General features: G+C 71.0%; 93 protein-coding genes, 2 tRNA genes and 3 rRNA genes (2 of these 98 running past the window's edge). 35 read left to right on the top strand and 63 right to left on the bottom strand.

The genetic code is table 11. The features are described from left to right. The 6 genes from steA to V1634_RS06090 form a co-directional block, all read right to left on the bottom strand. Positions 1 to 671, bottom strand: the 5' portion of a protein-coding gene (gene steA / locus V1634_RS06115) for a putative cytokinetic ring protein SteA (RefSeq protein ID WP_107260110.1). Its footprint begins 508 nt before the window's first position; only the first 671 of its 1179 coding nucleotides appear in the window; it begins with the start codon at positions 669 to 671; its stop codon lies beyond the left edge, outside the window. A 178-nt stretch (positions 672 to 849) separates the two neighbouring features. Then, positions 850 to 2607, bottom strand: coding sequence for a DNA repair protein RecN (recN, locus tag V1634_RS06110; protein WP_331206745.1), 1758 nt, complete (start codon positions 2605 to 2607; stop codon positions 850 to 852). A 112-nt stretch (positions 2608 to 2719) separates the two neighbouring features. Then, positions 2720 to 3604: an NAD kinase gene (locus V1634_RS06105; protein ID WP_331206744.1), complete on the bottom strand. Its 885-nt coding sequence runs from the start codon at positions 3602 to 3604 to the stop codon at positions 2720 to 2722. Continuing rightward, entirely contained in the window at positions 3601 to 4437 is an 837-nt protein-coding gene (locus V1634_RS06100; RefSeq protein ID WP_331206743.1) for a TlyA family RNA methyltransferase, read from the bottom strand. Before V1634_RS06100 ends, V1634_RS06105 begins: the two co-directional genes overlap by 4 nt. Before the next feature lie 25 nt (positions 4438 to 4462). Beyond that, the gene (locus V1634_RS06095; protein ID WP_331206742.1) at positions 4463 to 4723 is read right to left on the bottom strand and encodes a hypothetical protein; all 261 of its coding nucleotides are present in this window, start codon (positions 4721 to 4723) and stop codon (positions 4463 to 4465) included. 52 nt (positions 4724 to 4775) lie between these two features. After that, positions 4776 to 5501 carry a histone H1-like repetitive region-containing protein gene (locus V1634_RS06090; RefSeq protein WP_331206741.1) on the bottom strand — a complete coding sequence of 242 codons (726 nt, stop codon included), beginning with the start codon at positions 5499 to 5501 and terminating at the stop codon, positions 4776 to 4778. Positions 5502 to 5620: 119 nt separating this feature from the next. On the opposite strand from V1634_RS06090, the gene V1634_RS06085 reads away from it, so the two are divergent. Further along, positions 5621 to 5959, top strand: a complete 339-nt coding sequence (locus tag V1634_RS06085; RefSeq protein WP_331206740.1) for an SCP2 sterol-binding domain-containing protein — start codon at positions 5621 to 5623, stop codon at positions 5957 to 5959. Between the two features lie 173 nt (positions 5960 to 6132). Here the strand turns inward: V1634_RS06085 and V1634_RS06080 are convergent, their stop codons facing one another. The 5 genes from V1634_RS06080 to V1634_RS06060 form a co-directional block, all read right to left on the bottom strand. Further along, the gene (locus V1634_RS06080; RefSeq protein ID WP_331206739.1) at positions 6133 to 7164 is read right to left on the bottom strand and encodes an HAD-IIA family hydrolase; all 1032 of its coding nucleotides are present in this window, start codon (positions 7162 to 7164) and stop codon (positions 6133 to 6135) included. Further along, entirely contained in the window at positions 7161 to 8207 is a 1047-nt protein-coding gene (locus V1634_RS06075) for a tetratricopeptide repeat protein (RefSeq protein ID WP_331206771.1), read from the bottom strand. The genes V1634_RS06080 and V1634_RS06075 overlap by 4 nt, the downstream gene beginning before the upstream one ends. Before the next feature lie 1825 nt (positions 8208 to 10032). Continuing rightward, positions 10033 to 10149 (bottom strand): 5S ribosomal RNA (rrf, locus tag V1634_RS06070). Between the two features lie 101 nt (positions 10150 to 10250). After that, positions 10251 to 13358: ribosomal RNA gene (locus V1634_RS06065) — 23S ribosomal RNA — on the bottom strand. 362 nt (positions 13359 to 13720) lie between these two features. Continuing rightward, positions 13721 to 15236 (bottom strand): 16S ribosomal RNA (locus V1634_RS06060). The 16S, 23S and 5S rRNA genes sit together here, the layout of an rRNA operon. A 605-nt stretch (positions 15237 to 15841) precedes the next feature. On the opposite strand from V1634_RS06060, the gene V1634_RS06055 reads away from it, so the two are divergent. Continuing rightward, complete coding sequence (locus V1634_RS06055) at positions 15842 to 16066, top strand: hypothetical protein (protein ID WP_331206738.1); 225 nt, start codon at positions 15842 to 15844, stop codon at positions 16064 to 16066. A 53-nt stretch (positions 16067 to 16119) separates the two neighbouring features. Here the strand turns inward: V1634_RS06055 and V1634_RS06050 are convergent, their stop codons facing one another. The 6 genes from V1634_RS06050 to V1634_RS06025 all read right to left on the bottom strand — a co-directional run bounded on the left by V1634_RS06050 (position 16120) and on the right by V1634_RS06025 (position 21646). After that, positions 16120 to 16917: a carbon-nitrogen hydrolase family protein gene (locus V1634_RS06050; RefSeq protein ID WP_331206737.1), complete on the bottom strand. Its 798-nt coding sequence runs from the start codon at positions 16915 to 16917 to the stop codon at positions 16120 to 16122. Positions 16918 to 16981: 64 nt separating this feature from the next. Continuing rightward, positions 16982 to 18274 carry an ATP-dependent Clp protease ATP-binding subunit ClpX gene (gene clpX, locus V1634_RS06045; protein ID WP_101367583.1) on the bottom strand — a complete coding sequence of 431 codons (1293 nt, stop codon included), beginning with the start codon at positions 18272 to 18274 and terminating at the stop codon, positions 16982 to 16984. Positions 18275 to 18492: 218 nt separating this feature from the next. After that, positions 18493 to 19161: an ATP-dependent Clp protease proteolytic subunit gene (locus tag V1634_RS06040; protein ID WP_101367584.1), complete on the bottom strand. Its 669-nt coding sequence runs from the start codon at positions 19159 to 19161 to the stop codon at positions 18493 to 18495. A gap of 12 nt (positions 19162 to 19173) precedes the next feature. After that, on the bottom strand, positions 19174 to 19818 hold the full coding sequence (locus tag V1634_RS06035) for a ClpP family protease (protein WP_107263487.1): 645 nt from the start codon (positions 19816 to 19818) through the stop codon (positions 19174 to 19176). Between the two features lie 196 nt (positions 19819 to 20014). Continuing rightward, entirely contained in the window at positions 20015 to 21379 is a 1365-nt protein-coding gene (tig, locus tag V1634_RS06030; protein ID WP_331206736.1) for a trigger factor, read from the bottom strand. A 193-nt stretch (positions 21380 to 21572) separates the two neighbouring features. Then, a tRNA-Pro gene (locus V1634_RS06025) sits at positions 21573 to 21646 on the bottom strand. A 225-nt stretch (positions 21647 to 21871) separates the two neighbouring features. On the opposite strand from V1634_RS06025, the gene V1634_RS06020 reads away from it, so the two are divergent. Continuing rightward, positions 21872 to 21945, top strand: a tRNA-Gly gene (locus V1634_RS06020). A gap of 1005 nt (positions 21946 to 22950) precedes the next feature. Here V1634_RS06020 and V1634_RS06015 read toward each other — a convergent pair. The 8 genes from V1634_RS06015 to V1634_RS05980 form a co-directional block, all read right to left on the bottom strand. After that, complete coding sequence (locus V1634_RS06015; RefSeq protein ID WP_331206735.1) at positions 22951 to 23466, bottom strand: hypothetical protein; 516 nt, start codon at positions 23464 to 23466, stop codon at positions 22951 to 22953. A gap of 573 nt (positions 23467 to 24039) precedes the next feature. Next, entirely contained in the window at positions 24040 to 24579 is a 540-nt protein-coding gene (locus V1634_RS06010; protein ID WP_331206734.1) for a hypothetical protein, read from the bottom strand. Positions 24580 to 24944: 365 nt separating this feature from the next. After that, positions 24945 to 26753, bottom strand: coding sequence for an ABC transporter ATP-binding protein (locus V1634_RS06005; RefSeq protein ID WP_331206733.1), 1809 nt, complete (start codon positions 26751 to 26753; stop codon positions 24945 to 24947). Next, positions 26737 to 28596 carry an ABC transporter ATP-binding protein gene (locus V1634_RS06000; RefSeq protein ID WP_331206732.1) on the bottom strand — a complete coding sequence of 620 codons (1860 nt, stop codon included), beginning with the start codon at positions 28594 to 28596 and terminating at the stop codon, positions 26737 to 26739. The genes V1634_RS06005 and V1634_RS06000 overlap by 17 nt, the downstream gene beginning before the upstream one ends. Positions 28597 to 28815: 219 nt before the next feature. After that, positions 28816 to 30345, bottom strand: a complete 1530-nt coding sequence (locus V1634_RS05995; RefSeq protein ID WP_331206731.1) for a class I adenylate-forming enzyme family protein — start codon at positions 30343 to 30345, stop codon at positions 28816 to 28818. Then, positions 30342 to 30620 carry a phosphopantetheine-binding protein gene (locus V1634_RS05990; RefSeq protein ID WP_331206730.1) on the bottom strand — a complete coding sequence of 93 codons (279 nt, stop codon included), beginning with the start codon at positions 30618 to 30620 and terminating at the stop codon, positions 30342 to 30344. The genes V1634_RS05995 and V1634_RS05990 overlap by 4 nt, the downstream gene beginning before the upstream one ends. A gap of 22 nt (positions 30621 to 30642) precedes the next feature. After that, positions 30643 to 33012: an acyl-CoA dehydrogenase family protein gene (locus V1634_RS05985; RefSeq protein WP_331206770.1), complete on the bottom strand. Its 2370-nt coding sequence runs from the start codon at positions 33010 to 33012 to the stop codon at positions 30643 to 30645. Between the two features lie 424 nt (positions 33013 to 33436). After that, positions 33437 to 34732, bottom strand: a complete 1296-nt coding sequence (locus V1634_RS05980; RefSeq protein WP_331206729.1) for a condensation domain-containing protein — start codon at positions 34730 to 34732, stop codon at positions 33437 to 33439. 325 nt (positions 34733 to 35057) lie between these two features. Between V1634_RS05980 and V1634_RS05975 the strand changes: the two genes are divergently transcribed. The 4 genes from V1634_RS05975 (at position 35058) to leuS (ending at position 40099) form a co-directional block, all read left to right on the top strand. After that, complete coding sequence (locus tag V1634_RS05975) at positions 35058 to 35945, top strand: beta-ketoacyl-[acyl-carrier-protein] synthase family protein (protein WP_331206728.1); 888 nt, start codon at positions 35058 to 35060, stop codon at positions 35943 to 35945. A 40-nt stretch (positions 35946 to 35985) separates the two neighbouring features. Next, positions 35986 to 36117 (top strand): hypothetical protein, encoded by a 132-nt coding sequence (locus V1634_RS05970; RefSeq protein WP_331206727.1) that lies wholly within the window; start codon positions 35986 to 35988, stop codon positions 36115 to 36117. Continuing rightward, positions 36114 to 37301 (top strand): acyl-CoA dehydrogenase family protein, encoded by a 1188-nt coding sequence (locus tag V1634_RS05965; protein ID WP_331206726.1) that lies wholly within the window; start codon positions 36114 to 36116, stop codon positions 37299 to 37301. Before V1634_RS05970 ends, V1634_RS05965 begins: the two co-directional genes overlap by 4 nt. 329 nt (positions 37302 to 37630) lie before the next feature. Continuing rightward, entirely contained in the window at positions 37631 to 40099 is a 2469-nt protein-coding gene (gene leuS, locus V1634_RS05960; RefSeq protein ID WP_331206725.1) for a leucine--tRNA ligase, read from the top strand. Between the two features lie 57 nt (positions 40100 to 40156). Here leuS and V1634_RS05955 read toward each other — a convergent pair whose 3' ends face one another. From V1634_RS05955 to V1634_RS05905, 11 genes are all read right to left on the bottom strand, one after another. After that, positions 40157 to 41077 carry a 3-oxoacyl-[acyl-carrier-protein] synthase III C-terminal domain-containing protein gene (locus tag V1634_RS05955; RefSeq protein ID WP_331206724.1) on the bottom strand — a complete coding sequence of 307 codons (921 nt, stop codon included), beginning with the start codon at positions 41075 to 41077 and terminating at the stop codon, positions 40157 to 40159. Continuing rightward, positions 41070 to 42920, bottom strand: a complete 1851-nt coding sequence (locus tag V1634_RS05950; RefSeq protein ID WP_331206723.1) for an AMP-binding protein — start codon at positions 42918 to 42920, stop codon at positions 41070 to 41072. Before V1634_RS05950 ends, V1634_RS05955 begins: the two co-directional genes overlap by 8 nt. Positions 42921 to 42966: 46 nt before the next feature. Then, positions 42967 to 44469 (bottom strand): aldehyde dehydrogenase family protein, encoded by a 1503-nt coding sequence (locus V1634_RS05945; protein WP_331206722.1) that lies wholly within the window; start codon positions 44467 to 44469, stop codon positions 42967 to 42969. Then, positions 44466 to 45707 (bottom strand): amidohydrolase family protein, encoded by a 1242-nt coding sequence (locus tag V1634_RS05940; protein ID WP_331206721.1) that lies wholly within the window; start codon positions 45705 to 45707, stop codon positions 44466 to 44468. Before V1634_RS05940 ends, V1634_RS05945 begins: the two co-directional genes overlap by 4 nt. Beyond that, a complete protein-coding gene (locus V1634_RS05935) occupies positions 45704 to 46729 on the bottom strand; it encodes a radical SAM/SPASM domain-containing protein (protein WP_331206720.1) in 1026 nt (341 codons plus the stop codon). The genes V1634_RS05940 and V1634_RS05935 overlap by 4 nt, the downstream gene beginning before the upstream one ends. Positions 46730 to 46760: 31 nt before the next feature. Further along, the gene (locus V1634_RS05930) at positions 46761 to 48056 is read right to left on the bottom strand and encodes a radical SAM protein (protein ID WP_331206719.1); all 1296 of its coding nucleotides are present in this window, start codon (positions 48054 to 48056) and stop codon (positions 46761 to 46763) included. 3 nt (positions 48057 to 48059) lie between these two features. Then, positions 48060 to 48779 carry a hypothetical protein gene (locus V1634_RS05925; RefSeq protein WP_331206718.1) on the bottom strand — a complete coding sequence of 240 codons (720 nt, stop codon included), beginning with the start codon at positions 48777 to 48779 and terminating at the stop codon, positions 48060 to 48062. Further along, complete coding sequence (locus tag V1634_RS05920) at positions 48776 to 50752, bottom strand: B12-binding domain-containing radical SAM protein (RefSeq protein WP_331206717.1); 1977 nt, start codon at positions 50750 to 50752, stop codon at positions 48776 to 48778. The genes V1634_RS05925 and V1634_RS05920 overlap by 4 nt, the downstream gene beginning before the upstream one ends. Further along, on the bottom strand, positions 50727 to 52796 hold the full coding sequence (locus tag V1634_RS05915; protein ID WP_331206716.1) for a RiPP maturation radical SAM C-methyltransferase: 2070 nt from the start codon (positions 52794 to 52796) through the stop codon (positions 50727 to 50729). Before V1634_RS05915 ends, V1634_RS05920 begins: the two co-directional genes overlap by 26 nt. Beyond that, a complete protein-coding gene (locus tag V1634_RS05910) occupies positions 52796 to 53815 on the bottom strand; it encodes a radical SAM protein (protein ID WP_331206715.1) in 1020 nt (339 codons plus the stop codon). Before V1634_RS05910 ends, V1634_RS05915 begins: the two co-directional genes overlap by 1 nt. Before the next feature lie 157 nt (positions 53816 to 53972). Further along, the gene (locus tag V1634_RS05905; protein WP_331206714.1) at positions 53973 to 54263 is read right to left on the bottom strand and encodes a hypothetical protein; all 291 of its coding nucleotides are present in this window, start codon (positions 54261 to 54263) and stop codon (positions 53973 to 53975) included. Positions 54264 to 54738: 475 nt separating this feature from the next. Here V1634_RS05905 and V1634_RS05900 point away from each other — a divergent pair, with 475 nt between their 5' ends. Beyond that, the gene (locus V1634_RS05900; RefSeq protein WP_331206713.1) at positions 54739 to 55803 is read left to right on the top strand and encodes a ParB/RepB/Spo0J family partition protein; all 1065 of its coding nucleotides are present in this window, start codon (positions 54739 to 54741) and stop codon (positions 55801 to 55803) included. A 181-nt stretch (positions 55804 to 55984) separates the two neighbouring features. Here V1634_RS05900 and V1634_RS05895 read toward each other — a convergent pair whose 3' ends face one another. Together V1634_RS05895 and V1634_RS05890 are read right to left on the bottom strand one after the other, a co-directional pair. Beyond that, positions 55985 to 56539, bottom strand: coding sequence for a GNAT family N-acetyltransferase (locus tag V1634_RS05895; protein WP_331206712.1), 555 nt, complete (start codon positions 56537 to 56539; stop codon positions 55985 to 55987). A 75-nt stretch (positions 56540 to 56614) separates the two neighbouring features. After that, positions 56615 to 57931 (bottom strand): APC family permease, encoded by a 1317-nt coding sequence (locus tag V1634_RS05890; protein ID WP_331206711.1) that lies wholly within the window; start codon positions 57929 to 57931, stop codon positions 56615 to 56617. Positions 57932 to 58043: 112 nt separating this feature from the next. Between V1634_RS05890 and V1634_RS05885 the strand changes: the two genes are divergently transcribed. Further along, entirely contained in the window at positions 58044 to 58517 is a 474-nt protein-coding gene (locus tag V1634_RS05885) for an Lrp/AsnC family transcriptional regulator (protein ID WP_331206710.1), read from the top strand. 122 nt (positions 58518 to 58639) lie between these two features. Then, complete coding sequence (locus V1634_RS05880; protein WP_331206709.1) at positions 58640 to 61558, top strand: AfsR/SARP family transcriptional regulator; 2919 nt, start codon at positions 58640 to 58642, stop codon at positions 61556 to 61558. 177 nt (positions 61559 to 61735) lie between these two features. Here the strand turns inward: V1634_RS05880 and V1634_RS05875 are convergent, their stop codons facing one another. Next, a complete protein-coding gene (locus V1634_RS05875; RefSeq protein ID WP_331206708.1) occupies positions 61736 to 62641 on the bottom strand; it encodes a hypothetical protein in 906 nt (301 codons plus the stop codon). Positions 62642 to 62831: 190 nt separating this feature from the next. Here V1634_RS05875 and V1634_RS05870 point away from each other — a divergent pair, with 190 nt between their 5' ends. After that, positions 62832 to 63404 carry a hypothetical protein gene (locus V1634_RS05870; protein WP_331206707.1) on the top strand — a complete coding sequence of 191 codons (573 nt, stop codon included), beginning with the start codon at positions 62832 to 62834 and terminating at the stop codon, positions 63402 to 63404. Between the two features lie 75 nt (positions 63405 to 63479). Further along, positions 63480 to 64151, top strand: coding sequence for an endo-1,4-beta-xylanase (locus tag V1634_RS05865; protein WP_331206706.1), 672 nt, complete (start codon positions 63480 to 63482; stop codon positions 64149 to 64151). 10 nt (positions 64152 to 64161) lie between these two features. On the opposite strand, the gene V1634_RS05860 is transcribed toward V1634_RS05865, so the two are convergent. Together V1634_RS05860 and V1634_RS05855 are read right to left on the bottom strand one after the other, a co-directional pair. Further along, positions 64162 to 65343, bottom strand: a complete 1182-nt coding sequence (locus V1634_RS05860; RefSeq protein WP_331206705.1) for an alanine racemase — start codon at positions 65341 to 65343, stop codon at positions 64162 to 64164. Positions 65344 to 65418: 75 nt separating this feature from the next. After that, a complete protein-coding gene (locus V1634_RS05855; RefSeq protein WP_331206704.1) occupies positions 65419 to 65805 on the bottom strand; it encodes a VOC family protein in 387 nt (128 codons plus the stop codon). A gap of 311 nt (positions 65806 to 66116) precedes the next feature. Here V1634_RS05855 and V1634_RS05850 point away from each other — a divergent pair, with 311 nt between their 5' ends. From V1634_RS05850 to V1634_RS05815, 8 genes are all read left to right on the top strand, one after another. Then, positions 66117 to 66992, top strand: coding sequence for an STAS domain-containing protein (locus tag V1634_RS05850; protein ID WP_331206703.1), 876 nt, complete (start codon positions 66117 to 66119; stop codon positions 66990 to 66992). Further along, positions 66992 to 67441, top strand: coding sequence for an STAS domain-containing protein (locus V1634_RS05845; RefSeq protein ID WP_331206702.1), 450 nt, complete (start codon positions 66992 to 66994; stop codon positions 67439 to 67441). Before V1634_RS05850 ends, V1634_RS05845 begins: the two co-directional genes overlap by 1 nt. Next, positions 67438 to 67863, top strand: coding sequence for an anti-sigma regulatory factor (locus V1634_RS05840; protein WP_331206701.1), 426 nt, complete (start codon positions 67438 to 67440; stop codon positions 67861 to 67863). The genes V1634_RS05845 and V1634_RS05840 overlap by 4 nt, the downstream gene beginning before the upstream one ends. Then, positions 67845 to 68873 carry a SpoIIE family protein phosphatase gene (locus V1634_RS05835; RefSeq protein WP_331206700.1) on the top strand — a complete coding sequence of 343 codons (1029 nt, stop codon included), beginning with the start codon at positions 67845 to 67847 and terminating at the stop codon, positions 68871 to 68873. Before V1634_RS05840 ends, V1634_RS05835 begins: the two co-directional genes overlap by 19 nt. Before the next feature lie 13 nt (positions 68874 to 68886). Then, the gene (locus V1634_RS05830; RefSeq protein ID WP_331206699.1) at positions 68887 to 70269 is read left to right on the top strand and encodes an ATP-binding protein; all 1383 of its coding nucleotides are present in this window, start codon (positions 68887 to 68889) and stop codon (positions 70267 to 70269) included. Then, positions 70266 to 71822 carry a fused response regulator/phosphatase gene (locus V1634_RS05825; protein WP_331206698.1) on the top strand — a complete coding sequence of 519 codons (1557 nt, stop codon included), beginning with the start codon at positions 70266 to 70268 and terminating at the stop codon, positions 71820 to 71822. Before V1634_RS05830 ends, V1634_RS05825 begins: the two co-directional genes overlap by 4 nt. Positions 71823 to 71891: 69 nt before the next feature. Then, positions 71892 to 74069 carry an Hsp70 family protein gene (locus tag V1634_RS05820; RefSeq protein WP_331206697.1) on the top strand — a complete coding sequence of 726 codons (2178 nt, stop codon included), beginning with the start codon at positions 71892 to 71894 and terminating at the stop codon, positions 74067 to 74069. A gap of 169 nt (positions 74070 to 74238) precedes the next feature. Beyond that, positions 74239 to 75027 carry a hypothetical protein gene (locus V1634_RS05815; RefSeq protein WP_331206696.1) on the top strand — a complete coding sequence of 263 codons (789 nt, stop codon included), beginning with the start codon at positions 74239 to 74241 and terminating at the stop codon, positions 75025 to 75027. A gap of 33 nt (positions 75028 to 75060) precedes the next feature. Here V1634_RS05815 and V1634_RS05810 read toward each other — a convergent pair whose 3' ends face one another. Continuing rightward, a complete protein-coding gene (locus V1634_RS05810) occupies positions 75061 to 75783 on the bottom strand; it encodes a CDP-alcohol phosphatidyltransferase family protein (protein WP_331206695.1) in 723 nt (240 codons plus the stop codon). A gap of 215 nt (positions 75784 to 75998) precedes the next feature. Here V1634_RS05810 and V1634_RS05805 point away from each other — a divergent pair, with 215 nt between their 5' ends. From V1634_RS05805 to V1634_RS05785, 5 genes are all read left to right on the top strand, one after another. Continuing rightward, positions 75999 to 76991 (top strand): zinc-dependent alcohol dehydrogenase, encoded by a 993-nt coding sequence (locus V1634_RS05805; protein ID WP_331206694.1) that lies wholly within the window; start codon positions 75999 to 76001, stop codon positions 76989 to 76991. A gap of 78 nt (positions 76992 to 77069) precedes the next feature. Continuing rightward, positions 77070 to 77468 carry a 6-pyruvoyl trahydropterin synthase family protein gene (locus V1634_RS05800; RefSeq protein WP_331206693.1) on the top strand — a complete coding sequence of 133 codons (399 nt, stop codon included), beginning with the start codon at positions 77070 to 77072 and terminating at the stop codon, positions 77466 to 77468. A 52-nt stretch (positions 77469 to 77520) separates the two neighbouring features. Beyond that, positions 77521 to 78708, top strand: coding sequence for a glycosyltransferase family 4 protein (locus tag V1634_RS05795; protein ID WP_331206692.1), 1188 nt, complete (start codon positions 77521 to 77523; stop codon positions 78706 to 78708). Continuing rightward, positions 78705 to 79568 carry a class I SAM-dependent methyltransferase gene (locus V1634_RS05790; RefSeq protein ID WP_331206691.1) on the top strand — a complete coding sequence of 288 codons (864 nt, stop codon included), beginning with the start codon at positions 78705 to 78707 and terminating at the stop codon, positions 79566 to 79568. The genes V1634_RS05795 and V1634_RS05790 overlap by 4 nt, the downstream gene beginning before the upstream one ends. A gap of 177 nt (positions 79569 to 79745) precedes the next feature. Further along, entirely contained in the window at positions 79746 to 80930 is a 1185-nt protein-coding gene (locus V1634_RS05785; protein WP_331206690.1) for a lysylphosphatidylglycerol synthase transmembrane domain-containing protein, read from the top strand. A gap of 62 nt (positions 80931 to 80992) precedes the next feature. Here V1634_RS05785 and V1634_RS05780 read toward each other — a convergent pair whose 3' ends face one another. After that, entirely contained in the window at positions 80993 to 81685 is a 693-nt protein-coding gene (locus V1634_RS05780) for a RibD family protein (RefSeq protein ID WP_331206689.1), read from the bottom strand. Between the two features lie 228 nt (positions 81686 to 81913). On the opposite strand from V1634_RS05780, the gene V1634_RS05775 reads away from it, so the two are divergent. From V1634_RS05775 to V1634_RS05745, 7 genes are all read left to right on the top strand, one after another. Continuing rightward, the gene (locus tag V1634_RS05775) at positions 81914 to 82621 is read left to right on the top strand and encodes a GTP cyclohydrolase II (protein WP_407951724.1); all 708 of its coding nucleotides are present in this window, start codon (positions 81914 to 81916) and stop codon (positions 82619 to 82621) included. 66 nt (positions 82622 to 82687) lie between these two features. Then, positions 82688 to 83176 (top strand): GNAT family N-acetyltransferase, encoded by a 489-nt coding sequence (locus tag V1634_RS05770; protein WP_331206687.1) that lies wholly within the window; start codon positions 82688 to 82690, stop codon positions 83174 to 83176. A gap of 204 nt (positions 83177 to 83380) precedes the next feature. Next, complete coding sequence (locus V1634_RS05765) at positions 83381 to 84361, top strand: acetylxylan esterase (protein WP_331206686.1); 981 nt, start codon at positions 83381 to 83383, stop codon at positions 84359 to 84361. Continuing rightward, complete coding sequence (locus V1634_RS05760; protein ID WP_331206684.1) at positions 84348 to 85088, top strand: hypothetical protein; 741 nt, start codon at positions 84348 to 84350, stop codon at positions 85086 to 85088. The genes V1634_RS05765 and V1634_RS05760 overlap by 14 nt, the downstream gene beginning before the upstream one ends. Positions 85089 to 85338: 250 nt before the next feature. After that, positions 85339 to 86976: a S8 family peptidase gene (locus V1634_RS05755; RefSeq protein ID WP_331206683.1), complete on the top strand. Its 1638-nt coding sequence runs from the start codon at positions 85339 to 85341 to the stop codon at positions 86974 to 86976. 27 nt (positions 86977 to 87003) lie between these two features. Next, positions 87004 to 88329 carry a hypothetical protein gene (locus V1634_RS05750; protein ID WP_331206682.1) on the top strand — a complete coding sequence of 442 codons (1326 nt, stop codon included), beginning with the start codon at positions 87004 to 87006 and terminating at the stop codon, positions 88327 to 88329. Positions 88330 to 88526: 197 nt separating this feature from the next. Beyond that, positions 88527 to 88988 (top strand): ATP-binding protein, encoded by a 462-nt coding sequence (locus V1634_RS05745; RefSeq protein WP_407951723.1) that lies wholly within the window; start codon positions 88527 to 88529, stop codon positions 88986 to 88988. Between the two features lie 198 nt (positions 88989 to 89186). Here the strand turns inward: V1634_RS05745 and fusA are convergent, their stop codons facing one another. The 8 genes from fusA to V1634_RS05705 form a co-directional block, all read right to left on the bottom strand. Further along, entirely contained in the window at positions 89187 to 91289 is a 2103-nt protein-coding gene (gene fusA, locus V1634_RS05740; RefSeq protein WP_331206680.1) for an elongation factor G, read from the bottom strand. Between the two features lie 446 nt (positions 91290 to 91735). Then, a complete protein-coding gene (locus tag V1634_RS05735; protein ID WP_331206679.1) occupies positions 91736 to 92578 on the bottom strand; it encodes a carbohydrate ABC transporter permease in 843 nt (280 codons plus the stop codon). Beyond that, positions 92568 to 93521 carry a carbohydrate ABC transporter permease gene (locus V1634_RS05730; protein ID WP_331206678.1) on the bottom strand — a complete coding sequence of 318 codons (954 nt, stop codon included), beginning with the start codon at positions 93519 to 93521 and terminating at the stop codon, positions 92568 to 92570. The genes V1634_RS05735 and V1634_RS05730 overlap by 11 nt, the downstream gene beginning before the upstream one ends. After that, entirely contained in the window at positions 93514 to 94824 is a 1311-nt protein-coding gene (locus V1634_RS05725; RefSeq protein ID WP_331206677.1) for an extracellular solute-binding protein, read from the bottom strand. The genes V1634_RS05730 and V1634_RS05725 overlap by 8 nt, the downstream gene beginning before the upstream one ends. 237 nt (positions 94825 to 95061) lie before the next feature. After that, positions 95062 to 95982: a TIR domain-containing protein gene (locus V1634_RS05720; protein WP_331206676.1), complete on the bottom strand. Its 921-nt coding sequence runs from the start codon at positions 95980 to 95982 to the stop codon at positions 95062 to 95064. A gap of 76 nt (positions 95983 to 96058) precedes the next feature. After that, positions 96059 to 96997, bottom strand: a complete 939-nt coding sequence (locus tag V1634_RS05715; protein WP_331206675.1) for an SMP-30/gluconolactonase/LRE family protein — start codon at positions 96995 to 96997, stop codon at positions 96059 to 96061. Between the two features lie 204 nt (positions 96998 to 97201). After that, on the bottom strand, positions 97202 to 97978 hold the full coding sequence (locus V1634_RS05710) for a response regulator transcription factor (RefSeq protein ID WP_331206674.1): 777 nt from the start codon (positions 97976 to 97978) through the stop codon (positions 97202 to 97204). Beyond that, positions 97975 to 99297 carry a sensor histidine kinase gene (locus tag V1634_RS05705; RefSeq protein WP_331206673.1) on the bottom strand — a complete coding sequence of 441 codons (1323 nt, stop codon included), beginning with the start codon at positions 99295 to 99297 and terminating at the stop codon, positions 97975 to 97977. Before V1634_RS05705 ends, V1634_RS05710 begins: the two co-directional genes overlap by 4 nt. Positions 99298 to 99425: 128 nt before the next feature. Here V1634_RS05705 and V1634_RS05700 point away from each other — a divergent pair, with 128 nt between their 5' ends. Genes V1634_RS05700 through V1634_RS05690 form a run of 3 tightly spaced genes read left to right on the top strand, consistent with a single transcriptional unit; the run spans position 99426 to position 102279 of the window. Then, complete coding sequence (locus tag V1634_RS05700) at positions 99426 to 100046, top strand: PH domain-containing protein (protein ID WP_331206672.1); 621 nt, start codon at positions 99426 to 99428, stop codon at positions 100044 to 100046. Beyond that, entirely contained in the window at positions 100043 to 101635 is a 1593-nt protein-coding gene (locus V1634_RS05695; RefSeq protein ID WP_331206671.1) for a PH domain-containing protein, read from the top strand. Before V1634_RS05700 ends, V1634_RS05695 begins: the two co-directional genes overlap by 4 nt. Further along, a complete protein-coding gene (locus V1634_RS05690) occupies positions 101617 to 102279 on the top strand; it encodes a DUF998 domain-containing protein (RefSeq protein ID WP_331206670.1) in 663 nt (220 codons plus the stop codon). The genes V1634_RS05695 and V1634_RS05690 overlap by 19 nt, the downstream gene beginning before the upstream one ends. Positions 102280 to 102354: 75 nt before the next feature. On the opposite strand, the gene V1634_RS05685 is transcribed toward V1634_RS05690, so the two are convergent. The 12 genes from V1634_RS05685 to V1634_RS05630 form a co-directional block, all read right to left on the bottom strand. Then, positions 102355 to 103563, bottom strand: a complete 1209-nt coding sequence (locus V1634_RS05685; RefSeq protein WP_331206669.1) for a low temperature requirement protein A — start codon at positions 103561 to 103563, stop codon at positions 102355 to 102357. A gap of 337 nt (positions 103564 to 103900) precedes the next feature. Then, positions 103901 to 104872 (bottom strand): phosphotriesterase family protein, encoded by a 972-nt coding sequence (locus tag V1634_RS05680; protein WP_331206668.1) that lies wholly within the window; start codon positions 104870 to 104872, stop codon positions 103901 to 103903. Between the two features lie 13 nt (positions 104873 to 104885). Next, complete coding sequence (locus tag V1634_RS05675; protein WP_331206667.1) at positions 104886 to 105857, bottom strand: shikimate dehydrogenase family protein; 972 nt, start codon at positions 105855 to 105857, stop codon at positions 104886 to 104888. Positions 105858 to 105905: 48 nt separating this feature from the next. Beyond that, entirely contained in the window at positions 105906 to 106886 is a 981-nt protein-coding gene (locus V1634_RS05670) for a phosphoglycerate dehydrogenase (protein ID WP_331206666.1), read from the bottom strand. Then, positions 106883 to 108448, bottom strand: coding sequence for a xylulokinase (gene xylB, locus V1634_RS05665; protein WP_331206665.1), 1566 nt, complete (start codon positions 108446 to 108448; stop codon positions 106883 to 106885). Before xylB ends, V1634_RS05670 begins: the two co-directional genes overlap by 4 nt. 7 nt (positions 108449 to 108455) lie before the next feature. Next, positions 108456 to 109514, bottom strand: coding sequence for an ABC transporter permease (locus tag V1634_RS05660; protein WP_331206664.1), 1059 nt, complete (start codon positions 109512 to 109514; stop codon positions 108456 to 108458). Further along, positions 109514 to 111082 (bottom strand): sugar ABC transporter ATP-binding protein, encoded by a 1569-nt coding sequence (locus V1634_RS05655; protein WP_331206663.1) that lies wholly within the window; start codon positions 111080 to 111082, stop codon positions 109514 to 109516. Before V1634_RS05655 ends, V1634_RS05660 begins: the two co-directional genes overlap by 1 nt. A 19-nt stretch (positions 111083 to 111101) precedes the next feature. After that, positions 111102 to 112139 carry an ABC transporter substrate-binding protein gene (locus V1634_RS05650; protein WP_331206662.1) on the bottom strand — a complete coding sequence of 346 codons (1038 nt, stop codon included), beginning with the start codon at positions 112137 to 112139 and terminating at the stop codon, positions 111102 to 111104. Positions 112140 to 112171: 32 nt separating this feature from the next. Then, positions 112172 to 112768 (bottom strand): glucose-6-phosphate isomerase family protein, encoded by a 597-nt coding sequence (locus V1634_RS05645; RefSeq protein WP_331206661.1) that lies wholly within the window; start codon positions 112766 to 112768, stop codon positions 112172 to 112174. 208 nt (positions 112769 to 112976) lie between these two features. Further along, the gene (locus tag V1634_RS05640; protein WP_331206660.1) at positions 112977 to 113768 is read right to left on the bottom strand and encodes a GntR family transcriptional regulator; all 792 of its coding nucleotides are present in this window, start codon (positions 113766 to 113768) and stop codon (positions 112977 to 112979) included. A gap of 84 nt (positions 113769 to 113852) precedes the next feature. Beyond that, the gene (locus V1634_RS05635) at positions 113853 to 114410 is read right to left on the bottom strand and encodes a hypothetical protein (RefSeq protein ID WP_331206659.1); all 558 of its coding nucleotides are present in this window, start codon (positions 114408 to 114410) and stop codon (positions 113853 to 113855) included. A gap of 71 nt (positions 114411 to 114481) precedes the next feature. Next, a protein-coding gene (locus V1634_RS05630) for a hypothetical protein (protein WP_331206658.1) crosses the window boundary here: on the bottom strand, positions 114482 to 115343 show its 3' portion. Its footprint extends 377 nt past the window's final position; only the last 862 of its 1239 coding nucleotides appear in the window; its start codon lies beyond the right edge, outside the window — the gene reads right to left on this strand; it ends in the stop codon at positions 114482 to 114484.

Genomic DNA, 115343 nt, shown 5'->3' with positions numbered 1-115343 from the left:
CCCGCCTCCACCAGCGCGTCCGCGCCGCCGTCCACGCCGATCAGCACCGGCTTGAACTCCCGGATGTACGGGCGCAGCACGTCCAGGTCGGCCTTGTAGTCGTAGCCCCGGACCACGATCAGGCAGTGCCGGCCCCGGATCGGGGTCTCGACGTCCGGCACGCCGACCCCGTCGAGCAGCAGCTCCCGCTCCTGCTTGAGATATTCCATGGTGTTGGCGGCGAACGCCTCCAGCTGCACGGACAGCCCTTCCCGGGCGTCCGACATCGCCTTCGCCACCGACTCGGCGTCCTGACGGCTGCCGTGCCCGACCGGTTCGTCGTCGAGCAGCACGGTGTTGCCGTCGATCCGGACGGTGTCGCCCTCCCGGATCTGCTGGAAGATGCCCTCGCCGAGGTCGTCGAGGAGGGGGATGCCCGCCTTGATCAACACCTCGGGGCCGAGGTTCGGATAGCGGCCGGAGACCGACGGCTTGGCGTTGAGCACCGCGGCGACGCCGACGGCGACCAGCGAGTCGGCCGCGACCCGGTCCAGGTCGACATGGTCGATCACCGCGATGTCACCCGGACGCAGCCGGCTGACCAGGCGCTTCGTCCTGCGGTCGAGGCGCGCGGTGCCGACGACTTTGCCCGGTTCCGCGCTCCGGGCCCGGCGCAACGTGGGTAAACGCATCCCAACCATCCTGGCATGTGAGGCAGAGCTTTCTGTCGCGACATGCCTGAGCAGGGCCGCCACCCCAAGGGAACCACATTGATGCCCGGCCGGGTGTGGTCGGCGTCACACCGTTCGATTCGGTACCACGGAACGTGGCCGTCGGGGTCACGCTCCGCCGCGCACGCGGCGCCGCAGCTCAGGAGTGTCTTTCCCGGGCAGCCACCGCCAGAAGTTCCTCCGCATGGGCGATACCCAGATCGGAATCCGGCAAACCGGCGAGCATCCGGGCCAGTTCCCGGGCCCGGTCGGTGTCCTCCACCACCCGTACCCCGCTGGTCGTCACCGCACCGCCGGTGTCCTTGGCCACCACCAGGTGCCGGTCGGCGAAGGCCGCCACCTGCGGCAGGTGGGTCACCACCAGCACCTGGTGACTGCGGGCCAGCCGGGCCAGCCGGCGGCCGATCTCCACCGCCGCCTGCCCGCCGACCCCGGCGTCGACCTCGTCGAAGACCAGCGTGGGCGGACCGCCGGATCCGGCGAAGACCACCTCGATGGCGAGCATCACCCGGGACAGCTCACCACCCGAGGCACCGCGCTGCAGCGGCAGCGACGGTGCCCCCGGATGGGCCAGCAGCCGCAGCTCGACCTCGTCCGCCCCGTCCGGACCGACCCCGACCTCGACCCCGTCGACGGTGAGCGCCGGCTCGGCCTTGCCGACCGGCCGGGGCAGCACCGCCACCTCGATCCGGGCGTGCGGCATCGCCAGCCCGGCCAGCTCGACGGTGACCTGCTCGGCGAAGCGGGTGGCCGCCTCGCGGCGGGCCGCCGAGAGCCGGCCCGCCAGCTCGGCCACCTCGCCGGCCAGCCGCTGCCGCTCCCGGTCCAGTTCGTCGAGAAGCTCGTCGGAGGTGTCCAGCTCGGCCAGCCGGGTCCGGGCCCGGTCCGCCCAGGCGATCACCCCGTCGACGTCGTCGGCGTACTTGCGGGTCAGGCCGCGCAGCGCCGCCCGACGCTCGTAGATCACCTGCAACCGGGCCGGATCGGCGTCCAGCGCCGCGAGATAGCCGGACAGCTCGGCCGCGACGTCACCGACCAGCGTGGCGACCTCCTCCAGCCGCGCCGAGAGGTCGCCGAGGGTCCGGTCGACCCCGGCCTGCGCCTCCAGCGTCCGGCGGGCGTGCCCGAGCAGGGTGGTCACGTCGGCCATCTCGTCGGTCGGCTCGGCCGCGCCCGCCACGCAGAGCTGGGCCGTCTGTGCGGCCGTACGCAGCCCCTCGGCGTGCTCCAGCCGCTGCGCCTCGGCCTTGAGTTCCTCGTCCTCGCCCGGCTGCGGATCGACCCGGGTGATCTCGTCGAGGCCCAGCCGCAGCAGGTCGGCCTCCTGGTTGCGCTCCCGCGCGTTGCGCCGCCGGTCGGCGAGGTCGTCGGAGACCCGGCGCCAGCGGGAGTACGACTCGCGCAGGCTCTCCAGCAGCTTCTCGTGCTCCGGCCCGCCGAACCGGTCCAGCGCGGCCCGCTGCTCGGCCGGCCGGAGCAGCCGGAGCTGGTCGGACTGGCCGTGCACGGCCAACACCTGCTCGCCCACCTCGGCCAGCATCGACACCGGCATGCTGCGGCCGGCCACGTGCGCCCGCGACCGTCCCTCCACGGTGACCGTACGGCTGAGCAGCACCGACCCGTCGTCGTCCGGCTCACCGCCCGCGTCGACCACCCGGGCGTGCACCGCCGTCGCGGCGGCGCCGGTCAACCGCAGCCGCCCCTCCACCATGGCCCGGCCGGGATCGGCGCGCACCCGGCCGGCGTCGGCCCGCCCGCCGAAGAGCAGGCCGAGACCGGTCACCACCATCGTCTTGCCGGCGCCAGTCTCGCCCGTGATGACGTTCATGCCGCCGGTCAGCGGCAGCGTCGTGTCCTCGATGACGCCCAGCCCGGTGATACGCAGCTCTTCCAGCACAGCAACCGACAGTAGTAGCGGGCCCCGACACTTGACCACCCGGGCGCGCGTCCCGATCGGTATCCGGCACATGCTCCCGGACAGCCCGCGACACCGTCGGCACCCGCCGTGGTCAGCGGCGGTTGCCCCGCCAGCCGTGCACCGGCAGGCCGAACTTGGCCACCAGCCGGTCGGTGAAGTGCCGGGCGCGCAGCCGTACCACCCGCACCGGCGGCGCACCCCGCTGCACGGTCACCCTGGCACCGGGCGGCAGGTCGTAGACCCGACGGCCGTCGCAGCAGAGCACCGCCAGGGTGGTGAACGGGTCCACCGTGATGGTGAAGGTCGACGTCGGCGCGGTGACGATCGGCCGGCTGAACAGCGCGTGCGCGCTGATCGGCACCAGCAGCAGCGCCTCCACCTCCGGCCAGACCACCGGCCCACCCGCCGAGAAGGCGTACGCGGTGGAGCCGGTCGGGGTCGCGCAGACCACACCGTCGCAGCCGTACCGGGACAGCGGGCGGCCGTCCACGTCGACGAGCAGCTCCAGCATCTGGGCCCGCTCGCCCTTCTCCACGCTCACCTCGTTGAGCGCCCACGACTCGATCACCGGGCCGCCCTCGAACTCGGCGCGCACGTCGAGGGTGAGCCGCTCGTCCACTGTGTAGTTCCGGTCCACCACGTCCCGGACCGCCCGGTCCAGGTCGTCGATCTCGGCCTCGGCCAGGAAGCCGACCTTGCCGAGGTTGATGCCGAGCAGTGGCGCCTTCGCCGGCCGGGCCAGGTCGGCGGCGCGCAGGAAGGTGCCGTCGCCGCCGAGCGCGAAGACGATCTCCGCGCCCTCGGCGGCACCGAGCAGGCTCACCGGGGTCACCCCGGGCAGTTCCAGGTCGTCGGCCTCCTCGGCCACCACCCGTACCTCGAAGCCGGCCTGGATCAGGTCCGCCGCGACCGTACGGGCGTGCTCGGTGCTGCGCCGCCGTCCGGTGTGCGTGACCAGCAGTGCCGTCCGGGTCATCGGGCTCCCTCCCGCGCCACGGCCGGACCGGTCGGCCCGGCCGTCACCACCGCAGCCACCGCCGCCTCGTCCGGCGGCGGCGCGTCGGCGCGCAGCCAGACGAAGAACTCCACGTTGCCGCTCGGCCCCGGCAGCGGGCTCGCCACCACGCCGGCCAGGCCGAGGCCGAGCCCGGCGGCCGCCTCGGTCACCGCGAGCACCGCCTCGACCCGCAACCGCGGATCGCGTACCACCCCACCGCTGCCCACCCGTTCCTTTCCGACCTCGAACTGCGGCTTCACCATCAACACCAGGTCGCCGTCCGTGGCGGTGCAGCCGGACAGCGCCGGCAGCACCAGGCGGAGCGAGATGAACGACAGGTCCGCGACGGTGAGGGTCACGGTGCCGCCGATGGTGTCGGGCGTCAGGGTACGCACATTCGTGCGCTCGAATACCCGGACCCGCTCGTCGGTCCGGATCGCCCAGGCCAGCTGGCCGTAGCCGACGTCCACCGCCACCACCTCGGCGGCACCGGCCCGGAGCAGCACGTCGGTGAAACCGCCGGTGGACGCCCCGGCGTCCAGGCAGCGCCGGCCGGCGACGTCCAGCCCCTCGGGGGCGAACGCCGCCAGCGCGCCGGCCAGCTTGTGACCGCCCCGGGAGACGTACTCGGTGCTCGGGTCGTCGCCGAGGACCCGGACCGGGTCCGCCGGGTCGACCATCGCGGCCACCTTCTGGGCCCGTATCCCGCGAACCTGCACCCGTCCGGCCTCGACCAGCGCCGCGGCCTGTTCCCGGGACCTGGCCAGACCGCGGCGGACGAGTTCGGCGTCGAGCCGGGTACGACGTGCCATCGAAAGTTCTCCGAGGGGACTGGGCTCACGCCTGGTCGATGGTGGCGAGGGTTTCCCGCAGGGTCTGGTGCGCCGCCTCGTACTGGGCGATCTGGTCGGCCGGCGGCAGGTTCACGGCGTTCGCCATCGCCTGGAGTACCGCGTCCACGGCGGGGTGGCCGGAGCCGCTGTCCGGACCGGCCGGATCGCTCGATCCACCGGTCGGCGCCGGGCCGGGAACGGGCCGGACCGCCGCCGAGGGGGGCGGAGCCGGCCGGAACGGCCCCGGTACGGGTACCTGGCTCATGCCGCCCCTCCGCTCCGTCGGGTCGCCCGGCAGGCCCGGGCCACGACGGGGATCATGCCGCATCGCCGCCCGGCGCCGCCGACCGCTTGGCCACGGCCTTGCCCGGAGTCGACTCCTTGGTGGCCACCGCCTTGCTGGCGGCGGTCTTCTTCACCACCGTCTTCTTCGCGACCGGCTGCTTGGCGACGGTCTTCTTGGCGACCGGTTGGCTGGTGACCGCCTCGCGCTCGGCGGCCTTCGTCGCGACCGCCTTCTTCGCCACGGCCTTCTTCGCGACCGCCTTCTTCGCCACGGCCTTCTTCGCGACAGCCTTCTTCGCCACGGCCTTCTTCGCGACCGTCGACTTGGCGACCGTCGACTTGGCGACCGCCTTTTTCACGATCGCCTTCTTGACCGGCGCGGTGGTTCCGGTCGGCGCGTCCGCGGCCGGAGGTCGCACGGCGGTCGCCGCACCCGCGGCGCCGCCGGACGTCCCTGCCCGAGCGGCGGAGAGTTCCCGCTCCAGCCGGGCGATCCGGTCGGTCAGCGACGTGACCTCGTCCGCCGTGGCCAGGCCGAGGGCGGCGAGAGTGCGGTCGATCTCGACCCGGATGATCCGGATCAGCGCCTCCCGGTTGGCCATCCCGGTGGAAACCAGTTCCTCGGCCATGGTCTGCAGTTGGGCAGCGGTGGCGCCGCTGGAGCCGACCAGCTTCCTGGCGGCGGCCTGGGCGCGCTTCTTCGACGCCTCCGTCAGCCCAAGGGCCAGCTCAAGGTAGGCCCGCCACGCATCCTGCATACCTCGGTCCTCTCGCGGGTGCCGACTGTTCAGGTTGTCACGCTACCGGGCGCCCCGACCCGCCCGGTGCGGTACGGTGCCCGGGGGACGGGCGTGGCGTGATGCGAGGGGGCACGACGATGGCGACCGTGGACGAGTGCCGGCAGGCGTTGCACGATTTGGCGGCCCGGATGGACGCCAACGCCGACAAGGTTCGTAAGCAGGTCGATCTCGACCGCACGCTGGCGTGCCGGATCACCGATCTGGACACCGCCTTCCACGGCCGGCTGACCGGTGGGCGCCTGGTCGACCTGGCCGACGGGGACGACCCCAAGGCGAAGATCGCGCTCAGCATCGCCAGCGACGACCTGATCCGTCTTGTCCGGGGCGAGCTGGACGTGCCGAAGGCGCTCGCCTCTCGACAGATGTCGATCAATGCCAACCCGTTCGACCTGCTCAAGCTCCGCAAGATGCTCTGACCACGCCGTCGGGCCGAGCCGAACGGTGGGTCGGTGACGGGTCGATCCAGGCCAGTGCGTGCCCCGGACGCCAGCGCGGGCTCTCGCCCGCCGGGCCTGGGCCTGCCCGAAGGCTCTGGAACACCACCCGCGCCTGGCACGGCCGGCTCGCGGTGGCGCACCGGCCGTCGGGGTCAGCGCGACAGACCGAGTTCCCCGAGAGCCTTCCGGGCCGCCTCGGATCCCGGCTCGATGTCCTCGACCGGCGCTCCCGACCAACTCGCCGCACAGAGTGCGGCCAGCGCAGCCAGGCTCGACCCCTCCCCGGTGAGCACCGTCGGGCCGCCGTCGGCCACCACCTGCCAGCCGGCACCGGCGGCGTCGGCGGGTTCGGCGGTCAACCGGGCGACCCGGGTCGGGTCGAAGAGCCCGCCCAGATCGCTCGCCACGAAGTCCGGGCGGGCCGACGGTGCCGCGTGCAGCAGATCGACCGGCGCCGACACCCCGGTGAGTACCAGCAGACTTTCCATTCCGGCCCGAACCGCACCCTCGATGTCGGTGTCCAGCCGGTCGCCTACCGCGAGCGGGCGGGCCGCGCCGAACCGCCGGGCGGCGGCGGTGAACAGGGCCGGCTCCGGCTTGCCGACCACCACGTCGGGGTCCCGCGCCAGCGCGGTACGCACCGCCGCGACAAGTGAACCGTTCCCGGGTACCGGACCACGGGCGGTCGGCAACGTCCGGTCGGTGTTGGTGACGAACCAGTCGGCACCGGCGCGTACCGCCAGAGCCGCCTCGGCGAGATCAGCCCAGCCGACCTCGGGCCCGTAGCCCTGCACCACCGCGACCGGCGCGTCCTCGAGCCGGGAGACCGGACAGAGTCCGACGTCACGTACCTCGTCGCGGAGCGCCTCCGCACCCACCACCAGTACCGGGGAGTCCGGCGGGAAGCGCTGCGCCAGCAGTTCCGCCGCGGCGGCCGCGGAGGTGAGTACCTCCTGCGGCCGCACGTCGAGCCCCATCCCGGTGAGTAGTGCGGCGACCTCGTCGGCGCGCCGGGAGGCGTTGTTCGTCGCGTACGCCAGCGGCTTGCCCTCGGCGTGCAGCCGGCCGACCGCCGCGACCGCCGTCTCGATCGGCCGGTCGACGAGATAGACCACGCCGTCCAGATCGAAGATCACCAGGTCGTACGCGTCGACCAGCCGGCCACCCGGCGAGGACTCGGTCACGAGTCGGCGCCGCGCCCCGGACGGGCGCCCGGATCCGCCTCGGCCTCCGGAGCATCGACCGCAGCACTCTCGACCGCCGCGGTCTCGGCCCCGGGAGCCCCGGTCTCGGAAGCCTCCGCCTCAGCGGCCCCGGTCTCGGAAGCCTCCGCCTCGGCGACCCCGGTCTCGGAAGGCTCCGCCTCGGCGTCCGCTGCGGTCACCTCGACGGCCGCCAGCGGCTCGTCCTCGTCTTCGTCGTCGTCCAGCTCGTCCTCGTCGTCGTCGAACTCGTCGTCGTCCCGATCCGTGCGGGCGACCTCGTCGTCGTACCCGTCCTCGTCGTCCTCTGGGGCAGGCCCGTCCTGCGAGGCGTCGGCATCGACGTCCGCCATCGGCTCGGATCCGTCGGATCCCCCGTCGGCGGTGTCGTCGTACCCGTCCTCGTCCTCGTCGCCCTCCAGGACGACACCGTCGAGTTCCAACAACCGCTCGGCGGCATCGGTCTCACCGAACTCGTCCACCTCTGCGGCCCGGGCGAACCACTCCCGTGCCTCTTCCCGCCGGTCGACCGCGAGCAGCGCGTCGGCGTACGCGTAACGCAGCCGGGCGGTCCACGGTTCGGCCGGCGTGGCGGTCAGTTCGCGCACCTGAAGCATCGCCACCGCAGCGTCACCCTGGCCCATGTCGCCCCGGGCTCCGGCCGCCACGATCAGCAGCTCCACCGCCCCGGCCGGGTCCAGCGACTCACGATCGGCGCCCCGGTAGAGGTCGATCGCCCGCTCCGGCCGGCCGAGCGCCCGCTCACAGTCGGCGAGCACCGCCAGGTGGGTCTGCCGCCCGCTCATCCGGTGGTACGTCCGCAGCTCGGCGAGTGCGGTCTGCCACTCACCCGCCCGGTACGCCGCCAGCCCGACCGCCTCCCGTACCGGCGCGATCCGGGCCGCCAGGCTCCGGGCGGCAAGTGCGTGCTCCAGCGCAAGGCCCGGATCGTCGTCGATCAGCGCTCCGGTCGCGACGAGGTGCCGCGCGACCGTCTCCGCGACGGGCTTGGCCAGGGAGAGCAGTTCGGCCCGGACCGCGCTGTCGAGATCCGTGGCGACGATCTCCTCCGGCAGAGCCGGACCGGAGGCCTCCCGAGCGGTGTCGCCTGACCGGCCGGACCGGTCGCGTCGATCCGTACCCTCGGCACGGGTGTAGCCGCCTCCGCCCGCGCCGGCACCGTCCCGACCGGCCTGGCCGGTCCCCTGCCGGGGCTTCCAGTCCCGCCGGCCCTCCTCGGGACGGCCACGGTCGGCGCGGTCGCCGCCCGACCGGAAGCCCTCCCGCGCGCCGCCGCTGCGGGCGTCCCGGTCCGACCGGCGGAAACCGCCACGGTCGCCGTCACGCGTACCCTCGCGGTCCGCGCCCCGGTGGCCCTCCCGGTCCGAACCGCGGAAGCCTTCCCGGCTGCGGCCGTCGAAGCCGCGACGACCCGCGTCGTCGCCAGAACGTCGTCCGCTGTCTCGTCCTGCGCCGCGCTGGTCACCGCCGCCCGACGGTCCGCCGCGGTAACCACCGCCGCGCCCGGCGTCGCCGCCGGAACCCGCACCCGGACGACCTCGGTAACCACCGCTGTCGCCCCGGTACCCGCCGTCTCGCCGGTCATCATCGCGCCGCGCGTCGTCCCGGTAGCCACCCGGACGCGAGGCGTCGTCACGGTAGCCGCCGGCACGCGAGTCCCGACCAGAACGTCGGTCGTCGCCGAAGCCGGGCCGGGAACCGCCCCGGAACCCACCGCTCTCGCCCCGGAAACCGCCGCGCCGGTCGTCGCCACCGGAGCCTCCGCCCCGGCCCTGGTAGCCACCGCCGGAGCCTCCGCCCCGGCCCTGGTAGCCGCCGCGCCGGTCGTCACCGCCGGAGCCTGCGCCCCGGTAGCCGCCGGTACGGCGGTCGTCGCCGCGCCGGGTGTCGTCACGGTAGCCGCCAGCACCGGAGTCACGGTCGCCCTGCCGGTCGCCCCGGAAGTCACCGCCCCGGCCGTAGTCGGTACGGGCTCCACGGTCGCGGTCACCACGGCCGAAGCCGTCCCGTCCGCCGGACTGGTAGCCGCCCTGGCGGTAGCCGCTGTCCCGGTCACCGCCACGCTGGCCGGGTCCGGACTGACGGTAGCCCTGGCGGCCCTCTCCACGATCCGGACCGAAGTCGTCTCGGCGCCCGCCGCCGCGGTAGCCGCCCTGACGCTCGTCACCGCCGCGCTGGTAACCGCCCTGCCGGGCATCGCCGCCGCGCTGGTAACCACCCTGCCGGGCGTCACCGCCGCGCTGGTAACCACCCTGCCGGGCGTCACCGCCGCGCTGGTAACCACCCTGCCGGGCGTCACCGCCGCGCTGGTAACCACCCTGCCGGGCGTCACCGCCGCGCTGGTAACCGCCACCGGAGCGGAAGCCCGCATCGCCGTCGCGGCGCCCGGAGTCGCGGTATCCGCCGCTCGCGCGGTCACCACCGAAGTCGCGATTCCCCCGGGAATCCCGGTCACCACGGCCGTCCCGGTCACCACGGAAGCCGCCGCGCTGGCCGTCCCGGAAGCCGCCGCCGCGCCGGTCGTCGGCGCCGGAGCGGTAGCCCCCACCAGGGCGACCGTCGCGCCGGCCGGCGCCGTCACGCGGAGCTGGGCGGTCACGCCGGTCACCAGATGTGCCGGACGAATCGCGGTCCCCGCGATAGGGCTGACGGCCGTCCCGGCGCGTAGAGGCGTCACGGCCGCCTTGGCGGTCCGGACGGTCGTCTCGACGGCGCGGACGGTCTCCGCCGTGCGCTCCTGAACTCACGGGTACATCCTTCCTCATGGCGAGATCGCCGCAACACGCAGTGCAGGGCCACCCCGACCGGGGTGGCCCTGCAAACTAAGATGTCCGGCGGCGTCTTACTCTCCCACACCCTCCCGAGTGCAGTACCATCAGCGCTGGAAGGCTTAGCTTCCGGGTTCGGAATGTAACCGGGCGTTTCCCCTCCGCCATAACCGCCGTAACCCTATCAACAACACAAACAACAACCCCCCACCCACACGCAGGGGAAAAAAACCTGTTGTTCGTTTGCTGTGAATCACACAGTGGACGCGTAGCAACTTTGTAGTCAAGTCCTCGGCCTATTAGTACCGGTCAACTGAACCAGTTACCTGGCTTACATCTCCGGCCTATCAACCCAGTCGTCTCACTGGGAGCCTTACCCCCTCACGGGGTGGGATACCTCATCTTGAAGCAGGCTTCCCGCTTAGATGCTTTCAGCGGTTATCCCTCCCGAACGTAGCCAACCAGCCGTGCCCCTGGCGGGACAACTGGCACACCAGAGGTTCGTCCGTCCCGGTCCTCTCGTACTAGGGACAGCCCTTCTCAAGTATCCTACGCGCACGGCGGATAGGGACCGAACTGTCTCACGACGTTCTAAACCCAGCTCGCGTACCGCTTTAATGGGCGAACAGCCCAACCCTTGGGACCTGCTACAGCCCCAGGATGCGACGAGCCGACATCGAGGTGCCAAACCATCCCGTCGATATGGACTCTTGGGGAAGATCAGCCTGTTATCCCCGGGGTACCTTTTATCCGTTGAGCGACACCGCTTCCACACGCAAGTGCCGGATCACTAGTCCCGACTTTCGTCCCTGCTCGACCCGTCAGTCTCACAGTCAAGCTCCCTTATACACTTACACTCAACACCTGATTGCCAACCAGGCTGAGGGAACCTTTGGGCGCCTCCGTTACATTTTAGGAGGCAACCGCCCCAGTTAAACTACCCACCAGACACTGTCCCTGAACCCGATAAGGGCCCGAAGTTAGATACCCAAACCAACCAGAGTGGTATTTCAAGATTGCCTCCACCCATACTGGCGTATGGACTTCACCGGCTCCCACCTATCCTACACAAGCTAATTCAGATACCAATGTCAAGCTATAGTAAAGGTCCCGGGGTCTTTCCGTCCTGCCGCGCGTAACGAGCATCTTTACTCGTACTGCAATTTCGCCGGGCCTGTGGTTGAGACAGTGGGGAAGTCGTTACGCCATTCGTGCAGGTCGGAACTTACCCGACAAGGAATTTCGCTACCTTAGGATGGTTATAGTTACCACCGCCGTTTACTGGCGCTTAAGTTCTCAGCTTCGCCCCGAAAGACTAACCGGTCCCCTTAACGTTCCAGCACCGGGCAGGCGTCAGTCCATATACATCGAATTACTTCTTCGCATGGACCTGTGTTTTTAGTAAACAGTCGCTTCCCCCTGCTCTCTGCGGCCATACAACGCTCCACCAGCAAGTGGCTTCACGTCTCCGGCCCCCCTTCTCCCTAAGTTACGGGGGCAATTTGCCGAGTTCCTTAACCACAGTTCACCCGATCGCCTCGGTATTCTCTACCTGACCACCTGTGTCGGTTTAGGGTACGGGCCGCTCGGAACTCGCTAGAGGCTTTTCTCGGCAGCATAGGATCACTGACTTCACCTGAATCGGCTCGGCATCACGTCTCAGCCACAAGGTGTGCGGATTTGCCTACACACCGGCCTACACGCTTACCCCGGCACAACCACCGGCCGGGCTCAGCTACCTTCCTGCGTCACCCCATCGCTTGACTACTACCCGCCAGGTTCCCACGCTCCCCCACATCAGTCCGAAGACATCAGCAGGTTCGGGTGGTTAGCACAACGAGGTTCATCACGGGCGCTCCTACACGGGTACGGGAATATCAACCCGTTATCCATCGACTACGCCTCTCGGCCTCGCCTTAGGCCCCGACTCACCCAGGGCGGATTAACCTGGCCCTGGAACCCTTGGTCATCCGGCGGAAGGGTTTCTCACCCTTCTTTCGCTACTCATGCCTGCATTCTCACTCGTGCCGCGTCCACAACTGGGTCACCCCGCTGCTTCACCCCCGGCACGACGCTCCCCTACCCACCCACACACCTGCACACCACCCCGAAGAGCAGTGCGAAGTCATTGTGTGAATGCCACAGCTTCGGCGGTGTACTTGAGCCCCGCTACATTGTCGGCGCGGAACCACTTGACCAGTGAGCTATTACGCACTCTTTAAAGGATGGCTGCTTCTAAGCCAACCTCCTGGTTGTCTATGCGACCCCACATCCTTTTCCACTTAGCACACGCTTAGGGGCCTTAGCTGGCGATCTGGGCTGTTTCCCTCTCGACTACGAAGCTTATCCCCCGCAGTCTCACTGCCGCGCTCTCACTTACCGGCATTCGGAGTTTGGCTGATTTCAGTAACCTTGTAGGGCCCCTAGACCATCCAGTGCTCTACCTCCGGCAAGAAACACGCGACGCTGCACCTAAATGCATTTCGGGGAGAACCAGCTATCACGGAGTTTGATTGGCCTTTCACCCCTAACCACAGGTCATCCCCCAACTTTTCAACGTTGGTGGGTTCGGCCCTCCACGCGGTCTTACCCACGCTTCAGCCTGCCCATGGCTAGATCACTCCGCTTCGGGTCTAGAACACGCGACTACACGCCCTATTAAGACTCGCTTTCGCTACGGCTACCCCACACGGGTTAACCTCGCCACATGCCACTAACTCGCAGGCTCATTCTTCAAAAGGCACGCCGTCACCCCTAAAGGCTCCGACGGATTGTAGGCGAACGGTTTCAGGTACTATTTCACTCCCCTCCCGGGGTACTTTTCACCATTCCCTCACGGTACTCGTCCGCTATCGGTCACCAGGAAGTATTTAGGCTTACCAGGTGGTCCTGGCAGATTCACGGCAGATTACAGGAGTCCGCCGCTACTCGGGAACACCCACAAGGAAGACCAGCTGCTTTCACCTACCGGACTATCACCGCCTACGGTTGGCTTTTCCACACCATTCAGCTAACAACTGGCTTTATAACTCCCCACACGAGTGTCAGCTCGTGTCATGAGGTCCCACAACCCCGACCACGCAACCCCTGACAGGTATCACACGCAACCGGTTTAGCCTCAATCCGCTTTCGCTCGCCACTACTCACGGAATCACTATTGTTTTCTCTTCCTACGGGTACTGAGATGTTTCACTTCCCCGCGTTCCCTCCACACACCCTATGAATTCAGGTGCGGGTGACACCACATGACTGGTGCCAGGTTACCCCATTCGGACACCCTGGGATCACAGCTCGGTTGACAGCTCCCCCAGGCCTATCGCGGCCTCCCACGTCCTTCATCGGCTCCTGGTGCCAAGGCATCCACCGTTCGCCCTTGACAACTTGACCACAAAGATGCTCGCGTCCACTGTGCAATTCTCAACAAACGACCAACCCACAACCCACCACCCCACACCAGCCCAACAACCACCAGCACAAAACCGATGACCATCGACGGTATATGGAGCCAGGTCATGCCTGGACCGAAGAACCAACCCACAGGTTGTTCCTTCAGGACCCAACAGGGTGCCCTACATCCACCACCAGCCGCACCAACCCGACCTTCCACACCCCCACCAGGGAGGCCGTACTCGCCGGACCAGCCGTTGCCAGCCGTGAACTCGCCAGTGTCTCCGCCATCGAGCACCCCTGACCCGACATCCGCGGGCCACGAGGCTCCTACCCGACCTTCGCCGGGAGGTGCTCCTTAGAAAGGAGGTGATCCAGCCGCACCTTCCGGTACGGCTACCTTGTTACGACTTCGTCCCAATCGCCAGCCCCACCTTCGACGGCTCCCCCCCAAAAGGGTTAGGCCACCGGCTTCGGGTGTTGCCGACTTTCGTGACGTGACGGGCGGTGTGTACAAGGCCCGGGAACGTATTCACCGCAGCGTTGCTGATCTGCGATTACTAGCGACTCCGACTTCACGGGGTCGAGTTGCAGACCCCGATCCGAACTGAGACCGGCTTTTTGGGATTCGCTCCACCTCACGGTATCGCAGCCCATTGTACCGGCCATTGTAGCATGCGTGAAGCCCTGGACATAAGGGGCATGATGACTTGACGTCATCCCCACCTTCCTCCGAGTTGACCCCGGCAGTCTTCGATGAGTCCCCGCCATAACGCGCTGGCAACATCGAACAAGGGTTGCGCTCGTTGCGGGACTTAACCCAACATCTCACGACACGAGCTGACGACAGCCATGCACCACCTGTGACCGCCCCCGAAGGACCCCACATCTCTGCAGGTTTTGCGGCCATGTCAAACCCAGGTAAGGTTCTTCGCGTTGCATCGAATTAATCCGCATGCTCCGCCGCTTGTGCGGGCCCCCGTCAATTCCTTTGAGTTTTAGCCTTGCGGCCGTACTCCCCAGGCGGGGCGCTTAATGCGTTAGCTGCGGCACAGAGAACCGGAGAGGCCCCCCACACCTAGCGCCCAACGTTTACAGCGTGGACTACCAGGGTATCTAATCCTGTTCGCTCCCCACGCTTTCGCTCCTCAGCGTCAGTATCGGCCCAGAGACCCGCCTTCGCCACCGGTGTTCCTCCTGATATCTGCGCATTTCACCGCTACACCAGGAATTCCAGTCTCCCCTACCGAACTCTAGCCTGCCCGTATCGGCTGCAAGCCCACAGTTGAGCTGTGGGTTTTCACAGTCGACGCGACAAGCCGCCTACGAGCTCTTTACGCCCAATAAATCCGGACAACGCTCGCGCCCTACGTCTTACCGCGGCTGCTGGCACGTAGTTGGCCGGCGCTTCTTCTGCAGGTACCGTCACTCACGCTTCGTCCCTGCTGAAAGAGGTTTACAACCCGAAGGCCGTCATCCCTCACGCGGCGTCGCTGCATCAGGCTTCCGCCCATTGTGCAATATTCCCCACTGCTGCCTCCCGTAGGAGTCTGGGCCGTGTCTCAGTCCCAGTGTGGCCGGTCGCCCTCTCAGGCCGGCTACCCGTCGTCGCCTTGGTAGGCCATCACCCCACCAACAAGCTGATAGGCCGCGAGCCCATCCCAGGCCGAAAAACTTTCCACCCACCCCCATGCGGAAGCAGGTCATATCCGGTATTAGCCCCCGTTTCCGAGGGTTATCCCAAAGCCTGAGGCAGGTTACTCACGTGTTACTCACCCGTTCGCCGCTCGAGTACCCCGAAGGGCCTTTCCGCTCGACTTGCATGTGTTAAGCACGCCGCCAGCGTTCGTCCTGAGCCAGGATCAAACTCTCCAACAAAAACCATGGAAAATCAAAACCCAGCAACAATAAAAACACTTGCTGCCAAACAATAAAACCAATTTGGCACTGGCTTATCAAGCACCCTGTTGAGTTCTCAAAGAACAACCACACACCGAACACGAACCTCGCTGGGAGGGCCGCCCTCGGGGCAACTTGCCTAACCTACCCGCTCGGCCTCACAGTGTCAAGCCCCAACTTTGGGCTCGTCTGCTTCACCCGAGAGGTTCCCCGTACACACGCACACCTGACGGTGGTCGCTTCTGTCGGGGGGAAGCCCGCAGACCGGCCGATGGCCGCTCGCGGCGCATCTGCCCGGCTCCTGCCGGCCTGGAACACTCTACCCGGTTGGTCCCGCAATCTCAACCTGAAGTTCATCCGGTCGAGCGCACCACCCGGCCTCCGTCCCCGTCGGGCGGATGCCCTCCGAGAGACCGAGGTGCTCGCGGCCCGGCCTTTTCGTCCGGGGCGCCGCGCGCAGAGAGAAAGTTACGCCGCCGAGCCGCTGGGCGCAAATCGACGTACTCCTCCTTCTGTACCGCTGTGACCTGACCGTGCCACGGTTGTCCGTGTCGGAGCGGGTCCGCCGTGTCAGAGTGGCAACCATGGCCGCGTTTGCGAGCTCCACGGAGATCACCGTCGCGCAGGACAGCATCACCGCGCTCCTGTTGCCGTTCTGGCAGCTCGTCATCGGTGGGCTCGTGCTGGTGGCCGTGGTCGCGTCGGTACACCGGCTGGCCCGCCGTGGCCGATCCCGGATGACCACCGGGCTGCTGGTGACAGCCTCCGCGATCATCGGCCTGGCCGTCGTCGGCATGCTGCTGCAATGACCGTAGGACGGTCGCGATGATCGTGCGGCGGTCGGCCCGGTGGTGCCGCGCCGTCAGAGTCGTCGGTTCGCCAGGCTGGGCAGCTCGGTGCGGATCTCGCGCAGCCGGTCGAGGTCGAGGTCGCTGACCACGATCCCGACCGTGTCGGGGGCCTGGCCGACCACCGTCCCCCAGGGGTCGACCACCATGCTGCGGCCGAAGCAGGTACGCCCCGGATCGTGGTCGCCGATCTGCCCCGCCGCCGCCACGTAACACTGGTTCTCGATCGCCCGGGCCCGCAACAGCACCTCCCAGTGGTCCCGGCCGGTGTGCAGCATGAAGGCTGCGGGCACCACCAGCAGCTGGGCCTGCCCGGTGACGGCCAACTGCCGATACAGCTCGGGGAAGCGCAGGTCGTAACAGATCGAGAGGCCGACGCGTACCCCTTCGATGTCGACCGTGACCGGCTCGGAGCCGGCGGCGACGGTCTTGGATTCGAGATAGGAGACCCGGCCGGGGATCTCCACGTCGTAGAGGTGGATCTTCCGGTACGTGGCGGCGAGCGCACCGGTCCGGTCGAAGACCAGCGAGGTGTTGTAGGTGTGCTCCGGATCCGGTCCCGTCTCGTGGAACGAGCCGGCGTGCACCCACATCCCGTGCTGTCGGGCCGCCTCGGCGAAGAACTCGGCGAACTCGCCGTCGACCGGCTCCGGGGTGGGCAGCCCGCGCGACGGGCCGAGATAGTCGACGTACTCCGGCAGGATCGCCAGGTCCGCCCCGGCGGCTGCGGCCCGGCCGAGCAGCTCGCCGGCGACGGTCAGGTTGGCCTTCCGGTCGTCGCGGGCATTGAGCTGGCAGACGGCGACGCGCATGCGGAGAGCCTACGGGGACGGTCCCCGGGTGGCCAGGCTTACCGGAACGGTCGGCGGAGCGGCGTCAGGCCGAGCGCTCCTCACGCTCCCGGCGGGCGCGCCGGCCGGTGAACTCGCGCGGCACGATCGTCGGGTTGACGTTCTCCAGCACGACACCCCGGGTGATCAGGACGCGGGCCGCGTTCGGGTTGCTGGGCACCTCGTACATCACGGAGAGCAGGACCTCTTCGAGGATGGCGCGCAGCCCCCGGGCACCGGTGCCGCGGAGCATCGCCTGGTCGGCGATCGCCTCCAGCGCCGCCGGCTCGAACTCCAGCTCCACGCCGTCGAGTTCGAAGAGGCGCTGGTATTGCCGGACGAGCGCGTTGCGGGGCTCGGTGAGGATCCGGACCAGAGCCTCGCGGTTGAGGCTCCGGACGTTGGTGATCACCGGAAGCCGGCCGATGAACTCGGGGATCAGACCGAACTTGAGCATGTCCTCCGGCATGACCCGGCCGAAGATATCGTCGGTCGAGCGCTCGGAGACCGAGCGGAGGTGGGCACCGAAGCCGAGCCCGCCCTGGCCGGTGCGGGCCTCGATGATCTGGTCGAGGCCGGCAAAGGCACCGCCGCAGATGAAGAGCACGTTGGTGGTGTCGATCTGGATGAACTCCTGGTGCGGGTGTTTCCGGCCACCCTGCGGCGGCACGTTCGCCACGGTGCCTTCGAGGATCTTGAGCAGCGCCTGCTGCACGCCCTCGCCGGAGACGTCCCGGGTGATCGACGGGTTCTCCGACTTACGGGCGATCTTGTCGACCTCGTCGATGTAGATGATCCCGGTCTCGGCCCGCTTGATGTCGTAGTCGGCGGCCTGGATCAGCTTGAGCAGGATGTTCTCGACGTCCTCGCCGACGTAGCCGGCCTCGGTCAGCGCGGTGGCGTCGGCGATCGCGAACGGCACGTTCAGCATCCGGGCGAGGGTCTGGGCCAGGTGTGTCTTGCCGCACCCCGTCGGGCCGATCAGCAGGATGTTGGACTTCGACAGCTCCACGCCGTCGCTCGCGCCGGGACCGCCGGCAGACTCGGCCTGGATCCGCTTGTAGTGGTTGTAGACCGCGACCGCGAGGGCCTTCTTCGCCTGGTCCTGACCCACGACGTACTGGTCGAGGAACTGGCAGATCTCCATCGGCTTGGGAAGCTCTTCCCACTTCACCTCGCCGGACTCGGCCAGCTCTTCTTCGATGATCTCGTTGCAGAGGTCTATGCACTCGTCACAGATGTAGACCCCGGGGCCCGCGATGAGTTTCTTGACCTGCTTCTGCGACTTGCCACAGAAGGAGCACTTTAGTAGGTCGCCACCGTCGCCGATCCGTGCCACCTACGTTCTCCCTGCGCTCATCGGCCAGCCTCGCTGAGCAGAGGCACTGGCCTGCGGACGGTATGCCCCGTCGGTTCTCTTCACCGGCCGGTTCCGACCGGCCGTGGGCGGTGCAGAACCGACGTTACCCGCTGCGCGAGGTTTCTCCGACCCCCAAAACGGGTGTGTCAGAGGCCGGCCGCCGGACAGCCGGCCGGCCGGCCTCTGACCCAAGATGATCAGCTCGAGGCGTTCGCCGCGAGCAGGCCCTTCTTTCGGCTGGTCAGGATGGTGTCGACCAGGCCGTACTCCCGAGACTCCTCGGCAGTCATGAACTTGTCACGGTCGATATCACGACGGACTCGTTCAATCGGCTGGTTGGAGTGTCGGGAGAGCATCTCCTCGAGCTGGGTGCGCATCCGGAGGATCTCCCGAGCCTGGATCTCGATGTCCGAGCCCTGCCCGTAGCCGCCCTCGGTGGCCGGCTGGTGGATGATGATCCGGGAGTTCGGCAGCGCCATGCGCTTGCCGGGCGTACCGGCGGCGAGGAGTACGGCCGCGGCGCTGGCCGCCTGCCCGAGGCAGACGGTCTGGATGTCCGGCCGGACGTACTGCATCGTGTCGTAGATCGCCGTCATGGCGGTGAACGAACCACCGGGCGAGTTGATGTACATGATGATGTCGCGGTCCGGGTCGGTGCCCTCCAGCGTCAGCAGCTGGGCCATCACGTCGTTGGCCGACGCGTCGTCCACCTGCACGCCGAGGAAGATGATCCGGTCCTCGAAGAGCTTGTTGTAGGGGTTCGACTCCTTGACGCCGTACGAGGTGCGCTCGACGAAGGAGGGCAGGACGTACCGGTTGTGCACGGGCTGGAAGCCACCACCGGCAAGCAGGGTCGGGTCAGTCATCGTTTCCGCTCCTCAGCTCAGGGTCCCGGCGCCTTCCGGAACCTGCGCGGCTCCGGTGATCACCTTGTCGATGAAGCCGTAGTCCTTGGCCTCGGTGGCGGTGAACCAGCGGTCCCGGTCCGAGTCGGCCTCGATCTGGGCCTGGTCCTGGCCGGTGTGGTGAGCCACCCGCTCCTGGAACATCCGCTTGGTGTAGAGCATCTGCTCCGCCTGGATGGCGATGTCGGATGCCGTACCGCCCATGCCGCCGGAGGGCTGGTGCATCATGATCCGCGCGTGCGGCAGGGCGTAGCGCTTGCCCTTGGTGCCGGCGCAGAGCAGAAGCTGGCCCATCGAGGCGGCCATGCCCATGGCGACCGTGGAGACGTCGTTGTCGATGAATTGCATGGTGTCGTAGATCGCCATGCCGGAGTAGACCGAGCCACCCGGCGAGTTGATCCACAGGTTGATGTCGCGGCCGGGGTCCTCCGCGGCGAGTAGCAGCAGCTGTGCGCAGATGCGGTTGGCGACCTGGTCGGTCACCTCGCTGCCAAGGAAGATGATCCGCTCCTTGAGCAGCCGGTTGTAGACCGAGTCGTCGAGGTTGCCACCAAGTGCGTCCGCACCGCGGGCTTCGGTCACCCGCAGGGGCATAGCTGAGAAGTCTGAACCAGTCATGGCAGCCCTTCGCTCTCCGTGCGTCTTACGCCCGACATTAACCGCTGACCGGGGTCGTAACGTCCCGGTCCGGGCACTGTTCGCTAACAGCGCAGTTGGCGACGGCGCGCTGACCGCCCGGGGCGTACCCGATGGGTTCTGGCCGTGCGGGCCCGGAGCGTGGCGTCCGGGCCCGGCGGTCACGACCCCGCGCGGCTCAGTGCTCGTGGTCGTGGTCGTGCTGGTGGTCGTGCTCCTCGCCACTCGCGGCGCGGAGCTCGTCCATGTTGATCGGGTTACCGGCCGAGTCGGTGATCTTGATCCGCTCCATCACCATGGCCAGCGCCTTGCCGCGCCGGACGTCGCCGAAGACCGCGCCGGCCGCGCCGGAGCGGACGAGCTGGTCGTAGTACTGCTGAGGGGCCATCCCGGCGCGCTGCGCCCGGTGCACGATCTCGTGCCCGAACTCGTCGTCGGAGACCTGGACCTGCTCGGCATCGGCCAGGGTGTCCAGCAGCAGCTGGATCTTGACCCCTTCGGTGGCCGCGTCCTTCAGCTCGGCGTCGATCTGCTCCTCGGTCTTCTCCTCGGAGGTCAGGTATTCCTCCAGGGAGGCGCCGATCCGCTCAAGCTGGTCGACCATGGCCTGCTTGCGGTGCTCGACCTCCTCGCGCACGACCCCCTCCGGAGCCGGCACGTCGGCGGCCGCCACCATCTGCTCCAGGGCACGATCCCGGGCGGCGTAGATCTGCTCGATCTTCTTCGACCGGCTCACCCGCTCGCGGATGTCGCCACGCAGCTCGTCGAGGGTGTCAAACTCGCTGGCGAGCTGGGCAAAATCGTCGTCGAGCGGAGGAAGTTCCTTTTCCTTGACGGTGCGGACCGTCACCGCGACGTCGGCATCCCGACCGGCGAAATCACCGCCGACGAGCTGGGTCTGGAAGGTGGTCGAGTCACCGGCCGAGAGGCCGACCAGCACCTCGTCCAGCCCCGGCAGGAGCTGCTTGCTGCCGACCTCGTGCGAGATGTTGGTGGCCGAGCCGCCCGGCACCTCCTCGCCATCGACGGTCGCCGCCAGGTCGATCTGCACGTAGTCGCCCTCCTGGGCGGCCCGCTCGACCGTCTTGAGCGTGGCGAACCGCTCCCGCAGGCTGGCAACCTGGGCGTCGATCTCGCTCTCGTCGATCTGGAGCTCGTCGACGGTCACCTCGACCGTGGAGAGGTCCGGCAGCGTGATCTCGGGCCGGACGTCGACCTCGGCGGTGAACTTCAGCGAGTCACCGTCGTTGAACTCGGTAATCTCGACCTCGGGTCGGCCCAGCGTCTTCACGTCGTGCTCGCGGACCGCGGCGAGAATGTTCTCCGGGATGGCGTCCTGCACGGCCTCGTTCAGCACCGTGCCCCGGCCGACCCGCTGGTCGATCACGGCGGCCGGCACCTTGCCGCGCCGGAAGCCCGGGACGTTGACCTGCGAGGCGATCTCCCGGTACGCCTTCTTGAGGCTCGGCTCGAGCTCGACGAACGGCACCTCGATGGCGAGCCGCACGCGCGTCGGGCTCAGAGTCTCGACGGTGCTCTTCACAGGCGTACTCCTTGACGGATCTCGATCTTAATTCTGGGCCGGCCTTCAGCCCATCGCCGGTCTTCAGCCCATCGAGTGTAGGCGAGCCGGCAGAGGCGTCTGACGGCGCGGGGTGGCAAGACTCACCCCGCAGCCGAGGCTCGCCCGCCCCGCGGTCGAGGCTCTCCCCCGCAGCGACAGCTGCGGGGGACAGTCGGGGTGGCGGGATTTGAACCCACGGCCCCTCGCTCCCAAAGCGAGTGCGCTACCAAGCTGCGCCACACCCCGTGGCGGTGAAGAGTGTATGCCGTCCGGTCAGGGTCGCGCCCGCCCGGTCTCGTGCTGGGCCGCCGTGTCGTCCCGATCAAGCTTGATCCTGGCGTACGTGGGGTGCGGGCGCTTCGGGTTCCGGGTGTTGGGCGAGGGGTGGACGCCGCTCGGCGGGATACCGGTATCCAGGGAGCGGGACGACCCGTTAGGCTATCCGTCGCGTCCCGAGATGATCGGGCGAGCGCGGGCGTAGCTCAATGGCAGAGCTTCAGTCTTCCAAACTGACGGTGCGGGTTCGATTCCCGTCGCCCGCTCCAGACCTTCCGGCCCAGGTCAGCGGCATGATCGCCTCGCCCGGGCCGAGTTGTTTCTAGCCCTTTTTGATCTTGCGTTCCCGTAGCCCGGGGACGTGCCGTCCGGGGTGACCCTTTCGGGTCGTCTTCATCGCCGAAGCTTCCGGTGGGCTTGGCGCCATCGGTCGTCTCCGCCGACGGCGTGGGTTCGTCCGCCTCGCCAGCTTCTTCGACCTGAGTTGCGCCATGGCGGCCGGGGTTAAGCCGGCTCTACCCACCGGGTTGAACGCCGTAGAGCAACCTGCGGCGCTACGCCAAGATGGAGCGCCTCGGACGGAAGACCCATGCGAACGGCACCGGCACCTTCAACGGAAGCCGAACCATGACGACGCACCACGGATCAGCTCTAGGCGGGACGCACCAGGCCACCGCCGAGGCAGACAGCCGTACCGGCCAAGGACGCGCAGCGCGGCCCGGCGCAGCGCGCACGGCCCTGGTTGGCCGCAGGCCGGACAGAGGCCGTCGGCGCTCGACGGGGTGTGCCGGTCAAACCGCACCTGCGCGGCAAGCAGCTCCTTTCGGCCGCCGGCCGACAGGTAGAGGCTCACTGCGCGGACTGGTCGGTGGCCAGCCGGGAGGACGTCCGTGGATGCTGGTGGACTGTTTTGACAGCTCAGGGGCCGTGGGTGGGCAGCTCAGTTGCTCCGATCGTTCCTTCACACCGAACGGTCATGAGATGCCGTCGGGGGCAGCAGGACTGACGGCCAGATCGCGCCCGAGGTCCCGCCCATTTCGTGCGGACGACCCTGCTTCCTGCCAGCCAAGGGGTCTCGCAGTCGTGCCCGTCGTGTGCCCCATGCTCAAGGTCATGACGCCTTCCAAGCATCTTGTCCACCGGATCAGCCGGGAGAACGGTACGGCCTGCACTGCCGAAACGCTCTCTTCAGGATCAAGGCGCCGCGCAAGCGCGGCGCCGGCCCGCTGCGCTCGGCGTACGAAGCACAGTAGTTTCCTGTTCCCGCTGGTTCGCTAGCCCCAGAGCCGTTGAGCCCAGTAAAGCTGGCCGTCAGGCCCCATGTTGACGAGGGCGACCAGCAGGTCCGATACCGCCACCGGAGCCGTAGCAATCAGGGGCTCGGACTGCTTCAGCCGCTTCGCGTCGGGGAAGATGCCGACGAACGTCACCGGCGACGCATCGGGTGCCGCTACGGAAATGGAACTGCCGGCGTCCCTCCACCCGCCGTCAACCTCTCGACCCACGATGCCCTGCAACCAGGGATAACGGTCGGCGGCCTTCCGGAGGTACCCGTGCGATCCGACACCCACGTCGGCTTGACGGGGTGACGCGACTCCGAAGACCGTGGGCTTGAGATGAGTGCGCTTGTCCAGGACGACGATCCAGAACACGGCGCCGTCCTGCGGCTCGACAGGCGGTCGCCATGTGACCCGCCCCAACACCAGTTGATCGCCCTCGTCCGCATGTGGCGCAGTCACCTGACCCAGCGCAGCCGAGGCGGTCTCGTTGCCGACCAACTCCAGCGCCACGGTAGCGGCCAGGACCTCCGGGCCATAGGGCGCCCGATTGTGCCACCAGCGCCACCCCCCGAACGCTGAGAGGCTGAGCACCAACGCCAGCACACCAAGGCCCGCCTGTACCCGCCGCCGCCCCATAGACAGGAGTACAGCACGCTTCGATGGCTAGAGCCATGAGCGGAGCCACCGAGACAACGGCAGCCCGGATCCGCCCCATGGGCTGATGCCCTCATAGCCCTCGGCCTTGAGCCACGATGAGCGCAACGCTGCGACGGTCGTGGGGGCGGTCAATCCCGGCCGAGGACGGGACGATCGGCTGCCGCGCCGCTACGCGGCTTGCCACCGGAGTACGTGGTCAAGGGGCGCGGTTAGCCGGCACCACGGCAAGCCGCCCCGATCCGAAGGCCGGGGGCGGGTTGCCGTACGACGCCGGACGCCGCACCCTCCGAGCCGGGCCATTCACGGGCCATAAGCCGGCGCCGTAGACGGTCACCGGCGGGCAGGACCCACACCCCCACCCCGCCGCCGACCAGGCACTCCGGACAGGCCGGGGCACCGGCAACGATTTCCATGCTGACGGTCCGGCTAATCGTCGTGCCACGGTGGCGTACGCCACGGCTCGGCCTGCCGACCAGCTGTCAGCGTGAGGAGGAAGTGCGGCCGGGAACGGTCCGGGTCGTCCTCAAGGTCGACATCCGGGTCGTCGAGTTGGTTGACCTCACATCTGTAGATGCCGGTCGGCACTTCGAAGACCAGGTCTTGACGATGTGGCTCGGGCAGGCGAACGTCGTCGAACTGCGCGGCCATCGTCAACGACTCGTAGTTGACCAGGTGGAGTTGCCCGGCCGTTACTCGGATCGGTCCGGCTGCTCGACGAAACCCCGGCTGCTCGACGAGGTCACCGACAATAACCTCGACAGTCCAGTCGTTTTCCCGACCCGTCCCCCACAGCAGCAACGACCGCTGTTCCATGGCTGCACAGAAGTGTCCGAAGAGAGATTCATATGTCCAGTCTTTATTGACAAAGCCTTGGTATACATGATGGTCCACTAAGCCGAGAAAGCCCGAGTCGTCGGTCACCTCGAACTTGCGACGCCGCTGCACTGTGCCCCACTTCTCACCCATGCCTTGTCCCATGGCCGCACGGCCACCCGTACACCCAACCCGGCCCACATAGTACGGCGGTGACCGACACCGCCAGATGCTCCGCACAGGGCGCCGACAGTCACCGGCCGACAACAGTCTTGATCCTTTGCGGGGCAGGGCTGCCCTGCGGTCGTGACGAGCGGTGGACCGCGACCGAGCCGCCTTCGGGAGTCAGCGGAAGTCAGCGAACGCGGTACCGCGTGGCCCGGCGTCGATCATGCTCGGCAGCACGACCACCCCGCCTAGCCCCACGGTGCGCCGCTCGCCGGGCGCCAGCAGATGCCGGAGCGCCTCGGCTGGCTCCGGACGGACGGCGACCACACGTCGCCGTGATCTGCCTGACGCTAGTTGAGCTTGACACCGATGCCGGCGGCGCTCGCCTCCTGCTGGAGCCGATAGGTGGCCGCGTACCGGCCGTTCAGCTGCATCAGCGTCGTGTGATCACCCTGCTCGACCACCCTGCCCTCGTGCAGGACGACGATGAGATCGGCCATCGCGATGGTGGAGAACCGGTGCGTGACGATGAGCGTGATGGTGCCACGGGCGGTGGCGTGGGTACGGGAAATCGCATCCTGCGCCTGGAAGATCTCGTACTCGCTGGTGGCGTCGAGCGCTGCGGTCGGCTCGTCCAGCACCATGAGGAGCGGGTCGTCCCGCATCGCTCCACGGGCGAGCCCGACCCGTTGCCACTGCCCCTCCGACAGTTCCACCCCGCCGAACTCCCTGCCCAAGCGGGTTTCCAGCCCGTCCGGGAGCGCCTCGACGATCGACGAGGCGTCGGCTGCGGCCAGGGCACGCTCGATCCTGGCGCTGTCGTCGATCCGGTCGACATCACCCACTCCGACCGCGGCTCGCACGGACGTCCGGTAGCGCCCGAAGTCCTGGAAGACGGCGCCGCACGAGGCCCGCCACGATCTCAGGTCCAGGTCCTTCAGCGGAACGCCGTCGATGTCGATGACGCCGCTGGAGGGCTGGTAGAGGCCGGTCAGGAGCTTGATCAGAGTGGTCTTGCCCGAGCCGTGCTCGCCGACGACCGCGATGATGCGTCCGGCCGGCAGGTCCAGGGTCACGCCGGAGAGCGCATCACGATCCTGCCCGGGATAGCGGAAGCTGACGTCCCGCAGCATCACACCGTGGCTCAGCCGACTCGGGACCTGACCTCCGGTCTGGGCACTCGTTTGCTGCGCGGCGTAACGGCGCAGCCAGAGGAACGGTTCGAGGGCGGCGATCCCGGCGAACACCGGAGCCGTCTGAGAGATGGCCTGCTCGATCTGTGCCCGGAGTTGACCGGCCAGCGCCACCGCGAGCACCAGGTCTCCGATGCTTCGCTCGCCCTGCGCCACCAGGTAGACGACGTAGAACAGACCGGCGACGTAGCCCACCATGAACAGGGTCCAGCCCAGGGCGGAGGCCGCCGCACCGAGGTACCGGGCCCGGGCCTCGATCACGCCTTCCGCCCGCCACGCCTCCTCGACCTGCCGCGCCAGTTCGGTTCCGGCCCCGGTGATGCGGAGTTCCGGTGCGGCTCGTGAATCGGTGAGCAGACCGAAGAGGTGGCGTTCCAGCCGTGCCGTCTCGGCGACCGCCAGCTGTGCCTTACGAGCCTTGGCCGGTCCCACGCGTTTGAGGAGCAGCGGCGGCAGAGCGAAGATCGCCAGGCCGAGGAGGGCCGGGTGGATCGAACCCAGCAGGACGAGGGTGATCAGAACCCGTACGAAATTGGATGCGGAGTACAGGAGCGCCCAGCACGCCTGCACAAGGACGGTGCCTTGGCCCCGCACCAGTTCCAGGCGGTCCAGATACTCGGGATTTTCGAGGTGGTCCAGTGTGGGGATACCGGCGACGTTGCGCTGGATCTCCTCGTCCACGTCCAGCATTCCGAGCCGGTCGGACAGGTCCATCCGCAGTTCCTGCTCCATCAGGAAGCCGATGTCCACGACCGCCCAGGCCACCGCTCCCAGCGCGGCGGCGACCAGCACACTCTGCCACTCGCGGTGGATGGCGGCGTCCACGAGCGCCCGCAGCGCCAGTCCGCCGATCAGGAAGGCGGCGTTCGACACCACGAGCAGGGCGAGCACCGACGCGGCTATCCGGCGATCCAGACGCCAGGAGCGCCGGAAGATTTCGAGCCAGGCCTCAGAACGATGACGCATGGGCTCCCCCTTTGACGGACACCTGGTCATCCGCTCCCAGGAAGCGATGGGCTTGAAGCCGGAACATCCGGGCGTACTCGCCGTCGTGCGCCATCAGCTCTGCGTGTGTGCCGGACTCGGATACCGCTCCGTCGCCGAGCATGACGATCCGGTCTGCCTCCTTGACGGTGAACAACCGGTGCGACACGAGGAGCACCGTGCTGTCCCGAGCAGCCTCCATCAGCAGGCTGAACACCTCGAACTCCGTGCGTACGTCGAGGTTGGCGGTGGGTTCGTCGAGCACGAGAACGTCGGCGCCGGTACGCAGTGCGAACAACGCCCGTGCGATCGCGACGCGCTGCCACTGCCCGCCGGAGAGGTCCACGCCATTGCTCCGGGACCGTGACAACGGGGTGTCCCAGCCGTGGGGCAGGCTACGGACGAGCTTCTCGATGCCGGCTTCGGCAGCGACGCTGTGCAACACGTCCGGGTCGGCCACCGCCCCGGGTCGGCCCATCCGGACGTTGTCCCGCAGCGACAACTCGTAGCGGACGAAGCCCTGGAAGACCACGGCCAACCTCGACTGCCACGCGTCCCGGTCGATCTTCGCCAGGTCGACCCCGTCGGCGGTGATCCGACCCTGGCCGGGATCGTAGAGCCGGGACAGCAACTTGATGAGGGTGGTCTTGCCGGCGCCGTTGGCACCGACGATGCCGAGGACCTCGCCGGGCTTGACGGTCAGGTCCAGATTCTCCAGGACGCGGCGGCTCCCGCCCGGGTACGTGAATGACACCGACTCGAAGGCGAGCAGCGGCGGCCCCTGCCCGGCCGGCGCGGTACGGACCGCGCGCGCGGTCGCGGGTCGTTTTCCGGGGAGCGCCTCCAGCTTCTGTAGCGCTCGGACGGAAGGGAGTCCACCTTCGATATGCATGGCCTCGTATCCCATCCATCCCAGCGAGAGCATGCCGAGCCCCGCGGTGAGCGCCGTGGCCAGCTCGACGCTGTTGAGCCGGCCGGAGGCCGCCATGGTGGAGGGAACGAGCAGAGCCGTACCGATCGACAGGGCGCTGACGGTGAGCAACTGCCACTGGGCCCGCAGGATGACGAACTTGCGCTCGCGGTAGGGCTCCAGGTGGTCCAGGGTCGCCCGGCGGTACTGCCGCACCGACCACGGAAAGAAGCCGAAGATGCGCAGCTCCTTCGCGGTCTCCGGTCCGGAGGAGACGTCCCGCCAGTAGCCGGCCCGCCGGATGTGCTTGGTGTTGCCGGCCCAGACCGCGATCAGGCTCATCCACTTGCGCCGCATCATGCCCCGCAACAGGAGCAGCAGCCCCAGCAGTACGACCACCAGCAGCGGCGATACGACGACCCAGAGCACCGCCGCGGACAGGGCTGCTTTCAGCAGCCGGCTCAGCAGGACGCACTGGCCGACCACTGCCATTCCGGGCGAGTACTCGGTCCAGTTGGCCGGCTCCGCCGAGGCAAGCTCGATGGCGTCCTGCAACGCGGGATCCTCGAGGTGGGCGATCGTCTCCGGCTGGCGCAGCGCCCGGATGACCTGCTGCCGGTGGACTCCGTCGATGCGATGTGCGACGTGGAACTGTAGGGGATCGCTGATCCCGTCCAGAGCCTGGTCCAGCAGGAGAACCGCGCCGAGGGCCACGAGCGGCAGGTAGATGCCGTCGACCGCGGCCAGGCCGTCGGTCAGGTTTCGGACGACGGCGGCGGTGGCGAGCGCGGTGGCGGCGGGCAGCGCGGCCCGGACGACCAGGATGAGCGTCATGCCGACCCAGGCGAAGGTTCGGTCCTTCGGCAGCAGACGCAGGAGCACCCACCGGTCGCTGAGGAGTTGACGCAGCCTCATCCCCCGGCCCCCCGGTCGGGCGCGGCTATTCTTCGGTCACCTGGCAGGGCAGAGGTGAAGGCCCTGTACAAGTGCTGCGGATCGAGCACGGTTCCCCCATTTACGCGGGCGAGTGATCGGTGCGGCTGCCCCTGCGGTACGGGTGCGGTGATCGCCGCCGTCGCCCGGACGGGCGGTCGGCCAGCCCGGCGGACCGGATAGATACGCTGCCCGGAGTCATCATCGGACTCCCCCGCCCAGGGGATGGTGGGTGGCGCGGCTCTCGCGGAGCTTCGTCTTGTCGACCTTGCCGTTCGGCGTCATCGGCATCTCCGGGACCACCACGCATATCTCAGGCGTCTTGACCTGTTCGAGATGCCGGCTCATCGCCGACAGAACCGACGGTGGATCGATGGAGTCGCCGCTGACCACCAGGACCATCGGCTCGTCGTCGCGGGACGGGATGAGCAGAGCGGCCAGCTCGACACCGGGGACCTGCTGGGCCGCCGCTTCGATCTCCTGGCTGTTCATCCGAGCCCCGTTGTGCTTGAAAATGTCGTCCCGGCGCCCCTCGAAATAGAGGTACCCGTCCGGGTCGAGGTACCCGAAGTCGCCGGTGCGCAGCATCCGCTCCGATGTCCCGGCACACGGGACGAATCGCGACTCGGTCTGCTCCTCGTCTCGCCAGTAGCCGGCCATCACGGAGGGGCCACGGACGTAGAGTTCCCCCACCGCCATGGGCGGCAGGGAGTTGCCGTCCGCGTCCTTCACCTGGACCTCGAGACCGTCGAGCGGCCGGCCGGCGGAGCGTGGCCGGACCAGGTCACCGTCCGGCTCCATGATGGTGACCCGTTTGCATTCGGTGATCCCGTACATCAGGGAGAGGCGGGCCGCCGGGAAGATCTCGCGCAGGCTCTGCCGGAGACGTTCCGGCATCGCCGCTCCGGTGTTGGTGATCAGTCGCACGCTGGTTATCGGCCCGGAGCGTCGGCGTAGCCGTTCGATCATGCTGCCGAGCGTGGGCAGCAGGGGCAGGACGGTGGCCCCGGAGTCACCGATCCGTCGAAGCAGTGTCGTGTCGGTCCCCGGGCCGGCCAGCACCAGGCACGCTCCCGCACGGGCCGCCAACAGAACCTGGTACAGGCCGTAGTCGAACGACAGTGGAAGTCGGTTGAAGACGATGTCCTCGGCGGTGTAGCGAAGTCGCTGCTGGATGGCCTCGACCGCGAAGCGCACGCTCCGGTGCGGGCACATGACGCCCTTGGGGACCGCCGTCGTGCCCGAGGTGTAGAGCAGCATGCACAGGTCGTCGGAGCGCGGAGCCGGGACTCCCGGCAGCCACGGAGAGCTTGCCGTCCCGGCCGCGGCACCTTCGATCTCCGGCCAGTCCACCCACCGTCCGGCCGTCGATCCGGAAATCGTCTCGGGCGCGCCGACGATCATGGACGGCTCGGCGTCCGTGATCATTGCCTTCAGCGCGGCGGGTGGTGCGGCCGGATTCAGCGGTACGAAGACGGCACCGATCCGGATCGTGGCCCACAGCAGCAGGACGGTGGCGGGCCGGCTCTGCGCGACCACCGCCAGACGTGCTCCCGGCCCCACCTCCTGGTCTCGGAGCCAGTGCGCGGTCGCGGTCACCCGGTGCAGCAGTTGGCGGTAGGTGACCGTGCCGGAGTCGGGGTCCCGCAGGGCGGGGGCGTCGGGCCATCGATCCACGGCGAGGGCGAGCAACTCGCCTGCATCGCCGGAGACCCGGGCTGTCGGAGTCACGACGAGTCGCGGCTTCCCGGATCCTGCTCCGCGTGGACCGCCTGGACGAGCGCCCAGATATCACCCGGCGTGCGGAACGCCTCGGCCGTCAGCATCTCGTCGGGGATGCTGATGTCGAGCGTCTCCTCCAGCGCGATGAGCAACTGGACGCTGCGCATCGAGTCCAGCCCGAGGTCGTACAGGTTGGTGGCGGGGGTGAGCTCCTCCCCTGCCGGCAGGAGCGGAACTTGTCGCCGCAGCGTTTCCAGGAAGGAGTCGGTCCACAGGTCCGTCATTGATCCTCCAGCACCGTTTGCGTCACCATTCGAATCCGGATCGCGCGACGAGCTGCACGTTCGTGTCCACGAGTCCGAGCATGCCGGAGGCGACCAGGATGCGATCGTTCGAGAAGTTCAGGCTCGCCGACCGAAGGTCACGCAGAAGTGCTTCCAGCCGTAGGTCGCTGTCGCGCCGGTAGCCATGGTTGAGGCCGACGAGCTGCACGCACTCGTCGATGGCCTGGTAGGTGAGCGTCGAGGCGAGCACCTTCAGCGTGTTCAGGTGGATCTGCGTCGCCGGTGCGTCCGGCCGCCGCCCGAGCGACCGCAGCTCTTCGACCTCGGCCACCACCTGCCAGAGGTACGCGCTGACCGCCTCGAGTTTGCCGCGCGCCTCGGCCAGCCTGGCCTGCGCCAGATCCGACTGGGCGGCGGGCACGCTCGACCTCTCCCGGCTGCGCATACTGGACGCCACCCGGACCATTCCGCCGCGGGCGGCGCCGAGCCAGGCAGCAGCCCAGCCGATGTGCCCGACCGGTACGAAGCTCTCCAACGCGATGGCCCGGAAGTTCCCCTCGTCGCCGATCACCGCGGATCTGGGAACGAAACCGCGCAGCTTGAGGCCGACGCTCTCGGTGCCCCGCATGCCCAGGGTGTCCCAGTCGCGCAGCTGTTCGAGAGTCATTGCCGCACGGTCGGCCCAGACCAGGGTGACCCGGTTCGGCGGTGCCTCCGGTGCGGACCGCATGGTCACCAGGTAGGCGTCGGCATGCAGGCCACCGGTCACGATCGGCGCGTCACGGTCCAGCCAGAGGCGGTCGCCGTGGTCGACCAGGCCCTCGGCATTGGTGAGGAGGTCTCCGCCCTTCGCGCGCTCCGAGGTCACCGAGGCGATGTAGCAGCCACCCCTGGCGATTTCCGGCAACACCCGCTGCCGCAGCTCGGCAGAACCGAACCGGACCACGGCATCGACCTGCTGGCAGTGCATCGCCCAGATCATCGCGGTGGAGACGCAGCCGGCGCCGAGGATCGTCGCGACCTCTGCCATGTCGCGGAGGCTTCCACCGAGCCCACCGTGGGACTTCGGCACGAGCAGCCCGAACAGCCCGCTCGCCCGCAACGCCTTCAGCGACGCCTCGGGAACCTCGGCGGACGCGTCGGCGGCCGGGGCGTGCTGCGCGAGGAGCGGCTGAAGGCGACGCGCGACGTCCTGCGCGGAGACGTTCTGCCCGGCCGCCTGCTCATCCTCCCGGGTGAGCCGCAGCCGGCCCACCGTCACGACCTCGCCGGCCCGCATCGCCACCTCTGTCGGCGCGTCGTGACCGAGGAATCCGACCAGGCTCGCGGTCAAGCCGTAGGCGCCCACGTTCGGGACTCGCAGGACGTCACCGATCCGGGGTCTGGGCATCGAGCTCTGCGCGGACAGGATGTCGACCGGCGTGCACAGCGGACCGACCAGGGTCACCGTCTCCGGTTCTCCCTGTGGCGGCGTCAGATTCTCGAAGACGGCGGATGCCGGTGGGAGCCGTCGCAGCCCGGACATCCCACCCAGGTGGTTGATGCCGCTCGCCAGCACGACGTAGGTCTTCGACCGGCTCTGCTTGACGTCGACGACCTCGGTGAGCAGTGAGCCACTTCCCCCCACCAGGAAGCGGCCGGACTCGAAGGCCAGGGTGGTGCCGGTCAGACCCAGCCGGGCCACCTCCGCCTCCACCGCCGGGCGCAGGGCCCGGTAGTCCGGGCGCGAGCCGGGACGCGCGTAGGGTGAGGCGAACCCGCCGCCGAGGTCCAGCAGGTCGAGTGGAATTCCGAACTCGCCGGCCAACCGGTGTGCGGCGCCGAGGTTGAAGAGGTGCTCGTTCACCAACGCCTGCGCGTCCTGGGCATTGGAGATCGTGTAGAAGTGCATCCCGATCACGCGCACCGTCCTGGCCTGGGCGAGTGCACGTCCGACGTCGCTCGGTGTCAGGCCGAACTGGGACGAGGTGTTGGCCATGCGGAGCCCGCTCGCATTGCCCGCGTCCAACCCGTTGATCCGGAGGAGAGCCCGGGGCGGTTCACCATCCTGGAATGTCTGGCCCTCAAGTCTGCGCAGGTCGTGCACGGACTCGCAGGAAAAGGTCCGTACGCCGCGGGCAAGCGCACTGCGCAGGTCTTGTTTCGTCTTTCCGGGGCCGGTGAAAATGGCCTCGGCGGCCGAGAATCCCGCCCGGCATGCCTGGTCCAACTCGCCGACCGAGCTTACCTCGGCCCGGAAGCCGAGTTCGGCGAGCACACCGGCTACGGCCGGATGAGGGTTCGCTTTCAGTGAATAGTAGAGCTGCGATCCCGAAGGCACCGCAGAACGAAGCTCTCCCGCGGCGGCCTGCACATCGTCAAGGTCGTAGACATAGCAGGAAGCGCCATCCATGATCTTGACAAGCGCCGACGCCTGAGGTGTCAGGTCCAACAGGTACTCCCCCGTGATGGGGCGGGCGACCCCGGCGAGCTGTGCTGCTGGATGGCGTCACCGTGCCGTTAGGACGGTATGCCGCTCGGCTGGCGGTCGCTGCCCTTTGCGCCACCGTACCCCATCGCCCTGTTCCCTGCTGGCACCCATTGGCGACGGTCTTATGGTGCCTCACCCCTCTGCCATCATGGCTTTGCGCGACAACGGAGTTCCGTCGACAGCCACCGTAGGCAGGAGATCCGTGCCCGTGGCCCGTCGGGATAGGACTCGGCGGACCCGGCCGGCGACGCGGCCGGTTCGCCGCATGGTCGAGCGAATGACCCTATTCGGCTGGCTCGCGGTACTGCCGGGCCGACTCCGCCGGCCGACCGCAGCCGGCCGCTGATCAGTCGTCGGACCGCGCCGCTGTCACCACCCACGCCTCGAGCGCCCGGGCGGACGCCTCAAGGTCGGCCAGGGACAGCAACCGCGTATCGATCATGTAATGCAGGGTGATCGCCTCATGGGACGGCGACACGAAGAGGAAATACAGGCCGTCGCTGTCGTGCTCGTGGCTGGGCACGGTGCGGAACGTGCTCTCCGGTACCGGGCCGTCGTCGTCCTCCGGCGGCATCGTCGCGGAGTTCGCGCCGTCGAAGTAGTTGAGGAACGTCTGCGGCATGGAGCGATGGTCCGGCGGGTGGCGCTCGCCGGACAGCGTCTCGAACAGCTCGTAGATGTCGTACCGGGCGGCCGCCGACGCGCGCAGCGTCTCCCGGAACGCCGAGCGCGCCACGTCCTGCGCCGTGCCCCGTACGTCGACGACCGCCAGGCCCCACTGCATCAGCGTCTCGATCCCCAGGTCGAGGGGGTCGGTGCGGTTGCTGTAGGCGATCCGGGTGGCCACCCTCGGTATGCCGAAGAGGTCACCCAGCACACTGCTCATCGCCGCCAGCAGAATCACCGCCGGCGAGGCCCCCAACCGGGACGACGCGGTGGGCATCGCCCGGCGCAGGGTCGGCGAGACCAGCGTGCCGGTGTGGAACCGGGGAGTGAGGCCGGGCAGGGTGGGCGCGGGTGTGCTGGCCACACCGTCCTCGTGGAGCCGTTGCCAACGACCGATGTTCCGGCGCGACATCGCCCGGCCGGCCGGCGACCCTTCGAACCGGGTCCGGTCCACGGGATGGCCCACCGGGGCCGGCAGCACGCCGAGGTCGCCCGGCCCGCAGAGCCGGCGCAGCTCGTCGGCGAGGCTGTCCGCGGCGAACGCGTCGATCGCCAGGTGGGACGCCGCGATCAGCAGGGTGGCCGAACCATCGGCTCTGGTGCACACACCGAACCGCACCGGCAGGGCGTCGGGGCCGAAGGGACGCTGGTACAGCGCGGTGTAGATCTCCTGTGCCTCGTCGTCCGCCCCCGGCGCAGCCATCGGTACCGACAGCTCGACGGACGGCTGCACCCGCTGACGGTGGTCCGCCGAGAAGAGGGTACGCAGGCTCTCGTGGCGCTCGAGCACGCTCCGCACCGCCGTGGCGATCCGCTGTGGCGGCACTCCCGGCGGCAGTTCGATCGTTCGCTTCTGGGTCTGCCGGTGCGACTCGTCCGCCGTGAAGTCGTAGATGGCCTGCTGGGTGAGCTGACCCCAGGTCATCGGAGCCTCGCGGTCCACCCCGTGCCGGACCTGGACGTACAGTGATTCCACGGCAGGTCTCCGTTCCGCTCCTCGCCCTGCGACCCACATAGGGTCTGGGCCCTCGTCGGGAACGTCAAGGTTTTGGTACTACCTTGTTGGGGTTGGACCGACCGATACTGGTTAGTACCAGTTCGTGGCTGAGAGGGCAGATCTCGGGCCTTGCCCAGATCGATGTCGTCAACTATTTTGCCCTCACGATGCCCCACTTCGACGTCATGCCGGGCCGGACCCGCATCGGGGGTGTCACACGGCGGACGTCTGGTCGTCGAACCACGGGGGAGATTTGCCGAACGGTGCCAACGGCGCGCGACGCCCGATCCTCTACGCGTCCCGGTTGTCCTACGTCCTGGGCGAGCCGGTACCGATCGGCGACACCACGGACCCGGAGGTCCGCGACGAGTTGGACAACCTGTACGAGCAGGGAATCCGGCACTACCGGGTCGACCAGCGGCCGGTGGCGGAACTCGCGGTCGCGGCCGCCCGGCCGGTGGTCGAGGGCCTCTCCGGCTCGTCCGTCGACATGCTGGTCTACTGCACCGACACACCGACCAGTGACCCGGTGGCGCGGCAGATGTGGCAGGTGCAGAGCGAACTCGGGCTCGTCGACACCCCCGCCGTGCTGATCAGCAGCGGCGGATGTGGCAACCTGGGCGCGGGGCTGAAAGTGGCCCGGGCGGTGATGGCGACCGAGGGTCTCGGCACCGTCCTGTTCGTCACCGCCGACCGCGTCGCCGGTACCACCGGCCGGTTCCTGACCCACGGCACGACCGTCCTGAGCGACTCGGCGGCGGCCTGCGTCCTCAGCACCGAGCCGGTCGCCGAGGGATTCCGCATACTCGGGATGTCCACCGAGGTGAAGGCGGACCTCGGTGTCACGTCGAGCCAGCTGGTGCTGGGTCGGGCCATCATGCAGAAGATCGGGCGGGCGCTGAGCCGGGTGGCCGCGGAATCCGGCGTACCGCCGGCCGAGTGCCGATACTTCGTCACCGGCAACTTCGGGCGTACGTCGAGAGCCTTTCTCACCACGGCAGCGCGCTGCACGGCGGAGCAGGCGTATTCACCCTGGGTCGCCGAGATGGGGCACTGCTTCTCGGCCGACCTCCTGATCAGTCTGTCCACGCTGACGGAGCGCGGCGACCTCGACCCGGCGGACCGTCTGCTGCTGCTCAGCTCCACCCCGCAGTCGTGGTCGCTGATCGTCGCGGAATACGTCGCCGCCTGATCGTGGTGTGGTCGTCCGGACGGAACCGACGAGGAGGATCATGGTCGCCGTCGAGCACCAGTACGACATCCAGGTCACCGACGAAGTACTGACCGCGGAGACGTCCGGCAACGCGGGCCGACAGTGGTCGGCGGTCACCGGCCGGAGCGCCGGGTCGGAGTTGGCCGGATGACCCGCCCCGCACTCCCGCCGGCAAAGCGCGCCGAACTGCTGGACGCGGTGCTGCCGGTGCTGCGCCAGCACGCCCGCGAGATCGACCTGACGGCAGCCTTCCCCACCGACAACCTGACCGCGCTGCGCAGGAGCGGACTGCTGGGCCTGCTGGTCCCGCAGCGGTACGGCGGTCTCGGCGGCGACCTGGCCGACCTGGTGGAGATCGCCGGCGACCTCGCCGCCGAGTGCCTCTCCACCGCCATGATCTGGGCGATGCACTGCCAGCAGGTCGACGTGCTGTTGCACTACGCGTCCGCGCCGCTGCGGGACCGGCTGCTTCCCCGGGTCGCCGCCGGCGACGTGTACCTGGCCTCGGTGACCACCGAGGCCGGCAAGGGCGGACATCTGCTCAGTGCGGAGGCCGCGATCACCCGTCAGGACGACGACCTGCACATCGACCGGATGGCGCCGGTCGTCACCGGCGGTGAACACGCGGACGGCTTCCTGATCACCATGCGGACGTCACCGGACGCGACGGCGCACGAGGTCAGCCTGGTCTACGCCGACCGGGATCAGCTCACCCTGGCGGGCCGGGGGAACTGGGATCCGCTGGGCATGCGCGGGACGCAGAGCCTGGGGTTCTCCATCACCGGCCGGGTCGGCGCCGACCAGTTGCTCGGCGAGCCCGGCGGCTTCCGGGCGATCACCATCGAGTCCATGGTGCCGGCCGGTCACCTCGGCTGGGCGGCCTGCTGGCTGGGTGGGGCGCGGGCAGCGTACGCGGGACTGCTCCGGATGCTGCGGTCGTCGGACCGGCCCTCCTCGATCGACCTGGGGTCACCGCTGGTCGCCGAGCGGCTGGCACGGATCCGGATCGACCTGGAGGCGGTCAGCGCCTACCTGCACGCCGCTCTCGGCGAGGTCGCGACGGCCCGCCGGGCGGGCGAGTCGCTGAGCGGCACCGCCACCCAGCTGCACCTGAACTCGCTGAAGGTGCTGGCCGCGGAACTGACCTTCCAGGCCGCCGACCGGATGGTGCAGGTCGGCGGCCTCGGGCTGGCCTACCGGCGGGACTCGCCGCTGCCGCTGGAACGGATATTCCGGGACCTCCGATCGGCGAGCCTGAACTACGCCAACGATCGCCTGCTGGTGACCAATGGCGCCCTGTGCATGATGGACACCGGGGTCACCCTGCTGCGCTGAACCGGCCCGGTCCCGGCCAGCCGAGCAGGCCCGCCCGGCCACGGCGCCGAAGCGGCGGAACGATCGACGAGTACCACCGGGCAACCTGACACGATCTTCGAATCGGCAGGTCGTGGCTTCCGAACGAGTTCGCGCGGTACGTCGCTGCCGCATCCGCCGCAGGGTCGCCGTGGGTCGGAGAACACCGCCGGGGGCAGCCGATATGATTGGCCGTCGGCGCGGGCGCCGCAGCTTTACAGAACTCTGAATGGTAGGCGTGACACGACAGCAGGAACTCCTCGTGCTTTCCTAAGCACATGTAGTCCGCGTGACGTAAGGGGTCGGGAACGGTGGAGGACAGTTACAACCCTCAGGCCATCATCGAGAAATGGCTGGAGGTCTGGGAGGACCGAGGCACCTTCGAGGCCGAGGGACCGACCGAGGACGGGTCACCCGGGCGACCCCGTTCCTACGTTGTCAGCATGTTCCCGTACCCCTCCGGTGATCTTCACATGGGGCACGCAGAGGTCTATTCGATCGGCGACAGCATCGCTCGGTTCACCCGCATGCGCGGGGCGAACGTGCTGAATCCGATCGGCTGGGATTCGTTCGGGCTGCCGGCCGAGAATGCCGCATTGAAGCGGGATATGGATCCGAGGGAGTGGACGTACCGCAATATCGACGTCCAGGCCGAATCATTCCGCCGGCTCGGGATCTCGTTCGACTGGCGTAGTCGTTTCCACACGTCGGACCCGGAATACTACCGCTGGAACCAGTGGCTTTTCCTGCGTATGTTCGAACGCGGCCTGGCATTCCGGCGCTCCGCCCCGGTGAACTGGTGCCCGGCGGACAGCACCGTGCTGGCGAACGAGCAGGTGATCGGGGGCCGGTGCGAGCGGTGCGGCGCGGTGGTCCAGCAGCGCGACCTGACGCAGTGGTTCTTCCGCACCACGGCGTACGCCCAGCGCCTGCTGGACGACATGGCCCAGCTGGAAGGCAGGTGGCCGGACGACGTACTGGCGATGCAGCGCAACTGGATCGGCCGGTCCGAGGGCGCACACATCGACTTCTCGATCGAGGGCCGCCAGGAGCCGATCCGGGTCTTCACCACCCGCCCGGACACCCTGTTCGGGGCGACCTTCTTCGTCGTGGCGGCGGACTCCCCGCTCGCCGACGAGTTGTGCGCCGCCGAGCGGCGGGCCGAGTTCGAGGCGTACCGGGCCGAGGTACGCACGGCCAGCGAGATCGACCGGCTGGCCAAGGATCGACCGAAGACGGGAGTCTTCCTCGGCCGGCATGCCGTCAACCCGGTCAACGGCGAGCGGATCCCGGTCTACGCCTCCGACTACGTCCTCTCCGGGTACGGCACCAGCGCGGTGATGGCGGTGCCCGCGCACGACCAGCGGGACCTGGATTTCGCGAAGGCGTTCGGCCTGCCGGTGCGCACGGTCGTGGACACCGGTGAACCGGACCCGGAGAAGACCGGGGTGGCGACCGCCGGGCCGGGGACCCTGGTGCAGTCCGGCCCCTACGACAACCTGCCGCACACCGAGGGCGGCGAGAAGATCGTCGCCGCGCTGGCCGAGCGGGGTGTCGCCGAGAAGGCGGTGACCTACCGGCTGCGGGACTGGCTGCTGTCGCGGCAGCGCTACTGGGGTACCCCGATCCCGATCGTGCACTGCCCGGACTGCGGCGAGGTCCCGGTGCCGGACGACGAGCTGCCGGTCGTGCTGCCCGACTCCGGATACCAGCTGCGGCCGGAAGACGGCAGGTCGCCGCTGGCGAGTGCCGAGGCGTGGGTGGCGGTTCCGTGCCCCCGCTGCGGGAACCAGGCCCGCCGGGACACCGACACCATGGACACCTTCGTCGATTCGTCGTGGTACTTCCTGCGTTACCCCAACGCCGGGTACGACGAGGGGCCGTTCGACCCGGCCGGCATCGAGCGGTGGCTGCCGGTGGACGAGTACGTCGGCGGGCGTGAACACTCGACCGGCCACCTGATCTACGCACGGTTCATGACCAAGGTCCTGCACGACATGGGCTACCTGCCCTTCGTCGAGCCGTTCCGGCGCCTGATCAACCAGGGTCAGGTCGTGATGAACGGCAAGGCGATGAGCAAGACCCTGGGCAACCTGGTGAATCTCCAGGAACAGATCGCCGCGCACGGCCCCGACGCGGTGCGGGTCACGATGCTGTTCGCCGGTCCCCCGGAGGACGACATCGACTGGGCCGACGTGTCGCCGACCGGTGCGGTCAAGTGGCTGGCCCGGGTGTGGCGGCTGGCCGGCGACGTGGGCGCGGTACCGGTCGACGCCGCGCCGGCCGACGGCGACTCGGCCCTGCGCAAGGAGGTGCACCACCTGGTCGCCGAGACCACCAGCCTGATGGAGGGCCGACGGCTCAACGTCGCCATCGCCCGCCTGATGCAGCTGACCTCGTCGCTGCGTCGCGCGGTGGACGGCAAGCCCGGGCCGAAGGATCCGACGGTGCGGGAAGGCACCGAGGCACTGGTGCGGATGCTGTCGTGCTTCGCCCCCTTCACCGCCGAGGAGTGCTGGGAGCGGCTGGGCCGCCCCGCGTCGGTCTGCGACGCCGGATGGCCGGAGGCGGACCCGGCGCTGCTGGTCACCGAGACCGTCACCTGCGTGGTCCAGGTCAACGGCAAGGTGCGGGCGCGTCTGGAGGTGCCGGCGGCGGTGGAGGACGCGGCTCTGGAGGAGCTGGCCCTCGCCGCCGACCCCGTGCGGCAGGCGCTGCGCGGGGCCGTCGTCAAGAAGGTGATCGTCCGTGCTCCCCGGCTGGTGAACCTGGTCGTCTGAGGCCGCCGGTCCGGGCGGAGGTCCACCGTCGTGGTCCCCCGCCCGGCCGGCGCCGCCTCAACCGAGATACTCGGCCAGCATCACGGTCCAGCCCCGGGAGCCGGTGGTCAGCAGCAGCAGCCGGTCACCGGGGTCCAGTTCCCCGCCGGCCCGGAGCGTTTCGAGGTTCATCAGGACGTCGGCCGAGAAGCAGTGACCCATCGCCTCGCGCAGCGGGGCACGCACGACGGTCTGCGGAAGTCCCACGGCGGCCGCGAAGAGCGACTGTATGGCCGTGCCGTAGTTGCCCGTGACGAGATAGCGGCAATCCGCCGGCCTGGTTGACGCATCGGTGAAGAGCCGGCGCACGGCTCTGCTGATCCCGCTGAGCGTGGTCCGGGCCGTCCGCATCCCGAGGCCCGCCGCAACGGCATCGGCCTGCACGCTGACGGCGATCCGGTGTACCGCGAAACCGCCGGCCGGCGGCTCCGCGCTGACCAGACAGGCGGCGGCTCCGTCGCTGAGCACCGTCAGACCGTCCGGCAGATAGCGGGTGTCCCCGACGGAACGGTCGGCGGTGACCAGGAGCACGCTGCCCAACTCCTCGGCCATCACCATGGTGCGGGCCACCCGCAGGCCCAGGCCGAGGTTGCCGCACTCGCCCCCCGCGACGCGCAGCACCGGCACCCGGGGCAGACCCAGCGCGTTGGCGAGCTGCCACAGCTCGGGCCCCGGCGGCACCGGGGTCGGTGTGTCGGAGCAGTAGATCACGGTGTCCGGTTCGGTCCGGCGGTCCGGCGAACGCAGCGCTGCCGAGGCCGCGGCACCGGCCAGGTCGGGGACGGACTCGTCCGTCACCACCCGGCACTGCACCAGACCCTCGTCGGCGAGCGTCGCCAGGGCCTTCCGCACCTGGGTGTCCGCCAGGGCGTCGAGCGCGACCGGATCTCCCACCACGTGCGAGATGTTGGAGAGGTAGACGGCCGGCGCGTCAGGCATCGACGCTCCCCGGCGGGACCGCCGTGCCGCTGGTGCCCTGCTCCGCGACGCCCTGCTCGGCGATCAGTTCGGCGAGCCGGGCGAGGGGTACCGGTTCGAACAGCAGGGCGATGTCCAGGTCCCCGCCGAGCGACTCACCGAGCTTGTGGTACACCCGGATCACCTCCACCGAGCTGAGGCCCAGCTCGGCGAAGGAGTCCCCGAGCGCGACCTCCGCGCTGCCGGTGACCCGCGCGACGGCGTCGTGCAGCGCCCGGGCCACCTCCACCCCGGGCGTGGGCCGGGCGGAGTCCACATCGTCGGCCGGTGCCGGCCCGGCGGCGCCGATGTCGTGCGTGGGTGCGAGCCGGGCGGCCATCATCTCGGCGAGGGCCTCCTTGTCCGCCTTGCCGCTGGGCGTACGCGGCAGGTCGGCCAGCACCATCACGTGGCTCGGCACCTGGTACGGGGCCAGGCGGTCGGCGGCGTGCCGACGCAGGTCCGCCGGATCGAGGGCCTGGACCGCCTGTACCGCGGCACCCAGGTCCTCGCCGAGGATGGGATCGCTGACCGGGAACACCGCCGCCTCCCGGACGCCGGGGAAGGATTCGAGGACCCGCTCCACCTCCGGACAGGAGACCTTCTGCCCGCTGATGTTGACGAACTCCCGGGTCCGCGCCACCAGGTGCAGACAGCCTCGCTCGTCGAGATAGCCCAGGTCGGCCATGCGCACCCAGTCGCCCCGGAAGGTGGCCGCCGTGGCCTGCGGATCGTCGAGATAGGACCGGGCCGGCAGACCGGGCGGTACGCGCAACTCGACCACGCCGACCTCGCCCGGCGCGAGGACCTGCTCGTGCTCGCCGACGACCCGGACCGCCGACCCCGGGTTGGCGAAGCCGACGGCGCCGGGCTCGTAGCCGGGGCCGTATTCGAGCGTGGTGCCGGCCCAGCCGGATTCGGTGCTCGAATAGTCGATCACCACGGTGGCGGCGGGGAACAGGGCACGCAGCGCCTCCAGCGCCGGAACGGGACAGCGCGCCGATCCGATCGTCAGGCGGCGCAGGGACGACGTGTCCGGAAGGTCCCCGTCGAGAAGTCCGGCCATCGCCGTCGCCGTGGCCGGCACCATCGCGGTCTCGGTCACCCGGTATTTCTCCACCAGACGCAGGAAGGTGGCCGGGTCGAACTCGGGGGCGCGGATTCCGGTGACGCCACGCAGCAGCGGTACCTGGGTCGCCCACTGACCGACCGGCACGGACAGCGGGAAGGCGTGCAGCAGTACCTCGTCCGCCGGGCCGGCGGTGGTCGCCGACGGGCGGGCGCCGTACATGATGTCGCGATGCGTCATGGTGACCGCCTTCGGCGTACCCGTGGTCCCGGAGGTGAAGACCACCGTGGCGACGGCGTCCGGCTCGGCGGCCGGGCGGGGAGCGTCGCCGGCCCGGGCCTTTTCGTCGACGCCGTCCAGCAGCTCCTTGACGACGAGCGTCCGCACCCCGGGGTAGCCCTCGGCGACATCGTCCGGGCCGATCAGGAACTCGCAGTTCACGGCCGTTGTCAGGGCGCACCGTCGGGAGGCGTGGTCATCGGGCGACACGAGGACCGCCACGGCGCCCAGCCGGTGGACCGCGGCCAGGCAGACGGCGAAGTCCAGCGCGGCGTCGCGTGGAAAGGCCAGCGCGACCCGGGTACGAGCCCGCACGCCGTGGTCCGACAGCCGGGCCGCGACGGCCCGGGCCCGGGCGGACCACTGCCCGTAGGTCAGCCGGGCCGCGTCGTGCACCAGGTGTGCGACCCGGTCCGGGTGAAGCTCACCCCACCGGTCCAGCAGCCGGTCGATGGTTGATGGGTACGTCGCCCTCACAGCCCTTCCTCACTGGATCCCGTTCACCGTTCGCCGACAGTCGTCCTCAGCCGGCTGGGCGACCCGCCGGAGGATCGGCCGGACCATCGGTCGGCAGGGTGTCCAGCGGGAGGCCCGTCACCTGGCGGACGAGGTAGTCGTCGAACGCGGGACCGCCCCCGTTGTGACCGTTTCCGCTCGCCCCGAACGCGGCGTACGGCGCGTCGGGTCCGTACGGCAGGCCGTCGTTGATCGTCACGGCGGCGGCCCGCAGCCGGTTGGCGAACCGCCGGCCGCGCTCGAGCGAGCCGGAGGTCACCGCTGCCGCCAGACCGTACTCGGTGCCGTTGGCGAGCGCCAGTGCCTCAGTTTCCGTGTCGTACGGGAAGACCGTCAGCAGCGGGCCGGGGATGTCCTGGCAGGCGATTGGCGAGTCTGGCCGGGCCCCGGTGACGAGTGTCGGCTCGGCGAAGTAGCCGCCGTCCAGCCCTTCCGGGATGCCACCGCCGCAGACGATCTCGGCGCCGGACCGGCCGGCGGCCGCGACGGCCGTCAGGAACCGCTGCCGGGCCGCCTCGCTCACCAACGGTCCCACGACCACCTCGGGGTCGTCCGGGCGCCCGAACGGCACGGCGGCCATCGCCTCGCGGAGCGCCTCGACGCCCTCGGCGAAGAGTCGGCGCGGGATCACCAGTCGGGAGAAGAGGGTGCAGGCCTGGCCCGCGTGGAAGCAGGCCCGGACCGCCGCGTACGGCAGCACGTCCGGGTCGGCGTCGGGCAGTACGACGTGTGCGGACTTGCCGCTCAGGTAGAGCACCACCCGCTTGAGTGCGGCGCCCGCGATCGCGGCGACCCGACGGCCGACCGCCGACGATCCGGTCAGGCTGACGAGGTCGACGCCGTCGCTGCCGCAGAGTGTCTCGCCGAGGGCATGCTCGGCCGCCGTGACGACGTTGAGCACCCCCGGCGGCAGCCCCGCCTCGTTGGCGAGCCGGGCGATCCGCAGGGCGGTCAGGGAGGTGTACGGCGATGGCTTCACCACCACCGTGTTGCCGGCGGCCAGCGCGGTGAAGACCCGCCGCAGCAGCAGGGCGGCGGGAAAGTTGGCCGGCGTCAGCACCGCGGCCACTCCGACCGGAAGCCTGCGGACGATCCGCGCGCTGCCGAACCCGTGGAAGTCGCGGGCACCCAGTTCCTCGTCCGCCATGTGGTCCACAAGGTGGTCGCAGACCCAGTCGAGGTCGCCGAGGACCGCGTCGAGCTGGATGGACCGGGTCAGCCGGACCGGCACGCCGCCCTCGGCCACGACGTCGTCGCGGAGGGTCTCGCGCTCCCGGTCGAGCAGGTCGACGACGCTGCGCAGGCGGTCGACGCGGAGCTTGGGGTCGTGGGCCCAGTCGCCGGTGTCGGCGGCCCGACGGGCCGCGTCGACGGCGGCCCGCACGTCCGGGGCCGACGCGTCCGGCACGGTGCCGACCGGCTCGCCCGTGCACGGGTTCAGGCTGGTGAAGCGCCGGCCGTCGGCGGCCTCGGTAAACGTGCCGCCGACCAGCATGCGCTCGTGCCTCATCCGCCCGCCCGGTCTCCGGACGGCGGCGCGTGCCGATTCTGGACGGCGGCACCCGGCCGGCCGTCGTCACGGACGACCTTTCCCTGGCGTACGACCAGGCAGACGTCGGGCAGGGCGTCGATGTCGGCGACCGGATCGCCGCGTACCGCGATCAGGTCGGCGTCCATCCCGGCCCGCAGGGCGCCCTTGCGGTCCTCGAGGCCGCAGGCCCGAGCCGCGAGCGAGGTGGCCGAGCGGAGCGCCTCGACGTTCGTCAACCCGAGCCCGGCAAGGGTGCGGACCGCGTGCGGGAGTACGTCGTGCGGCTTGCCCGGCAGCGACCCGGCGTCCGGGCCGGCGACCAGGAGCACGCCGCTCTTGTGCATCGACTCCACCACGGGCTCGAAGACGTCGAGGAAGGTCCGGAACCCGGGCGGGACGGTCCAGCCGGGGCTCAGCCCGAGAGTCGGACCGACGATGATCCCACGTTCCGCGATGGCGTCGATGACCGCCGGATCCGGGGCCAGCCCACCCGGCACGCTGAAGAAGCAGTGCTCGATGCCGTCGACTCCGGCCGCCACCGCCTGGGCGATCGCCTCGGGTGGATAGGCGTGCACGGTCAGCGGCAGCCCGTGGCGGTGCGCCTCCTCCACCGCGGCCCGCAGCTCCGCCGTGGTGTACTGCGGAAGCGAGGTGTTCGACCTGGGTGTCAGCCGGCCGCCGGAGGCCATCACCTTGATGACGTCCACCCCGCGCTTGGTGAGCGTGCGGACGGCCTTGCGCACCTCGAGTTCGCCGTCGGCCTCCAGCCCCAGGAAGTGTCCGTGTCCGCCGGTGATCGTCACCGGGGTACCGGCGCAGACCAGCTCCGGCCCGGTCTCCGGCCCGGTGGCGAACCAGTCCCGCAGCCGCAGGCTCAGCAGTTGGTGGTCGCCCAGGTCGCGGATCGTCGTGATGCCGGCGTGCAGGGCCCGCAGGGCGGCGTGCCGCATCGACAGTACGAGCCGCTCCGCCGAGGTCGTCGCGATCACGTCTGCGGCGTCCGGCCTGCCGTCCAGGCAGAGGTGTGCGTGGGTGTCGATGAGCCCGGGCAGCACCGTGGCATCGCCCACGTCCACCACGTCGTACCCCTCCGGCACGGGATTGCCGTCGGTGTCGACGGCCGTGATCCGGCCGTCCTCGACCAGGACCATCGCGCGTTCGACGCCGTGGTCGGCGAGACCGTCGTAGAGGCGGGTGGAGAGTACGGCGAGACTCACACCCGCATCCTCCCTTCCGGCGACCGCTCCGCCAACGACCCGACGGTCCCGCGTACGTCGAAGAGCAGGTGCCGGGGAACGGTGTCGAGCAGTTCGGCGAGTTCGGCCACATCGGCCGGTACCCCGATGCACCGGCTGACCGACTCGTTGTCCTGCGGTGTGCGTACGTCCGAGCAGAGCCGGCACGCCTCGGGCAGCAGCGACCCGCCCGCGACATGTGCGGCGCGGAGCGCGCGGGCCTTCTCGCCGTTCCAGATCTGGGCCAGTGTCTGCTCGTGCAGCGAACCGAGGACCAGGCGGCCGGCGAAGTCGGCGCAGCACGGCACCACCGAACCGTCGGCCCGGACCACGACGTTCAGCCACGGGTCGAGGCAGCGGCTGCCGGGCGGCGCCGAGTCCCGTCGGCCGGCGGGCCGGCTGAGCTGTCCGGCCCGGGTGGAGTATCGCTTCAGGTGCACGGTGTCGACGCCCTCGGCCGCCCAGATCCGGATGAACTCGCAGATCTCCTCCAGGGGCTGGTCCGAGATGACGAGTTGTGCCTGGGTGACCGGCTGGGTGCGGTCGCCGCGCAGCGCGATGAACCGCCGTACGTTGCGCTGGACCTCGTCGAAGTCGCCGCCGATGCGGATCCGCTCGTACGTCTCGCGCCGCGCGGCGTCCAGCGAGAAGACCAGGAGGCCGAGCCCCGCCTCGAGCAGCATGGCGCAGCGCCGGTCGTCCAGCCGGGAGGCGTTCGTCGAGAGCATCATGCGTACGCCGCGCTCGCGCAGCGTACGCATGATCTCGTCGAGCCGGGGATGCAACAGCGACTCCCCGGAGAAGTGCACCCACACCGGCGCGGCCTGGAAGGCGTCGCGCTCCCGCTCGACCCAGGCGGTCAGCTCCGCCGCGTCGAGCAGGTGCGGCTTGCCCTCCGGCCGGGGGCAGGACGTGCAGGCGAAGTTGCACCCGTTCGTCGGCTCGACGCAGAGCACCCGGGGCAGGTAGTCGAGCTGCTCCTGCCCCTGGTCGTACGCTGCCACGACCTGTTCCCAGGTCCCGGCGAGGTGGATGTCAGACGGCATTTCGCTGCCCGAACATGGTGGTGCCGAAGACGTCGTTCAACATGACCGGGAAATCGTCGCCGGAGCGCGTCCAATCCACGACATCCCAGAGCATGCGCTCGAGCAGCTGCCGCTGGAAGTCGCACTCGCGCAGGTCCTGGAAGCGGTCGAAGCGCATCTGGGCGTCCCAGTAGCAGCCGCCGCCGCAGATCCCGATCGCCGAGCACGACCGGCAGTCCTGCTGGAAGAACGGGAGCGAGTCGTAGATGTCCTGCGGCGTGACCACCCGGGTCTTCGGGTGGCTGTCCAGTTTGGTGCAGAGCGTGCGCTGGCCGTTGGGGTAGAAGGTCACCTCGGGACCGATCACGGTGCAGCCGATGGCCTTGAACCGCTTCCGGGCGATGTACGCGACCCGCTTCATGATCTGCGCGACGTAGACGTGGTTGCGCTTGGCGTCCTCGTAGATCTCCATCATCGCCGCGGTGTACGCGTCCATGTCGAGCCCGTCCGCGACTGTGCTGTTCACGGTGGTGTGCGGGATGGAGTAGTTGACGTGCCGGATGCCCAGTTCCTGCACGAAGTAGTGGTGGATGTCGACCAGGTCCGGGAGGTTGTTCGGGGTCACCGTGCAGTTGACGCCCACGTTCGCGCCGAGCCGTTGCATCGCGGCGAGCCGGTCGAGCACCTGGGCGTACAGGGTCTCCCCGGCGAAGTTCACCCGCTGCCGGTGGTGCCGCTCGAAGCCGTCGATGGAGAGCCGGATCTCCACGTTCAGGTCGCGCAGCCAGGCGATGTCGTCGTCGCTGAGCAGGATGCCGTTGGTGTAGAGCTCCTTGCCGGCGTCCAGCGGCACGCCCTCCAGGAAGATCTTGCAGACGTCCCAGTTCAGCGTGGGCTCGCCGCCGATCAGCATCACCGTGCCGCCCATCATGTTCTCGCGGTACCACTGCAGCAGGTTGCGCGCCGTGTCCGCGGACATGTGCTCGTAGAGCTGGGCCAGGTTGTTCTCGAAGACGATGCAGTAGGAGCACTGGAAGTTGCAGGTCTGCGTCACCTCGACCCGCATGAGGTGCGGGTCGCTGAGCATGTCCATCGGGGTGAACGACCAGTCCACCTCGCTGAGCGTGTCGAGCTCGGCCTGGGTGGGCTCCGGGTCGGCGGCCTTGCGCAGCAGCCAGTTGTGGGTGAAGGCGTTGTAGTGCACCACCTCGTCACCGCGCTGGAAGCGGTGGATGACCGGCGCCTGGGGCAGATGGTCACGTGATGTCTGCGGGATGGTCAGCGGAACGAACACTTTCTGCCCCATGGTTCACATCTCCCCTTGAGATCGGTCGACCGACAGGTCCAGCCATTCGTTCAGGACGGGAAACATTCGGGAAGCGGCGTCGTCGAGGTCCTCGTCGGTGAGGGGTACCTGCCAGAACGGGCGCACCGCGGGCTTGTCGGTGACCAGGGCCCAGGCCGCCGACGCCGCGACCGCCGTGCCACGCGCGGCACGGTAGAAGAAGTGCGTCTCCAGGTCGACCACCTGGGCGCGACCGGGCGAGGCCGGTCCGACCGGCGCCGCCTCCAACATGCCGTCGACCGTCAGCGCGGTCACCGCGCCGGCAGGCAGGCTCCCGATGGCCCGCTCCGCCGGCTCGCCGTGGCGCAGCGCCACGTCGATGCCGACGACGTCACCGATCTCGACACTGTCGTCGAGGCCGCCGACCAGGCCGAGGAAGGCCGCACGCGACCCGGGCCCGGCCAGCGCGTAGAGCACGTCGACCACGCGACTGCCCTCGAAGTGTTGCACCACGCCGTACCGGTGCCGGTCCAGCGTCACGGTGGCCATCCGCCACCAGCCCCGGTATTCGACGACGTCGGACGCCCGGGACACCAGGGCGGAGTAGAACGCCGGGATCGGCGTACAGACGAAGTCGGCCGGGACGTCGCCCGGCTTGCACCCGAAGAAGGTCTGGAGTACGGCCTCGGCGTCGAAGTCCTGGCGGACCCCTGCCGGCTCGGGTCGGCGGCCGTCTCCGGTCATATCGCCCGGCCCTCCCCGGTCCGCTTCACGCCGCGGAAGAAGTCGCCGTCGGTGGCCATACCGACCCGGACCGGCTCGCGCCGGGGGCGCCGCGGCGGGTCGGGACGGAGCAGGCCGATCCCCTCCAGGACCTCGGCGCACTCGTCCGGTTCCAACCCCACCCGCCGGCGCCACGCCCCGGCGACGAGCTCGTCGAGCCGGGTCGCCGCCGTCCGGCGACACACCTCCTGGATGAGCGGTTCGTACCGGCGGGAGAGCAGGAAGGTCTCCGCCGTCGTCAGCCGGCGGACGGCGATGTCCGCGCTGTCCACGGCGGTGGTGTAGACCAGCGGTTCGCGGCTGACCCACCGCTCGTCGGCGGTCCGCAGATCCGAGGCGGCACGCTCGGCGCGGCGGGCGGAGTTGCGGCCGTTCAGCGTCCGGTAGTACGCCTCGACCCGGGCCCGTTCCTCCGGGCTCATCGACTCCCGGGAGCTGAACGGCACCTGCGTCGGCGAGGTGGGTCGGGGCGAGCCGTTGGTGCTGGTCGGCAGGATCGTCAGCCCGAAGTCGTCCGGACGGTCGAACATGGCCGAGTTGCGGCCGAGCGCGAACCGGAGCACCTCGAAGTGCAGGCTGTCGATCTTCTCGGTCGCCTCGGCGAGGAACCGGGCCGCCTCCATCGCCCGCTCGTAGGTCAGGCCCGGGTAGTCGACGATGACGTTGACCAGGAGCTGGATCGACGTACCCTCGAAGGCCCGCAGGAAGGCCGCGATGTCGTCCCGGGTGTAGCCCTTGTCCATCCGCTGCAACGCGGCGTCGTCGGCGGATTCGAGCCCGATGTCCAGCCGGCGGCATCCGGACGCCTCCAGCATCCGTACGTCGTCGGCGGTCATCTCGCCGTAGACCCGCTGGAAGCCCCGCCACTGGATGCCCAGGTCCGCCTCGACCAGGGCCCGCACGAGCTTGCGCTCGTAGCGCACCGACATGACCTCGTAGACGAAGTGCAGCATCCCGGTGCGGCTCTGCGCCGCCGCGAGCCGGACCGACTCCACCACGTCGGCCGGGGAACGGAAGTTGATCCGCTCGTAGAGCTGGATGTAGTCGCAGAAGGCGCAGGTGTAGAAGCATCCCCGCCCCACGATGACGGGCAGTTCCACGCCCTCCGCGACGTACTCGGGATCCAACGGGTACGGCGCGGTGTCGGTCAGCCGGACGAGGAACTCGCCGGGGCGTTTCACCGTGACCGCCGTGCCGTCGCGGTAGGAGAGCGAGGGAATGCCGGAGATTCCTGCCGGCGAGAGGTCGTCGGCCTCGTGCAGCAGCCGGAACGCCTCCTCGCCCTCGTGCCGGACCACGGCCGAGACCGCCGAGTTCCGCAGCAGGCGCTCGACCTGCTCGTCGCTGAGCAGGCTGGGCAGCGGGCCGCCGAGCACGACGAAGACGTCGTCGGCGAGTTCGCGCAGCACCTCGGCCAGGACCAGCGCCGGGGCGAGCTGGGTGGCGAACGGCACGCTGACGCCGACCAGCCGGGGCACACCCCGGACCCGGTAGCGGTCGGCGAAGAACGCCCGCATGTCCCGCAGCAGGGGCACCATCGCGAACGCCGCGTCGAGGTCCTCCGGGCTCTCGCTCTCGGCCAGGCCGACCCGGTCGAACAGCCACTCCCGCATTCCCGGGTCGCGGGCGGCCGCGGCCAGCAGCTCCACGTCGTCGGGTACGCGCTCGATCGCGGCCAGGATCGCGGCGACGATGGCGTCGTCGACCGCACCGGTCAGGCTCGCCGGGTCGGCCGACGTCGGAAGGTCGGCCGGGTCGGCACTGCGCAGCAGGTGCCCTACGTACGCCTGGTTGAGGTCGGTCTGCCGGATCCCGGTACTGCCGCGCTGCTGTGCGTACGCCGCGAGATGGGGTATCGCGGCGTACGGCCGGCCCACCAGTACCGGGCTCAGCGGCGGCAGGACCAGTTCACTGCGTGGCGTCGGAGCGGGCATCGGCGCCTCGTGGCACGTGCGTGATCCGCTTCTGCCGCGACCGGGGATTCTCCAGGCTGAGCAGCGGCAGCGTCGTCGTCTCCTCGGCGGGCTCGGGCTCGTCGCCGGCGGTCGGGTAGTTGCCGGAGTTGCGCTCGCGGATCGCGAGTGCGAGGTACCGGCCCCGGTCGGCAAAGAGGATCTTGAGGTCGTGCAGCTCCTCCAGCATCTCGACGACATCCCGCTCCGGGATCTTGGGTACGGCGGCGGTGATCTCCGGGAGCGTCCGCGACGAGTGGTTGCAGGCCAGGTAGACGGCCCGGTACTCGTCGGGCAGCTGCATCACGATGTCGTTGCCGTTGCCGCCGGAGCGGATGGTGACGTTGAGGAAGTCGCCTCCGTCGGCGTAGACCAGACCCGGGCGGCCGAGGTTGGCGTGGTACTGCTTCTTCCAGTCGCCCACCGCCGCCAGGAAGGGTGCCCAGTCCGCACCGGTCTCCTTCGCCGGGATCGGCTTGATCGTCAGGGCGAGGAGCTGCGCCAGCTCGGTCGCGTAGGGCTCGGGGAAGCAGGCGCCGACCTCGTCGGGGACGTAGAAGCCGGCGATGTTGTAGCTCTCCTTGTCGTTCCACGCGGGGCTGTCGATCGTGAAGCTGTAGTCGTGCACCGACGGGTACATGAAGTACCGCGCGTAGTCGACGACCTTGACGGACGCCTCGACGTCCTCGGGCACCTCGGCCGGGAAGTTGATGATGACGTTGTAGTAGATCTCGACGTCGTACTCCGCCGTCCACTTGAGCAGTTCCAGGCTGCGCATGAGCCGGTGGTTGCGCTGGTAGAGCCGGAGTACCCGGTCACTGAAGGACTCGATGCCGGCCTGGATGGTCCGTACCCCGGCCCGGCGCAGTGCCCGGACCCCGGCCCGGTTGATGTTCGGTGACACCTCGGCCAGGATCCGGTAGTCGTAGGGATCCTTGGCGAGCTGCTGGAACAGCGGGATCTTGTCCTCGACGTTCGTGTCGCAGAAGGTGAAGTACGGGCTCTTGTACTTGCTCCTGAGGGTGGCCATCTCCTCGATCACCCGGCTGTGGCTCTTGCGCCGGTAGAGGTTGCGCCACTGGAGGTTGAGGTTGCAGTAGGTGCACTTGCCCCACACGCAGGCCCGGGACGCCTCGAGTGTCAGCTTCGGGATCACGTCCCCCGCGCCGGGCCGCAGCGCGTGCCGGAAGTAGTCGTCGTAGTCCGGCGGTGGCAGCTTGTCCAGGTCGTCCATGGCGTGCCGGGACAGGTTGCGGGCGATCTCGCCGTCCGGCCGCCGCCAGACGATGCCGGGCACGTCCTTGAGGGTCCGCTCCGGATCCCGGCCGGTGAGCACGGCCATCAGGTCGCTACAGGTCTCCTCGCCCTCGCCCTCGACGACGACGTCGAAGCACTCGAAGAGCCGCAGCACCGTCTTCGGCAGGTCCTGCGTCATCAGCGCGCCACCGATGATGATCGGGGTGTCCGGCAGGACCTGCTTGATCCGGCGCGACAGCAGCACGGTGGGGATCAGCTGCTGGTGGCTGGTGGTGAAGCCGATGACCTTGTAGTCCTGCCACGGGACCGCCGCGAAGACGTCGTCGAGGAAGGTCGAGAGCGTGGCCACGAGGGCGTCGAAGTCCAGCGGCTGGACCGTCGGCTCGCTGCGCGTCTCGTGGCTGCGCGCCAGCTGCTCGCGCTCGGCCAGCGACAGGTTCGCGTTCAACTGCGGGTGCTTGACGACCCCGACCGTGGGCGCGACGGAGAGGTCGAAGTCCACGCACGACACCACGGCGCTCTTGATGCTGTCGTACCGCTCCGGCCACATGAGCGCGCTGAACGCCGACTCGCCCATGTACGCCTCGAAGACGCGCATGTAGGTCGACGGCGCCATGTAGTTGATCAGGTCTTTGTAGTAATGCCGGGTGTCCACCTCGTAGCCGGCATCCCGCAACCACGCCTGGAGCGCACCCAACTGGATCGCCGTGGTGTCGTAGCGCTGCCACGGCAGAGCCGTGAGGATCAGGTCTTTACGGTCGGCCGCCATCATGCCTCCACTCGCACGGCTTGAAGACACATGTTGCAGTGACGGTCCAGCCGCTCGTCGGAATCGAGGTAGTCCTGCCGCGCCGCCACCGCGTCGGGGTGGTTGAGCGCGTCGTCCACGCTGCCGGCCGGCCAGGCGTCCGGCATGAAGAAGCAGAACCGGAGCCGCTCCTGCTCGTCGAGTACGACCTCACGGAACGGCAGTGCGCATCGACGGCGTTCCGCTCGCGGCAGGCCCCGCTGGAACGCTTCGAAGTAGTCCGCGAAGTCGTCCAGCATGCCGATGGAACCGCACATCAGATCGGGATGGCGGTCCGCCGCGGCGTAGACCGCCGGGATCACCTCCGCACGTAGTTCGGCGACCTCGTCGAGGGTCAGCGCCACCTGGTCGACGCGCGACCGGGGAACCGGTTCGAGGTGGCCGAAGGCACCGCCACGATCCATCGGGGCGGCCATTCCGGCCACGTCCGGCACCAGGAAGGAGACCTGGTCCACGCCGATCTCGGCGGCCATGTCGACGAACGCCGGCAGCCTGCGGAAATTCAGCCGCTGGGTGAGGATGCAGAGCGTCAGGTGGGTCTCCGGCGACTGCTCCCGCATCAACGAGGGCAGCTGCACGAGGTGGTCGAACGCCCCGGCGCCCCGGATCGCGGAGTAGCCCTCCGCGTCGTCGGAGTCCAACGAGATGATCAGCCGGTAGAGCTTGCCCGCCAACCGCGGCAGCTTGCGCCGGATATAGGTGCCATTGGTGACCAGGACGATCTTGAGATCCCGCGCGTGGACATCGTCGACGATGTCGTCGAACTCCGGATGCATGCACGGCTCGCCGCCGGTGAGCATCACCCGGGTGAGGCCCGCCGCCTCCAGGCTGGGCAGCAACCGGGAGATGGTCTGCCGTCGCACGAATCGGAAGGGACGCTGGTCCGGGTACGAACACGAGATGCAATGGAGGTTGCACCGGTTCGTCAGGATGACGTTGAACTGGTCGACCTTGTTAACTCGCGCCGTCAGGGATGACACAGTCAACGGAATGCGCGAGTCTCTTCGAACGGCAACGATGGCTCTTCCCCGTTCATCTCGCCTTGCGGGATGCTTCTCGCTCTCGGCGCTTGACGGTCTTGCCTACCCGATGCCTCCGAGCAGGCAAGACCGCCTACTGCTCTCGGATCACAACGGCTCAGATGAGCAGATCTGAGCGGGAGTACTGGAGAACGCGAACACGCTGACGCGGTTCCTTCTGCTCGTTCTCCGGCGAGGCTCCCGCGCCGTTCTCCGTGACGTCCTCAATCGCGGACGTCATATCGCCGGTCACGACTTTCTCCTGCTGACTTCTGCCGTTGGGCGGCATGGGTCCCTCCTCCACTGACGACACAGGGCGAGGCTTCAGGATGACCTTCTTACGGGTATCGGTCAAGGCTGATGCGGGATGTCCAGAAGGTCCTCGAACACCGTTCAGGAGGATGAACAACAGCTCACCTTATATCGAGGTTCATCCATGGGCAAGTTGGCGGGGATAGCGGAACGCGTCGCCGGGCGAGCTGATGTGCGGCCTGCCTCTTCGGTGACCTGTGAGGTCGCCGCCGACGAGCACGCCGCGCACGACCGGCAGCCGACGGCCCGCCGCCACGGACATCGGGGGCGAGGATAGCGCTTTCACAGTGGTGAATGGCGATCCGCCGCTGGATGCCGATGCGAGTCAATGCACTTCGGGCCTTGTGCCGTGGACGGCGACCGGATTAGCGATAGCATCACGACCAGAGGGACGCCTCGACCGGTCCATCCTGTCCTGACGCGATTTGCGAGGAAGTTCGTCACGGCACGCTCCGTCCTCGTGCCGTCGGGCAGCCGCGCCCTGCCGCGCCACGTTCGCTGCCGGCGGATCCGGTCGTCTCGGGCAGCACCAAGCTGATCAGCGGGAAGTTCTCAACGGGGGGAACCGCCACGTGAGTAGTGGAAACCACGAAGGCGAGCGCAAGAGACTACTGCCGGGGGGCGGCCCTGGCGCCGAGGGCGGGATGCACATCGCACTGGTCGCCGTCTCCGACCTGCTCCCGGCCGACTCACCGCGGCTGGCGGGAGAAGACCTCGACCACGTGCGCGTGCTCGCCGAGTCGAAGGACGCTCTCCCGCCGATCGTGGTGCACCGCCCGACGATGCGGGTGGTCGACGGAATGCACCGGCTCCGCGCCGCGGCGCTGCGCGGTGCCGACCGGGTGCGCGTCGTGTTCATCGACGGCGTCGACGAGGCAGACCTGTTCGTGCTCGCCGTCAAGGCGAACATCGCCCACGGCCTGCCGCTCACGCTGGCCGAACGGCGCGCGGCGGCGGCGCGCATCGTGAAGTCCCATCCGCAGATGTCGGACCGCGCGATAGCGAGCGTGACGGGTCTGTCCGACAAGACGGTGCGCGCGATCCGCAGCCGCGCCCCCGGGGTGCCCCGAGTGGGCGCCAGAATCGGGCAGGACGGCAGACGCCGGCCGCTGAGCAGCGCGGACGGGCGTCGACTGGCCGGCGAGATCCTGCGGACCAACCCGCGCGCGTCGCTGCGGCAGGTCGCCAAGGCCGCCGGAATCTCCGTGGGGACCGCACACGACGTACGACGGCGGATGATGCGCGGCGAGGATCCGGTCGCGCCGCAGCACGACGTGTCGTCCGGGCGGTCGGTCGGCATACCGGTACCGGACGCGAAGCAGATCGCCGACGACGAGCGCGGCCGGCTCGCCCGGCGAGGACGGGAAGCCGGATCAACCGAGCGGGCCGCCGTCCAGGATCCCGGAGTCATCCTGGAGATGCTGATGCGGGATCCGGTCCTGCGCTACACCGACTCCGGGCGGGTCCTGCTGCGCTGGCTGAGCATCCGCCAGATCCGCATCGCGGAGCAGGCCAGCATGCTGGAGAGAGTACCGCCGCACTGCATGGGGACGGTCGCCTCGTACGCGCGCCGGCTGGCCGAGTCGTGGACGCAGTTCGCGTGCCAGCTCGAGCAGCGCGAGCAGGCGACTGTTTGACCTGACCGTCTCCGCCGCGACCGACGGTGCCTGCCGAGTGGTGAATGTTCAACGTCGGCCGTTCCGCAGTTGAACATCCCGCTCGCGCGGGCGTCAAGCCGTGCCATGTTGTCCCGAGCAGCCTGGCGACGGCAGTGCCGTACCCGGCCCGATCCGCACCTGCCGTACCCGGCTGCCGGGGTCACCCCTGGCCGGACCACTCCTCGGCGAGCAGCCCGTAGACCACGTTGTCCGCCCAGACGCCCTTCGTCCAGTAGTCCTGGCGCAGGTACGCCTCCCGGACCATCCCCACCCGTTCACACAGCCGCGCCGACGCCTCGTTCAGGGCGTTGAGCTGTGCGATCACCCGGTGCATCCCGCAGTGTGCGAAGGCGACGCCGAGGAACGCGCGTACCGCCTCGGTGGCGAAGCCACGGCCGGAGACCGACGGGTGGAAGGCCCAGCCCATCTCGCCCCGGGACAGCGTCTCGTCGGCGGGCCACAGGATCAGGTCGCCGACCACCTCCCCCTTGTGCTCCACCACCACCGCCAGCCGGGACTCGATCCCGGTGATGCTGGTGTAGTGGATCCGCCGGCCGACCATCTCGGCCGCGAACTCGCGCGTCCACGGCTCCCACGGGATGTAGCGGGCGACCACCGGGTCCCGGTAGTACGAATACAGCGCGTCCACATCGTCGGCGCGGTACTGCCGCAGCAGCAGTCGCTCAGTACGGATCGGCAGTGCCAGGTCAGACATGCTCCCAGTATCGTTCCTGATCTCCGCCGCACGGCGCGGCCGAACCCAGGTCGTCGGCATCGTCGCCGGCCGGGGTCACCGCGGTAGCCGGTCCGCCGGGCGGCTCTCCGGTGCGTCCGGCACATCCTCCATCCGACCGGCACCGGGCTGCGGACGGGGTCGGAGCCAGCCGGGCCGGCCCGGGGCGAGCAGGGCCAGCGCGGTGACACAGGCGGCGGGAACCAGGGCGTACCCGCTGAAGGCCAGCACCACGACGACCGCGCCGAACGCGACGGCGGCGACCGCCCGCAGCGGCCCCGGCAGCACCCGACAGGCGGCGGCGGTGCAGCCGAGGTAGACCACCAGGAAGAACGTCGTCGGCACGTTGACCAGGGTGGCCAGGCCGACCGCCCCGGTGCCGAGCAGTCCGATCAGCACGGCGCCCGAGCCGAGGAGACCGGCGACCAGCCAGGGTGGCACCGTGTCCCGGACGTCCCGGCCGGGCGCCAACGATCTGGCCAGACTGCCGGCGCCGGAGAGGTACGCGAGGACGGCGCCGACGGTGAGCACGACCGCGCCGACGGCGGCCACGGTCTGCCCGGCCGGGCCGACCGCGAGGGTGAGCAGCGCGGCGAGCGGCACCGACGTGCTCGCCCCGGGGCCGAGCGCGGCGACGGTGACGGCGCCGAGCGCCAGGTAGATGACGGTGGTGACGCCGAAGGCGATGCCGATGACGACCGGGAGTTGCCGGCGGGGCTGGGCGAACCGGTTGGTCAGCGGTGCGATCGCCTCCCAGCCGACGAAGGCGAGCATCAGGGTCGAGGCCGCCGGGCCGATCGCCGCCCAGCCGTGCGGCGCGAACGGCGTCCAGTTGGCGGCGCTGCTGGCCGGTGCCGCTCCGGCGACCGCGCCGACCACGATCGTGACGAGCAGTACGACCAGGCCGAACTGCACCGTGGCCGAGGTACGGACGCCCCGCAGCGTCACCGCGAGGGTGCCGATCAGCAGTATCGCGGCGGTGGCGCAGGCGAGGCCGACGCCGCCACCGAGCAGGTCGGCGACGTAGTTGCCGCAGGTGACGCAGACGATCGGCGCCCCGGTGACCACCCCGGCGAGGAAGCACCAGGCGACCGCCCGGCCGGCCTGCGGGCCGAGACCCGCCTCGGCGTACGCCCGGACTCCGCCGGCCGACGGATGCCGCACCCCGAGGGCGGCGAAGACGACCGCGAAGAGGCCGGACGCGACCAGCAGACCGGCCCAGGCCAGGATCGACGCCGGTCCGGCCCGGGTCACCGCCAGGCCGGGCAGGAGCAGCAGGCCCGGCCCGAGCAGGGCCCCGACGTAGAGCGCGGCCCCGCGCGGCACACCGAGATCGGGTACGACGGCCGCACGCTGGCCGGTCAGGCTGGTCATGAGATGGAGTCTTGCAGCGCACCCGAGGCACACGATGGCAAATGTGCGCATCGAGGCGGGGCTCTACGCAACATTGTTGCGTCGGATGCGGATATCGCGGCAGTATGTGCCGATGGCCGCATACGACTCCACGGACCGGGCGATCCTCGACCGCCTCCAGACCGACGGGCGGATCGCCAACGTCGACCTCGCCGAGGCGGTCGCGCTCTCGCCGTCGGCCTGCCTGCGCCGGGTACGCGCCCTCGAACAGGACGGGCTGATCGCCGGCTACCGGGCCGAGCTGGACCGGGCCCGGCTCGGGCTCGACCTGACGGTCTTCATCGAGTTGAAGGTCGGGCAGCACTCCCGGGAGACCGCCGCCCGGATCGAGTCGGTGCTGAGCGGCATCCCGGAGGTCGTCGCCTGTCACGTGATCTCCGGCTCCGCCGACTTCCTGGTCGAGGCGGCGGTGGCCAACCTCGCCGCGTACGAGCGGCTGCTGATCGACCAGATCCTGGCCATCCCGGCGATCGTGGACGCCCGCAGCACCTTCGCCATCCGCACGGTGAAGACCCGTGGACCCCTGCCGCTGACCCAACTGCGTTGACCGAGCCAGCGCCCGGTGGCCGCCCGGCAGTCGCGAAATAGGCTGCTCGGCACCGGTACGGTGCGGCATCCTGCTGTCACGGCGTCACGGAACGTGGCCCGGGTCAGGAGGTACGGCCGGCGATGGCGGTGGAGCTGTTGCTCTTCGGCGACGTGCGGGCCCGGGTCGACGGGCGGCCGGTCGATCTCGGGCACGCGCGCCAGCGCTGCGTACTGGCGGCGCTGCTGGTCGACGCCAACCGGATCGTTCCGGCCGACCGGCTGCTGGAGCGGGTCTGGGGCGAGCACCGGCCCCGGCACGCCCGCAACGCGCTGGCCGGGTACGTCTCCCGGCTGCGTACCCTGCTCGGCGGCAGCGGCGGGTTCGCCATCACCCACCGGTCGGACGGGTACCTGCTGACGGTCGAGCCGGACGCGGTCGACCTGCACCGGTTCCGCCGGCTGCTGGCCCGGGCCCGCTCCCCCGCCCGCCCCGAAGGCCCGGACACCGGCAGCGGAACCCAGGCGGCGCGGATCGACGGCGAAACCCCGGCGGCGCTGCTCGAAACGGCGCTGTCGCTCTGCCGGGGCGAGCCCTTCGGCGCCCTCGACACGCCCTGGCTGGCCGGGATCCGTACCACGCTCGCGGCCGAGCGGCTGGCTGCCGAACTCGACCTGGCCGATCTCGCCCTGGCCGCCGGCCGGCATGCCGAACTCCTCGGCGAGCTGGCCGGGCGCGCCGCCGGGTACCCGTTCGACGAGCGGATCGCCGGGCAGGTGATGATCGCGCTCTACCGCTGCGGCCGGCAGGCCGATGCGCTCCGGCACTACCAGGAGGTCCGGTCCCGGCTGGCCGAGGAGCTGGGCATGGACCCGGCCCCGGCGCTGCGACGGCTGCACCGGCAGATCCTGGCCAACGACCCGGTGCTGGACGCCCCGCCCGCACCGGCCCCGGCGCGGCCACCGGCCGGCATCGCGGCGACCGCGCCGCCGTCGGTGCCACGACAACTGCCGGCGCCGCCGGTCGCGTTCACCGGCCGGGAGTACGAACTGACCGAACTGGACGGGCTGCTCGACCCGACCCCGGGTGCCGGCACCACCGCCGTGGTCTCCGGTTCGGCCGGGGTGGGCAAGAGCGCCCTGACGCTGTACTGGGCACACCGCAACACCGACCGCTTCCCCGACGGGCAGCTCTACGTCAACCTGCGCGGCTTCGACCCGGACGGCGTGGTGGTCGCCCCGGAGGAGGCGGTACGCGGATTCCTCGACGCGTTCGGGATCGCCGCCCGGCGGGTACCGGTCGGGCTCGCCGCGCAGACCGGGCTCTACCGCAGCCTCGTCGCCGGGCGGCGGATCCTGGTCGTCCTCGACAACGCCCGCGACGCCGCGCAGGTACGCCCGCTGCTGCCCGGCGCACCGGGCTGTGCGACCGTGGTGACCAGCCGGAACCGGCTCGCCGGCCTGGTCGCGGTCGACGGTGCCCGGCCGGTCGGCGTCGACCTGTTCAGCCCGGCCGAGGCCCGCCTCTTCCTGGCCCGGCGCCTCGGTGCCGACCGGGTGGCCGACGAGCCGGCCGCCGTGGCCGAGATCGCGACCCGGTGCGCGCGGCTGCCGCTGGCGCTGGCCGTGGTGGCCGCCCGCGCCGCCGCCGTCCGGAGTTTCCGCCTCACCGACCTGGTCGCCGAGCTGCGGACCGCCGGCGGCAGCCTCGACCCGTTCGACGGCGGCGAACCGGCGGCGGACGTCCGGGCGGTCTTCTCCTGGTCCTACCGGGCGTTGAGCCCCACCGCCGCCCGAGTGTTCCGGCTGGCCGGGCTCCACCCCGGAGCCGAGTTGACCGGGCCGGCCGTGGCCAGCCTCGCCGGCCTGCCGGTGGCAGCGGCCCGCCGGCCACTGGCCGAGCTGGCCCAGGCACACCTGCTCGACGAGCGGTCGCCGGGGCGGTACGCCCGACACGACCTGCTGCGGGCGTACGCCGCGGAACGGGCCGAGGTCGAGGAGACCGCCACCGACCGGCGTACGGCGGCGAACCGGCTGCTCGACCACTATCTGCACACCGCGTACGCGGCCGACCGGCTGCTCTATCCGCACCGGGACCCGATCGTGCTGGCCGAGCCGGTGCCGGCGGCCGGGGCCCGGTCCTTCGCCGACCAGGCCGGGGCGAGAGCCTGGCTGCACGCCGAGCACCGGACCCTGCACGCCCTGGTCGACTGGGCCGGCCGCACCGGATTCGACCGGCACTGCTGGGAGCTGGCCTGGAGCCTGACCAGCTTCTTCAACCTCAGCGGGTACTGGCACGACCAGGTCGCGGTGCAGCGTACCGCCCTGGAGGCGGCGGGCCGGGTCGGCGACGAGGCGGCGCAGGCGCACGTACACCGGAATCTCGGCCGGGCCCAGACCCAGCTCGGCCGGCTCGGCCAGGCCCGGACCCACCTCGCCGAGGCGGCCCGGCTCTTCGTCGCGGTCGGCGACCGGGCCAACCAGGCGCAGACCACGGTGAACATCGCGCGGATCCTGGAACAGCAGGGCCGTGACCTGGAGGCGCTGCACCACGACCAGCGCTCGCTCGACCTCTATCGCGAGGCCGGCCACCTGACCGGCCAGGCCCGGGCGTTGAACAACATCGCCTGCATGCTGACCCGGCTCGGCGAGCACGACCAGGCCCGGGAGCTGTGCCGGCAGGCCCTCCGGCTCAACGAGGAGATCGGCAACCGGCACGGCGCGGCCACCAACTGGCAGAGCCTCGGCTATCTCGAATGCGCCGCCGGGGCGTACCGGGCGGCGGTCGCCGGCTGCCGGCGGGCGCTCGACCTCTTCGCCGAGATCGGCGACCGGGCCGGCGCCGCCGAGACGCTGACCTGCCTGGGTGAGGCGCTGCACGGCGACGGTGAGATCCGGGCCGCCGTTCGGGCCTGGGAACGGGCCCTGGTGCTGCACGACGAGATGGGCCATCCGGACGCCGACCGGGTCCGCCGGCACCTGCTCGCGGCACGGGAGGCCGGCCGGGTGGGGAGCGCGCTTCCCACGGGTACGGCCGGTGCCGCCCTCGACGGCCAGCGGTAGCGGCGCTGCCCTGGCCCGCGAGCCGCCGCCCGGCCCGGAACGCCCGGCGGGGGGGGGCCCCCGGGGGGGGGGGGGGGGCGGCGGGGGGGGGGGGGGGGGCGCCGCGGGGGGGGGGGGGGAGCCCCACCGGCCCCCCGGGGGGGCCCCCCCCGGGGGGGGGGGGCCCCCCCGCTCGGGTCAGGAGGCGCAGATCGCCTGGCTGACGATGAAATCCCAGTCCTGGCTGACCGGGGTGTTCTCCACCGCGAACGCCTCGACGTCGTCGAGCGCGTTGGCCGGGTAGATCACCTGGAGTGACACGCCACCGGGTGCGGCGTCGGAGATGGCCGCACCGGCACCGTGCACCCGGGTACCGGTCGGGCAGCGCGCGAACGCGATCTTCTCCGCCTCCGAGTCGCTCTGGGTGGAGGCGGTGGTGACCACCTGGTAGCCGGCCGGCCGGTTCACGCAGACCGCGTACGCGTCCACGGTCCAGCGGCCGGCGTAGCCGTCCGCGTCCTCGTGCGCGGCGGCCCGGAAGATGTCACCGGTGGCGGAGGCGCGGGACACCTGGAGTGCCACGTCCCGTCCCGGGTTGACGATCCGGGCGCCGCCGCCGAGGGCCCGCCTGGTGCCGCACGACGCCCGCGCCTCTAGCTCGACCGGTGACGAGGTCGCCGAGTTCCGGGTACCCGCGATCTGGTAGCCGGCCAGCCCGGACGGACTGGCGCAGATGGCGTACGCCTGCACCCACCAGTCGCCGGTCATCGCGGCCGTGGTCTCCGAGCCGGTCACCACGTAGCTGTCCGGTGTCCCGTCGGTACGGTGCTCCGGGAAGAGTTGCACCAGCGTCACCCTGGCGCTGTCCGCGGCGGCCACGGCGAAGGCCCAGCCCCCGCCGCCGATCACCCACTTGCCGGCCGGGCACTGGGCCCGGGCGGTGTGGGTCTGCTGGGAGTCGACCGCCGACAGCGGCGACGTCACCTTCTCGATGCCGGTCACCGCCGCGGCCGGGCCGGCGCCGGCGAGCTGGATTCCGACCTGGGCGGCCAGCACGATCGTGGCGGCACCGGCCGGGGCGAACCAGCGGTAGATCCGAGTCATTGTCCTGTTCCCTTCTCGTACCGGGTCGACGATCGGCCCGGGTAGCTGCCGACAACGGTGGCCGGCGGGGTTTCGGCAACTCTTCGGCGACGATGAAATCGCAGTTCAGCGGCGGTGAAGCCGATCTGAAGCCGGGGATCGTCAGACTCGCGGGGCAGGCAGCCAACGAAGTCGGCAGGGAGGCCCGGGCATGAATCTCTCGACCGTCCACGCCGCGCGGGCCGAGGTGCCGCGCTGGCAGGCTCTGCTGCACCGCTGGCCGAGCCTGCTCGGGCTGGCGGTCGCCGTGTCGCAACTGGCGTTCGGTGCCGAGCACGAGTCGGTGGCGATCGTGGTCTGCGTGGCCACGCTCTGCTATCTCGGTGCCGCCGCCCTCGGCCGGCCCTGGGTCGCCTGGGCAGCCATCCCGGGGGCCAGCCTGCTGGTGGCGATCAGCAAGATCGTCGGGGTGCCCTGGTGGGTCGGCATCGCCGTCGCGGCGGTCGCGCTGGTCGTCGTCGGTCTGCTCCGCCGGGCTCCCCGGCCGGCGTTCACCGCCCAGGTCGCGGCCCTGATCGGGTACGGCGGTCTCGCCGTGGGCACGCTCTGGGTCGCGCCCCGCGCCGGGCTGGTGCTCGCTGGGCTGCTGTTGGCGGCCCACGCGGTGTGGGATCTCGTCCACTACCGGCGCGGGCAGGTGGTGTCCCGGTCACTGGCGGAGTTCTGCATGCTGCTCGACGTACCGCTGGGGATCGGTGTCGTCGTCCTCGCGTTCCTCGACTGACCCTGCGACGTCGACCAGCTTGCATTCAAATTCATCTATCATTTGAAGGGGTCGCCGCAGCCGCCGGAGGCCCTCATGTGGACCCAGCCCCGCCGCCTCGCCGACCAGCTCGTCGCGCACGCCAGGGCCAACGGGATGCGGGTACACGGGCGCAGCGTCCTGGCGCCCAACGGCATCCACTCCGCCTGGTTCGCCAACCTCACCAGCGCGGCGACGCTGCGCCCGGTGGTGAACCAGCACATCACCGCCGTACTGTCCCACTTCCGGGGAGAGGTCCGGTCCTGGGGCGTGGTCACCGAGGCGTACACCGAGAGTGGCGAGCTGCGGTCGTCCCGCTTCCAGGCGTACCTCGGTCCGGGCTTCGTCGAGGAGGCGTTCCGGACCGCCCGGGCGGCGGACCCCACGGCCAAGCTCTGCTACAGCGACCACAACATCGACGACTTCGACCAACCCAAGACCCAGGCCGTGTACGCGATGGTCCGGGACTTCATGACCCGGGGCGTACCGATCGACTGCCTCGGCCTGAACAGCCACTTCTCCGCCAACAACCCGGTGCCGGGCGGTTACCAGCGCACCATCGCCCAGTTCGCCGCGCTGGTCGCCGCCGGCCTGGTGGTGCCCCTCTGCACCGGCATCACGGTCTGGGGGGTACGCGACATCGACTCGTGGCGCTCCGGCGACACACCGGTACTCTTCGACGCCGCCGGGAACCCGAAGCCCGCCTACTACGCCGTACTGACGGTGTGACGACGGTCGGCTACCAGCCGCGCAGCCGGGGCCAGACCTCCGTCGCGTCGCCGCTGGCCGGGTCGAGCACCAGATACTCGTCGTGCTGGGCGGCGGTCGCGCAGGCATGGACCGGCAGGATCCGCACCCGGGTACCGACCGGAAGATCGGGTAGCCCGGCGGGGCTGCCCGGGCGGACGGTCAGGATCCCGTGTTCCTGGCTGGCGTCGGTCATCACCAGGTCCGGATAGAGCGGCCCGTCGAGCCGGGCGACCAGGCCGTACCCCTGGTCGACGGGATGGTCGGCGGTACCCCGGTCGCGCGAGGTCGCCATCCAGCCGCCGTCGGTGAGGATCCAGCCCTTCTCCGGCCGGTGGCCGATGACCGTGACGACCACGGACATCGCCAGGTCGTCCACGGTGCAGACGCCGATCCCGGCCATCACCAGGTCGAAGAAGACGAAGTTCCCGGCCCGGACCTCGGTGACCCCGGTGAGGTCCGCCGCGAAGTGCGCGGTCGGGGTCGAACCGACGCTCAGCACCGGCGCGGCGAACCCGGCCGACCGGAGCTGCTCGGCGGCCAGGACACCGCTGGCCCGCTCGTTCTCCGCCGCCGCGACCAGTTCCGCCCGGGACCGGCAGTGGTACGACCCGCCGGCGTGCAGCAGCACTCCCCGGGCCTCGGCGCCGCCCCGCTCCAGCGTCTCGGCGATCCGCACCGCCGTCACGTCGTCCGGGCGCAGCCCGCCCCGGTGCCCGTCACAGTCGATCTCGATCAGCGCCGGGACGGGTATCCCGGTCCGGGACGAGACGGCGGCCACCGCCTCGGCCTGGGCGACGCTGTCGATCAGCACCTGGAGGTCAACCCCGGCGCGGCGCAGCGCCAGCACCCGGTCCAGCTTCTGCGGGGCGAGCCCCACCGCGTACAGGATGTCGGTGTAGCCGTGTGCGGCGAAGGCCTCCGCCTCGCGCAGCGTCGACACGGTGATCGGCCCCGGCTCGCCGTCGAAGAGCAGCCGGGCGACGGCCAGCGACTTCGCCGTCTTGACGTGCGGGCGCAGCGGGGTGCCCAACCGGGCCAGCCGGGACCGGAGCCGGGCGATGTTCCGGCCCACCCGCTCCGGGTCGACCACCAGGAACGGGGTCTCGGGCTGGCCCTCGGCGGGCCGTACCTCGCCGGCCGGCGCCGGCCGGGCGTCACTGGTCAGGGTCACGACGGCTCTCCTCCGGGTTGCCGGGGCAAGTCTAGGCGGCCCGCCCCCAGCGGAACCTGATTCGGAGGGCGCCGGTCAGCGCGGCGGGCCGGCGACCCCGATCAGGTTGCCCTCCGGATCGGTGAAGTGCCCGATCGAGAACTCTCCGCTGTCCGGGGCCGGACCGAGCACCCGGGTCCCGCCGAGGCTCTCGGCCCTGCGCAGCGCCGCCTCGACGTCGGGAACTCCCACGTAGAACAGGACCCGACGCTGGTATCCGGCGCCGCCGCCGACACCGCCGTTGATCCCGGTGCCGTCGCCGGTCGTGCTTCCGTCGACGAAGCCGTACTCGCCCGGCGCCGAGACGGCCTCGGTGGCGGCATCGCCGACGCCGAACTCCCAGCCGAAGAGTTCGGCGTAGTAGCCGCGCAGCGCCGCCGGACCGGTACCGATGATCTCGAAGTGCACCACCTGGTGTCCCATGGTCTTTCCCTCCGGGGTCACGATGTCGCGCCCTCGGCCGTCGGGGCGCGGCGGCACCTTGGCGGCACCACGCAGCAGAGGTCGGAGCCGGCATCGCGTCCTCGACCTCCGCGCCGGAACTCTTCCGCCGGACGCCGACCCACCCGTCGGGACGACCCGCCCGACGATCGGACAGCCGGGCGGCAGGGCATCGGATACCGCCGATATCGGCTGGCCACACCGCGCCTGGACCGCTCCCACCAGGGCCGGTGATACAGTCCACCGGCCGGCCCGACCTTCGGCGTGGCCGCGACCGGATCGGGGAGGGAACGATGGGCATCACGGCCGACGAGAGCAGCCGATTCGCCGCGGTACTCGAGACCCACTCGGAGCGACTGGTCGAGCGCTGGATCGAGGTCGTCGTCGCCTCCCTGCGGGGCCGGATGACCCAGACGGAGTTGCGCCAGCAGGTGCAGGAGCTCTACCGGGCGTTGACCGCCGCGCTCGACCACGGGCAGTTCGACCTCGCGGCCGAGGGCTCGGCCGCACTCCGGGCCAACCTGGTGGAGATGTCCCGCAGCCGGGCGCAGCAGGGCTTCACCGCCTCCGAGACGGCGGTCAGCGTCCTCTCGCTCAAGAACGCCCTGCTCGACGTGCTGGACGTGCGCTCCGGTGACAAGCAGGCGCTGGCGGACTACGTCACCGCCTCCGCGGTCGTCGACGAGCTGGGGCTGTTCACCTTCGAGCGGTACGCCCGGTCCCGGGAGGAGCTGCTCAGCGAGCAGGCCGAGCAGCTCCTGGAGCTCTCCACCCCGGTGGTGAAGCTCTGGGAGGGCGTGGTCGCCATCCCGCTGGTCGGCACCCTCGACTCGGCCCGGGCCCAGGTCGTGATGGAACGACTGTTGCAGACCCTGGTCGACACCGGCTCGCCGTACGCGATCATCGACATCACCGGGGTGCCGGCGGTGGACACCCAGGTCGCGCAGCACATCCTGAAGACCGTGGTGGCCGCCCGGCTGATGGGCGCCGAGTGCATCGTCTCCGGGATCCGGCCGCAGATCGCCCAGACCATCGTGGCGCTCGGCATCGAGTTCGGCGACATCGCCACCAAGGCGACACTGGCCGACGCGCTCCGGCACGCCCTGCGGATGATCGAGAAGTCCCGCCGGAGCAACGGCGCCGGCGCGGCCGGTACCCGGGGCGCCTGATGGACCGGGTACCGGTCCTCAAGATCGGCGACCTGCTCCTCGTATCGATCCAGGTCGACATGGAGGACCAGACCGCGCTGGCCCTGCAACAGGACCTCTCCGACCGGATCGTGGAGAGCGGCTGTCACGGGGTGATCATCGACATCACCGCGATGGACATCGTCGACTCCTTCGTCGGCCGGATGCTCTCCACCATCGCCGCGATCGCCCGGGTACTCGACGCCGAAACCGTGGTGGTCGGGATGCGCCCGGCCGTCGCCATCACCCTCGTCGAGCTGGGCCTGTCGTTGAACGGCATCCGGACCGCGCTCAACGTCGAACGCGGCATGGAGCTGCTGGCCCGGTCCCGGCAGCAGGAGCCGTACCCCGCACCGGGCGCGGAATCGGACACGACGTGGATGCTCGCCCTGGGCCCCGACTCCGACCACCCGACGGCGACCACGTCTTGACCGGGGGCCCCAAGCTGACCACTCCGCAGCTCGTGACGATCAGCTCGGACGCGGACGTGGTCCGGGTCCGGCAGCTCGTCCGCACCGTCGCCGTGGCGGTCTCGCTCTCCCTGGTCGACCAGACCAAGCTGGTCACCGCCGCGAGTGAGCTGGCCCGGAACACCCTGGTCTACGGCGGTGGCGGCGGCGCCGAGGTCGAGGTCGTGGACAACGGCCGTCGCAAGGGCATCCGGATCGTCTTCTCCGACGACGGGCCCGGCATCGCCAACCTGGAGCTGGCGCTCACCGACGGCTACACCTCCGGCGGCGGCCTGGGCCTCGGCCTCGGCGGCGCCCGTCGACTCGTCGACGAGTTCGACGTGGACACCGGCCCCGGTCGGGGCACCCGGGTCACCATCACGAAATGGGCGCGGTCGATGTGAGCGGCGAACACCGGCTCGTCGACGAGGGCGTTTGGTTCCAGGTCGAGGAGCCCGGTGCGGTCGGCACGGTACGCCGGGCCGCCGAACTGCTGGCCGGCCGGATGGGGCTCGACGAGGCCCACGCCGCCGCCCTGGCCATCGTGGCGGCCGAACTCGCCAGCAATCTCGTCAAGCACGCCGACAACGGGCAACTGCTGGTCCGGCCGGCCCGGACCGACGAGGTGGCCGGGGTGGAGCTGATCGCCGTCGACTCCGGCCCCGGCATGAGCGACGTGACCTCGTCCACCCAGGACGGTCACTCGACCGCCGGCTCCCTGGGCATCGGGCTGGGGGCGATCGGCCGGCAGTCGAGCTGGTTCGACGTCTACTCCCTGCCTGGACGCGGCACGGTGAGCGCCGCGCAGGTCTGGCCGGCGGAAGCGCCCGAACCGGACTGGATCGCCGGGCTCAGCCGGCCGATGAGCGGCGAGCAGTCCTGCGGTGACGGATTCGCCGTGCGTACCGTCGAGGGCCGGCGGCAGGTGCTGGTCTGCGACGGGCTCGGACACGGGCCGCTCGCCGCGGTGGCCGCCCGGGCCGCCGTGCACGCGTTTCACCTCGCCCCGGCGGCACCCCCGGCGGCGGTCCTCGAACACCTGCACCGGGCGATCAGCCACACCCGGGGCGCCGCCGCCGCGGTCGCCGAATTCGACCCGGCGGCCGGCCTGCTGCGGTACGCCGGGCTCGGCAACATCGCCGGCTCCGTGCAGCACTACGACGAGCGGCGCGGCCTGGTCTCCATGCCCGGTATCGTCGGTCACCAGCGGCGGAGCGTACGCGAGTTCGACTACCCGTTCCCCCGCGGCGCCTGCCTCGTCATGCACAGCGACGGGGTGACCGACCGCTGGCGGCTCGCCGACTATCCCGGATTGCAGGGGCGCTCACCGCAGGTGATCGCCGGCACGCTCCTCCGGGACGCCGCCGTACGCCGCGACGACGCCTGCGTCCTGGTCGCCCGGGCCACACCGTGATCGGGGACCGGGCATGACCGAGGGCACGCCGGCCGGTCCGGCACTGTTGCGGTTGACGCTGCGCGCCGAGCCGGACGTGTTCCTGGTCCGTCAGCGTGGCCGGGAGGTCGCCGCCGCCGTCGGCCTGGAACACCAGGACCAGGTCCGGCTCGCCACCGCGCTCAGCGAGATCGGCCGGTACCTCGTGGTCACCCTGCCCACCCCGGCGCGGGCCGAGGTCGCCTTCACGGTGGCGGTCGAGGAGTCCGGGGCGGTACTGGTCACCGAGGCCACCGCCGTGCTGCCCCCCGGCACGTCGGCACAGACGCTCACCGGTGCCCTGCTCGTCGGACGGCTGGTCGACACCTTCGACGTCGGCCGGGACGGTGACGCCACCGTCATCCGGATGACCCGCAAGATCCCCGCCACCACCACGCTGACGCCGGAGCGTCTCGACGTGATACGCGACAACCTGAACGCCTCGGCCGCCCGTACTCCGCTGGAGGAGATGGCCGAGCAGAACGAGCAGCTCCTCGCGGCGCTGGAGCAGACCCGGGCCCAACGCGACGAACTCGCCCGGCTCAACGCGGAACTCGCCGAGACCAACCAGGGCGTACTGGCGCTCTACACGCAGCTCTCCGAGGAACTCGACGAGACCAACCGGGGCGTCGTCGCACTGCACGCCGAGCTGGAGGACCGCTCGGTGCAGCTCCGCACGGCCAGCGAGGCGAAGACCCGGTTCCTGGCCAACGTCAGCCACGAACTGCGCGCACCGGTGACCGCGGTGATCGGGCTGACCCGGTTGCTGCTGGACCCGGCCTCCGACCCGCTCACCGCCGAGCAGCGGGAGCAGGCCGAGCTGATCCGCAGCTCCGCCGCCGACCTGCTGTCGCTGGTCAACGACCTGCTCGACCTCGGCAAGGCGGAGTCCGGCGCGATCGAGCCGAACTGGTCCGAGGTCGAGCTGCGGGCCGTCTTCGGCCAGCTCCGGGGCACGGTACGCGCGATGGCCACCCGGCCCGAGGTCCAGTTGGTGGTCGTCGACCCCGAACCGCCGGCACTGATCCGTACCGACGAGGTGCTGCTGACCCAGGTGCTGCGCAACCTGCTGCACAACGGGCTCAAGTTCACCGAGCAGGGCGAGGTCCGGATGACGGCCGAAATCGCCGACGACTCCTTGGTGGTACGGGTCCGCGACACCGGGATCGGCATTCCGGCCGAACTCCAGGAACGGATCTTCGAGGAGTTCTACCAGGTGCCGGGGCGTGGATCGCCGACCGGCGCCCGGGGTACCGGCCTGGGGCTGCCGTACGCCCGGCGGCTCTCCCGGCTGCTCGGCGGCGACCTGCGAGTCGCCAGCGAGCCCGGCCGGGGCAGTACGTTCACCGTCCACCTGCCGATGAGTCCGGTGCCGTGAACAGCCCGGAACAGGTCGGCAACGGCGCGACGATCCTGGTGGTCGACGACAGCGCCGCCAAGCGCTACCTGCTGGTGAGCTGGCTCACCCGGGCCGGCTTCACGGTGGTGCAGGCGGACAGCGGAGGCGCCGCGCTCGACCGGATGGAGCGGGAGGAGATCGACCTGGTCGTCCTCGACGTACGGCTCGGCGACATGAGCGGCTTCGAGGTGAGCGAGCGGATCAAATCCGACCCTCGGCACGCCTCCCGACCGGTCATCCACGTGTCGGCGCACGCGGTCAGCGTGGCCGACCGGGCGCAGGGGCTGACCCGGGGCGCGGACGCGTACCTCGTCGAACCGATCGAGCCGGACGAGCTGATCGCCACCACCCAGGCGGCGCTGCGCTACTACCGGGCCCGCAGCCGGGCCGAACTGCTCGCCACCCGGCTCGCCCGGCTCGCCGAGACCACCCTGGCGGTGAACGCCGCGCCCTCGTTCGCGTCGATGCTGACCGCCGCGGCGAGCGGAGCGGCCCGGATCTTCGGCACCGGGGCGCTGGTCGCCGGCCAGGACGCCGACGGTCGGGGCTGGGCGGCGGTGGTCGGCGAACCGGACGGGCCGGCGACGACCCGGGAGTGGACGGCCGACCTCCCGGCGGTGCCGGTCGGCGTCGGGATGCGCACCGAGACGCCGGCCGACTGGCCGGTGCCGGTCGGCCCGGACGACCGGATCCGGGTGGCCACCGCGCGGCTGCGGCCCGACCGCCCGGCCGTGCAGGTGGGGGTACCGGAATCGGTGCTGACGACCGAGTCCGCCGTACTCAGCCAACTCGTCCAGGCGGTGGCGACGGCGGTCGAGGCGCAGCGCTCGTACGACGAGGAGCACCGGATCGCGGTCACGCTCCAGCGCAGCCTGCTGCCCCGCCGGCTGCCCATCGTGCCCGGTCTCGACCTTGCCGTCTGCTACGAGCCGGCGAGCGCGCAGACCGAGGTCGGCGGCGACTTCTACGAACTCGCGATGATCGACGGCCGGCTGGTCGTCGCGATCGGCGACGTGGCGGGCCACTCGCTGCACGCCGCGACCGTGATGGCCGAACTCCGGCACGCGATCCGGGCGTACGCCGTGGAGCGGCATCCGCCCGGCGCCATCCTGGAACGGGTCGACGAACTCCTGCGTACCCTGCTGCCGGGCGAGTTCGCGACGCTCTGCCTGCTGACCCTGGAGCCGGCGACCGGCCGGATCCGGCTGGCCAGTGCCGGGCACCTGCCGCCACTGGTCGTCACGGCGGACTCGACCGAATTCGTCGCACACCGGGCCCCGCTGCTCGGCGTCCGGGCCGACCGGCCGGACGACCTGGAACTCGTCCTTCCCCGCGGCGCCACCCTGGTGCTCTACACCGACGGCCTGGTCGAACGCCGGGACATCGACCTCGACCGGCGACTGGACGACCTGGCCGGCTCGGCGGCGACCGTCGAACCGGACCTCGACGGGTTCTGCCGGCGGCTGCTGGCCGAACTCGGCCCGGTGGAGGTCACCGACGACATCGCCGTGGTGGCGTTGCGCCGGCTCTGAGGCCGCCGAGGCGGGACACCGACCGGACACCGACATCCGGGACCGTCGGGTGCCCACTAGGCTGCCAGGGTGGCGGACGGTGGGTTCCGGCTGAGTGTCGACTATGGAACGTCGCACACCGTTGCCGTGCTGCGCTGGCCCGACGGGCGTACCCGGCCGCTGCTCTTCGACGGTTCGCCACTGCTCTCCTCGGCCACCTGTGTGGAGGACGGCGGCACGATCCTGTCCGGTCAGGACGCCACCGATGCCGCCCGACGACGGCCACAGGGCTTCGAGCCGTATCCGAAGCGGCGTATCGGCGAGGGCACCGTCTGGCTCGGCGACCGGGAGGTCTCGGTCACCTCGCTGGTGGCCGCCACGATGGCCCGGGTCGCCGACGAGGCGCACCGGGTCGCGGGGCCGGGCGGGCTCGGATCCGTACTGTTCACCGTGCCCGCCACCTGGGGGCCGACCCGGCGGGCGCTGCTGGTGGCCGCCGCCGTCGAGGCCGGCCTGCCCGAGCCCCGGCTCGCCGCCGAGCCGGTCGCCGCCGCGAGCTACCTGGTGGGGGCCGGCGCACTGGACGTCCCGGCCGGTGGTCACGTCGCCGTCTACGACCTCGGCGCGGGCACCTTCGACGCGACCGTCGTCCGGCGCACCGCCACGGGCGGCTTCACCGTGCTGGCCACCGACGGTCTGCCACAAACCGGCGGGTTGGATCTCGACGCGGCGCTCGTCGACTACGTCGGCCGGCTGCTGGCGGAGCGCGATCCGGTCCGGTGGCGGCGGCTGACCGCACCGGCTGACGACGCCGACCGCCGCGCCGCGCTGGCCCTGTGGGACGAGGCCCGCCGGGCGAAGGAGAGCCTGAGCCGCACCTCGGTCGGTTACCTGCACGTCCCGCTCTTCGACGAGTCGGTGCCGGTCGGCCGGGAGGAGTTCGAACGGCTGGCCCGGGTGGTGCTGGACCGTACCGTCGAGGTGACGGTGGCCGCGGTCCGCTCGGCCGGCCCCGGAGTGGGACCGGCCACCGTCGTCCTGGTCGGGGGCGCGAGCCGGATGCCGTTGGCGGCGACGCTGCTGCACCGGGTCCTCGGGGTGGCACCGGTCGTCACCGAGCAGCCGGAACTCGTGGTGGCCGAGGGCGCCCTCGCGGTGTCGCCGGACGACATGCTGCCTACCGGCCCCGCCCCAGCACCGCCCGGCCTTCCCCCGACCGGCTCTCCCCCGACCGGCTCTCCCGTACCACCGGTCGATCCGGTGGTGCCAGCGCCCGGCCCACCGGCACCGGTGCCCGGCCCGCCGGCTCCGGCCGCAGGGGCCGAGTCGCCGGCCGGCGCTCCGGGCCGGTCCGCACCGCCCCGGAGAAGCGGTCGGATCCTCCTCGCCGGGGTGCTCGCGTTGGCCGTACTGGCCGTGCTGGCCGTCGCCGTGGTGCTGCGACCGTGGGACCGACCCGGCGGTGGGGCGGCCGACCCGGCGCCGAGTGCGCAGGCGTCGCCGGCCTTCGCCGACGGCACGACCATGCGACGGTTGCAGGCGGCACGGCAGATCGCGATCGGCAGCAGGTTCGATCTCCCCGGCACCGGTTACCGGGAGCCCGACGGGACGATGACGGGGTTCGACGTGGAGATCGGGCGGCTGATCGCCGGTGAACTCGGCATCGACCCCGACCGCGTGCGGTGGACCGAGGCGCCGTTGACGGGCCGGGAAGAACTCATCGAGCAAGGCCGGGTCGACCTCGTCATCGCCACCTACACCATCACCGAGACCCGCGCCGAACGGGTCGCGTTCGCCGGGCCGTACCACCTGCCGGGGCAGCAGCTGCTGGTACGGGCCGGCGAGACCGCGATCACCGGCCCCGAGTCGCTACGGACCGAGGGGTACCGGATCTGCACCGTCACCGGAACTCCGCACGGCCGGCGGCTCGAAGAGCACCTCGGCGGCCGGTCGCTGGCGCTGACGTCGCTCGGCGGATACCAGGAGTGCGCGGAGGCGCTCCTCAGCGGCAGGGTCGACGCGATCACCGGGGACGGGTCTGCCCTGGTGGGACTGGCCGCCGGCAGCGACGCCGGATTCCGGCTGGTGGGCCGGGCCTTCGCCCCGCAGCCGTACGGAATCGGCCTGCGCCGGGGCGACGAGCCGTTCCGGGCCTGGCTCACCGAGACGTTGCGCCGGATCGTCGCCGACGGTCGTTGGCGGGCCGCCTGGCAACGCACACTCGGCCGGTACGACAAGCAGGAGCCCACCGTTCCCGAGGCCCGCTGACTCCCCGAGGCCCGCTCAGGCCCCGAGACGCGCTGACTCCCCCGCGAGACCCGCTGAGTCCACGAGGCCGCTGCGTTCTCCCGGTGCGGAGGCGTCGGGAACATCTCCGGCGACCGTTCCTGGGCGAGCCGCGACCGTCGGCGCGGACTTCCGGCCGAGAATGCATGGCATGCCGACGGTATCCGCCAGACCAGACGGTGCGGCCCGGTGGCCGTCCCGAGCCGCATCCCGGCCCGGGACGGCGGCGAGGCCGGTCGCCGCCGGGTCGATGCTGGACTACTACCTGGTCCGGCCCGACAACCCGGACTTCGCCGGCCCGGCGGGAATCCTCGTCGAGGAGTTCGTGCTGGGCCGGGACTATTCGGCGGTCCGGCTCGACAGCACCGGGTGGACGGCCGGCGGCTCCCGCTGGCGGGGCGCTTCGGCGTTCAGCCGGGGCGTACGTGCCGACGCCGCACTCCGGGACCGGGTCGTCGGCGTCAACCGGCAGGAGGTCGAGTTCGTCTACCGCCATCTCGGCGGGGGCGAACTACCGGGCGAGGAGGTGCTGCGCGGACACTTCGACGGCGGCATCCGGCTGCCCGTCTCCACACCGCTGCGGCTGAGCCCCGGCCGGGCCACCCCCGGCTTCACCGAAACCCGGCTCTACCGGGTCCTCTTCACCGCCGGACTCGACCCGGACGCCCTGACCGGACTGCTCGGCACCTGGCGGATGAGGTCCGGCCAGGGCGGCACCGGCGTCCTGACCGGAGTCGTCGGTACCGCTCGACGCCGGGTCGGTGCCGACGCCTTCACCTGGGAGCTGCGCCGGATCGGTGCCGGTGCCGCCTGGTGCCTGGACCTGACGGCCGACCTGGCCGGCAGCCGGGACGACGCCGTGGGACCGCTGCTGCGTGAGCTGACCACGGCGGCCAGGATCGCGGGGCTGATCCCGGTGACGATCGAGCGCCTCCGCTGACCGCTGGCCGACCGGGCCGGGACGCGGCAGGGTTCAGTGCGAACCGGCCGCTACCGGGTCGCGGTGGTGTGCCCGCCACAGCCAGCCGACGTCCCGGCCGAACGACCAGCAGAGCAGCGCCAACGCCAGCCCGACCGACGCGTACGCCAGCGGCCCGGGAAGCAGCCCGGAACTCGCCACCGCCAGCACGATGCCCTGCATCGCGGCGACGGTCTTCCGGGAGAACCGGTGCGGCAGCGCCGCGTTGAGCCACGGCAGCGCCCAGGCGGCCGCGACGAAGAGGTACCGGAGGACGCCGATCGCGAGTACCCAGGCGCCGAGGGTCTGCGCCAGATAGGCGCTCAACACCATGATGAGGAAGGCGTCGACCTCCATGTCGAACCGGGCGCCGAGCGCGGAGGTCGTGCCGGTGCGCCGGGCGACCTGACCGTCGACCCAGTCCAGGGCCAGCGCCACGCCCGCCACGGCGACCAGCAGGCCGACCGGGGCCGGAGACCAGAAGGAGGCCGCCACCAGCGCGGTCACCCCGCCGACCAGGGTGCCCCGGGCCAGGGTGACCTGGTTGGCCGCGCCCAGCATCCGCGCGCCGGAGCGGCGCATCGCCCGGCCGAGCAGCAGCCAGGTGACCACCGCGTACGCCGAACCGGCGAGCCAGCCGGCGGGGCCCAGCCCGACGGTGGCGGAGAGTGCCGCCAGCAGGACGAACTGGACGGCCAGTCCCACCGCCGGTCCGTCCACCTCCGCTGGCGTGCCCACCGGTACGGGGCGACGGCCATCGAGCGGTACGGATCCCGCCCGCTGCCGCGCGGGACGCAGGCGGACCAGGGATGATGCGATCGGATGATCACTGACAGTCAACGTTCCTCCGTCACGGTTTGGCGCGATCGACGCGCCGCGTATCGTTGCCGCTGCCCACCCCCGTGGAAACGGAAAAGACCCGCGTTCGGTTCATCGCGCCGGGAAAGGAGTTGATGACAGTGCGTGCCGAGGCCTTCTGGCTTGCCGCACCAGGCCGGGGCGAGATCCGGTCGGTCCCGCTGACGCCGCCCGGTGCCGACGAGGTGCTGGTGCGCACCCTCCACTCGGGGCTGAGCCGGGGCACCGAGACGCTGGTCTTCGCCGGCAAGGTGCCGCCGAGCCAGTACGCGACGATGCGCGCCCCGTTCCAGGAGGGCGACTTCCCCGGCCCGGTGAAGTACGGCTACCTCAACGTCGGCCTGGTCGAGGCGGGGCCGGAGCACCTGGTCGGGCGTACCGTCTTCTGCCTCTTCCCGCACCAGACCCGGTACGTGGTGCCGGCGTCGGCGATCACCGTCGTACCGGACGGGGTGCCGGCGTCCCGGGCGGTGCTCGCCGGCACGGTGGAGACCGCGGTGAACGCGCTCTGGGACGCCGCGCCGCTGGTCGGCGACCGGGTCACGGTGGTCGGGGCCGGGATGGTCGGCAGCGCGGTGGCCGGGGTGCTGGCCCGGTTCCCCGGTGCCCGGGTGCAGTTGGTCGACGCCGACCCTGCCCGGGCGGGCGTCGCCGCCGCGCTCGGCGTCGACTTCGCGTTGCCCGCCGACGCGACCGGTGACCGTGACCTGGTGGTGCACGCCAGCGCCACCTCGGCCGGGCTGACCCGGTCGCTGGAACTGCTCGCCCCGGAGGGCACCGTCGTCGAGCTGAGCTGGTACGGCGACCGCCAGGTCAGCGTGCCGCTCGGCGAGAACTTCCACTCCCGTCGACTGGTGGTACGGAGCAGTCAGGTCGGTACGGTGTCACCGAACGTACGCGGACGGCGTACCTTCGCGGACCGGCTCGCGCTCGCCCTGGAACTGCTCACCGACCCGGTGTTCGACGCCCTGCTCACCGGCGCCTGTGACTTCGTCGAGCTGCCGGAGGTGCTTCCCCGGCTGGTCAGCGGGGAACTATCCGCGCTGTGTCACCTGGTCGACTACGGTGACGCGGCCGTCGACCGTTAGCTCGGACAGACCGACCAGCTCGGACAGACCGACCAGCTCCGACAGACCGACCGATCGGGAAACACCAGGAGGAGATCCTTGTTCAGCATCACCGTCCGTGACCACATCATGATCGCGCACAGCTTCCGTGGCGAGGTCTTCGGCCCCGCCCAGAAGCTGCACGGGGCGACCTTCGTGGTGGACGCCACGTTCCGCCGGCCCGAACTCGACGCCGACAACATCGTCGTGGACATCGGGCTGGCCTCCGGAGCGCTGACCGAGGTGCTGGGCGAACTCAACTACCGCAACCTGGACGACGAGCCCTCGCTCGCCGGGATCAACACCTCGACCGAGGCGCTCGCCCAGATCATCGCCGACCGGCTCGCCGAGCGGGTGCAGGCGGGCTCGCTCGGTGCGGGAGCGCGCGGGCTGACCGGCATCACCGTCACGCTGCACGAGTCGCACATCGCCTGGGCCAGCTACGAGCGGACCCTGTGACGGGAGCGGATTCCGGCGGCGCCCGCCGGGGCCCGGGGACGCGGGCGGCGCGGTGAGCGCCGGGACCGCGTACGTGGTGCTGCCCGGGGACATCGACGATCCGGGCACCCCGAGCGGCGGCAACGCCTACGACCGCCAGGTCATCACCGGGCTGGTCGGACTCGGCTGGCGGGTCTCCGAACTGGCCGTGCCGGGGAGCTGGCCCCGGCCGGGTCCGGCCGAGCGGGCCGCGCTCGCCGCCGCGCTCGACGGCGTACCGGACGGCGCGCTGGTGCTGCTGGACGGGCTGGTGGCCTGCGGGGTGCCCGAGGTCGTCGGGCGGGCAGCCGGACGGCTCCGGCTGGCGGTGCTGGTGCACCTGCCGCTGCGCGACGAGACCGGGCTGCCGTCCGAGGTGGCGGCCCGGCTCGACGAGCTGGAACGGCGCACCCTGCGGGCCGTCCCGGCGATTGTCGCGACCAGTGCCGGGACCGGGCGGACGCTGGTGCGGCGGCACGGCCTTCCCGCCGGGCGGGTGCACGTCGTGCCGCCCGGGGTCGCGGCCGCACCGCCGGCATCGGGTACGGACGGCGCCGCGAGCCTGCTCTGCGTCGCCTCGGTCATCCCCCGCAAGGGGCACGACGTACTGGTGGAGGCGCTGGCGAGCGTCGCCGACCGCCCGTGGACCTGCCGCTGTGTCGGCCCCGTCGACCGCGATCCGGACTACGTCGGCCGGCTGCGCCGCTCCGCCGGGGCGGCCGGGCTGGCCGAGCGGGTTCGGTTCGCCGGTCCGCGTACCGGAGCCGAGCTGGCCGCCGACTACGCCGCCGCCGACCTGCTGGTGCTGCCGTCCCGGGCCGAGCCGTACGGCATGGTCGTCACCGAGGCGCTGGCCCGGGGCGTTCCGGTGCTGGGCAGCGAGGTGGACGGGCTGCCGGAGGCGGTCGGGCGGGCACCCGACGGAGCCGTACCCGGGTTGCTGGTGCCGCCCGGTGACCCGGCGGCGCTGGCCACGGCGCTGCGCCGCTGGTTCGACGAGCCGGACCTGCGGCAGCGGCTCCGGGCCGCCGCCCGGGACCGCCGGGCGGACCTGCCGGGTTGGGACGTCACCGCCGCCCGCCTCGGTGAGGTGCTGACCGCGCTGGCCCGGCAACCGGAACCGGCCCGGCAGCTGTCGCAGGCCGAGGACGATCCGTCGCCGGCCGGCCAGGACGGTCCGTTGGAAGGAGCCAGAAGTGGACGCACCGAGGGGACGGCATGACTGAGCACGGCGAGCGAACCGGGCAATCCGACGGCGGGGGCGACGATTCGCCGTACAGCCTGGCCTGGCTCGGCCTGCGGGAGCCGGCCGACGCGCGGGCCCGGGCGGACGAGCTGGTGGAGGCGCTGCGCGGCCTGCTGCCCGACGCCGGCCCGACGCTGATCCGGGATCTGGGTTGCGGCAGCGGTTCGATGGGGCGTTGGCTCGCCGGTCGGCTGCCCGGTCCGCAGCACTGGGTGCTCTACGACCGGGAGGCCGGGCTGCTGGAGCACGCCCGGGACCACCTTCCGCGCACCGCCGCCGACGGCTCGCCGGTCAGCGTGCTGACCCGGGAGTGCGACCTCACCCGGCTGACCGCCGACGACCTCGCCGGGGCGTCGCTGGTCACCGCCTCCGCCCTGCTCGACCTGCTCAGCCTGGCCGAGGTGGAGCGGCTCGTCAGGGCCTGCGTCGACGCCGGCTGTCCGGCGCTGCTGACCCTCTCGGTGCTCGGCGAGGTGGAACTCTCCCCGGCCGACCCGCTCGACGCCGAGATCGCCGCCGCGTTCAACGCCCACCAGCGGCGGGAGACCGGTGACGGGGCACGGCTGCTCGGCCCGGACGCCGTGGACGCCACCGCCGAGGCGTTCCGCCGGCTCGGCGCGCAGGTGCGGGTCCGGCCCAGCCCGTGGCGGCTCGGCCCGGCCGAGGCGGAACTGGCCGCGTGGTGGCTGCGCGGCTGGGTGGCCGCCGCCGTCGAACACCGTCCGGAACTGGCCGGTCCGGCCGCCGGCTACCTGGAGCGCCGGCTCGCCGCCGCGATCGCCGGTGAACTGCGGGTGGTCGTCGGGCACGCCGACCTGCTCGCCACGTACGAATGAGCCCGTACCGACCCGCTCGGCACGTACGAACGAGCCCGTACCGACCCGCTCGCCAGGCACGGATGAACCGCAGCCCCGGTTGCCTCGTATAACTGGCGAGAAACCGATCGAAGGAAGGTGGCGGATGTGCGGGGCGAGGACGGCACGGCGGGAAGTTCCGGCGGACCGGGCGGCGTCGTGAGGCGTAGGTTCTGGGCCTGGGCACGGCTGCTCGGCGGCGCCGCCATCCTCGGCTTCCTGCTGTGGCGGCTCGGCACCGAGGCGTTCCTGGACGGGCTGCGGGTGATCGACGCCGGCACCCTGCTCGCCGCGCTCGGGATCGGGCTGCTGACCACCGTCTTCAGCGCCTGGCGCTGGTGCCTGGTGGCCCGGGGTCTCGGCATCCGGCTGCCGCTGGGCAGGGCGATCGCGGACTACTACCGGGGGATCTTCCTCAACGCCGCGCTGCCGGGCGGCGTACTCGGGGACGTGCACCGGGCGGTACGGCACGGCCGGGACGTGGACGACGTGAGCCGCAGCGTCCGGGCGGTGGTGCTGGAACGTTCGGCCGGACAGATCGTGCTGGTCACCGTCGGTGTGCTGGTGCTGCTGCTCGGCTATCCCGCCCCGTTGCCGGCCGTTGTCGGCTCCGGGTCGACCGGTCCGCTGCTGGCCGGTGTCCTGGCTGCGGCCGGCGCGCTCGGTCTCGCCGGCTGGCTCGTACTGCGGTCGCGACGGCGACCCGACGCTTCCGCTGTGGACCGCGCCACCGCGGAACGGGTCCGGCCCGCCGGACCGGAGGCGGTGCACCCTGCCGGTTCGCGGTGGCGTCGGGCGTGCCGGACGGCCGTTTCCGACGTACGGCTCGGGCTGCTCTCCCGGAACAACTGGCCGGGAGTGGCGCTCTCCTCCGCCGTGGTGCTGGCCGGACATCTCGGTACCTTCGTCGTCGCGGCCCGGGCCGCCGGATCGTCGGCGCCGGTCGGCCAACTCGTACCGCTGATGCTGCTGGCCCTGATCGCGATGGCGCTGCCGTTGAACGTCGGCGGCTGGGGTCCCCGGGAGGGCGTCACCGCCTGGGCCTTCGGCGCCGCCGGGCTGGGCGCCTCGCTCGGCCTCACCGTCGCCGTGGTCTACGGGGTGCTCGCCTTCGTCGCGAGCCTGCCCGGAGCCGTGGTGTTGGTCACCCGAGGGATCGCCGGATTCCGCACGGCCCGAACCGCAACGACCGCGGCCGGCACGGTCACGATCGGCACGACCCCGATCAGCACGCCCGCGACACCGGCATCCGCGGCTGTGGCGTCCGCGACCCTGGCACCCGCGGCTGTGGCGTCCGACAAGCGGGTGACGGCGCGTCTCCGGCTACCCCGGGCGGTCGCGTGACCGGCGGCACGACCCGCCGCACGCCCCTCGCCGCCCCGGCCGGCCGGGTGGCCGTCCACCGGTCACGTCGCGGCGAACCGCTCCGAGAGGGCGTAGCGCAACAGCACCACATCGCCGATCTGACAGACCTCGGCCAGTTCGGCCCGGCGGTCGGGTCCCCAGGGGAACCGGCCGTCGCCGACGAAACGCGGCGCCCGGGAGTCACCGACGAAGAACGGCGCGATCACCAACTGCAACTCGTCGGCGAGGCCGGCGGTGAGGAACTGGGTGTGTATCTGCCCGCCGCCCTCGACCATCAGCCGGGCCACGCCCCGGTCGTGCAGGTCGGAAAGCACCAGTTCGAGGTCGACGGGGTCGCCGCTGTCGACCACGGTCGCCACCTCGCCGAGACGCTTACGGGCCTCGTCCAGGCTGGCGCTCGCACAGTAGACGATCTTGTCGATGTCACCCGTGACGAAGAACCGGGCGGTCGGATCGAGGTCCGCCCGACCGGTCACGGTCACCTTCACCGGCGTCGGCCGCAGGCCCCGGGCCACCCGCTCGGCCCGGCGCTGCTCCGACCGGACCAGCAGTCGCGGATTGTCCTGGCGGACCGTACCCGCGCCGACCAGGATGGCATCGCAGTCCGCCCGTACCGCGTCGACCCGGTCGAAGTCGGCGTCGTTGGAGAGCAGCAGGCGCGTCCCGCCGGCGTTGTCCAGGTAGCCGTCGATTGACATGCCGCAGCTGAGCAGTACGTACGGCCGGTCGCCCACTTGTCGCACCTCTCCGTCGATGAACAGCCCGCGCGGTGGGTCAGTCTTCCGCATCGTCGGCGCCCGTCCCCGCCGACCTCGTCCCGATGCCGGTCAGGTGGCCCGCATCGGATGACCGAACACCGGGTACCAGCCTCCACGCTCTGTAGATGCGCGGGCGGGCAGACCCCCGAGAGAGGCACCCTAGATCTTCAGGGCGTACGCACCCGACCCCAAGAGGGAGAACTGATGCCGCACACACCGCCCCAGGTAACCACCGCCGAGGCACCCGAAACGCTGGACACCGTCGGGCCGGTTCCGGCCGCCACCGTCCGCCGGCAGGTGACCGTACCGCTCCGCTTCGCCGACGGTTACACGGCGACCGCGAGCGTCTTCACCTTCGACGGGCTGGTGGACGGCCGGGAGCATCTCGCACTCGGTCTCGGTGACTGGCGGAGCAGACTGGGTCAGTCCGTCGACGGCGCGACCGCGCCGCTGGTGCGGCCGCACAGCGAGTGCATGACCGGTGACGTCTTCGGCAGTCAGCGGTGCGACTGCGGCCCGCAACTGCGGGAGGCGGTCGAGCGGATCAGCGGCCAGGGCGGGTTCCTGCTCTACCTGCGGCAGGAGGGCCGGGGCATCGGGCTGTACGCCAAACTCGACGCGTACGCCCTACAGGACGTGGGGCTGGACACCTACGAGGCCAACGTGGCGCTCGGGCACGGCGAGGACGAGCGCGACTACACCGTGGCGGCACAGATGCTCCGTACCCTCGGCGCGAACCGGATCGCGCTGCTGAGCAACAACCCCGACAAGGCGGAACAACTTCACCGGCTCGGCGTGCAGGTCGCCGAGCGGGTACCCACCGGTGTGCACCTCTCCGCCGCCAACGCCCGATATCTGAAGACGAAGGCGAACCACACCGCGCACACCATCGACCTGCCGCTCGCCGACTGAGGGCCGGGCCGGTGGGCGGACAGCGCGACCGGCTGGGCGGGCGGACGGAGCGGATAGAGTGCCGGCATGTCGTCGTCGCCGCGCCTGGAGAAGGTGACTCCGGACAACGTCGTCGCCGCCTGCGGACTGCGGGTCCGCCCCGACCAGGAGGGCCTGGTCGCGCCGGTCGCGCAGTCGCTGGCCGAGGCGTACGTCCAGCCGGAGGTCGCCTGGCCCCGGCTGGTCTACGATGCCGAGCGGCTCGTCGGCTTCGTGATGGCCTTCTTCATGGTCAGGTTCGATCCGGACGACCCGGCCGACGAGCCGCGCTCCGGGCTCTGGCGGCTGAACATCGCCGCCGACCAGCAGAGCCGGGGGTACGGCCGGTTCGCCGTGCTGGCCGTCTGCGACGAGCTTCGGCGGCGCGGGCAGGACCGGGCCTATGTGACCTGGGCGCCGGGCGAGCACGGGCCGGAGCGGTTCTACGCCCGACTCGGCTTCCGGCTCACCGGCGAGCGGATCGGCGACCAGGTGGTCGGCGTACTGGACCTGACCGTCCCGGACGACGGGACCTGACCGCCCCCGGAGGACCGGACCGACCTACCGGACGACCAGGGACTTGACGTCGACTCCGCCTCGTCCGAACCTGGGTGCGGCGCACCGGCACGTGGCGATCGGCGGCCCGGACGCTACCCTCCGATTTCGGGACGCCCCGGCTCGCGGCCGGGGCCGCTCGCGGGCTGCACCCCTCCAGCCCGCGACGACGAGAGGAGACGGCGCATGCTTGTCGACTGGCCACTGGACCGGTTGCGCGACTACCTACCGAAGCGCGAGGAAGCGTCCGACTTCGACGCCTTCTGGGCCGACACCCTGGCCCAGGCCCGCGATGCCGGGAGCCCGGCGCGATTCGAACCGTACGACGCCGGACTCTCCACCGTAGAGGTGTTCGACGTCACCTTCTCCGGCTTCGCCGGCCAGCCGGTACGCGGCTGGTTCCTGCTCCCCCGGCACAGCACCGGCCGGCTCCCCTGCGTCGTCGACTACCTCGGGTACGGCGGCGGGCGCGGCTTGCCGCACGAGTGGCTGGCCTGGAGCGCCGCCGGCTACGCCCACCTGGTGATGGACACCCGGGGCCAGGGCAGCGCCGGTCACCTGGTCGGCGACACCCCGGACCCGGACCCGGTCGGCCTGCCGCAGACCCCCGGCTTCCTCACCCGGGGTCTCACCGATCCGAGCAGTTACTACTACCGCCGGGTCTTCACCGACGCCGTCCGGGCCGTGGAGACCGTCCGGGCACACCCCCGAGTCGACCCGGAGCGGGTGGCGGTGGGCGGCACCAGTCAGGGCGGTGGGATCAGCATCGCCGTCGCCGGCCTCGTCGACGGACTCGCGGCGGTACTGCCGAACGTGCCGTTCCTCTGCCACTTCCGCCGGGCCACCGAGATCACCGATGCCACGCCGTACCACGAGCTGGTGACGTACCTGCGGACGCACCGGGGCGACGTGGAGCAGGCGTTCCACACCCTGAGCTACTTCGACGGGGTCAACTTCGCCAGCCGGGCGAGTGCCCCGGCGCTCTTCTCCGTCGCCCTGATGGACGCGGTCTGCCCGCCGTCGACGGTCTACGCCGCCTTCAACCACTACGCCGGTGAGGAGAAGGAGATCACGGTGTGGCCGTACAACGGGCACGAGGGCGGGGCGGGTTTCCAGTTCCCCCGGCAGGCCGCACTGCTCCGCCGGCTCTTCGGTGACCGTGGGTAGCCTGGAACGGAGAACCGCCGAGCCGGTCGCCGGCTACGGCGCCGCCTTCGACCGGCTCTTCGTGCGAGGCCGCGACGCGGTGCTCGCCGGCAACCACTACCGCGACTCCCCACCGGTCGACGGCGGCCGGTGGGGAGTGTCGGTGGTGCTGCCGCCCGACCCGGCCTGCACCGCCCGCCTCGCGGCGGTGACCGCCGAGGCGCTCGCGGTGGCCGGCCCCGACCACTGGCCGACGGGTGCGCCGGAGGCGGCGCATTTCACGGTACGGGCGCTCGAGGCGCACCGCAGCGGCGTGCCGGACGGCGATCCGCTGGTACGCCGGGCCAGCTCGGCGCTGCGTCGGGCCGCGGCGGCGTGCCGGCCGGTACGCCTGGCGCTGCGCGGGCTGACCCTGACCCCGTCCGGCGTGATGGCCTGCGCGTACCCGGTCGACCCGGCGGCGGACGAGTTCGCCGCGCGACTCGGCGACGAGCTCGGTGACGACGCCTGGTTCGAGGCCGACTTCAGCCGGGACATCTGGTACGCCACCCTCGTGCACTTCACCGGGCCGCTGCGCGATCCGGTGGCCCTGGTCGACTGGGTCGCCGCACGTCGTGGCCTGCACCTGGCTGACGCGGTCGTCGACGCGGCCGAGCTGCTGCGCTTCCGGTTCAACGGTCGCCAGCCGGTACGGGTGCCGCTGGCCCGCGCACCCTTCGGCCCCGGTGCTGCCACCGGTACCGGATAGTTCCCGGCACGGCTCGGACGCCTCCGGCCGGCTCCGGCGGGAGGCGTCCGGGACACCGGACGACGCGGCCACCCTGGCCGCCGCGGGCCCCCACCGCAGCCGGCCGTCGCCGTATGATTACCCGGCTCCCGGACCGGTCGCATCCGACCCGTCCGCAACACGGTCGACGACGACTGTCAGATCCACGTCCGCCGCTTCTCCTCCGGCCATCCGTGAGGAAACGATGGTCCGGAAGCCACGGGAGGAATCGATGGACTCCGACAGCGTCGACCCGGGCCGTCCGGCGGAGCCGCTGCCCGCCGAGTTCGGTTCGGCCGAGCAGAACGCCGACGGCGGCGACCGGGCGAGCCCGCTCTCGCCGGTGCCGACCTCACCCAGCCTGGTCACCGACTCGGTCATCGCCCGGCCGTTGCAGGAGCGGATGCGGGAGTCGGGCGAGGAGCCGATCGGCGTGGTGATCGAGCTGCGTACCCGGTACGTCGGCGGAGTGCGCCGGGCACAGTCCCGGGTGACGGAGCTGATCCGGCAGGTCGCCGACGCCGAGACGCCGGTCTGGCCGATCGGCTCGTACGTCAGCACCGCCCTCACCGCCGCGCAGGTCCGCGCCCTGGTCGCCGCCGACGCCGAGGAGGCCGAGGAGGTCGCCCAGGAGCAGGCGGGGCTGGACGCCGGGTGGGCGGAGCAGGCACCACGGTCCGGCCCGGCCACCGAGGACCCCTCGGCGTCGACGGTCGGCGCCGGCCCGGCCCCCCGCGCGGCGATCCACCGCATCTGGCCGAACTTCGAGGTCCAGCCCCTCACCCACCGCACGGTGGTGACCACGAAGTGCCAGGCGGCACACCGGGCCTTCAACGCGTACGGCCAGGACATCGTCTGGGCGGTGCTCGACTCCGGGATCGACGAGCGGCACGCGCACTTCCAGCGGCACGGCAATCTGGCGCTGACCCCGCCACTGGCGCACCGTTCCTTCGTCGGCGACAGTGACGACGAGGCGACGAAGGACGTGGCCGGGCACGGCACCCACGTGGCCGGGATCCTGGCCGGTGAGCAGATCGTCTCCGACGACCAGGAGCCGCTGACCGCCGCCACCTTCTATCAGCCGGAGGCGGGTGACCTGCGTACCGAGCGGCTGCGCCTGCGGTCGATCAGCGGGATGGCGCCGCGCTGCCGGCTGCTCTCCTGCAAGGTGCTCCGGGACGACGGCTCCGGTGACATGGCGGCGGTGCTGGCCGCGCTGGAGTACATCCAGGAACTCAACGACCACGGCCGGGAGCTGCTGGTGCACGGGGTCAACCTGTCGGTCGGCTACCCGTTCGACCCGACCTGGTTCGCCACCGGTCTCAGCCCGATCTGCCGGGAGGTCGACCGGCTGGTGCAGTCCGGCGTGGTCGTGGTGGCGGCGGCCGGCAACACCGGCTACGGCTACGTCATCGACGCCGGTGGCCGGCGGATGCGGACGGCGTTCGACCTGACCATCAACGACCCTGGGAACGCCGAACTGGCGATCACGGTCGGCGCCACCTCGTGCCGGCCGCACGCCTCCGGCGTCTCCTACTTCTCCTCGAAGGGTCCGACCGGGGACGGCCGGGCCAAGCCGGATCTGGTGGCCCCGGGCGAGCGGGTGATCAGCGCCGGTACCGGCCGGCTGCTCGACCAGGCGCGGCAGAGCGTCCCGGGCGCGACCTACGTGGAGAACTCCGGCACCTCCATGGCGGCACCGCACGTCTCCGGGGTGGCGGCGGCGTTCATGTCGGTGCACCAGGAGTTCATCGGCCGCCCGCACCGGGTCAAGCGGGCACTGCTCGACTCCGCCACCGACCTCGGTCGGGATCCTTCGTTCCAGGGCCGTGGGCTCGTCGACGCGATGCGGGCCCTCCAGTCGGTCTGACCCAGAGGCAACAGGCGAGGTGCGCTGATGCAGTTTCCGTACGCGGAGGTGGAGATCCGGTCCACCGGCGAGATCCACGACGACGCACAGCAGCGGGCGGCGCTGGAGCTGGTCGCCTCCTCGGGCGCCACCGACGTACTCGTGCTCTGCCACGGCTGGAACAACGACATCCCGCAGGCCCGGCGCCTCTACCAGCGGCTCACCGACAACCTGGCGGCGGTACGCCCGGCGGTGCCCGGCGAGGCGTCCCGGACCCTGGCCGTGGTCGGCGCGCTCTGGCCGTCGATCCGCTGGTCGGACGAGGACGAGGTGGCCGGCGGCGGGGTCGCGGTCGGCGACGAGGCAGCGGCGCTGGTAGGGGCGATCGCGACCCGGGTCGAGGATCCGGCCCGGGCGGCGCTGCTGACCCGGCTGGTGCCGAGGCTGACGGATTCGGCCGAGGCCCGGCAGCGGTTCCTCGACGCCCTGCGGGAGCAGATCCCGGCCGCGCCGGCCGCACCGTCGACCGGCGCGACGGAGGTGGACGAGGATCCGCCGCCGACGGCGCTGCTGCACGCCGACGCGGAGACGGTCTTCCAGGCGGTGGGCGGCCCCGAGGTCGACTTCGGGTCGCCGGAGCGGTCCGGCGGCGCCGCCAGCGACCTGCCCGGCGGGATGGCCGGCGGGATGGCCGATGCCACGGCCGGCGGGGCGGCCGGGTTCGGTTTCGACTTCGACAGTGTGCTGGCCAAGGCGCGCGGGGTGCTGAACCTCACCACCTACTACACGATGAAGGACCGGGCCGGGAAGGTCGGCTCCGGTGGCATCGCCACGCTCCTGTCCGACCTGGCCGGGGCGTCGACGTCGGGCGTACGGCTGCACCTGGCCGGTCACTCGTTCGGCGCCCGGGCGCTGGCCGCCGCCGCCGTACGGCAGCCTCGGCTGCACTCCTACACGCTGATGCAGGGTGCGTTCAGTCACCACGCCTTCGCCCTGGACTTCGACGGCCGGGGCGGGAACGGGCACTTCCGGCCGCTGCTGGCGGATCGGCGGCTCACCGGCCCGATGGTGGTCACACACACCGTCAACGACCGGGCGGTCGGCCTGGCGTACGCGGCGGCGTCCCGGCTCGCCCGGCAGGCCGGCGCCGGGCTCGGCGACGCCGACGACCCGTACGGCGGGATCGGCCGGAACGGGGCGCTGAAGACACCCGAGGTGGTCCAGCCCGGCAGCGAGCTGCTCGAGGTGGGCGGCGGCTACCAGTTCCAGCCGGGTCGGGTGTTCAACCTGAAGGCGGACAGGTTCATCAGCTCGCACGGCGATGTCAGTGGCCGACAGGTTGCCTACGCTCTGTATTGTGCGATCAACAGTTAGTGATTAGGGGCATGCCGGGCCGATCGGGGTGACGATTCCGGGCCGCTCGACAGGCTGAATCCCCGGTCGGCTTTGATTGACTCGGCCGCCGGTGGGTACCGTCCGCGCTGTACCCTGACGGGTCCGGTGACCTTGGAGGCGCCATGACGGACGGTCCGTTGCACGATCAACGGACGGAGACACAGCATGAGCCTCTGTTGCTTGAGGCCGAATTCGACGGGGACCAGGTCGCCGAGGTGCGCCGAGCACTGACCGAGTGCCTCCTCGTGGCCGGCTTGACCGGGGAGCGGCTGGACGACTTCGTGACCGCGGTCAACGAGGCGATGACCAACGCCGTCCGGCACGGTGGCGGAAGGGGCGAGCTGCGGTTCTGGCGGCGGCGGCACCTGATCTGTGAGATCCGGGACTTCGGCAGGGGCTTCGCCGAGCCGCTACCGACCATTCCGACCAGCCGTCCCCGGCCCTCCGCCAACGGCGGGATGGGGCTCTGGCTGGCGCAGGAACTCGCCGACTCGATCGAGGTACGCAGCGACGCCGACGGCGTCCGGGTACGACTGACCATGGCCGTCACCGGCCCGGCCGACGTACCGACGGCATCCCGGCCGGACAGCAGGGCCGGCTCCGGCCCGAGCCACGCCCGGATCGACCGGGGGCTGTGACGGTTCGTCCGGTCGACCTCCGGCCAGCCGCGACCACCCCCGCGACGGACAGACCGGCGACGGGGCTCTGGGCATCACGGTCGAGCCGGCGTCGCTGACGCGACCGGCAACGGACGCCGCCGGAGACGGGCGGATGGGGAGCCGCGATGCCGCGACTCCCCACCCCACCCTTTCCCCGACAGCCGCTGGCCGGACCGGTCAGCCGCGCGGCACCGAGTCGGCGACCGCGCCCGGCACCGGCTGGTAGCCGGTGGCCCGGGTGCTGAACGTCCCCCGACCCTGGCTGCGGCTGCGCAGCCGGGTCGCGTAGCCGAAGAGTTCGGCCAGCGGCACGGTCGCGGTGACCACCACGGTGCCGGCCCGGGTGGTCGAACCGACGACCCGGCCCCGCCGGGCGGCCAGGTCGCCCAGCACCGCGCCGACGGCGTCGTCCGGCACGGTCACCGTCACCTCGACCACCGGTTCCAGCAGGACCATCTCGCTGGCGGCCAGCGCCGCCCGCAGCGCGAGCCGACCGGCGGTACGGAACGCCAGCTCCGAGGAGTCCTTCACGTGGGTGGCGCCGTCGGTCAGGGTGACCCGCAGCCCGATCACCGGGTGGCCGCCGAGGGGACCGTCGGCGAGCGCGTCCCGGCAGCCGGCCTCGACCGCCCGGACGTACTCCTTCGGAACCCGTCCACCGACCACCGTCGAGCAGAACTCGAAGTCGGGTACGTCGCCACCGCCGGCCGCCGCCTCAGCGGGCGACGGCGCCACGTCGAGGACGACGTGCGCCCACTGGCCGGCGCCACCGTCCTGTTTGGCGTGCCGGTACACCAGCCCGGAGACGCCGCGCACGACGGTCTCCCGGTAGGCCACCTGCGGCCGCCCCACGGTCACCTCCAGCCCGACGTCCTGGCGGATCTTCTCCACCGCCACCTCCAGGTGCAGCTCTCCCATTCCGGAGAGCACGGTCTGGCCGGTCTCCGGATCGGTCCGGACGGCCAGCGAGGGATCCTCCTCGACCAGCCGGGCCAGCGCCGACGCCAACCGCCCGGTGTCGGTGCTCCGGCGCGCCTCGACGGCGACCGAGACCACCGGGTCGGCGGCGGTGGGCGGTTCGAGCAGCAGCGGCGCCTCGGGGGCGCAGAGCGTCGCACCGACCCGCGCCGACTTCAGCCCGACCACCGCGACGATGTCACCGGCCACCGCCCGGTCCACCTCGGTGTGCCGGTCGGCCTGCACCCTAAGGATCCGGCTGATCCGTTCGGTACGCCCGGCTCCGGCGTCCAGCACCACTCCTCCCTTCCGGACGGTGCCGGCGTAGACCCGCAGGTAGCTCAGCCGGCCGGTACCGGTCGAGTTGACCTTGAACACCAGCGCGGTGAACGGCGCGGCCGGGTCGGCGGGCCGCTCCCGCTGCTCGCCACCGGAGGTGCTGCCGCGCACCGCCGGGACGTCCAGCGGCGACGGCAGGTAGCCGACGGCCGCGTCGAGCAGTGGCTCGATGCCCCGGTTCCGGTAGGCCGAACCGCAGAGCACCACCACGCCGTCCCCGGTACGGGTCAGGTCCCGCAGCGCGTCCCGGAGCGTCTCGGCGGCCAGCGTCGACCGTTCGCAGTACTCCTCCAGCGCGGCCGGATGCCGCTCGGCGACCGCCTCCACCAGTACCCGACGGCGCCGCTCCGCCTCCGTCCGCAGCTCGTCCGGAACCGGGCCCTCGACGGGCGTCTCCGCACCGTCGGCCCAGACCAGGGAGCGCATCGTGACCAGGTCCACCACGCCGGTGAAGTCCTCCTCCCGACCGATCGGCAGTTGCACCACCATCGGGGTGACCCGGAGCCGGTCGCGGATCGACCGGACCGCCGTGTCCAGGTCGGCGCCGGCCCGGTCCAGCTTGTTGACGAACGCGATCCGGGGTACGCCGTGCCGGTCGGCCTGCCGCCACACCGACTCGCTCTGCGGTTCGACTCCGGCGACACCGTCGAAGACCGCGATCGCGCCGTCGAGTACCCGCAGGGCCCGCTCCACCTCGTCGGCGAAGTCGACGTGTCCGGGGGTGTCGATCAGGTTGATCCGGTGACCGGCCCACTCGCAGCTCACCGCGGCGGCGAAGATGGTGATGCCGCGGTCGCGTTCCTGGGTGTCGAAGTCGGTGACGGTCGTCCCGTCGTGCACCTCGCCGCGCTTGTAGGTGGCGCCGGTGGCGTAGAGGATCCGTTCGGTGGTGGTGGTCTTGCCGGCGTCGACGTGGGCGAGGATGCCCAGGTTGCGCAGCCGGGTCAGGGGGTGGGAAACGCTACGGTGCAGCTCGGTACGCATGGCCGATGGCCTCTCTGGATGATCTGGTCTCCGTGGTCCGACGGCGCGATTTCCGGGACGGGCCTGGGCAGGACACGGCCAGGCGGGCACCCCGAGCCGGCAGCCGGACCGACCGACGCGACCAGCGCCGACCGACCGACGCGAACGGCCAGCCGACCGACGCGAACGGCCCGGCGAGGACCGGGGTCGGCGTCGGGGTGTGGCTCAGGGAGGATTCGTCACGGATCTCCGGTGTGGCCGCGCGGGCCGACACCGGACGTCAGGAAGACGCCAGGATCACCCGGTGCAGCGACTGGGGAACGACGACAGCGGTGCGGTAGCGCACGGCCGGCTCCCCTCACTCGTCGTCGCGCGCGTCCGCCATCGACGGCCAAGATCGCGCTGGGCTGGTCACGAGTGTACTGAACGGACCCTCGACGCACAGCCCGGTTTTCCGTGCCGCGTGCTCACTTCACGGCTCCGGCGGTCAGACCCTGCACCAGGAAGCGTTGCAGCATCAGGAATCCGGCCGCGACCGGCACGCTGACCACCAGCGAGGCGGCCATCACCTGGTTCCAGTAGACCCCGGCCTGGGTGGAATAGAGCTGGAGCCCGACCGGCAGGGTACGGCTCTGCTCGGTGGTCATGATCGAGGCGAAGAGCACCTCGCTCCACGCCGTCACGAAGGCGTAGATGGCGACCGCCACGATCCCCGGGACGGCGACCGGCAGCACCACCCGGAGCAGCGCGCCGACCGGCCCGGCACCGTCGACCAGCGCCGCCTCGTCGAGTTCCCGGGGGATCGAGTTGAAGTAGCCGACCAGCATCCAGATCGAGAACGGCAGCGAGAAGGTCAGGTAGGTGATGACCAGGCCGAGCCGGGAGCCGTACAGGGTGATGCCGGTGAGCTGGTCGATGTTGACGTAGATCAGGAAGAGCGGCAACAGGAAGAGGATGCCCGGGAACATCTGGGTGGAGAGCACCGTCATCGAGAAGAGGGCCCGGCCGGGAAACCGGAACCGGCTGATCGCGTACGCGGCGAAGACCGCGACCAGCACCGAGCAGACGGCGGCGGCCGTGGAGACGAGCAGGCTGTTCAGGAAGTACCGGCCGAGCGGGATGGTCCGCCAGATGTCGGCGAACGGGCTCAGCGTCAGTTCGGTCGGCCACCAGTGGAACTCGCCCTGCACGTCCCGCAGCGGCTTGGCTGCCGAGGTCGCCATCACGTAGAGCGGCAGCAGCACGAGGGTGGCGAAGAAGGTCAGGCCCACCCAGCGGACCCAGCGGAACCAGCGGGGCTCAAACAGCACGGCGGCGCCTCCGTGAGGTCAGCAGCAGGTATCCGGTGGTGAGCAGGAGCAGGAAGAGCAGCAGCAGCACGGACATCGCCGAGCCGAGCCCGAAGTTCCAGGTGACGAAGGAACTCTGGTAGATGTGCACCGAGATCAGGTCGGCCTGGTCCGGCGTCGCCGCGCCGAACAGCACGAACGGGGTGGTGAAGTCGTTGAAGGTCCAGAGGAAGAGCACCAGCGCCAGCACCAGGTTGACCGGTCGCAGCATCGGCAGGGTCACCCGGCGGACCTGCTGCGCCGGCCCGGCGCCGTCGATCGCCGCCGCCTCGTAGAACTCGGTCGGGATGTTCTGCATCCCGGCCATGATGATCAGGAAGGCGAACGGCCAGTGCCGCCAGATCGACACCATCACCACGGCGACGAAGCTCCGGTCGCCGAGCAGCCAGAACGCCCGGTCGTCGGTGAGGTGGAGATTGTCCACCAGCAGGTGGTTGAGCATGCCGTTGTCCCGCTGGAGCAGGAAGTTCCAGGCGATCACCGCGGCGTACCCGGGCAGCGCGTACGGGACGAGGAAGAGGGTGCGCAGCAGTCCCCGGCTGCGCATCGGGCGCTGGAGCAGCAGGGCGGCCACGAAGCCGAGCAGCCAGGCGCCGGCGACCACCAGCAGGGCGTACGCCAGGGTGATCCAGAGGGAGCGCAGCAGCGAGGCGCCGATCGCGGAGTTGACGTCGAGCGCGACCCGGTAGTTGCGCAGTCCCGCCCAGGGTGCCGCCGACCAGTTCCGGATGAAGAACTGGGTCAGCTCCCGGAAGCTCATCCAGACGCCGACGGCCATCGGCACCAGGTGGACCAGCAGCTCCAGGGCGAGCGCGGGCAGCAACAGCAGGTACGCCAGACCGGGCCGGCGCCAACCGGCACCGGCCCGACGACGTGCTACGACCGCCCCGGGGCGATCAGCCACCGGTGCCCATCTCCTGCTGGGCCTTTTCCAGCGCCGCCGCGATCTCATGGTGGCCGACCGACTGTCCACTGGCGACCTTGGCGAACAGGTCCCGCATCCCGCTGCCCACCGTGGTCTCGAACTTGCTCTCCTCGGGCACCTGCGGCAGCGGGGCGGCGGTGTTCCCGAGTACGTCCTGGAAGACCTTGATCACCGGGGTCTGGAAGGCCGGGTCGGAGTAGGCGTCCTTGACCACCGGCAGCGACCCGTACGCCTTGTTGAGGATCTGCTGTTCCGCGCTGCTGGTCAGGAACTTGACCAGTTCCAGCGCACCCGCCCGGTTGTCGGTGTTCTTGAAGACCGAGATGTTGATCCCGGCGACGTGGCTGTTCACCCGCTTGCCGCCCGGCGGCAGCGGATCGGCGATCGGGATCGGGGCGACACCGTACTCGTCGGGCTTCATCCCGGCGGCGGCGAGCACGCTCATCGCGTTGCTCTGCCAGAGCAGCATCGCGGCCTTGCCCTTGGCGAAGTCGCCGATCGGCTGGGTCGGGGTGCTGTACTCGGCGTTGCTCGGGTTGGTGATCTTGTGGGTGGCCATGAAGTCGATGTACTGCTTGACCGCCATGACGTGGTGATGCCCGGTGAACTGCGGCTTGCCGGCGCCGTCGAAGAATTCCGCCCCGTGCTGCTGGCCGAAGATGAAGGCGTGGTGGGCGTTCTCGGTGTAGCTCGCCCCCTCGACCGCCAGGCCCCACCGGTCGCCCCTGGTCAGCTTCTTGCCGGCGTCGACGAACTCGGTCCAGTTCTTCGGCGGGCTGGTGATGCCGGCCTCGGCGAAGAGTCGCTTGTGGTAGAAGAGCCCGTACGCCAGGCCGTAGAGCGGGACCGACGTCGGCGGCTGGCCGGCCGCGCCGGTTGCCGCGAAGCTCGGCCCGAGGAACCGGGTCGGGCCGCCGAGCGGATCCAGCTCGGCCGACTCGAACGGCAGGAAGGCGCCGGTGGCCTGCAACGAGGCGGACCAGGTGTTGCCGATGTTGAGTACGTCGGGCCCCTGCCCGGAGGTGGTCGCGGCCAGGATTCGGTTGAGCAGGTCCGGCCAGCCGATCACTTCGAGTTCGACCTTGATCCCGGTCTGCTGGGTGAACTTGTCGAGTTCCGGTTGCAGGATCTTCCGGTCCTCGTCCAGGCTCGGCCCCTGGTTGCTGGCCCAGTAGGTGAGGGTCCTGCCGTCGCCGCCACCGCCGCCGTCGTCGCCGCAGCCGGCCAGCGGCATCAGCAGCAGCACCGCCGCAACGGTCGCGCCGACCTTCCGAAATCGCATGTCAACCCCCAGGACATCCGCGGAAGGCGACCGGCGAGCCGTCGACCGCCATCGATCTATAAGAATCTATAGAAAGACGTAAGTCAACCGGGCGGTTCGCGCGGCCGGAGCAGCGCACCAACCCCGTCGCGACCGGTCCGCTACCGCTCGGCTCCGCCGGGCCACCGAACAGAAAGCTGATCAACACTGCGGTGGGCGGCCTGAGATTCACGGAGCACGGAGGCTACGAGCCGAGGCTCAGCTCTCGGACTCGTCGCTGCGTATAAGCCGGACCGCGAGTATCTTGCCGCCCCGCAGACCGACCTCGTTCAGCGTTCGGAAGTCGCGACTGCGCCCGTTTCTCCGCGACCAGGCGCTGCCGAGGTCAGTCATGGAAACATTTTGTATCACGTCGAAAAGCTCCCATCGCGCTCCGTACGAGAACGCCGGCACAAAACCGTTCATCCGCGCGTAGACCTCATTCAGGAAGTCACTCACATTGTCAAACTCCCGGACTGGGTACCTGCCAGTTCCCAACGATTGATCGACCTCCGAGTAGTCGACGAGAATATCGCCGGGCTCGGCCATGTGCTGCGCGGTGAACGCCGGCAATCGGCGTTCCAGATCACGTACCAGGCTCAGAATCTCATCGATCTTGTCCCCCGACTGCCGGACCGCCTTGACCTTTCCGTCCTCGGGCATACGCGCGAGCTGATTGACGGCTTCGTCAAACTCCGACCAGGCCCGGTCAAAGGACTTCTTCAGCAAAGGTTGATCCATTGGCTTGTCCGTACTGGCGTTCAAGGAGGCCATGAGCTTGAAGACGTCGGCCTTCTCGGTCAGGGAGGTTGCCTGGAACTGGGCCAGCGGGCCGGTGACGTCCGCCGGCCGCACGTCAAGCAGCACCGGGCGCACTCGCGCGGCGGTGACAGATTTCGCCAAAGCGCCCGCCTCGAAGTTCAGCCAGGGCTCACTCACATTGTCGGACGTAACACAGACCAGTCCTTGTGAGGTCGTCGCCAACAGCTCCGACAGCTCGCTCCCCCACCGTTGACCCTTGTCAATGTCCTCACTCGACATCCACGGCTCTATTCGTTGCACGACGCTCGGAATCCAGTCCCGCAACAGAAGCGCGACCTGATTACTGCGCGGCTTGGACCAACTGATGAAGAGCCTCATACCCGTACCGCTCCCGTCGTTCGACATATTGGAGCAGTATGGGGGAGGACGCCCGACGGAGCGCGGAAGGGCCGGGCTACGGCTTCGGGATGGCCACCGCCGTGTAGGTGGTCTCCGGCGTCGGTGGGGTGCTGAACCGCGCGTTCGGCAGATAGAGCCGGTTGCCGTACGAGGCGACCGTGGTCGGGATGTCGAACCGGGGATCGGTCAACCGGGCGACGACCCGCCCCGAGCGACCGTCCGGCGACAGCCTGAGTACGGCCACCGTGTTGAGCCGGTTGAGCACCGCGTAGAGCGTCCGGCCCTCCAGCAGCAGCCCGTCGCCGTTGCTGAGCAGCTCTCCACCCAGGTCGACCTGCCGGGCCACCCCCGAGCGGGGGTCCACCCGGAACAGCAGCCCGGTGTTGGACTGCACCACCAGCAGTGCCCGGCCGTCCGGGGTCCGGCAGATGCCGTTGGCGTTGTTGCCGGTGGTGTAGACGATGTCCCCGGTCAACGGCAGATTGCAAACGGTCGCCCGGCGGCCGGTCGACACGACGTACAGCACCGGGTTCTGCGAGTCGGTGAAGTACGCCGAGTGCGGGGTCAGCACCACGTCGTTGACGAAGCTCGGCTCGGTGGTGAAGGTGAGGTCGGCGAGCAGCCGGCCGCTCCAGGCGTCCACGATCCGCCCGGTGCCGGCCGTGCCACCGGCCACGAAGAGCCGTCCCCGGTTGTCCAGTTTCAGCCCGATCGACGGGAAGCCCGCCCCCGGCCCCCGGCTGATAACCCGGCCCTCGCCGGTCGCCAGGTCGACCCGGTAGATGGAACCGTCGGCCCGGGAGCCGAAGTAGCCGAACGGCAGCGCGCCGATCGTGATCCCCTCCGGCATCCAGCCGTCGGGCAGGTCGAACGTGTCGGGGAAGCGCTTGCGGGGACGTCCGCCGGGTGCGTGCGCGCTCGCCTTCTCCGGGGCGCCGACCGCGGCGGCGATCCCCAGCGCGGCGAAGCCGGTCAGGACATTACGTCGGATCATGGGCGTGTCTCCATCCGTGCTCCTGAGTCTGTCGCAGTGCCGGAGGGCACTGCTCGCGCGAGAAGACACGCACGGATGGATCGACGGGTTCAACTGCCGTCGGAATCGACCGGCTGCCGGGACAGGGCGGCGGCGCGAAGATGGTCGGGTGCGCGGAGACGCCGGGGCGGCGGGGGCTTACCGGAGCAGGGTGACGGGTGCCGACTACTCGTCACCCGCGTCGTGGGCGAGCAGCGCGAGCTGGATCCGGTTGTCCAGGTCGAGCTTGGCCAGCGCGCTGGAGACGTACGCCTTGACGGTGCCGACGGAGAGGAACAGCCGGTCGGCGATCTCGCCGTTCGACAGCCCCTCCGCGACCGCGACGGCGACCGCCCGTTCCCGCTCGGAGAGCAGCCCGAACCGTTCCCGGGCCCGCTGCCGGCGCTGGTCGGGGCGGCGGTGCGGGGCGACGCCCGCCACGTGGTCGATCAGGGTACGGGCGACCGTCGGGGAGAGCACCGGCTCACCGGCGGCGGCCCGGCGCACCGCGTCGACGATCTGCTCCGGTGGGGTGTGCTTGACCAGGAACCCGGCCGCGCCGTTGCGGAGCGCGTCGAGGATCGTCGCGTCGGCGTCGAAGGTGGTCAGCACGATGACCTCCGGACGGTGCCCGGATCGGGCGGTGATCGCCCGGGTCGCCGCGATGCCGTCCAGCAGCGGCATCCGGACGTCCATCAGCACCACGTCCGGGCACAGCCGGGTCACCGCGTCGGCGACGTCGGCACCGTCCGCCGCCTCGCCGACGACCTCGATGTCGGGCGCCCCGCCGAGCATCAGCCGCAGCCCGGTCCGGACCAGCGCGTCGTCGTCGACGAGCAGCACCCGGATGGCCGGGTCGGCACCCTGCGAGGGCGAGTCGACCCCGGCCGGGTCGGCACCCGTCGGGGCCGGGTCGGCACCCGTCGGGACCGGCTGGCGGCTCGGCCCGTCGCCCGGAGTCATGCCGGCCAGGGTAGCCGGGTGCAGAGCCGGAACGTCCCGCCGACCACTCCGTGCTCGATGGTCCCGCCGTCCAGGGCCAGCCGCTCGGCGAGCCCGGTCAGCCCGGCCCCGGCTCCGGGCAGTTCGGTGGCGGACCGCGGGGACGGCAGCGGATTCGTGATCGTGGCGACGACGCCGGTACCGGGGTCGGCCTCCACCCGTACCGTCACCTCGCTCTGACCGGCGTGCTTCCGGGCGTTCGTCAGTCCTTCCTGGACGGTGCGGTAGACCGTACGCTGCACCGCCGGCCGGAGCGACTCGGCCGCGCCGGGCGCGCAGACCATCTCGAACGCCACCCGCTGACCGGCCGCCTGCGCCTCCTGGACCAGTCGGAAGATGTCGGCCAGTCTCGGCTGCGGCGCCGACCGGTGCGGCGCCGGCTGTTCCGCCGTACCGGCTTCCGGGTCCGGCTGCTCGACGCCACTCCCCTCGCCCCGCTCCGGCCGCAGTACGGCGAGTACGTCGCCCAGCTCGACCAGCGCCTGCCGGGCGTTGTCCCGGATCACCTCGATCGCCCCGCCGACCTCGCCCGGCTTGAGCGGGACGCCCGCCCCCGCGTCGGCCTGGGTCGTCCGGTACGCCAACGCGCCCGCGTGCACCGAGATCAGTGAGATCCGGTGCGCCAGTACGTCGTGCATCTCCCGGGCGATCCGCTCCCGCTCCGCCCGGCGGGCGCCGGCCAGCCGTTGCCGGTGCTCGTCGCGCGCCCGGTCGACCTCGCGACGCAGGTTGGCGATGAGTTCCCGCCGGGCCCGGACCGCGATCCCCCAGCCGAGCGGCACCAGATACATCAGCAGAATCAGTGTCAGGTATGCCCACCGGGTGACACCGGGCGGCGGGTTCTCGTATCCGAACAGCAGCGACGGCACCAGGTGCAGCACGGTGACCAGGGTCGCCGGCAGCCAGTTGCGGTGCACCGCGACGGTGAGCACCATGACCAGGGCCGCGCCGAGCCCGGTCGCCGCCAGCGCCAGCACCAGCACCATCGCGATGCCGAGCAGGATCGGGAAGCGCCGCCGCCACCACAGGGCCAGGCAGGCGACGGCGCCGACCCAGGGGTCGACCGTGATCATCCAGCCGGGGATCGCGTCGACGTAGTGCAGCGGCGCGCTGCGCCAGGTCCACGCCCAGAAGAGGACCGCCAAGCCGAACAGCACGACGTCCACGGCCCAGTCCCGGACGCTGCGCCGCGCCCTGTCATCGGGGTCGGCGTGGGCGGTCCCGGCCGGCGCGGCGGTCCGGCCTCGACCGGGCCGCCGACGGCGTCGGGCCAGCTCCATGCGCCGAGGGTACAAACTTCCGGCCCGCCGCCGGTCTGGTCGACCGGCCATCGGTCCTGGCCAGCCGACCAGAACCGATGGCCGACCGGCAGCGGCGCCGGGCCGGGCCCGTGCCGCAACGTCCAAGGATGGCACAGCAGCAGCCGCACACCGGCCCACCGCCGACCGCCCCGGACCCGGACGACGGGGACGCCACCGGCCCGACCACCGCACCGTCGCCTCCGGTGGACTCCGCCGGGCCGGGCCCGGGGGCGGTGGCCGGGTCGATCGGGTTGCGCCCGCTCCGGCACCGGGTCGACCGCCGGGCCGTCGGCTGGTGGAGCACTCGGGTGATCCTCGGCGTAGCGCCGCTGGTCACGGTCCTTTCCATCGGGTACGCCGTGCTGCCCGCCGCCCGGGGCTGGCTCGGCCCGATCCTGCTGGTGCTGGTACCGGTCTGGCTGGCGTACCTGGCCGTGGTGCCGTCCTGGCGGTACGCCGTACACGGTTGGGAGGTCACCCCCGAGGCCGTGTACGCGGTGTCGGGGTGGTTCGTCCGGGAGTGGCGGGCCGCCCCGATCTCCCGGATCCAGACCGTCGACACGGTCCGGGGGCCGCTGGAACAACTCTTCGGACTGGCGACGGTGACCGTGACGACGGCCTCGGCGAGCGGCCCGGTCGTGCTGACTGGACTCGACGCGGACGTCGCCGCGCGGACGGCCGAGCGGCTCACCGAGATCGTCCGGCAGACGGCAGGGGACGCGACATGACCCCGCCGTCGGAGACCGCGCGTGACTCGACTCCGGCGGCGGAGATCCCGTGGCGGCGACTCGACGCCCGGATCATCTGGGTCGACGGGCTCTACGCGCTGCTGTCGCTCGTACCCGCCGGGTTGGCCCTGCTCGTCGCCGACGAGCCGCACGCCGCGACGCTGATCCCGGTGCTCGCGGTGGCCGTGGGTGGGGTTGTCGGCGCGGCCCGGGACACGCTGCGCTGGGTCAAGACCCGGTACCGGCTGACCGGGGAGCTGGTGGAGATCCGCACCGGCCTGCTGGTCCGGCAACACCGCACGCTGCGCCGGGAGCGGATCCGCACCGTCAGTACGACCGCGCGGCTGCGGCATCGACTCGCCGGGCTGCGGGTGCTCACCGTCGGGGTCGGCCAGCCGGGCGCGACCGGGTACGAGGCGTTGCAGCTCGACGCGGTCACTCGGACGGCCGCCGAGGAACTCCGCCGCGAGCTGCTGGCCGGTTCGGCGGAGGTGACTTCCGTCGGTGTTGGTGTCGAGCCGCCGGGTGAGCGGGTCTTCGCGCGGATCCGCTGGTCGTGGGTCTGCTACAACGTGTTCAGTGTGTGGGCGCTGGTCACGGCGGCCGGGCTGCTCTGGGGCGGTTACTGGCTGGCGCAGTCGTTCGGGTTCGACGCGGCAGGTTTCGTCACCGGACTGCTCGACTGGCGGGCGCTCGGTCCGTGGCGTACCGGTGCGATCGCGTTCGTCGGCGTTGGTGCGCTCGGGGTGCTGGGCATGGCGGTCGCGTTCGTGGCGGAGAACTGGGCCTTCCGGCTGGTACGCGTCGACACCCCGGCCGGCGCCGTGCTGCGTACGTCGCAGGGGATGTTCCGGACCCGGGAGGTGAACCGGGACGTCAGCCGGCTGCGTGGAGTCGAGATCGCCGAACCGCTGCTCTGGCGCTGGATGGGGATGGCGGACACCAACGTCATCTCGACCGGGCTGTCGATCTGGAGCATGACGCCGGCCACCACGATCCTGCCGCGCGGGCCGATCGGCGTGGCGCGGTCGGTGGCCGCCCGGGTGCTCGACCTCGACGCCGGGGCCGACCCGTTCGCCGTACCGCCGCGTCGGCATCCGCCGGCCGCGCTGCGGCGCCGGTTCGGCTGGGCGGTGCTGGTCACGCTCGCCGTCACCGGGCTGCTGGCGTGGCTGGGCCATCTCGTTGGGGCGATGCCGTGGTGGAGTTGGCTGGTCGGGGTGGCGGTGTTGCCGGTGGCGCTGGGCGCGGCGGTGGTGGCGTGGCGGGCGCTCGGGCACGGGCTCGTCGGTGGGTACCTGGTGGTCCGGTCCGGGCTGGTCAGCCGGAGCACGGCGGCGCTGTCCCGCCCGGCGGTGATCGGCTGGCGGCTGCGCCAGTCGGTGCTGCAACGACGCCTCGGCCTGGCCACCCTGACCGCGACCACCGCAGCCGGCCACGGCCAGTACGCGGCGGTGGACATGCCCGCGCGGACCGTGGTCGGCTTCGCCGAGCAGGTGGTACCCGGCCTGCTCGCCCCGTTGGTTGTTGATCCGCTCCTCGGGGCGGACGTGTCAGCTCTGGAGGAAACATGTCACCGCGTCGGCTGACCCGAGTACTGCTCTGGTGTGGAGTGGTCGGCCCGCCGCTGTTCATCCTGGTGTTCCTGGTCGACGGCGCCACCCGGGCCGGCTACGACCCGACATACCATCCGGTGAGCGCGCTGAGTCTCGGCCCGCGCGGCTGGATCCAGATCGCCAATTTCGTCCTGACCGGGCTGCTGCTGCTCGGCTTCGCCGTCGGGCTGCGCCGCGCCCTGCGTCCGGGGCGGGCTGACCTCTGGGGGCCGCTGACGGTTGGTGGGTTCGGGCTCGGGCTGCTGCTCTCCGGCGTCTTCGTGATGGACCCGGCCCACGGCTATCCGCCCGGGGCGCCGCTGGACGGGATCGCCACCAGCTTGCCGGGCGTACTGCACGACAACCTCGGCATCGTGGTGTTCGTGTCGGTACCGGTCGCCTGCTTCGTACTGGCCCGCCGCTCCGCCGGCCGCCCCACCGGTCGCGGCTGGATCGGGTACGACATCCTGACCGGACTCGCCGGCCTGGCGCTGTTCGGCATCTTCGGTACGGCGTGGGAGACCGACCACCCGTCGACCGGCCTGATCCAACGGGTGATGATCGCCCTCGACTGGGCCTGGATCACCGTCCTCGCCCTCCGGCTGCTCGCCGGGACCCCTCGTCGTCCCGGTCCCTGAGCTGCTGGGGCCGGTGCTGAGCCCGCCGGCAAGACACCCAAGGTGGTACAGCGTCGGGGGGCCGACCCGGCGCGATCACGCCTCGGGCCCGTGGTTGCCAGACTTTTCCCGCCCGATCGGCGAGGCGGATTCCTCCAGCGGCCGTTGCCGACTTCGCAACGCGTCGAGCAGCGCGACCAGGGCCAGCACTCCGGCCGACACGTTCAGCCCGACCATCGGCGGCCAGCGCGCCAACGCCGCCGTAGCCAACAGCAGGACTACCAAACCGATCAGCTGCGACCGGGCGACCCGACCGAAGATCTCATACTCCAGCCGCGCCCGAGCGGCGAGGAAGAGCGCCGGACCACCCACCACGAACAGCAGCCACGTCGGCCGCACCTGCCCGAACGGCTGGGTGATCACCAGCTCGTAGGCGACCGCAGTGACGAGCACGCTGAGCACGAGAAACACGTGCGTCCGTTGCGACGCCACACCCAACCGGCCGGGCAAAGGTGACCGATCCAACGCCTGGGGCAGCAACAGGCCGGCCCGGTGGAAGTAGATCCGCCACAGCAGCGCGGTGGTGATGAAGGCGACCCCGAAGGCGGCAACCCGTTCCGCGGAATAGCCCACGCCACCGAACACGATGCCGATGCCCCAGATCGATTCACCGAGCGCGATGAGGAACATCTGCTGGTGACGTTCGGCCAGATGCTCCCCGGCGATCCGCCAACGACCCACCGTCGCAGCTCCGAGTCGCGGCAGCGGCCAGCCCAGAGCCCAGGCGAGATAGTCCACGGCGAGCGCGGCAGCCCAGAGCGGCAGGCGGAGCTGGTCCGGGCCCAGCGCGCCGACCAACCAGAGCGGCGCGGTCGCCGCCGCCCACGGGGCGAGCCGGAGCGCCACCCGCCGACGTGGGTGGCCCCGCAGCGCGGCGGCGATCACCAGGGGCCGGACCACCATCACCACCAGGTACGCGACCGCGAACGGCAACGCCCGCTCCTCCAGCGCGCGCGGCAGCGTCACCGCCATCACCAGGCTGGCGAACATGGTGCCGACCACGACCGCCTGGATGATCGACTGCTCCGGGTCGTAGCGACTGGTGATCCAGGTGGTGTGTGACCAGATCAACCAGAGCGCCAGGAACAGCAGCAGGGTACGCCCGAGCCCGGCGACGAGCGCCCAGCCGGCGTCACCGCCCAGGTCGACGAACCGTTGCGAGACCCGGGTGAGGGCAAAGACGAACGCCAGGTCGAAGAAGAGTTCCAAGAACGAGGCGCGCCCCGAGCTCGTCGCAGAGCGCAACAGCTCGGCACCGCGTCCCGCCACCATCGCCCGCCCTGCCCGCCCCTGCCCGCCCCTCGTGGCACCAACGAGTCGGCCGCCGGCAGGGTTGCGCGGGCCGCTGCCGGCGCTTCCCTCGCCGTCATCCGCCTTTGGGCTCGCGTGCTGGCTGTGCAGGCATGGTCCTGATCCGCGCTGGCGTCAGTGCAGGTCGGCCACGAACTTGCCTGCGGTACGGGCCGAGTTCCGGCATGGCGCTGAGAATCTCGTCGACCGAAGGGCGCGGGTACGGCAGCACGGACAGCTCCCTCGGGCGGCGGAACGGCCACCGCACCATACAGTCGCTGTGCCACGACGGTCAGCCGGTGATGCTCCAGGCGAGTACCCGGGCCGGTGCGTCAACCATGATTTCGTGTACGACCTCCGGGCCGAGGCGCGTACGCAGCCGGGGCAGGAACCGGTCGGGCAGGTACGCCAGCCCCGGCATCCCGCCGTACCCGACGTACCGGCTGCGGCGGGCGACGTCGCCGCCGAGCAGCAGGTGCCCGGCCATCCCCGCCCCGCACACCGCCGCGATCAACTCGATCAGCGCACTGTCCGGCCGCTCCCGGTGCCGGGCCATCCCGTCGTAACCGAGGTACGCACCCCGCTGGGCGAGTTCCACGTGCAGCCCCGGGTCCGGATTCCGGTCCGCGTGCGCCAGCACCACCCGCCCGGCGTCGACGCCGTCCGCGCCGAGCAGGTCGAGCACCTCGTGACCAGCACTCCCGTGCTCCAGGTGCACCATCACCGCAGCACCGGTCGAGCGGTGCGCGGCAGCCACCGCCCCGAGCACCCGTCGCTCGAACGGACTGATCGACCAGTACCCGATCCCCGCCTTGAGCAGCCCGGCCCGCACCGCCCGCCCCTCCGGGTCCAGCGCGATTGGCGTACCCCTGGAAGATGCTCCGGTGTCGCGGGCCGGGCAGCCGTCGACGAGATCGGCGTGGAACCGCGCGGCCAGGTCAGCCTCGGCGGCCGTGACCAACGGATGGTCCGGACCATAGTGCGCCTCCCGGTGCGCGCCCGTGGTCGCCACCACCCGCATCCCGGTGGCGGCACTGATCCTGGCCACCGCCGCCGGATCCCGGCCCAGCCCGACCGGGGTCGCCTCGACCATCGCGGTGATGCCGGCGGTGAAGAGCAGCCCGGTCTCAGCCTGGCTGGCCGACTCGTCGTCCAGCTCGTCGCCGGGCAGCAGCGGGCTGACCTGGAACAGGTGCTCGTGGTAGTCGGTCGGGCCGAGCAGCTCCGGCGGCACGTCGCCGAGCACGGTCCGGACGAAACTCACGAGCTGACCCCGATCACCGCACCGCCTCGGCCGCCGCCGAGAGCCTCCGCACTGTCGCGGGATCCACGGGTACGTCGAAGATCTCGGCGATCGCCTGGCTCCAGCCGTGGATGAAGTACCGCCACCCGTCGACCACGGTCAGCCCGCGCTCATCCTGCTGCTCCGTCGCCTGGTGCAGGAACTCCAGGCTGCCCCGGTAGTTGAAGTCCCAGGCGTAGCCGTGCCGGGGCAACCGGGCCCCGGGCGGCAGCGGCGTCCCGGGCCGATCTTTGCCGAGGCCGGTCGCGTTGACCACCAGGCTGCCGTCCGGAAGCGCGTCGAGCAGCGCCACGATCTCGCCGGGCTCGGCAACGAGCCGGTACCCGACGAGGTCGGCCGGCAGGCCGCCGCGCTCGACAACCCCGCGCAGGTGGGCGAGCCGGCTCGGGTCGGTGTCGGTGCAGACGATCCGGCGTGGCCGGTCGGCCCGCTGGCCGAGGTACCAGACCAGCGCCGTCCCGGCGCCGCCCGCGCCCAGGCAGACCACCTCGGCACCGGTCGCGCCGAAATGATCGTTCGGCAGGAAGTCCTGCACGGCGAGTCCGGCGGTCAGCGGGTCCTTGGCGCCGCCGCGCAGCTTGCCGTCCCGCTTCGCGATGCTGGAGATCTCGCCGCAGAGCTGGGCGAAGTCGTCGACCTCGTCGAAGAGGTCGTGCGCCGCCTGATAGAGCCGGAGCTTGTGGGTGGTCACCAGCGCGCCCCGGTGCGCCGGGTCGTCCCGGATCCGCTTGACCAGGTCCCGATACTGCGCGTCGTCGGCGTCCAGCGGCAGGTCGTGCCCGACCAGCCGGTCGGTCGGCAGGCCGAGGATCTCCGCCCACCTCGGGAAGACCCGGTTGATCGACGAGCCGCCGGTGGTCACCCCGACGAAACCCATGTAGCCGGCGCCGTCCGACCCCCCGCCGGCCGATCCGGTACGTCCACCGCCGCCAACCCTCGCGCCCACCGCTGATCCCCCTTGTGCCTCTCGCCCGCTCGTCAGTCTCCCGACCACTTACCCCGAGCCCGGCCCGCCGGCCGTCCGGACGGGATGCGTCGGAGGCTCACCGCCGAGCACCGCCAGCAGGTCTGCCACGGCGAGCGAGCCCATCCGGTCGATCGCCTCCACGGTCTGCGCCCCGAGGTGCGGGGTCAGGACAACCCGGTCGGCCAGATCCTCGGCGAGCAGCGGCGAACCGGCACCCGTCGACTCCGTGTCGAGGGTGTCGGCGGCGTAACCGGCGAGCCGGCCGGTGCGCAGCGCCTCGGCGAGGGCCGCCTCGTCGACCAGGTCGGCGCGGGCGGTGTTGACCAGGAGCAGCCCGTCCCGGGCCCCGGCCAGCCACTCGGCGTCGACCAGTGGCCGGCCGCCACCGGGGGCGTGCAGGGATACCGCCGTACAGCGGCGGGGCAGGTCGGCCAGGTCCGCGGGTTCGGCACCCGCCGCCCGGATCGCCGCCGGGTCCACCATCGGGTCGTACCCGAGCAGCGTGGCACCGAACCCGCGCAGCCGCTCCGCCACCGCCCGGCCGATCCGGCCGTACCCGACGAGCCCGACGGTCGACGAGCCGAGTTCCCGGCCTCGGGACACGCTCCAATCGCCGGCCCGGACCCGGCGGTCCCCGGCCGGGATGCCGCGCAGCACGGCGAGCAGCAGTCCGACGGTCAGGTCGGCGACCGCCTCGGTGTTCGCGCCCGGGGTGTTGGTCACCACGATGCCGCGCGCCGCTGCCGAGGTCAGGTCCACCGCGTCGACCCCGACGCCGTGCCGGGCCAGCACCGCGAGCTGCGGGGCGGCGGCGAGGTGTTCCTCGGTCACCGGCGCGGTGCCGGCGATCCAGCCGACAGAGTCGGCCAGCAGTGGTCGCAGCGCGTCGAGCCGGTGGTCGGTCGGGCCGCGTAGCACCGTCAGGCCGGCGGCGCGCAGCTCGCCGAGCAGGTCCCGGGAGCCGGACGAGAACGACCGGGAGGTGACCAGCACGTTCCGCCCGCTCATGCCGACCCGCCGCCCGCCTGCTCGCCGCCCGCCTGCTCGCCGCCCGCCTGCTCGCCGCCCGCCTGCTCGCCGCCCCGGGCCGCGTTCCACGGTTCCAGTCGCCGGTACGCGTCGAGGAAGATCCCGTGCCGTCGCCGGTAGTCGGCGTGCCGGGCCGGATCCGGGGTGAACTCGGCGGTGACCTCGGAGAGTTTCCGGGCGGCGCCGAAGTCGTCGACCAGGCCGAGCCCGACCGCCGCCGTCACCGCCGCGCCGAGGCTGTTCGCCTCCTCCACTATGGAACGTCGCCGGACGGTGGCGCCCCAGACGTCGGCGAGGATCCGCAGCCAGGCGTCACTCGCCGCCCCGCCGCCGATCGCGTCCACCCGGTCCACCGGCACACCGTGCTCGCGGAAGGCGTCGACACAGGTGAGCAGGTTGAACGCCACGCCCTCCAGCACCGCCCGGACCAGGTGCGGCCGGTCGTGGTGCCGGCGGAGCCCGAGGAACGCCCCGGCCGCCTCCGGGTCCCAGTACGGGGAGCGCTCGCCGAGCAGGTGCGGCAGGAAGTAGAGCCCGTCCCCGGCCGCCGTTGCGGTGTCGGCCGCCTCGACGAGCCGGTCGAACCGGTCCCGGTCACCGGCCGGCTCCAGCACGTCGGCGATCCACTCCAGGGATGCCCCGCCGGCCTGCATGGTGGCGGTCGGCACGTAGTGCCCGGGTACCACGTGGTCGAAGGTCATCGTCCGCATCGCCGGGTCGTGCAGCGGGCGCGGCGCGGCCAGCGACACCCAGGACGACGAGCCGAGATAGCAGTACGCGCCGTCGGCCGGCGAGACGACTCCGGCACCGACCGCCGCCAGTGGGCCGTCCCCGCCGCCCATCAGCACCGGGGTGCCGGCCCGCAGCCCGGTCGCCTCCGCCGCCGCCGTGGTCACGGTGCCGACCACGGCGGTGGCGGGGACGATCTCCGGCAGCAGTGCCGGATCGAGCCCGGCCGCGCCGAGCAGCACGTCCGACCAGGTCCCCCGCTCCTGGTCGTACGCGTTCGTGGAGGAGGCGTCGGACGGGTCGGTGGCGAGCCTCCCGGTGAGCCGGTGCACGGCATAGTCCTTGGCGAGGCAGACGTGCCGGACCCGGGCGAACACCTTCGGCTCGTGGTCGCGGACCCACATCACCTTGGTCAGCGAGTACGTCGGGTTCAGCCGGTGCCCCAGCAGCCTGTACGCCCGCTCCGCCCCGACCCGCGTCACCAGCTCGGCGCACTGCGCCCCGCTGCGGGTGTCCGCCCAGATGATCGACGGCCGTACCGGCTCGTACGCCGCGTCGAGCAGCACCGCCCCCATCATCTGCCCGGAGATCGCCAGCCCTCGGACCTCGGCCGGGTCGACGTCGTGCCGGGCCAGCAGTTGCCGGGTCGCGTCGGCGAGCGCGTGCCACCAGTGCGCCGGATCCTGCTCGGCGATGCCGCCGGGGGCGTACCGGGTCGGGTAGCTCACGGTGACCGAGCCGACCAGCGCGCCGGTGTCGGTGTGCAGCGACGCCTTGTCGCCGGTGGTGCCGAGATCGTGCGCGATCAGCATCGCCCGCTCACGCTCCCCGCCGCACGCGCCGGCGGCCCTGCAACTGGTCGACCCCCACCGCTACCAGGATCAACGCTCCGATCGCCACCTGCAACCAGAACGGGTCGACGCCGAGCAGGGTGCCGCCGTTGTTGAGCAGCCCGACGATCAGCGCCCCGACCAGGGCGCCGAGGGCGGAGCCGCGGGCGCCGAAGAGGCTCGCCCCGCCGATCACGCAGGCGGCGATGGCCTGGAGTTCGTAGCCGGTGCCGGCGGTCGGTACCCCGTTGCCGAGCCGGGAGGCGAGCAGGATGCCGCCGAGCGCGGCCAGCGTCCCGGCCAGCGCGTAGACGCTGAGCAGCACCGCCCGGACCGGTACCCCGGTCAGCCGGGCCGACTCCGGGTTGGAGCCGACCGCGTAGATGTAGCGGCCCCAGACCGTGCGTCGCAGCCCGAAGCCGACGAGCAGGGCGATCAGCACGGTCAGCCAGATCAGGTTGGCGACGCCGAGGAACTCGCCCCCGGCGATCGAGGTGAAGGAGCGCGGCAGCGGCTGGATGGTCCGGCCGTCGGTGTAGAGCAGGGTGATCCCCCGGGCCATGCCCAGGGTGCCGAGGGTGACGATGAACGGCGGCATCTTGAGGATCGCCACGAGCACGCCGTTGACCAGTCCGACCGCCGCCCCGGCGAGCAGGGCGAGCACGACGGCGAGCAGCACCGACCCGCTGCCGGCGGTGTCGAAGACCGCCTTCGCGGCGATCACTCCGGAGAGCCCGACCACCGAGCCGACCGAGAGGTCGATGCCGGCGGTGAGGATCACCAGGAGCTGCCCGATGGCGATGATCGCGTAGATCGAGACCTGGCGTCCGAGGTTGTCCAGGTTGGTGCCGGTCAGGAAGGTGTCGGTGGCCAGGCTCAGCCCCAGGACCAGGAGTACGAGTACGGGCAGCCCGCCGAAGCCCCGGCCGAGCAGGCTGCCCAGCCCGAGCACCTCCGGCTCGGCCGCCGTGCCCTTCCCGGCCGCGGTCTCCGGCGGGGACTCCGGTACGGCGGCGTCCTCGGCTACTTTGCTGTCGCGGGTCGTCATCAGGACTCCAGAGGGGCTTGCGGGGTCATCGGGGCCGGCGGAGCCTTCGGGGCCGACAGGTCGGCGGCGGAGGTCGGCGGGCTGGTGAGCCGGAGGATTTCCTCCTCGGTCGCCTCGGCCGCCGGCAGTTCGCCGACGATCCGGCGCTCGCGTACCACCACGATCCGGTCGCAGAGGCCGAGCAGCTCGGGAAGATACGACGAGACCACGAGTACGGCGAGGCCGGTCCGGGCCATCTCGGCGATCGCCTGGTAGATGTCGGCCTTGGCGCCGACGTCGACGCCCTTGGTCGGCTCGTCCAGCAGCAGCACCTTCGCGCCGGTGCCGAGCCAGCGGGCCAGCAGTACCTTCTGCTGGTTGCCGCCGGAGAGCGAGGTGACCAGGTCGTCGAAGGAGCCGTACTTCAACCGCAGCCCCTCGACGGCCTGCCGGACGTGCCGGCGTTCCCGGCCGCCGCGCAGTACCGGCCCGCTGGCGACCCGGCCGAGGCTGGCGATCGAGACGTTCGCCTCGATGGAGAGTTCCAGCAGCAGCCCGGATTCCTTGCGGTCCTCGGTGAGCAGCGCGACGCCGTGCCGGGCCGCCGCCCGGGGCGAGCCGGCGGGGATCGGCGTCCCGTCGACCCGGACCTCGCCGCCGTCGACCCTGTCGGCGCCGAAGACCGCCCGGACGATCTCCGAGCGGCCGGCGCCGAGCAGCCCGGCCAGCCCGACGATCTCGCCCCGGTGCACGGTCAGCTCGACGGGTGCGGCGAAGCCGGGGATGCGCAGGTCGCGTACCTCCAACCGGGGTGGGCCGATCTCGTGCCGCTCCCCCGGATAGAGGTTCTGCACCGGGCGGCCGACCATCGCCTGGATCAGCGAGTCGTGGTCGTAGTCGGCGATCGGCCGGGTAGCCACCACCCGGCCGTCGCGCAGCACGGTGACCCGGTCGCCGACGGCGAACATCTCTTCCAGGCGGTGGGTCACGTAGAGCACGGTGTGCCCGGCGTCGCGCAGCGCGGTGACCCGGTCCAGCAGGGCCGCCGCCTCCCGTTCCGAGAGCGCCGTGGTCGGCTCGTCGAAGATCACCAGCTTGGCCCGGGTGCCGAGGACCCGGGCGATCTCGACGAGCTGCCGGGTGGCGGTCGGCAGCGCGCGTACCGGCTGGTCCAGGTCGAGGTCGGCCAGGCCGACCCGGTCCAGGTGGTCCAGGGCGGTACGCCGCTGCGCGGCCCGGTCCACGATGCCGAGGAACCGGCGCGGGAACCGCCCCATGGTCAGGTTGTCCAGCACGCTGAGGTCGGGCAGCAGGCTCAGCTCCTGGTAGACCACCCCGATCCCGGCGTCCCGGGTTTCCACCGGGGACGGGCGCGGCCCGAGCGGCACCCCGGCGACCGAGTACTCGCCCCGGTCCCGGGCGACCGCGCCGGTCAGCACCTTGATCAGGGTGGACTTGCCGGCCCCGTTCTCCCCGGCGAGGCAGTGCACCTCGCCGGGGAGCAGGTCCAGGTCGACGTCGCCGAGCGCCGTCACCGGCCCGTACGTCTTGGTGACTCCGCGCAGCCGTACCACCGGCTCGTCGCTCATCCCGCCTCCCCCGTCCGGCTCAGCCCTTGGTCTTCGGCGGGTTGAGCAGGGACCGGAGTTCCTCGGCGTCCACGTTGGACTTGTCCACGAGTACGGCGCCCGGGTCCAGCCGCTGCGGCGCGTTGCTGCCGGCGACCGCCATCGCCGCCTCCACCACGCCCTGATAGCCGAAGAAGAACGGGTTCTGTACGACGATCGCGTCGATCCCGCCGGACCGTACCGCCTCCACCTCGGCCGGGTCGGAGTCGAACGCCACCACCGCGACCCGGTCGGCGGCACCCTTCTCCTGCACCGCCTTGGCGGTGCCGACGCCCGAGGTGTTGTTGTCGGCGAAGATCCCGGCGAGGTCCGGTACCCGGGTCAGCGCGTCGTTGACCTGGCCGACGGCCTTGTTCAGGTCGTTGTCGTTGACCAGGGTCTGCACGATCGTCGCCTGCGGGCACTTCTCGGCGAGCCCCTGCTTGAACCCCTCGAACCGGTCGATCAACACCTGTACGCCGGAGACCGCGGACTCGTGCAGCACCTTGCCGTTCGGCTTGCCCGCCTGGGTGATCAGCTCGCAGAGCCGCTGTCCGGCCTGGGCGCCGGCCTTGACGTTGTCGGTGCCGATGAAGCCGTCGGCCTTGGTCTGCACCGCGTTGTCGACGATGACCACCTTGATCCCGCCGGACCGGGCCCGGTCGATCACCCCGTTGAGTGCGGTGGAGGAGTTCGGCGCCAGCACGATCGCCTTGGCGCCGCGCGAGATGGCGTCCTCGACCAGGCGTACCTGGGGTTCGATGTCCGCCTCCGAGGTGGGACCGAACAGGTCGAGTTCGACGCCGAGATCGCTGCCGGCCTTCTTGGCGCCGGCCAGCATCGACTGCCAGAACTCGCTCTCGGTGGCCTTGACGATGACGTCGATCTTGGTACCGGCGATCGCCGCCGTACCGGCGTTCCCGCCACCGCCGTCGTCGTCCGAGCCGCCGCCGAAGGCCCGGCCGGCGACGACGCCGACGGCCAGGGTGACGACCGCGGCGAGCCCGGCCGCGCCGAGTGAGACGCTCTTCGTTGCCATCTGGTCTCCTATCCGTGGAAACTGGCGGTGGTTCAGGGCTTGCCCGCGGGTTCGCCGAACGGGACGAGGTCGAGGCGACCGGGAGCCCCGACGCGGCGGGCGCGCAGGCCCATGCCGTGCTCGAGCACCCAGCCGTAGTCGTGCCCGGCGCTGCCGGGATAGACGGCGAGGAACCGGTACGGCTCGTCGCCGACGTTGACGCTGCGGTGCGCCCAGCCCGGCGGGATGTAGCCGATGGTTCCCGGGCGCATGTCGAGCCACTCGGCCCGCTCGCCGTCGAAGAGCAGAAGGCCGCCGTGGCCGGCCAGGCCGAGGTAGATCTCGCCCTGCGGGTCGGGGTGCTGGTGTCCCTTGGTCATCCAGAACTCGCCGCCGGTCTCGCCCGGGTAGATCGTGGTGATGGACTGCGGGAGTTCCCGGGGCACCTCGGGGACGGGTGAGGAGACGACGGTGTAGACCACCGGGTCGCCGTCGGCGACCGCCCGCGCCCAGGCGTCGCCGTCGGCGAAGAGCCCTTCGAGGTCGGACATCCGCCGGGTCAGGACCTGGCCCTGCGGCTCCAGCGTGGCGTTGTCGGCGCCGAAGCTGATCACGAAGGGCTGGATCGGCGGGGTGGCGCTGGTGGTCACGTCGTCTCCCGTTTCCGTCGTGTTTCGAAACACTGTCGTCCTGTCATGACAGGATGTCAAGACTCGGATCGAGACCAGGATCCGGCAGCACGGGCAGGGTCGTGGACACACAGACGGGGCAGCTCGACAGGCGCGGGGACGCACACCCTCCGCTCGCCACCACCCGAGACGGCTGCCACGGGCGCCGCGTCCGCCGCGTCGGTCGAGGTCAGGCCTTCACGAGTACGAGCGGAGTGCCGGCCCGACCACTCGCCGTCGCCCGGGTCAGCTCCACCTGGAACCGGCTGCGGTCGCCCCGGTGCAGCGCGAGGAAGCTCTCCACCGGCCGGCCGGACTCCCCGATGCTGATGCTGCGCAGCGCCAACACGGGATCGCCACGCCGGATGCCGAGCAGTCTCGCCTGGGCGGCGCTGGCCACTGCCGCCTCCACCGAACGCACCCCTCGAACCAGTCGCACCCCGTAGGACGACTCCAGCACCTGGTAGAGCGACCGGTCGGTGAGATCCTCGTCGACCAGCCCCGGAGCCAGATCGGCCGGCAGATGGGTGACCGTCCAGACCCAGGGTTCGTCGTCGACGAAGCGCAGCCGCTCCAGGTGGATCACCAGCTCACCCGGCTCGATCTCCAGGTCGGCGGCGACGGCGGCGTCCGCCGGCAGCACCTCGGCCCGGCGTACCTCGCTGCGCAGGTGGCCGCCCCGGGCGGCGACGTCCTCGAAGAGCCCGGTGAGGGACTGCACCAGCCCCTCGGCGGTCTTCGGATGCGCGACGAAGGTGCCCCGACCCTTGACCCGCTCGATGACGCCCTCGTTCTCCAGGTCGGTCAGGGCCTGCCGGACGACGGTACGGGAGACGTCGTACTTGGCGCACAGCTCGTGGTCGCCGAGCAGGCGGTCGCCAGGTTGCCGGCGACTCCGCTCGATGTCCCGGACGATCAGTTGCTTGAGCTGGTAATACATCGGCAGCGGCGAGCCGCGGTCGATCCGGTCCCCTGCCTGCATGTCATGAGAGGATAACAGGCCTGCCCCGAGGCCATACCCGCCTGTTGTTGATCCGGGCTTGCACCGCCCTCTGATTGGGGGAGGTCAAGGGCGGTCAGGCCATGGGATGCCTCGTAGGCGCCAACTGAGGGCGAGGGTTAGCAGTGCCATGGCAGTGGTGACCCAGTAATTGGTGTGCCAGGAACGACCAGTGGCAAACTCGTTGGTGAGGACCGAGTTCGGTACTGCGTGCTGGGCAACCACGAAGCCCGCGAAGAGTGCGGGTGTAACCACGGTGGATGCCAGCGGGCCGAGAGCCAAGCACAGTATGGCGCCGATGCACGAGAAGACGGCCACGTTGCCGATCAGCCCGTGCAGGGGCGGAAACTGGTCGTCGGGGTGACTTGCAGTGATTGTCCAGTACCAGATCGGCAGGACGGCCAGGGGTGCGGCGAGCGTGGCCACGGAATAGGCCAGGTGTCCGAGCCGGGCCGACGGTCGGGCGGTGAGTTCGTGGCCGTCAAACCGCGGGACGGTGATGGCGGGGAGAACGCTGGCGAGGGCGACCGCGACGATTTCCGGAGTGCCCACGCCCCGGGGTGGTAGGTCGAACACGACGCTTACCGAAACGCTAAGCTCGGGAAACAACACCGTGAACAGCAATGCGACAACGGTGACGGTGACAGCGAGTGGGCCACCACGGACGTGCCACAGCCCCGCAGCACGGCTTCGCATTACCTGAGACCGGCGGACAGGCGGCACGAACTGATCAACTCCTGGTTGGTCTTGACGAATGCGCGGACCTGCTCGGCGTTCATGGCAGTCAGCTTGCGCGCTTCCGGTGATGGCTCGGCGGGGCCAAAGGCGCCCGCCAGGTCGTCGAAGCCTGCCAGTTGAAGAATTCGCGCGTAAAGAACGGTGGCGGCGTCGTAGCTTTCGGTGCCCTGGCCGGGCTGGAGGCAGCCGCCGAGCGTGATGGCTTCGCTTACCTGGAGGGCAACCTGGTCGGGGATGGTGGCGGCGAGGAACCTTCGGTCCCGGGGGCTCGGATCCAGGTTGATGAGGGCCTCTCCGTTGCGTGGGATGTCGTGATCGGACACGCCAACATCCGTCACCTGGTGCAGCATCGGGGCGAGTCCAGCGGCGCGCAGCCGCGCCACGACATCGACGGTGCGGGCCATGGCCGGCTCGTTCGCCGCGTGCAGGCACACCTCGGTGCCCTCGACCTGCTGGCACACCCGTGGGACGGGATGGTCCACCACAGTGAGCGCGGGGCGCCACACGAAGGCGATCGCGGTCAGGGCACCCACCACGGCCAGCCAGGTGAAATTGGACCGGCCCTGTCGGCGGACCGATCCGCGGGAGGCGGCCCACGATGCGACAGAGGCGGCAAGCAGGCAGATGGCGATGGAGGCGACGACGGCGAAGGCGGCGGTCGCGGGGTTCAGCTCGAACCTGGGCGAACTGGGGGTCCACTGCCGTACCGGCAGCAGGAGCCCGATCGGCATGAACAGCGGCTCGTTCGGCAGACCCATCACCGCGAAGGCCAGAACCGCGACCGCGGGAGCGATCACCCAGTGCCGGACGGCAGCACCG

This window comes from Plantactinospora veratri (assembly GCF_036421995.1).
Taxonomy (GTDB): domain Bacteria; phylum Actinomycetota; class Actinomycetes; order Mycobacteriales; family Micromonosporaceae; genus Plantactinospora; species Plantactinospora veratri.
The sequence above is the reverse complement of the archived record's forward strand: the minus strand, read 5'-3'. Positions and strand labels throughout refer to the sequence as shown.

Bases quoted from the DNA above. Each gene is read 5' to 3' on its own strand.
- V1634_RS06105 (WP_331206744.1), bottom strand. From the start codon at position 3,604: ATGACCCGGACGGCACTGCTGGTCACGCACACCGGACGGCGGCGCAGC.
- V1634_RS06100 (WP_331206743.1), bottom strand. From the start codon at position 4,437: ATGGCACGTCGTACCCGGCTCGACGCCGAACTCGTCCGCCGCGGTCTG.
- V1634_RS06095 (WP_331206742.1), bottom strand. From the start codon at position 4,723: ATGAGCCAGGTACCCGTACCGGGGCCGTTCCGGCCGGCTCCGCCCCCC.
- V1634_RS06090 (WP_331206741.1), bottom strand. From the start codon at position 5,501: ATGCAGGATGCGTGGCGGGCCTACCTTGAGCTGGCCCTTGGGCTGACG.
- V1634_RS06085 (WP_331206740.1), top strand. From the start codon at position 5,621: ATGGCGACCGTGGACGAGTGCCGGCAGGCGTTGCACGATTTGGCGGCC.
- V1634_RS06055 (WP_331206738.1), top strand. From the start codon at position 15,842: ATGGCCGCGTTTGCGAGCTCCACGGAGATCACCGTCGCGCAGGACAGC.
- V1634_RS06050 (WP_331206737.1), bottom strand. From the start codon at position 16,917: ATGCGCGTCGCCGTCTGCCAGCTCAATGCCCGCGACGACCGGAAGGCC.
- V1634_RS06040 (WP_101367584.1), bottom strand. From the start codon at position 19,161: ATGACTGACCCGACCCTGCTTGCCGGTGGTGGCTTCCAGCCCGTGCAC.
- V1634_RS06035 (WP_107263487.1), bottom strand. From the start codon at position 19,818: ATGACTGGTTCAGACTTCTCAGCTATGCCCCTGCGGGTGACCGAAGCC.
- V1634_RS06010 (WP_331206734.1), bottom strand. From the start codon at position 24,579: ATGGGTGAGAAGTGGGGCACAGTGCAGCGGCGTCGCAAGTTCGAGGTG.
- V1634_RS06005 (WP_331206733.1), bottom strand. From the start codon at position 26,753: ATGCGTCATCGTTCTGAGGCCTGGCTCGAAATCTTCCGGCGCTCCTGG.
- V1634_RS06000 (WP_331206732.1), bottom strand. From the start codon at position 28,596: ATGAGGCTGCGTCAACTCCTCAGCGACCGGTGGGTGCTCCTGCGTCTG.
- V1634_RS05990 (WP_331206730.1), bottom strand. From the start codon at position 30,620: ATGACGGACCTGTGGACCGACTCCTTCCTGGAAACGCTGCGGCGACAA.
- V1634_RS05985 (WP_331206770.1), bottom strand. From the start codon at position 33,012: ATGGATGGCGCTTCCTGCTATGTCTACGACCTTGACGATGTGCAGGCC.
- V1634_RS05970 (WP_331206727.1), top strand. From the start codon at position 35,986: ATGGTCGCCGTCGAGCACCAGTACGACATCCAGGTCACCGACGAAGTA.
- V1634_RS05965 (WP_331206726.1), top strand. From the start codon at position 36,114: ATGACCCGCCCCGCACTCCCGCCGGCAAAGCGCGCCGAACTGCTGGAC.
- V1634_RS05955 (WP_331206724.1), bottom strand. From the start codon at position 41,077: ATGCCTGACGCGCCGGCCGTCTACCTCTCCAACATCTCGCACGTGGTG.
- V1634_RS05945 (WP_331206722.1), bottom strand. From the start codon at position 44,469: ATGAGGCACGAGCGCATGCTGGTCGGCGGCACGTTTACCGAGGCCGCC.
- V1634_RS05930 (WP_331206719.1), bottom strand. From the start codon at position 48,056: ATGGGGCAGAAAGTGTTCGTTCCGCTGACCATCCCGCAGACATCACGT.
- V1634_RS05925 (WP_331206718.1), bottom strand. From the start codon at position 48,779: ATGACCGGAGACGGCCGCCGACCCGAGCCGGCAGGGGTCCGCCAGGAC.
- V1634_RS05920 (WP_331206717.1), bottom strand. From the start codon at position 50,752: ATGCCCGCTCCGACGCCACGCAGTGAACTGGTCCTGCCGCCGCTGAGC.
- V1634_RS05915 (WP_331206716.1), bottom strand. From the start codon at position 52,796: ATGGCGGCCGACCGTAAAGACCTGATCCTCACGGCTCTGCCGTGGCAG.
- V1634_RS05895 (WP_331206712.1), bottom strand. From the start codon at position 56,539: ATGTCTGACCTGGCACTGCCGATCCGTACTGAGCGACTGCTGCTGCGG.
- V1634_RS05890 (WP_331206711.1), bottom strand. From the start codon at position 57,931: ATGACCAGCCTGACCGGCCAGCGTGCGGCCGTCGTACCCGATCTCGGT.
- V1634_RS05885 (WP_331206710.1), top strand. From the start codon at position 58,044: ATGGCCGCATACGACTCCACGGACCGGGCGATCCTCGACCGCCTCCAG.
- V1634_RS05880 (WP_331206709.1), top strand. From the start codon at position 58,640: ATGGCGGTGGAGCTGTTGCTCTTCGGCGACGTGCGGGCCCGGGTCGAC.
- V1634_RS05875 (WP_331206708.1), bottom strand. From the start codon at position 62,641: ATGACTCGGATCTACCGCTGGTTCGCCCCGGCCGGTGCCGCCACGATC.
- V1634_RS05870 (WP_331206707.1), top strand. From the start codon at position 62,832: ATGAATCTCTCGACCGTCCACGCCGCGCGGGCCGAGGTGCCGCGCTGG.
- V1634_RS05865 (WP_331206706.1), top strand. From the start codon at position 63,480: ATGTGGACCCAGCCCCGCCGCCTCGCCGACCAGCTCGTCGCGCACGCC.
- V1634_RS05855 (WP_331206704.1), bottom strand. From the start codon at position 65,805: ATGGGACACCAGGTGGTGCACTTCGAGATCATCGGTACCGGTCCGGCG.
- V1634_RS05850 (WP_331206703.1), top strand. From the start codon at position 66,117: ATGGGCATCACGGCCGACGAGAGCAGCCGATTCGCCGCGGTACTCGAG.
- V1634_RS05845 (WP_331206702.1), top strand. From the start codon at position 66,992: ATGGACCGGGTACCGGTCCTCAAGATCGGCGACCTGCTCCTCGTATCG.
- V1634_RS05835 (WP_331206700.1), top strand. From the start codon at position 67,845: ATGGGCGCGGTCGATGTGAGCGGCGAACACCGGCTCGTCGACGAGGGC.
- V1634_RS05830 (WP_331206699.1), top strand. From the start codon at position 68,887: ATGACCGAGGGCACGCCGGCCGGTCCGGCACTGTTGCGGTTGACGCTG.
- V1634_RS05815 (WP_331206696.1), top strand. From the start codon at position 74,239: ATGCCGACGGTATCCGCCAGACCAGACGGTGCGGCCCGGTGGCCGTCC.
- V1634_RS05805 (WP_331206694.1), top strand. From the start codon at position 75,999: ATGACAGTGCGTGCCGAGGCCTTCTGGCTTGCCGCACCAGGCCGGGGC.
- V1634_RS05790 (WP_331206691.1), top strand. From the start codon at position 78,705: ATGACTGAGCACGGCGAGCGAACCGGGCAATCCGACGGCGGGGGCGAC.
- V1634_RS05775 (WP_407951724.1), top strand. From the start codon at position 81,914: ATGCCGCACACACCGCCCCAGGTAACCACCGCCGAGGCACCCGAAACG.
- V1634_RS05770 (WP_331206687.1), top strand. From the start codon at position 82,688: ATGTCGTCGTCGCCGCGCCTGGAGAAGGTGACTCCGGACAACGTCGTC.
- V1634_RS05765 (WP_331206686.1), top strand. From the start codon at position 83,381: ATGCTTGTCGACTGGCCACTGGACCGGTTGCGCGACTACCTACCGAAG.
- V1634_RS05755 (WP_331206683.1), top strand. From the start codon at position 85,339: ATGGACTCCGACAGCGTCGACCCGGGCCGTCCGGCGGAGCCGCTGCCC.
- V1634_RS05750 (WP_331206682.1), top strand. From the start codon at position 87,004: ATGCAGTTTCCGTACGCGGAGGTGGAGATCCGGTCCACCGGCGAGATC.
- fusA (WP_331206680.1), bottom strand. From the start codon at position 91,289: ATGCGTACCGAGCTGCACCGTAGCGTTTCCCACCCCCTGACCCGGCTG.
- V1634_RS05725 (WP_331206677.1), bottom strand. From the start codon at position 94,824: ATGCGATTTCGGAAGGTCGGCGCGACCGTTGCGGCGGTGCTGCTGCTG.
- V1634_RS05720 (WP_331206676.1), bottom strand. From the start codon at position 95,982: ATGAGGCTCTTCATCAGTTGGTCCAAGCCGCGCAGTAATCAGGTCGCG.
- V1634_RS05715 (WP_331206675.1), bottom strand. From the start codon at position 96,997: ATGATCCGACGTAATGTCCTGACCGGCTTCGCCGCGCTGGGGATCGCC.
- V1634_RS05710 (WP_331206674.1), bottom strand. From the start codon at position 97,978: ATGACTCCGGGCGACGGGCCGAGCCGCCAGCCGGTCCCGACGGGTGCC.
- V1634_RS05705 (WP_331206673.1), bottom strand. From the start codon at position 99,297: ATGGAGCTGGCCCGACGCCGTCGGCGGCCCGGTCGAGGCCGGACCGCC.
- V1634_RS05700 (WP_331206672.1), top strand. From the start codon at position 99,426: ATGGCACAGCAGCAGCCGCACACCGGCCCACCGCCGACCGCCCCGGAC.
- V1634_RS05695 (WP_331206671.1), top strand. From the start codon at position 100,043: ATGACCCCGCCGTCGGAGACCGCGCGTGACTCGACTCCGGCGGCGGAG.
- V1634_RS05690 (WP_331206670.1), top strand. From the start codon at position 101,617: ATGTCACCGCGTCGGCTGACCCGAGTACTGCTCTGGTGTGGAGTGGTC.
- V1634_RS05670 (WP_331206666.1), bottom strand. From the start codon at position 106,886: ATGAGCGGGCGGAACGTGCTGGTCACCTCCCGGTCGTTCTCGTCCGGC.
- xylB (WP_331206665.1), bottom strand. From the start codon at position 108,448: ATGCTGATCGCGCACGATCTCGGCACCACCGGCGACAAGGCGTCGCTG.
- V1634_RS05660 (WP_331206664.1), bottom strand. From the start codon at position 109,514: ATGACGACCCGCGACAGCAAAGTAGCCGAGGACGCCGCCGTACCGGAG.
- V1634_RS05655 (WP_331206663.1), bottom strand. From the start codon at position 111,082: ATGAGCGACGAGCCGGTGGTACGGCTGCGCGGAGTCACCAAGACGTAC.
- V1634_RS05650 (WP_331206662.1), bottom strand. From the start codon at position 112,139: ATGGCAACGAAGAGCGTCTCACTCGGCGCGGCCGGGCTCGCCGCGGTC.
- V1634_RS05640 (WP_331206660.1), bottom strand. From the start codon at position 113,768: ATGCAGGCAGGGGACCGGATCGACCGCGGCTCGCCGCTGCCGATGTAT.